This is a genomic window from Nocardia sp. NPDC058114 (assembly GCF_042884695.1).
Classification (GTDB): domain Bacteria; phylum Actinomycetota; class Actinomycetes; order Mycobacteriales; family Mycobacteriaceae; genus Nocardia.
Genome location: NZ_JBHVTK010000003.1, coordinates 1 through 111,883 on the forward strand (window position 1 = coordinate 1; position 111,883 = coordinate 111,883).

The 111,883-nt window shown below is 68.1% G+C and carries 108 protein-coding genes, 1 pseudogene and 1 riboswitch (1 of these 110 cut by a window edge); of the genes and pseudogenes, 63 read left to right on the forward strand and 46 right to left on the reverse strand.

The window, feature by feature from the left end:
* Positions 1–689: 689 nt before the first annotated feature.
* The 5 genes from ACFVVI_RS12490 to ACFVVI_RS12510 all read right to left on the reverse strand — a co-directional run bounded on the left by ACFVVI_RS12490 (position 690) and on the right by ACFVVI_RS12510 (position 9,022).
* Positions 690–2,012, reverse strand: coding sequence for a S1 family peptidase (locus ACFVVI_RS12490; protein ID WP_378995807.1), 1,323 nt, complete (start codon positions 2,010–2,012; stop codon positions 690–692).
* Between the two features lie 91 nt (positions 2,013–2,103).
* Positions 2,104–3,465 carry a S1 family peptidase gene (locus tag ACFVVI_RS12495; RefSeq protein WP_378995809.1) on the reverse strand — a complete coding sequence of 454 codons (1,362 nt, stop codon included), beginning with the start codon at positions 3,463–3,465 and terminating at the stop codon, positions 2,104–2,106.
* Between the two features lie 118 nt (positions 3,466–3,583).
* Positions 3,584–4,678, reverse strand: coding sequence for a hypothetical protein (locus tag ACFVVI_RS12500; RefSeq protein WP_387445392.1), 1,095 nt, complete (start codon positions 4,676–4,678; stop codon positions 3,584–3,586).
* A 44-nt stretch (positions 4,679–4,722) separates the two neighbouring features.
* Positions 4,723–7,233 (reverse strand): LuxR C-terminal-related transcriptional regulator, encoded by a 2,511-nt coding sequence (locus tag ACFVVI_RS12505; protein WP_387445393.1) that lies wholly within the window; start codon positions 7,231–7,233, stop codon positions 4,723–4,725.
* A complete protein-coding gene (locus ACFVVI_RS12510; protein ID WP_387445395.1) occupies positions 7,226–9,022 on the reverse strand; it encodes an Hsp70 family protein in 1,797 nt (598 codons plus the stop codon). The genes ACFVVI_RS12505 and ACFVVI_RS12510 overlap by 8 nt, the downstream gene beginning before the upstream one ends.
* 292 nt (positions 9,023–9,314) lie before the next feature.
* Between ACFVVI_RS12510 and ACFVVI_RS12515 the strand changes: the two genes are divergently transcribed.
* Genes ACFVVI_RS12515 through ACFVVI_RS12525 form a run of 3 tightly spaced genes read left to right on the forward strand, consistent with a single transcriptional unit; the run spans position 9,315 to position 15,204 of the window.
* Entirely contained in the window at positions 9,315–11,783 is a 2,469-nt protein-coding gene (locus ACFVVI_RS12515) for an IniB N-terminal domain-containing protein (protein WP_387445397.1), read from the forward strand.
* 17 nt (positions 11,784–11,800) lie between these two features.
* Positions 11,801–13,639, forward strand: coding sequence for a dynamin family protein (locus tag ACFVVI_RS12520; RefSeq protein WP_387445399.1), 1,839 nt, complete (start codon positions 11,801–11,803; stop codon positions 13,637–13,639).
* A complete protein-coding gene (locus ACFVVI_RS12525) occupies positions 13,636–15,204 on the forward strand; it encodes a dynamin family protein (protein WP_387445401.1) in 1,569 nt (522 codons plus the stop codon). The genes ACFVVI_RS12520 and ACFVVI_RS12525 overlap by 4 nt, the downstream gene beginning before the upstream one ends.
* A 4-nt stretch (positions 15,205–15,208) precedes the next feature.
* Here ACFVVI_RS12525 and ACFVVI_RS12530 read toward each other — a convergent pair whose 3' ends face one another.
* The 3 genes from ACFVVI_RS12530 to ACFVVI_RS12540 form a co-directional block, all read right to left on the reverse strand.
* Positions 15,209–15,484, reverse strand: a complete 276-nt coding sequence (locus tag ACFVVI_RS12530) for a hypothetical protein (RefSeq protein ID WP_378995824.1) — start codon at positions 15,482–15,484, stop codon at positions 15,209–15,211.
* 76 nt (positions 15,485–15,560) lie between these two features.
* Positions 15,561–15,863, reverse strand: coding sequence for a hypothetical protein (locus tag ACFVVI_RS12535; protein ID WP_387445403.1), 303 nt, complete (start codon positions 15,861–15,863; stop codon positions 15,561–15,563).
* A gap of 20 nt (positions 15,864–15,883) precedes the next feature.
* Positions 15,884–17,572 (reverse strand): MFS transporter, encoded by a 1,689-nt coding sequence (locus ACFVVI_RS12540; RefSeq protein WP_387445404.1) that lies wholly within the window; start codon positions 17,570–17,572, stop codon positions 15,884–15,886.
* A gap of 104 nt (positions 17,573–17,676) precedes the next feature.
* On the opposite strand from ACFVVI_RS12540, the gene ACFVVI_RS12545 reads away from it, so the two are divergent.
* The 6 genes from ACFVVI_RS12545 (at position 17,677) to ACFVVI_RS12570 (ending at position 24,241) form a co-directional block, all read left to right on the forward strand.
* Entirely contained in the window at positions 17,677–18,141 is a 465-nt protein-coding gene (locus ACFVVI_RS12545; protein WP_378995830.1) for a MarR family winged helix-turn-helix transcriptional regulator, read from the forward strand.
* 257 nt (positions 18,142–18,398) lie between these two features.
* The gene (gene dnaK / locus ACFVVI_RS12550; protein ID WP_378995832.1) at positions 18,399–20,264 is read left to right on the forward strand and encodes a molecular chaperone DnaK; all 1,866 of its coding nucleotides are present in this window, start codon (positions 18,399–18,401) and stop codon (positions 20,262–20,264) included.
* On the forward strand, positions 20,261–20,833 hold the full coding sequence (gene grpE, locus ACFVVI_RS12555; RefSeq protein ID WP_387445406.1) for a nucleotide exchange factor GrpE: 573 nt from the start codon (positions 20,261–20,263) through the stop codon (positions 20,831–20,833). The genes dnaK and grpE overlap by 4 nt, the downstream gene beginning before the upstream one ends.
* 24 nt (positions 20,834–20,857) lie before the next feature.
* Positions 20,858–22,051 (forward strand): molecular chaperone DnaJ, encoded by a 1,194-nt coding sequence (gene dnaJ, locus ACFVVI_RS12560; protein ID WP_378995836.1) that lies wholly within the window; start codon positions 20,858–20,860, stop codon positions 22,049–22,051.
* A gap of 2 nt (positions 22,052–22,053) precedes the next feature.
* Positions 22,054–22,455 carry a heat shock protein transcriptional repressor HspR gene (locus ACFVVI_RS12565; RefSeq protein WP_378633530.1) on the forward strand — a complete coding sequence of 134 codons (402 nt, stop codon included), beginning with the start codon at positions 22,054–22,056 and terminating at the stop codon, positions 22,453–22,455.
* A 616-nt stretch (positions 22,456–23,071) separates the two neighbouring features.
* Positions 23,072–24,241 carry an FAD-binding oxidoreductase gene (locus ACFVVI_RS12570; protein WP_378995838.1) on the forward strand — a complete coding sequence of 390 codons (1,170 nt, stop codon included), beginning with the start codon at positions 23,072–23,074 and terminating at the stop codon, positions 24,239–24,241.
* A 34-nt stretch (positions 24,242–24,275) separates the two neighbouring features.
* On the opposite strand, the gene ACFVVI_RS12575 is transcribed toward ACFVVI_RS12570, so the two are convergent.
* Entirely contained in the window at positions 24,276–25,034 is a 759-nt protein-coding gene (locus tag ACFVVI_RS12575) for an FAD-binding oxidoreductase (RefSeq protein WP_387445410.1), read from the reverse strand.
* A gap of 29 nt (positions 25,035–25,063) precedes the next feature.
* Positions 25,064–26,221 carry an FAD-binding oxidoreductase gene (locus ACFVVI_RS12580; RefSeq protein ID WP_378995843.1) on the reverse strand — a complete coding sequence of 386 codons (1,158 nt, stop codon included), beginning with the start codon at positions 26,219–26,221 and terminating at the stop codon, positions 25,064–25,066.
* Between the two features lie 226 nt (positions 26,222–26,447).
* Here ACFVVI_RS12580 and ACFVVI_RS12585 point away from each other — a divergent pair, with 226 nt between their 5' ends.
* On the forward strand, positions 26,448–27,026 hold the full coding sequence (locus ACFVVI_RS12585; protein WP_387445413.1) for a DapH/DapD/GlmU-related protein: 579 nt from the start codon (positions 26,448–26,450) through the stop codon (positions 27,024–27,026).
* A 53-nt stretch (positions 27,027–27,079) separates the two neighbouring features.
* Here the strand turns inward: ACFVVI_RS12585 and ACFVVI_RS12590 are convergent, their stop codons facing one another.
* Entirely contained in the window at positions 27,080–27,445 is a 366-nt protein-coding gene (locus tag ACFVVI_RS12590; RefSeq protein WP_378995847.1) for a hypothetical protein, read from the reverse strand.
* A gap of 88 nt (positions 27,446–27,533) precedes the next feature.
* Between ACFVVI_RS12590 and ACFVVI_RS12595 the strand changes: the two genes are divergently transcribed.
* From ACFVVI_RS12595 to ACFVVI_RS12615, 5 genes are all read left to right on the forward strand, one after another.
* Positions 27,534–28,058: a DUF3558 domain-containing protein gene (locus tag ACFVVI_RS12595; RefSeq protein WP_387445415.1), complete on the forward strand. Its 525-nt coding sequence runs from the start codon at positions 27,534–27,536 to the stop codon at positions 28,056–28,058.
* A 17-nt stretch (positions 28,059–28,075) separates the two neighbouring features.
* Positions 28,076–28,453 (forward strand): hypothetical protein, encoded by a 378-nt coding sequence (locus ACFVVI_RS12600; protein WP_387445417.1) that lies wholly within the window; start codon positions 28,076–28,078, stop codon positions 28,451–28,453.
* Complete coding sequence (locus ACFVVI_RS12605; RefSeq protein WP_387445419.1) at positions 28,454–29,752, forward strand: hypothetical protein; 1,299 nt, start codon at positions 28,454–28,456, stop codon at positions 29,750–29,752.
* A 33-nt stretch (positions 29,753–29,785) separates the two neighbouring features.
* The gene (locus ACFVVI_RS12610; protein WP_387445421.1) at positions 29,786–30,544 is read left to right on the forward strand and encodes an ESX secretion-associated protein EspG; all 759 of its coding nucleotides are present in this window, start codon (positions 29,786–29,788) and stop codon (positions 30,542–30,544) included.
* Positions 30,545–30,862: 318 nt separating this feature from the next.
* Positions 30,863–31,009, forward strand: a complete 147-nt coding sequence (locus ACFVVI_RS12615; RefSeq protein ID WP_387445423.1) for a hypothetical protein — start codon at positions 30,863–30,865, stop codon at positions 31,007–31,009.
* 88 nt (positions 31,010–31,097) lie between these two features.
* Here the strand turns inward: ACFVVI_RS12615 and ACFVVI_RS12620 are convergent, their stop codons facing one another.
* Positions 31,098–31,496 (reverse strand): hypothetical protein, encoded by a 399-nt coding sequence (locus ACFVVI_RS12620; protein WP_387445426.1) that lies wholly within the window; start codon positions 31,494–31,496, stop codon positions 31,098–31,100.
* A 29-nt stretch (positions 31,497–31,525) separates the two neighbouring features.
* On the reverse strand, positions 31,526–33,529 hold the full coding sequence (locus tag ACFVVI_RS12625; RefSeq protein WP_387445429.1) for a hypothetical protein: 2,004 nt from the start codon (positions 33,527–33,529) through the stop codon (positions 31,526–31,528).
* Positions 33,530–34,193: 664 nt separating this feature from the next.
* Here ACFVVI_RS12625 and ACFVVI_RS12630 point away from each other — a divergent pair.
* Together ACFVVI_RS12630 and ACFVVI_RS12635 are read left to right on the forward strand one after the other, a co-directional pair.
* Positions 34,194–35,390 (forward strand): hypothetical protein, encoded by a 1,197-nt coding sequence (locus ACFVVI_RS12630; RefSeq protein WP_387445431.1) that lies wholly within the window; start codon positions 34,194–34,196, stop codon positions 35,388–35,390.
* A 426-nt stretch (positions 35,391–35,816) separates the two neighbouring features.
* Positions 35,817–36,428, forward strand: coding sequence for a hypothetical protein (locus tag ACFVVI_RS12635; RefSeq protein ID WP_387445433.1), 612 nt, complete (start codon positions 35,817–35,819; stop codon positions 36,426–36,428).
* On the opposite strand, the gene ACFVVI_RS12640 is transcribed toward ACFVVI_RS12635, so the two are convergent.
* The 3 genes from ACFVVI_RS12640 to ACFVVI_RS12650 form a co-directional block, all read right to left on the reverse strand.
* The gene (locus ACFVVI_RS12640) at positions 36,423–36,740 is read right to left on the reverse strand and encodes a WXG100 family type VII secretion target (RefSeq protein ID WP_387445435.1); all 318 of its coding nucleotides are present in this window, start codon (positions 36,738–36,740) and stop codon (positions 36,423–36,425) included. The genes ACFVVI_RS12635 and ACFVVI_RS12640 overlap by 6 nt on opposite strands.
* 123 nt (positions 36,741–36,863) lie before the next feature.
* Positions 36,864–37,577 carry a DUF6882 domain-containing protein gene (locus ACFVVI_RS12645; RefSeq protein ID WP_387445437.1) on the reverse strand — a complete coding sequence of 238 codons (714 nt, stop codon included), beginning with the start codon at positions 37,575–37,577 and terminating at the stop codon, positions 36,864–36,866.
* A 24-nt stretch (positions 37,578–37,601) separates the two neighbouring features.
* Positions 37,602–38,591: an NADP-dependent oxidoreductase gene (locus ACFVVI_RS12650; protein ID WP_387445439.1), complete on the reverse strand. Its 990-nt coding sequence runs from the start codon at positions 38,589–38,591 to the stop codon at positions 37,602–37,604.
* A gap of 211 nt (positions 38,592–38,802) precedes the next feature.
* Here ACFVVI_RS12650 and clpB point away from each other — a divergent pair, with 211 nt between their 5' ends.
* The 8 genes from clpB (at position 38,803) to ACFVVI_RS12690 (ending at position 47,864) form a co-directional block, all read left to right on the forward strand.
* Positions 38,803–41,379, forward strand: a complete 2,577-nt coding sequence (gene clpB / locus ACFVVI_RS12655; protein ID WP_387445440.1) for an ATP-dependent chaperone ClpB — start codon at positions 38,803–38,805, stop codon at positions 41,377–41,379.
* 63 nt (positions 41,380–41,442) lie between these two features.
* On the forward strand, positions 41,443–42,258 hold the full coding sequence (locus tag ACFVVI_RS12660) for a DUF5666 domain-containing protein (RefSeq protein ID WP_387445442.1): 816 nt from the start codon (positions 41,443–41,445) through the stop codon (positions 42,256–42,258).
* A gap of 68 nt (positions 42,259–42,326) precedes the next feature.
* Complete coding sequence (locus tag ACFVVI_RS12665; protein WP_378995864.1) at positions 42,327–43,493, forward strand: hypothetical protein; 1,167 nt, start codon at positions 42,327–42,329, stop codon at positions 43,491–43,493.
* Between the two features lie 53 nt (positions 43,494–43,546).
* Positions 43,547–44,353 (forward strand): SDR family NAD(P)-dependent oxidoreductase, encoded by an 807-nt coding sequence (locus tag ACFVVI_RS12670; RefSeq protein WP_387445445.1) that lies wholly within the window; start codon positions 43,547–43,549, stop codon positions 44,351–44,353.
* Positions 44,354–44,358: 5 nt separating this feature from the next.
* Positions 44,359–44,922, forward strand: coding sequence for an orotate phosphoribosyltransferase (gene pyrE, locus ACFVVI_RS12675; protein ID WP_358061648.1), 564 nt, complete (start codon positions 44,359–44,361; stop codon positions 44,920–44,922).
* Between the two features lie 69 nt (positions 44,923–44,991).
* A complete protein-coding gene (locus tag ACFVVI_RS12680; RefSeq protein ID WP_378633570.1) occupies positions 44,992–46,050 on the forward strand; it encodes a beta-ketoacyl-ACP synthase 3 in 1,059 nt (352 codons plus the stop codon).
* Between the two features lies 1 nt (position 46,051).
* Positions 46,052–46,747, forward strand: a complete 696-nt coding sequence (locus tag ACFVVI_RS12685; RefSeq protein WP_379313158.1) for a lysoplasmalogenase family protein — start codon at positions 46,052–46,054, stop codon at positions 46,745–46,747.
* Between the two features lie 118 nt (positions 46,748–46,865).
* Positions 46,866–47,864, forward strand: coding sequence for an alpha/beta fold hydrolase (locus ACFVVI_RS12690; protein WP_379313159.1), 999 nt, complete (start codon positions 46,866–46,868; stop codon positions 47,862–47,864).
* On the opposite strand, the gene ACFVVI_RS12695 is transcribed toward ACFVVI_RS12690, so the two are convergent.
* The gene (locus ACFVVI_RS12695) at positions 47,848–48,294 is read right to left on the reverse strand and encodes a hypothetical protein (protein WP_379313160.1); all 447 of its coding nucleotides are present in this window, start codon (positions 48,292–48,294) and stop codon (positions 47,848–47,850) included. The two genes, ACFVVI_RS12690 and ACFVVI_RS12695, sit on opposite strands and share 17 nt — an antisense overlap.
* 75 nt (positions 48,295–48,369) lie before the next feature.
* Between ACFVVI_RS12695 and ACFVVI_RS12700 the strand changes: the two genes are divergently transcribed.
* The 3 genes from ACFVVI_RS12700 (at position 48,370) to ACFVVI_RS12710 (ending at position 50,621) form a co-directional block, all read left to right on the forward strand.
* On the forward strand, positions 48,370–48,708 hold the full coding sequence (locus ACFVVI_RS12700) for a DUF4190 domain-containing protein (protein WP_379313161.1): 339 nt from the start codon (positions 48,370–48,372) through the stop codon (positions 48,706–48,708).
* A gap of 24 nt (positions 48,709–48,732) precedes the next feature.
* The gene (locus ACFVVI_RS12705) at positions 48,733–49,398 is read left to right on the forward strand and encodes a TrmH family RNA methyltransferase (protein WP_387445450.1); all 666 of its coding nucleotides are present in this window, start codon (positions 48,733–48,735) and stop codon (positions 49,396–49,398) included.
* Positions 49,399–49,529: 131 nt separating this feature from the next.
* Positions 49,530–50,621, forward strand: coding sequence for a glycoside hydrolase family 76 protein (locus tag ACFVVI_RS12710; RefSeq protein ID WP_379313162.1), 1,092 nt, complete (start codon positions 49,530–49,532; stop codon positions 50,619–50,621).
* 1 nt (position 50,622) lies between these two features.
* Here the strand turns inward: ACFVVI_RS12710 and ACFVVI_RS12715 are convergent, their stop codons facing one another.
* Positions 50,623–51,288, reverse strand: a complete 666-nt coding sequence (locus ACFVVI_RS12715) for a DedA family protein (RefSeq protein ID WP_378995916.1) — start codon at positions 51,286–51,288, stop codon at positions 50,623–50,625.
* 32 nt (positions 51,289–51,320) lie between these two features.
* On the reverse strand, positions 51,321–51,977 hold the full coding sequence (locus tag ACFVVI_RS12720) for a DedA family protein (RefSeq protein ID WP_387445877.1): 657 nt from the start codon (positions 51,975–51,977) through the stop codon (positions 51,321–51,323).
* A 212-nt stretch (positions 51,978–52,189) separates the two neighbouring features.
* Here ACFVVI_RS12720 and fbaA point away from each other — a divergent pair, with 212 nt between their 5' ends.
* Both fbaA and ACFVVI_RS12730 read left to right on the forward strand, forming a co-directional pair.
* The gene (fbaA, locus tag ACFVVI_RS12725) at positions 52,190–53,227 is read left to right on the forward strand and encodes a class II fructose-bisphosphate aldolase (protein ID WP_378633585.1); all 1,038 of its coding nucleotides are present in this window, start codon (positions 52,190–52,192) and stop codon (positions 53,225–53,227) included.
* A 30-nt stretch (positions 53,228–53,257) separates the two neighbouring features.
* Entirely contained in the window at positions 53,258–54,376 is a 1,119-nt protein-coding gene (locus ACFVVI_RS12730) for a BTAD domain-containing putative transcriptional regulator (protein WP_378995878.1), read from the forward strand.
* A 66-nt stretch (positions 54,377–54,442) separates the two neighbouring features.
* Here ACFVVI_RS12730 and ACFVVI_RS12735 read toward each other — a convergent pair whose 3' ends face one another.
* Positions 54,443–55,258, reverse strand: a complete 816-nt coding sequence (locus ACFVVI_RS12735) for an AraC family transcriptional regulator (RefSeq protein ID WP_387445453.1) — start codon at positions 55,256–55,258, stop codon at positions 54,443–54,445.
* 89 nt (positions 55,259–55,347) lie between these two features.
* Here ACFVVI_RS12735 and ACFVVI_RS12740 point away from each other — a divergent pair, with 89 nt between their 5' ends.
* A complete protein-coding gene (locus tag ACFVVI_RS12740) occupies positions 55,348–56,025 on the forward strand; it encodes an alpha/beta fold hydrolase (protein ID WP_387445456.1) in 678 nt (225 codons plus the stop codon).
* 104 nt (positions 56,026–56,129) lie between these two features.
* Here the strand turns inward: ACFVVI_RS12740 and ACFVVI_RS12745 are convergent, their stop codons facing one another.
* Together ACFVVI_RS12745 and ACFVVI_RS12750 are read right to left on the reverse strand one after the other, a co-directional pair.
* Positions 56,130–57,188, reverse strand: a complete 1,059-nt coding sequence (locus tag ACFVVI_RS12745; protein ID WP_387445458.1) for a fused (3R)-hydroxyacyl-ACP dehydratase subunits HadA/HadB — start codon at positions 57,186–57,188, stop codon at positions 56,130–56,132.
* 98 nt (positions 57,189–57,286) lie between these two features.
* Positions 57,287–58,552 carry a hypothetical protein gene (locus ACFVVI_RS12750; RefSeq protein ID WP_387445460.1) on the reverse strand — a complete coding sequence of 422 codons (1,266 nt, stop codon included), beginning with the start codon at positions 58,550–58,552 and terminating at the stop codon, positions 57,287–57,289.
* Positions 58,553–58,700: 148 nt separating this feature from the next.
* Here ACFVVI_RS12750 and ACFVVI_RS12755 point away from each other — a divergent pair, with 148 nt between their 5' ends.
* The 3 genes from ACFVVI_RS12755 to ACFVVI_RS12765 all read left to right on the forward strand — a co-directional run bounded on the left by ACFVVI_RS12755 (position 58,701) and on the right by ACFVVI_RS12765 (position 62,620).
* Positions 58,701–59,177 (forward strand): hypothetical protein, encoded by a 477-nt coding sequence (locus ACFVVI_RS12755; RefSeq protein WP_387445462.1) that lies wholly within the window; start codon positions 58,701–58,703, stop codon positions 59,175–59,177.
* Between the two features lie 1,816 nt (positions 59,178–60,993).
* Positions 60,994–61,428 carry a DUF3151 domain-containing protein gene (locus ACFVVI_RS12760; protein WP_378633595.1) on the forward strand — a complete coding sequence of 145 codons (435 nt, stop codon included), beginning with the start codon at positions 60,994–60,996 and terminating at the stop codon, positions 61,426–61,428.
* A 25-nt stretch (positions 61,429–61,453) separates the two neighbouring features.
* The gene (locus ACFVVI_RS12765; protein WP_378995891.1) at positions 61,454–62,620 is read left to right on the forward strand and encodes an aromatic acid exporter family protein; all 1,167 of its coding nucleotides are present in this window, start codon (positions 61,454–61,456) and stop codon (positions 62,618–62,620) included.
* Between the two features lie 2 nt (positions 62,621–62,622).
* Here the strand turns inward: ACFVVI_RS12765 and ACFVVI_RS12770 are convergent, their stop codons facing one another.
* From ACFVVI_RS12770 to ACFVVI_RS12780, 3 genes are read right to left on the reverse strand one after another with little or no spacing between them, the layout of a single operon-like run.
* A complete protein-coding gene (locus ACFVVI_RS12770) occupies positions 62,623–63,477 on the reverse strand; it encodes a glycosyltransferase family 2 protein (protein WP_378995893.1) in 855 nt (284 codons plus the stop codon).
* A gap of 37 nt (positions 63,478–63,514) precedes the next feature.
* Positions 63,515–64,303, reverse strand: coding sequence for a site-2 protease family protein (locus ACFVVI_RS12775; protein ID WP_378655872.1), 789 nt, complete (start codon positions 64,301–64,303; stop codon positions 63,515–63,517).
* Complete coding sequence (locus tag ACFVVI_RS12780) at positions 64,300–64,929, reverse strand: hypothetical protein (protein ID WP_378633606.1); 630 nt, start codon at positions 64,927–64,929, stop codon at positions 64,300–64,302. The genes ACFVVI_RS12775 and ACFVVI_RS12780 overlap by 4 nt, the downstream gene beginning before the upstream one ends.
* Before the next feature lie 247 nt (positions 64,930–65,176).
* Here ACFVVI_RS12780 and ACFVVI_RS12785 point away from each other — a divergent pair, with 247 nt between their 5' ends.
* From ACFVVI_RS12785 to ACFVVI_RS12795, 3 genes are all read left to right on the forward strand, one after another.
* Entirely contained in the window at positions 65,177–66,466 is a 1,290-nt protein-coding gene (locus ACFVVI_RS12785) for an adenylosuccinate synthase (RefSeq protein WP_378995895.1), read from the forward strand.
* A 233-nt stretch (positions 66,467–66,699) separates the two neighbouring features.
* The gene (locus ACFVVI_RS12790) at positions 66,700–67,581 is read left to right on the forward strand and encodes a hypothetical protein (protein ID WP_387445467.1); all 882 of its coding nucleotides are present in this window, start codon (positions 66,700–66,702) and stop codon (positions 67,579–67,581) included.
* Between the two features lie 193 nt (positions 67,582–67,774).
* On the forward strand, positions 67,775–68,068 hold the full coding sequence (locus ACFVVI_RS12795) for a hypothetical protein (RefSeq protein ID WP_387445469.1): 294 nt from the start codon (positions 67,775–67,777) through the stop codon (positions 68,066–68,068).
* On the opposite strand, the gene ACFVVI_RS12800 is transcribed toward ACFVVI_RS12795, so the two are convergent.
* The 3 genes from ACFVVI_RS12800 to ACFVVI_RS12810 all read right to left on the reverse strand — a co-directional run bounded on the left by ACFVVI_RS12800 (position 68,069) and on the right by ACFVVI_RS12810 (position 69,929).
* Positions 68,069–68,887 carry an alpha/beta fold hydrolase gene (locus tag ACFVVI_RS12800; RefSeq protein WP_378995901.1) on the reverse strand — a complete coding sequence of 273 codons (819 nt, stop codon included), beginning with the start codon at positions 68,885–68,887 and terminating at the stop codon, positions 68,069–68,071.
* 177 nt (positions 68,888–69,064) lie between these two features.
* Positions 69,065–69,628 carry a methylated-DNA--[protein]-cysteine S-methyltransferase gene (locus tag ACFVVI_RS12805; RefSeq protein ID WP_387445471.1) on the reverse strand — a complete coding sequence of 188 codons (564 nt, stop codon included), beginning with the start codon at positions 69,626–69,628 and terminating at the stop codon, positions 69,065–69,067.
* A gap of 37 nt (positions 69,629–69,665) precedes the next feature.
* Entirely contained in the window at positions 69,666–69,929 is a 264-nt protein-coding gene (locus ACFVVI_RS12810) for a hypothetical protein (RefSeq protein ID WP_379314019.1), read from the reverse strand.
* A 62-nt stretch (positions 69,930–69,991) separates the two neighbouring features.
* Here ACFVVI_RS12810 and ACFVVI_RS12815 point away from each other — a divergent pair, with 62 nt between their 5' ends.
* Positions 69,992–71,491 (forward strand): PLP-dependent aminotransferase family protein, encoded by a 1,500-nt coding sequence (locus tag ACFVVI_RS12815; protein WP_378995908.1) that lies wholly within the window; start codon positions 69,992–69,994, stop codon positions 71,489–71,491.
* On the opposite strand, the gene ACFVVI_RS12820 is transcribed toward ACFVVI_RS12815, so the two are convergent.
* Both ACFVVI_RS12820 and ACFVVI_RS12825 read right to left on the reverse strand, forming a co-directional pair.
* Positions 71,478–71,849, reverse strand: a complete 372-nt coding sequence (locus ACFVVI_RS12820) for a hypothetical protein (RefSeq protein WP_378655860.1) — start codon at positions 71,847–71,849, stop codon at positions 71,478–71,480. The two genes, ACFVVI_RS12815 and ACFVVI_RS12820, sit on opposite strands and share 14 nt — an antisense overlap.
* Positions 71,850–71,927: 78 nt before the next feature.
* Positions 71,928–73,025 carry a CaiB/BaiF CoA transferase family protein gene (locus ACFVVI_RS12825; protein WP_379314017.1) on the reverse strand — a complete coding sequence of 366 codons (1,098 nt, stop codon included), beginning with the start codon at positions 73,023–73,025 and terminating at the stop codon, positions 71,928–71,930.
* A gap of 128 nt (positions 73,026–73,153) precedes the next feature.
* Here ACFVVI_RS12825 and ACFVVI_RS12830 point away from each other — a divergent pair, with 128 nt between their 5' ends.
* Positions 73,154–73,636 carry a DUF456 domain-containing protein gene (locus ACFVVI_RS12830; protein ID WP_379314021.1) on the forward strand — a complete coding sequence of 161 codons (483 nt, stop codon included), beginning with the start codon at positions 73,154–73,156 and terminating at the stop codon, positions 73,634–73,636.
* On the opposite strand, the gene ACFVVI_RS12835 is transcribed toward ACFVVI_RS12830, so the two are convergent.
* Together ACFVVI_RS12835 and ACFVVI_RS12840 are read right to left on the reverse strand one after the other, a co-directional pair.
* Entirely contained in the window at positions 73,637–74,488 is an 852-nt protein-coding gene (locus ACFVVI_RS12835; protein WP_378995910.1) for an amidohydrolase family protein, read from the reverse strand. It lies immediately after the preceding gene.
* A gap of 364 nt (positions 74,489–74,852) precedes the next feature.
* Entirely contained in the window at positions 74,853–76,241 is a 1,389-nt protein-coding gene (locus tag ACFVVI_RS12840; protein WP_387445475.1) for an FAD-dependent oxidoreductase, read from the reverse strand.
* Positions 76,242–76,431: 190 nt separating this feature from the next.
* Between ACFVVI_RS12840 and ACFVVI_RS12845 the strand changes: the two genes are divergently transcribed.
* The 3 genes from ACFVVI_RS12845 to ACFVVI_RS12855 all read left to right on the forward strand — a co-directional run bounded on the left by ACFVVI_RS12845 (position 76,432) and on the right by ACFVVI_RS12855 (position 78,708).
* Positions 76,432–76,890, forward strand: a complete 459-nt coding sequence (locus ACFVVI_RS12845; protein ID WP_378996041.1) for a hypothetical protein — start codon at positions 76,432–76,434, stop codon at positions 76,888–76,890.
* A 45-nt stretch (positions 76,891–76,935) separates the two neighbouring features.
* A riboswitch (SAM riboswitch) is annotated at positions 76,936–77,055 on the forward strand.
* Between the two features lie 17 nt (positions 77,056–77,072).
* Positions 77,073–77,489: a rhodanese-like domain-containing protein gene (locus tag ACFVVI_RS12850; RefSeq protein ID WP_056815009.1), complete on the forward strand. Its 417-nt coding sequence runs from the start codon at positions 77,073–77,075 to the stop codon at positions 77,487–77,489.
* Between the two features lie 10 nt (positions 77,490–77,499).
* Positions 77,500–78,708, forward strand: coding sequence for an O-succinylhomoserine sulfhydrylase (locus ACFVVI_RS12855; protein WP_387445479.1), 1,209 nt, complete (start codon positions 77,500–77,502; stop codon positions 78,706–78,708).
* A gap of 74 nt (positions 78,709–78,782) precedes the next feature.
* On the opposite strand, the gene ACFVVI_RS12860 is transcribed toward ACFVVI_RS12855, so the two are convergent.
* The 4 genes and pseudogenes from ACFVVI_RS12860 to fgd form a co-directional block, all read right to left on the reverse strand.
* Positions 78,783–79,181: a PIN domain-containing protein gene (locus tag ACFVVI_RS12860; RefSeq protein ID WP_378633645.1), complete on the reverse strand. Its 399-nt coding sequence runs from the start codon at positions 79,179–79,181 to the stop codon at positions 78,783–78,785.
* A gap of 98 nt (positions 79,182–79,279) precedes the next feature.
* A pseudogene (locus ACFVVI_RS12865) lies at positions 79,280–79,429 on the reverse strand (type II toxin-antitoxin system Phd/YefM family antitoxin); the annotation flags it as partial.
* A gap of 86 nt (positions 79,430–79,515) precedes the next feature.
* Positions 79,516–79,860, reverse strand: coding sequence for a hypothetical protein (locus tag ACFVVI_RS12870; protein ID WP_387445481.1), 345 nt, complete (start codon positions 79,858–79,860; stop codon positions 79,516–79,518).
* Between the two features lie 100 nt (positions 79,861–79,960).
* Positions 79,961–80,971: a glucose-6-phosphate dehydrogenase (coenzyme-F420) gene (fgd, locus tag ACFVVI_RS12875; RefSeq protein ID WP_378996048.1), complete on the reverse strand. Its 1,011-nt coding sequence runs from the start codon at positions 80,969–80,971 to the stop codon at positions 79,961–79,963.
* A 159-nt stretch (positions 80,972–81,130) separates the two neighbouring features.
* Here fgd and ACFVVI_RS12880 point away from each other — a divergent pair, with 159 nt between their 5' ends.
* From ACFVVI_RS12880 to ACFVVI_RS12895, 4 genes are all read left to right on the forward strand, one after another.
* Entirely contained in the window at positions 81,131–81,889 is a 759-nt protein-coding gene (locus ACFVVI_RS12880; RefSeq protein ID WP_378996145.1) for an HAD-IIA family hydrolase, read from the forward strand.
* A 77-nt stretch (positions 81,890–81,966) separates the two neighbouring features.
* Entirely contained in the window at positions 81,967–83,058 is a 1,092-nt protein-coding gene (locus ACFVVI_RS12885) for an LLM class flavin-dependent oxidoreductase (protein ID WP_378996051.1), read from the forward strand.
* A gap of 52 nt (positions 83,059–83,110) precedes the next feature.
* Positions 83,111–83,725: an FMN reductase gene (locus ACFVVI_RS12890; protein ID WP_387445485.1), complete on the forward strand. Its 615-nt coding sequence runs from the start codon at positions 83,111–83,113 to the stop codon at positions 83,723–83,725.
* A 28-nt stretch (positions 83,726–83,753) separates the two neighbouring features.
* On the forward strand, positions 83,754–84,302 hold the full coding sequence (locus ACFVVI_RS12895; protein WP_378996055.1) for a YceI family protein: 549 nt from the start codon (positions 83,754–83,756) through the stop codon (positions 84,300–84,302).
* Between the two features lie 66 nt (positions 84,303–84,368).
* Here the strand turns inward: ACFVVI_RS12895 and ACFVVI_RS12900 are convergent, their stop codons facing one another.
* Together ACFVVI_RS12900 and ACFVVI_RS12905 are read right to left on the reverse strand one after the other, a co-directional pair.
* Positions 84,369–84,818 carry a MarR family winged helix-turn-helix transcriptional regulator gene (locus ACFVVI_RS12900; protein WP_387445487.1) on the reverse strand — a complete coding sequence of 150 codons (450 nt, stop codon included), beginning with the start codon at positions 84,816–84,818 and terminating at the stop codon, positions 84,369–84,371.
* Entirely contained in the window at positions 84,815–85,447 is a 633-nt protein-coding gene (locus ACFVVI_RS12905) for a DJ-1/PfpI family protein (protein ID WP_387445490.1), read from the reverse strand. The genes ACFVVI_RS12900 and ACFVVI_RS12905 overlap by 4 nt, the downstream gene beginning before the upstream one ends.
* 115 nt (positions 85,448–85,562) lie before the next feature.
* On the opposite strand from ACFVVI_RS12905, the gene ACFVVI_RS12910 reads away from it, so the two are divergent.
* Positions 85,563–85,781, forward strand: a complete 219-nt coding sequence (locus ACFVVI_RS12910; protein ID WP_056814983.1) for a hypothetical protein — start codon at positions 85,563–85,565, stop codon at positions 85,779–85,781.
* Positions 85,782–85,793: 12 nt separating this feature from the next.
* Positions 85,794–86,891: a flotillin family protein gene (locus ACFVVI_RS12915; protein WP_062986140.1), complete on the forward strand. Its 1,098-nt coding sequence runs from the start codon at positions 85,794–85,796 to the stop codon at positions 86,889–86,891.
* Between the two features lie 56 nt (positions 86,892–86,947).
* Here the strand turns inward: ACFVVI_RS12915 and ACFVVI_RS12920 are convergent, their stop codons facing one another.
* Positions 86,948–87,370, reverse strand: a complete 423-nt coding sequence (locus ACFVVI_RS12920) for a Rid family hydrolase (protein ID WP_378996060.1) — start codon at positions 87,368–87,370, stop codon at positions 86,948–86,950.
* A gap of 94 nt (positions 87,371–87,464) precedes the next feature.
* On the opposite strand from ACFVVI_RS12920, the gene ACFVVI_RS12925 reads away from it, so the two are divergent.
* Complete coding sequence (locus ACFVVI_RS12925) at positions 87,465–87,962, forward strand: MarR family winged helix-turn-helix transcriptional regulator (RefSeq protein ID WP_378996062.1); 498 nt, start codon at positions 87,465–87,467, stop codon at positions 87,960–87,962.
* Between the two features lie 10 nt (positions 87,963–87,972).
* Here the strand turns inward: ACFVVI_RS12925 and ACFVVI_RS12930 are convergent, their stop codons facing one another.
* Complete coding sequence (locus tag ACFVVI_RS12930; RefSeq protein WP_378996064.1) at positions 87,973–88,479, reverse strand: nitroreductase/quinone reductase family protein; 507 nt, start codon at positions 88,477–88,479, stop codon at positions 87,973–87,975.
* Between the two features lie 74 nt (positions 88,480–88,553).
* Between ACFVVI_RS12930 and pta the strand changes: the two genes are divergently transcribed.
* Positions 88,554–90,632 carry a phosphate acetyltransferase gene (pta, locus tag ACFVVI_RS12935; protein ID WP_378996066.1) on the forward strand — a complete coding sequence of 693 codons (2,079 nt, stop codon included), beginning with the start codon at positions 88,554–88,556 and terminating at the stop codon, positions 90,630–90,632.
* Positions 90,629–91,828: an acetate kinase gene (locus ACFVVI_RS12940; protein ID WP_387445495.1), complete on the forward strand. Its 1,200-nt coding sequence runs from the start codon at positions 90,629–90,631 to the stop codon at positions 91,826–91,828. Before pta ends, ACFVVI_RS12940 begins: the two co-directional genes overlap by 4 nt.
* 21 nt (positions 91,829–91,849) lie before the next feature.
* Here ACFVVI_RS12940 and ACFVVI_RS12945 read toward each other — a convergent pair whose 3' ends face one another.
* The 3 genes from ACFVVI_RS12945 to ACFVVI_RS12955 form a co-directional block, all read right to left on the reverse strand.
* Entirely contained in the window at positions 91,850–94,162 is a 2,313-nt protein-coding gene (locus ACFVVI_RS12945) for a tetratricopeptide repeat protein (RefSeq protein ID WP_378996148.1), read from the reverse strand.
* A gap of 578 nt (positions 94,163–94,740) precedes the next feature.
* Positions 94,741–95,697 carry a glutamate ABC transporter substrate-binding protein gene (locus ACFVVI_RS12950; protein ID WP_378996070.1) on the reverse strand — a complete coding sequence of 319 codons (957 nt, stop codon included), beginning with the start codon at positions 95,695–95,697 and terminating at the stop codon, positions 94,741–94,743.
* A complete protein-coding gene (locus ACFVVI_RS12955; protein ID WP_379312737.1) occupies positions 95,694–97,175 on the reverse strand; it encodes a hypothetical protein in 1,482 nt (493 codons plus the stop codon). Before ACFVVI_RS12955 ends, ACFVVI_RS12950 begins: the two co-directional genes overlap by 4 nt.
* A gap of 128 nt (positions 97,176–97,303) precedes the next feature.
* On the opposite strand from ACFVVI_RS12955, the gene ACFVVI_RS12960 reads away from it, so the two are divergent.
* Positions 97,304–97,942: an NUDIX domain-containing protein gene (locus tag ACFVVI_RS12960; RefSeq protein WP_387445498.1), complete on the forward strand. Its 639-nt coding sequence runs from the start codon at positions 97,304–97,306 to the stop codon at positions 97,940–97,942.
* 66 nt (positions 97,943–98,008) lie between these two features.
* Here the strand turns inward: ACFVVI_RS12960 and thiE are convergent, their stop codons facing one another.
* The gene (gene thiE, locus ACFVVI_RS12965) at positions 98,009–98,707 is read right to left on the reverse strand and encodes a thiamine phosphate synthase (protein WP_378633686.1); all 699 of its coding nucleotides are present in this window, start codon (positions 98,705–98,707) and stop codon (positions 98,009–98,011) included.
* Positions 98,708–98,785: 78 nt separating this feature from the next.
* On the opposite strand from thiE, the gene thiO reads away from it, so the two are divergent.
* The 6 genes from thiO to ACFVVI_RS12995 all read left to right on the forward strand — a co-directional run bounded on the left by thiO (position 98,786) and on the right by ACFVVI_RS12995 (position 103,792).
* Positions 98,786–99,877, forward strand: a complete 1,092-nt coding sequence (gene thiO / locus ACFVVI_RS12970; RefSeq protein WP_387445501.1) for a glycine oxidase ThiO — start codon at positions 98,786–98,788, stop codon at positions 99,875–99,877.
* The gene (gene thiS, locus ACFVVI_RS12975) at positions 99,874–100,089 is read left to right on the forward strand and encodes a sulfur carrier protein ThiS (RefSeq protein ID WP_358104244.1); all 216 of its coding nucleotides are present in this window, start codon (positions 99,874–99,876) and stop codon (positions 100,087–100,089) included. Before thiO ends, thiS begins: the two co-directional genes overlap by 4 nt.
* Positions 100,082–100,840, forward strand: coding sequence for a thiazole synthase (locus ACFVVI_RS12980; RefSeq protein ID WP_378996078.1), 759 nt, complete (start codon positions 100,082–100,084; stop codon positions 100,838–100,840). Before thiS ends, ACFVVI_RS12980 begins: the two co-directional genes overlap by 8 nt.
* An 85-nt stretch (positions 100,841–100,925) precedes the next feature.
* Positions 100,926–101,861: an ABC transporter ATP-binding protein gene (locus tag ACFVVI_RS12985; RefSeq protein WP_378633694.1), complete on the forward strand. Its 936-nt coding sequence runs from the start codon at positions 100,926–100,928 to the stop codon at positions 101,859–101,861.
* Complete coding sequence (locus ACFVVI_RS12990) at positions 101,861–102,622, forward strand: ABC transporter permease (RefSeq protein WP_378633697.1); 762 nt, start codon at positions 101,861–101,863, stop codon at positions 102,620–102,622. Before ACFVVI_RS12985 ends, ACFVVI_RS12990 begins: the two co-directional genes overlap by 1 nt.
* Before the next feature lie 315 nt (positions 102,623–102,937).
* On the forward strand, positions 102,938–103,792 hold the full coding sequence (locus tag ACFVVI_RS12995; protein WP_387445878.1) for an adenylate/guanylate cyclase domain-containing protein: 855 nt from the start codon (positions 102,938–102,940) through the stop codon (positions 103,790–103,792).
* Here ACFVVI_RS12995 and ACFVVI_RS13000 read toward each other — a convergent pair.
* On the reverse strand, positions 103,775–104,113 hold the full coding sequence (locus ACFVVI_RS13000; protein WP_387445506.1) for a hypothetical protein: 339 nt from the start codon (positions 104,111–104,113) through the stop codon (positions 103,775–103,777). The genes ACFVVI_RS12995 and ACFVVI_RS13000 overlap by 18 nt on opposite strands.
* 49 nt (positions 104,114–104,162) lie before the next feature.
* The gene (locus ACFVVI_RS13005; protein WP_378633702.1) at positions 104,163–104,306 is read right to left on the reverse strand and encodes a hypothetical protein; all 144 of its coding nucleotides are present in this window, start codon (positions 104,304–104,306) and stop codon (positions 104,163–104,165) included.
* Positions 104,307–104,391: 85 nt separating this feature from the next.
* On the opposite strand from ACFVVI_RS13005, the gene ACFVVI_RS13010 reads away from it, so the two are divergent.
* The 5 genes in view from ACFVVI_RS13010 to ACFVVI_RS13030 are tightly spaced (at most 8 nt apart) and all read left to right on the forward strand, a layout consistent with a single transcriptional unit that may run on beyond the window.
* A complete protein-coding gene (locus ACFVVI_RS13010; RefSeq protein ID WP_387445509.1) occupies positions 104,392–106,107 on the forward strand; it encodes an acyclic terpene utilization AtuA family protein in 1,716 nt (571 codons plus the stop codon).
* A complete protein-coding gene (locus ACFVVI_RS13015; RefSeq protein ID WP_378996086.1) occupies positions 106,104–107,255 on the forward strand; it encodes an acyl-CoA dehydrogenase family protein in 1,152 nt (383 codons plus the stop codon). The genes ACFVVI_RS13010 and ACFVVI_RS13015 overlap by 4 nt, the downstream gene beginning before the upstream one ends.
* On the forward strand, positions 107,252–108,850 hold the full coding sequence (locus tag ACFVVI_RS13020; protein WP_378996089.1) for an acyl-CoA carboxylase subunit beta: 1,599 nt from the start codon (positions 107,252–107,254) through the stop codon (positions 108,848–108,850). Before ACFVVI_RS13015 ends, ACFVVI_RS13020 begins: the two co-directional genes overlap by 4 nt.
* A gap of 8 nt (positions 108,851–108,858) precedes the next feature.
* Positions 108,859–110,853 (forward strand): acetyl/propionyl/methylcrotonyl-CoA carboxylase subunit alpha, encoded by a 1,995-nt coding sequence (locus tag ACFVVI_RS13025; protein WP_387445511.1) that lies wholly within the window; start codon positions 108,859–108,861, stop codon positions 110,851–110,853.
* Positions 110,850–111,883, forward strand: partial view of an acyl-CoA dehydrogenase family protein gene (locus tag ACFVVI_RS13030; RefSeq protein ID WP_378633713.1) — the 5' portion only. It continues 127 nt past the right edge of the window; 1,034 of the gene's 1,161 nt are visible here — the first part of the coding sequence; it begins with the start codon at positions 110,850–110,852; the stop codon falls past the right edge of the window. Before ACFVVI_RS13025 ends, ACFVVI_RS13030 begins: the two co-directional genes overlap by 4 nt.

Sequence of the window (111,883 nt, forward strand, 5' to 3'; positions counted from 1 at the left end):
CGTGGCTGGTAGGGCGGTGGTGCGGCGGTCTCTGGGTGGAGGGCGTGGCTGGTAGGGCGGTGGTGCGGCGGTCTCTGGGTGGAGGGCGTGGCTGGTAGGGCGGTGGTGCGGCGGTCTCTGGGTGGAGGGCGTGGCTGGTAGGGCGGTGGTGCGGCGGTCTCTGGGTGGAGGGCGTGGCTGGTAGGGCGGTGGTGCGGCGGTCTCTGGGTGGAGGGCGTGGCTGGTAGGGCGGTGGTGCGGCGGTCTCTGGGTGGAGGGCGTGGCTGGTAGGGCGGTGGTGCGGCGGTCTCTGGGTGGAGGGCGTGGCTGGTAGGGCGGTGGTGCGGCGGTCTCTGGGTGGAGGGCGTGGCTGGTAGGGCGGTGGTGCGGCGGTCTCTGGGTGGAGGGCGTGGCTGGGGGCGGTAGCGGTTCAGAGGTCCGAGGCGGGTGTGGGTGTTTGTAGTGCGGTAGGCGTCTGGTTGGGGGGCTGTGCGGAGGTGGCGGGGGTGACCCGCTGATCACGTGCGGACATGGGTAACTCCGCAGCCACCTCCCAGCCGATACGCACATGACGTAAGGCCGAGGGCTGACGGTCGAGCTACCGGACGACGCGCTGAAGACTCGGGGAGGCCGGCCCAGGCAGCCGAAAAGGCCGGTAGCGGGAGTGCTACCGGCCTTTTCGGGGCTGCTCTGTGCCTACATGGTGGTGATCAGTTGGTGCGGACCGACAGACCGGGGTTGTCCGAGAGGACGACGGTCAGGGGCTGGGCGAACAGCTGGGGGGTGTCGCCGGTGATGGCACCGATGATGTTCGGGATCTCGCAGATCGGGAAATCCGCGACCGAGGAGGCGCTGGAGATGCCGAGGGCCAGGCGGCCGGTGACGATGGCGCCGCCGGAGTCGCCGGGGAGGGCGCAGATGTTGGCCGAGAAGCTCTGGGTGAGCTGGCGGTCGCCGACCTGGACGGTCTGGTCGACACCGTTGATCACGCCGCAGCTGAAGCCGGTGCGGGCACCGGACTTGCAGACGGGGGCGCCGACCACGGGGGTGGCCACGCCGTCGACGGCGATGGGGGCCTGGCCGGGGATGCGGACCAGGTTGTTCTCGAAGCGGGCGCGCGCGTTGTCGTTGACGCGAATGATCGAGTAGTCCTGCTCGCCGAGCACCGACTTCTGGAAGGTGCCGAGCTGAGCGCCCGCGCGGTCACCGTTGACCTCGTACACGGCGGCGGCGTTGCCGGTGCCCGCCGACTCGATGTCGGGGTTGCAGTGGCCCGCCGAGATGTTGATGACGTTGCCCGAGCGGTCGGTGCCGTTGAAGCCGAGCGAGCAGCGCAGCGAGCTGCGGCCGATCACCGAGGCGTAGCCGTCGCCGCCTGCCAGCGCACCGTTGCCGTCACCGGCGACGGGGGTGGCGGTCAGGTCGACGCGCTCGCCCGCCACCGGCGGTGCGGTGACGATGACGCGGGAGGGGTCGATGAAGCTGGGCAGCGGGAGCCCGGCCTGCTGCACGCGGACCGCGATCGAGTTGTTCACGGTGTCGACGACGACGCCACGCACCAGCGCGGAGATCTCCGGCGGTGCGGCGGCGAGCCAGTTCTCGAAGGCGGTCTTCTCGCCGCGCAGGGTGGACTCGCTCTTGGCGACGTTGCGGACCTCGAAACCGGCCGACTGCGCGGCTTCCCGGGCCTGGTCGGCGCCGGGGCCGTGCGACAGCGCGATGACGGCGTTGCCCTGGTCGCTCAGCCAGGAACCGGCGAAGACCTGCGGGAACTGACGCTGCGCGGTGGTGGAGAACGCGGCGACCTGCTGCGCGACATCGGCGCGGCGCAGGTATTCGTCGGGGGAGATCTTCAGATCCCGGGTGACCGCCTCGATGAGCTGGGCGGGCAGATCTGCGCGCGCGGGCTGCGCGTCGGCAACCGCCATCGTGGGGCCGAACAGCAGAAACGCCGCCGAAGCGGCGATTATCGATTTCCGAGCTCTTCTCGAGCTTCGCGCGGACGGGGTACGACCCATACGTGGCAGGAGCATGATCGGAACTATATGGGCTCGAGCGACTTATGCCTACTCGGACCGGGCAAGAGATTTCGCTCACCCGGTCCGGTCGGTGATTTGTCCCCGCTCAGCCCGCGTTGGGCTTGGTGCGCACCATGATTCCGGTGCCGAGGCCGCCGCCCGATGTGGCCTCGATGTCGGCCAGGATGGGCCGGATCGGGACGCCGAGCGACGCGGTGCCGCCGTAGGGGGCGAGCTGGGTGTTGGCCTCGGTGCAGTTGGGCGCACCGGAGGCGTTCGAGCCGCTGGTGATGCCGAGGGCGAGCGTGCCGGACACGATGGCGCCGCCGCTGTCGCCGCCGAGGGTGCAGGCGGTGCTGGCGAAGCCGCGGATCGTCTTGCTGACGCCCGCCTCGGTGAACAGCTGGGTCTCCACGTGATCGGCCGAGACGAACCCACAGGTGAAGGTGGAGGACTGGCCGGTCTTGCAGACCGGTGCGCCGGTGACGGGTTCGGCGGTGCCGGTGATCGTCAGGGTGGTGCCCTCGGCGCCGCGCACGCGAGGCTGGTCCATGCCCGCGTTCACCGCGCGCTCGTTGAGCTTGATCACCGAGTAGTCCAGCGAGGCGGGGCCGCCGAGTACCGCGCGGGCGAAGGTGCCGACTTCGGGACTGTTGGGGATGTCGCGCACGTTCGGGACGTAGACCGAGGCCGTGCCGCCGTTGTCGACGTTCGGGTTGCAGTGGCCCGCGGAGATATTGAGCGCGTTGCCCGCGGCGTCGGTGCTGTTGAACCCGAACGAGCAGACGTCCACGCCGCGCAGGTCGGCGTCGTGCAGGTCCTTCTTCGCGGTGATGTAGGTGTCGCCGCCCATCGGCTTGTACTCCACCGGGCCGCCGCCGCCGGGCGAGAGCACCACCTTGATGGTGGCGATCAGGGTGGGCAGGTTGAGCATGTGGCCGGTGCCGGTGTTGGCCACGTTGAGCACGAGCTGACTGTTGAGCACGTCGATCGCGATCGAGCTGATCGGCGCGGAGATCGCGGGCGGCAGGCTGGCGACCCACTGACTCAGTTGCACCAGCGCGCCTTCCAGCCCGCCGGCCGAGATCGGCGCGAGGTGGGTCTGGTAGCCGGCGGCGGTGACGAGCTTGCCCGCCTCGGCATCGGTGGTGGCGACGACGGCCTTGCCTTCGGGCGTGAGCCAGGCGCCGGCGAAGGTGTCGGGGTTCGCGGCACGGAAGTCGGTCGCGTAGTCGCGCAACTGCTGGGCGCGCGCGGCACGATCGAGGTACTCGGTGGGGGTCATCCCGAGGTCACGCGACAGTGCGGTCACCAATTCACCGGGTAACGCATCGGCCGAAAGTTGTAGTGGCGCAGCAGGTTCCGATGACGCGATGCCGGATCCGAGCAGGGGTGCGAGAAGAACAGTCGCGGCGAACCCGGCGGAGGCTGCCTTGACCGCGGCGCGACGCGCCACCAACTTGCGCATGAAATCCCTTCGTCGACAACCAGTGACCGAGAACACCGCCGGCGGCGATCATGTCGGTCAGCGCATCACTCTAGGGCACGCTCGCCCAGCTGGCGCGGTTACCGTCCGGCTGCTGGATTCAGCGCTGCCCCGGGATGGTCAGGGGCGCGGGGAGATAGCCCGGCGGGTAGGTCCCGAAGGGCGACCGGGGCTTGGTGGTGGTGGGGCCCGGTGTGGTCGTCGGCGGGGTGGTGGTCGGCTCCGGGGTGGTCGTCGGCGGCGCCTCGGTGGTCGTCGGCTCCGGTTCGTCGGTCGTGGTGACCGGCGGGGGCGTGGTCGACTCGACGACCGGCGGCGGAGGCGGCGCGGGCGCCGAGGTGGGCGACAGCGTTTCCGGGCTGGCATCGGAAATCGTCGGCGGTGCGACGGTTTCGGAATCGCGGATCAGGACCGAGACCGCGACCCCGCCGAGCAGCAGGCCGATGAGCGCGGCGGCGGCGATCAGCAGCGGGGTCTTGTTGCGCGCGGGTTCGCGGGCGGGCACCACCGCGGGCTCCGCGATCGGGGCGGGCGCGATCGGCGCCATCGCCTTCGTCGGCAGCGGTGAGACCGGCAGCGCCGCCGAGTATGCCTGCGCGGTCACCGCGGGCGGCGGCAGCGCGGGCATCACATCGGTGGCGATCGTGGCGTTCTCGGTGACGATCGGGTCGGGCGGGGTCGCGCCGGCCGGGGTGGCCAGCACCGCGACCAGCGCCGCCTGGGCGGCGGCGTTGGCGAAGGTCTTACCGGGATCGGCGCCGTTCGCGGGCTGGGGCAGCTCGTCCTCGCCGAGCAGGGCCACCGACTTCAAGCCCAGATAGTCCAAAGCCTCGCGTACGCCGCGCACGACCTCGGTCGACCAGGCCGCGGGGTGGGTGGCGTAGAACTCGGCCGGGCCGCTGAGGTGCTCGGTGGTGAGATCGATCAGGCAGAACATCGCCGTCGCGAGGAGGTCTTCGGCACGGTAGGCCTCGCCGCCGTCGACATCGACACCGGCCGGATCCCCGATCGCGCGCACGAAACCGGCGATCGAGTGGGCATGCCCGGTGGGAGCTGGTCCGCCGAGGGCGGCGTCACCGTCGTCGGACATGTGCAGAACCGAAGCACGCTCGATCACCTGAACCGTGCCGTCCTCGGTGACCACCGCGGCGATGCATTCGTCATCGGCGATACGCAGGCCGACCCCAGTGGCCATCGGCGGAACACCCCTCACTTCGGCGTCGACATCGTCCGCGCGAGTCACACCAGCAATCGGCCGTGTCCCATCGCGCGCAGCATTGACAGTAATTCCGATCGTGAGCGCGCGCCTAGTCGACGTCGGATCCGCGCGACGTGATGCTCTACGGTCTTCGCGGAAATGTACAGCCTCGCGCCGATCTCGCGATAGGTCAGACCGAGCAGAACCAGCTCGGCCACCTCGCGTTCCCGGTCGCTCAGAGCGCCGGACTCGCCGGTCAGGGGCGTGGGACCGGCTGCGGGCGGCTGCGGTTGTGCGGTCGGTCGCAGTGGCTCGACCGGCTGGGCTTGCGCGCGCACCGAACGCGCGAGCTTGAGCAAGGCGGTGGCGGTGGTCGAGTCGCTCGCCGCGAGGGCTGCCTCGCTGGCCAGGCGGGCGGCGTCCCAGGTGAGCCCGAGCTCGGCCAGTGCCGAGACCGCGGCCTCCACATCGGCCGCCGCCACCTGCCCCCGCAGCACGAGCACCCAGGTGCGCCCGGCGTCGGCCAGCACGGTGGCCTGCCGGTCACCCGCTTCCGCCGCCGTCTTCAGCGCGTGGGCGTGGGGCAGCAGCGCTCGGGGCGACTCGTCGGCCAGCGCGGCCTGCACGCCGTACCAGTGAAAGGAATTGGTCCAGGCGGGTGCGCGGCCCACTTTGCGGACCAGCACCCTGGCGGCATCGACGAGCGGTTCGATCCGGCGCGCGTCGCCGAGGCGGATACCGGCCAGCCACAGTTCGCCGATCGGCAACAGGCTCAACAGGTCGGCTTCCAGCTCGTCGAACAGTGGGCAGGCCGCGTGCCACGCGCGAGCCAGGGCGGCGTGATCGCCGCCGCGCCGGGCCAGTCCCACGGTCAGGGCGTGGGCGAGGAGTTGATCGCGGGGCGCGAGGGCGGGGATGTCGATCTCGGCGAGAGTGCTCGCGGCACGGCGTTCGTCGCCGCCGAGCAGTGCGGTCCACGCCGTCAGCACCGGAAGTTGCCGGCCACCACCCATGCCCGCCGCCCGGCGCAGCGCGTCACCGGCGCGACGGGGCTCGCCGCTGCCGAGGCAGAGCAGCGTGGCGATCGAGACCGCCGAGCAGGGCAGATAGCGATCGTCGCCGGTGTCGGTGTTGCCCGCCTGGATCAGGGCGGAAATCGCCGCGGCCGTTCCGGTTCCGTGCGGGTCGAGCGATTCGTCGAGCGCGCCCGCGATCAGCCGAGCGCCCGCGTCGGCCTCGGTCGGCGGCCAGTGCTGTGCTGCTTCGGACATGCGCGCGGCGCCGGCCTGTTCACCGGCCAGGGTGAGGACCATCGCCGCAGGCGCCCAGTCGGCGCCGATTCGGTCGGGTCCGAGCCAGTTGTACAGGCCGGCCGCACGGCTCACCAGTCCTCGGCGGATGAGCACGCTCGCGCAGATGCGCACCGCGGCGACGAGGTCGGCGCGTGCGACGTTCTCGGCGGTCAGCAGCGGTTCGGCCAGGCGTAGCGCGGTGTCGGTGTCACCCGCGTGCGCGGCGGCCTCGGCCCAGCGCAGCGCGATCGACTCCATTGCCGCGCCTGCCGCGGCCGCCGCCGCGTAGCAGCGGGTCGCCTCGTCGGATTTCTCGGCTGTGCGACAGAGGAACTCGGCGAGCCGGGCATCGACGACGCCGGACTCGGCCAGGATCAGTGCGGTGCGGTCGCGGAGCAGACCCGCGTCGAGGCGCGCGGTGAGCAGCCTGCGCTGCACATCGACATAGCGACGATCGCCGAGCAACGTCCGCAGCGGACCGACGGCGGGCGCGAGGAGCAGGTCGGCATCGGTGACCAGGGCGCCCGACCTGGCCCGGTCGATCAGGTCGTGGGCGGTGGCGGTGTCGACACCGAGCACCTCGGTGAGTTCTGTCGCGTCCAGTCCGGTTCCGGTCGCCGCGATGACCAGCGTTTCGAGCAACTCGGGTTCGACCGCTTCCAGCAGCGTTCGCGTCCAGACGGTGACGGCATCGTCGACCGCTGCCTCACAGGTTTCCAGCGACGCGGCGTGGGCGCCCTTCAACGCCGCGACGACACCGCCGGGAATGCCCGCCGTGAGCTGATGGATACGCGCCGCGAGCGGCTGGGACACGGCCACGCCGAGTTCCCTGGCGAACGAGGTGATGTGGGCACTTCCCAGTGCTCGCAGATCCACCGTGCGGCCGTTGCGCGCCACCGCGTCGGCCAGCGCGCGCAGCTGGGGATCGTGTGGCCGAGGCTGGGTGGTCAGCACCACCGAGCGTTGCCCGGTTTCGATGGCCTCGCAGAGTGCGCGAAGCTCGGCGTCGCTGTAGCTGTGGATATTGTCGGCGACGAGCACTGCCCGGTCGGGAACCCCGTTCTCGACATCGTCGGCGGCGGATTCGACCACCGGTATGCCGCGGCGACGCAGGCGTGCGCGAACGGCGTCGAGCAGGAAAGTCTTTCCGGTCCCGGCTCGGCCGCGGATCAAGAGCAGCACCGTCTGCTGGTCGGCGTTGTCGAGATCGCGGAAAATGGTTCGGGCATTCGGGAAGGTGTCGTGGGCGATCTCAGCCACCATTTCCTCCGAGGACCTTGCCGGGCAGTTGCGTACCCGATTCGAGGGTTTCGCCGACCGCGCCGCCCACGTCGTCGAGCAGGCCGCCGGGGTCGACCTTGATGGTGGGGACCTGCGGCCGGGTCGGTGCGGGAGCGGGCGCCGGGGCGGGTGCTGGTGCGGGGGCAGGCGCCGGAGCCGGGGCGGGCGCGGGGGACTGCCCTGCGGGCGGCGCCTGGGCCGGTTGCTGCTCGGTGGGGCCTGGCTGGCCCGCTGTCGCCGGTGTTCCGTCGGCGGGTGCTCCACCGGTGGGTGTTCCGGCGGGTGCCGGAGTTCCCGCCGCGGGCGTGCCGCCAGGAACCCCGGCGTCGGTCGTACCGACCGGGATCGCGCCCGATGTCGCTGGTGTGCCGACCGCACCCGGCTTGGCCGGGTCGGTGACCACGGAGTTCGTGGCATTCGCCGTGCCGGCCGCACCGCCCGCGCCGGTCGCCGCGGGGGCGCCGGGGACCGATGGGGCCACGGTGGTCTCGGCGGGTCCGGTGGGTGAGAGCTGGGTGGCGCCACCGAGGGCGAGGGTGCCGGTGGCGAGCGCGGCCATGGTCAAGGCCGCCGCCGCGACGATCGCCGAGCGTTTGGCCGTGAACATCTTGGTCCGTACCGGCTCGGACGGTGGCAGTGCGAGTCCCTCGGCAACCGGTGCCGCAGCAGCCGATGCCGGTGCTACCGGCACGACGGGGATGGCCTCGGTGGGCACGCTGATCGCGGCGACGTCGAGGGCGATCTCGGCCGCGCCGCGTGCCGTGCAGGTCGCGGGGTCGGCGCAGGCGATCACCGGCAGGCCGAATTCGGTCGAGATCAGCTCGGCGACCAGGGGAATCGCGCCACCGCCACCGGTGAGCAGCACCCGGCCGACATCACCGAGGGTGAGTTCGGCGCGGCGCACCGCGTCCTGGAGCAGGCTCATCGAGTCGAGCAGGATCGGGCGCAGCAGATCTTCGAGTTCGCCCCGGGTCAGCCGGACCTGTTCGGTGTGGATCGCGGGGTTGAGCATGCCGACCGGAATCGCCGTCGCGGTAATTCTGGAGAGTTCTTCTTTCGCAATTCTGCAACGCTCTCGCAATGCCGACAATTCTTCTTCGACAACGGGATCGAATGGATCTATGTCGTTTCCGTTCAGAACATTTGCCAGCACATAGCGCATGGTCAGTAGATCGAATTCGGAACCGGCGATCGCGGTGCTGTGCACCGGGGTGCCGAGCAGTCCGGCCTGCTCGCCGGTGCGCAGGACCGATACGGTCGAACCGCTCGCGCCGAGGTCGTACACGACCAGCGCGCCGTCTTCGAGCTGTCCGTGCTCGATCTCGTATCGGCGCACCGCGGCCAGCGGCTCGGGCACCAGCGTCACTTCGGGCAGGCCGGCGCGGGCCAGCGCGGACCTGGCGGCCTCGACGGTGTGCTCCGGCCACCATGCCGGGTAGCACGCGACGGTGGTGGGCACCTCGGTGGCGACACCGGAGAGTTCGGCGATCAGCGCACGGGTCGCGGCGGCGACCAAATCGGCTGCGTCGTGGGTGGAACCGTCCTCGGCCAGCAGATCCACCGGATCGCCGACCCTGGACACGTAGTCGTCGACGACAACCCCGCGATGGTGGCGCGTGGTGTCGGCGAAGCTCACCGATCCGTCGGCGCCGAGCATCAGTGCGCTGCGATGGGTGCGAACGGTGGCACCGGTCCCGTCGGCTGTCGTGGCCGCGGCGGCCGAATTCGCCGCTCCGACAGTGATGCCGAGCGCCAGACGCTCTGTCATTGGACAACCCCGTTCGCAGGACTTCCGGTGGGCCGGTAAACGCTTGTGTACAGCGAGATCGCCGATGGCAGCGTCCCACTCGATCTGTCGGTTGCTAGGGGACAGCTGTTACCTGCGATGGGGCAAGTACGGGGAAATTCCCCTAATCGGTGGTCGGCCCCTAATGGGGTACGCCCGGCGGGACTAGGTATTCGCCCCGTTACCTGTAACGACGGGCCCGCCTAGCGTGAAAGACATTCCAACGACAAACAGATCGGGCGTCACCGCCCATGATCTGGAGGAGCTGATCTCGATGACACCGAACGCGATTCTGGAGTTCATCCTCAATCTGCTGCGCGACCCCGAGGCCGCGGCAGGCTACTGCGCCAACCCGTGCCTCGCGCTGGCTGAGGCAGGCCTCGTGGTGACCCCGGAGGACATTTCCGCCGTCGCCCCGATGGTGGCGGAATCCGCGCTGGTCAGCGGCGGCTCCCAGTTGCAGGCGATCGTCGCCGCCGGCGCCGCGGCGAGCACGAGCGCGGCCCTGGCAGGCACAGCCACCGCTGCGGCCGCCGTCACCGCGGCCGCGGCGGCCGATGCCGAACTCGACCTCGGTCTCGACGCCGGCCTCGGTGCTGTGGCCTCGGTCGTCGCCGGCGCCGCCGCCCAGGTAGGCGCCGGCCTCGATGTGGCACTCGACGCCGTCACCGGCGCGAACGTCGATGTGAACGCCGGCCTCGGCGCCGACCTGGCCGCCGGTGTGACCGGCGCCCTCGGCGCGGGCCTCGGCCTGAACGGCGCGATCGACAGCGCCCTCGACCTCGGCGCGAACCTCGGCGGAGCGCTGAACGGTGCGGTAGGTGTTGGTGGTGATCTTGCCGCTGGTCTGGGTGGTGCGCTGAACGGTGCGGCCGGTGTTGGTGGTGACTTGGCTGCTGGTCTGGGTGGTGCTGTGAACGGTGCGGTGGGTGTTGGTGGTGATCTTGCTGCTGGTCTCGGCGGTGCGCTGAACGGTGCGGTGGGTGTTGGTGGTGACCTTGCTGCTGGTCTCGGTGGTGCGCTGAACGGCGCGGTTGGTGCCGGTGTGGATCTCGGTGCGGGTCTCGACACCACGTTGTCCGGTGGAATCGGTGCCGGTCTCGATGGTGCCCTGTCGGGTGCGGTCGGCGCGGGGACCGACCTCGCCGCGGGTCTTGGCGGCAGCCTGGCCGGCTCGGTCGGCGCGGGTGCTGGTCTCGGTGGGGCGCTCACGGGCGCGGCTGGTGTTGGTGGTGACTTGGCTGCTGGTCTGGGTGGTGCTGTGAACGGCGCGGTTGGTTCCGGCGCGGATCTTGGTGCGGGTCTCGACACCACGCTGAACGGTGGAATCGGTGCCGGTCTCGACGGTGCCCTGTCGGGTGCGGTGGGCGCGGGGACGGATCTTGCCGCGGGTCTCGGGGGCAGCCTGGCCGGCTCGGTCGGCGCGGGGACCGACCTTGCCGCGGGTCTTGGCGGCAGCCTGGCCGGCTCGGTCGGCGCGGGCGCTGGTCTCGGTGAGGCGCTCACGGGTGCGGCAGGCGCAGGCGCGGATCTCGCCGCTGATCTCGACGGCGCGGTGGGTACCGGAGTCGGTCTCGGTGGCGAGCTGACCGGGGCGGCCGGTGCCGGTCTCGGTGGCGCGTTGTCGAGTGCGGTCGGTGCGGGCTCTGGTCTCGGCGGGGCGTTGGCCGCGGGTGGCGATATCGCCACCGACTTGGATGGTGCGGTCGATGTCGGCGCTGGTCTCGGCGGTGGTCTCGATGCCGGTCTGAGCGGTGCGACCACCGCCGCGGGAGGACTCGGTGCCGGCGTCGGCGGTGGTCTCGGTGCCGCAGCCAACGCGGGCACGCAGGCTGCCGGTGGGCTCGGCGCCGCAGCCAACGTGGGTGCGCAGGCCGCCGGCGGGCTGGGCGCGGCCGCCACCACGTCGGCGATCACTGGTCTCGACGGCGTGGTCGGCGCGGGCGCGGACCTGGGCACCGGTCTCGAAACCGGGTTGGGCGGCGCAGTGTCGGCGGGTACGGATCTGACCGGTGGCTTCACGGGTGGGGCAGGGTTCGGGGTCGACGAACTGCTCACCGGCGGCGGCTCCGGACAGATCACGACCGGAGTGGAATCAGCACTGTCCACCACGTCGGGCATCGGGCTGACCACCGGTCTGCACGGTGGCCTCGAGACCGCGACGACTGTCGGCACCGACGTGACCGGTTCGCTCGCCTCGGGTGCGCAGGCAGGAGTGAACGGCGCAGTCGATCTGGCCGGTGGCGCCCACGCGGGCCTGGACGGTGTGGCCGACGCAGGCGCCGGCCTCGCGGGTTCCGCCGTCGGCGGTGCCCAGACCGGGTTGACCGGTGCCGTGGAGACCGGCCTGACAGGTTCCGCGATCGGTGGCGCCGAAACGGGAACCGGCCTCGAGACCGGCCTCGGCGGACTCGGCGATGCGGGACTGTCGGGCGCGATCACCGGCGGCACCCAGGTGACCGGCGGCTTCACCTCCGCCGTCGACGGCGCGGCACAGGGCGGCACCGCCGCGGTCTCCGGCCAGACCACGTCGACCTCGACCACCCAGATCGACGCTTCCGGCACCACTCATGGCGCGGTCACCACCGCGGCCGACACCTGGTCCGGCGTCGACGTATCGAGCGCGTTCGGTTCGGGCCTGCACGGTTCCAGCCTCGGTGGTGCCGAGACCTCGCTGTTCGGTGAATCGAGCACCGTCACCGACACCGGTGCCGACGTGCACACCGACGGACTGTTCCACTGAGCGAAACGGGCGAAGGGATGACTGTTCTCGCACCGAACGTGGTGCCGCTGACGACGGTGTTGTCCGACACCGTCGCGGCGGCCCACGCCGCGGGCCGTGACGACCTGGTCGGGCGTCTGGAGAAGGTGGCCGTGCGGGTGCGCGACCCGCGGCACCGGATCGTCGTCACCGGTCAGCTCGGTCAGGGCAAGAGCAGGTTCGTGAACGCACTGCTCGGGTTGGATGTGTGCCGGGTCGGCGACGACGCGACCACCGTGTTGCCCCTGCAACTGTCCTACGGCGCGCAGCAGCGGGCGTACCTGGTGCTCACCGCGCCGGGTACCGACGAATCGCGGGTCGAGATCCCGTTCGACGAGATCGGAACCGTCGATACCCGCACGCCACTGGCGCAGGGCAGACAGGTTGTGCGGATCGAAGCCGAGCTGCCCAGTCAGCTGCTGGCCGACGGCATCGTCCTGATCGACACCCCTGGCGTCGGCGGCCACGGAAGTGCCGGCACCGCGGGCGTGCTCAGCCTGGCTGCGGCCGCCGACGCCGTGCTTGTGCTCTCGGATGCCTCCACCGAGCTCACCGAACCCGAACTCACCTTCGTCCGGCAGATCCGCGAAATGTGTCCCGTGGTCGCCGTTCTGCTCACCAAGACCGACCTCTACCCGCACTGGCGGCAGGTGCTGGAGGCCGACCGAGCCCATCTGACGCGCGCGGAAACCGATGTCGCCCTGATCCCGGTATCGGCGCTGCTGCGTGCGCACGCCCTGCGCTTGCAGGACGCGCAGCTGGGCCTGGAGTCCGGTTTCGGCGTGCTGTTCGGTTTCCTGCGCGATCGGGTCGTCGCCCGTGATCAGGCGGTCACGCGGCAGGCCGTGGCTCGTGAATTACATTCGGCGGCAGAGCATCTGGCGCTGGCGCTGGGCAGCGAGCTGGTGGCGCTGCGCGATCCGGCCGGTGGCGCGGCAGCGGTCAACGAGTTGCAGTCGGCGCGTGCGGCCGCCGAGGAGTTGCAGCGGCGCACCGCGAGCTGGCAGCAGACCCTCACCGACGGCATCACCGACCTCGTGGGCGACGTCGATCACGACCTGCGCGATCGTCTGCGCGGTATCGCCCGCACGGGCCAGGAGTGGATCGACGAGAACGACCCGGGCAGGCATTGGGGCGCGATCACGGAATGGCTGACCGGCTCCGTCGATACCGCCCTCGGCGACAACCTTCTGCTGACCCACCGCCGAGCCGAGCTGCTCGCCGAACGGATCGCGGGCCATTTCGCCGAGGTCGGCGCGGTCGATCTGCCGGAGGTGCACTCCGGGATGGACGACGAGAGCGGCCTGGCCACTTCGGGTTCCCTGGCCGATCTCGAGCCGGATATCGGCTTCACGAGCAAGGTGCTGGTCGGTATGCGCGGCTCCTACGGCGGCGTGCTGATGATCGGGCTCGCCACGACCTTCGCAGGCCTGGCCATGCTGAACCCGATCTCGCTCGGCGCGGGCCTGATCGTGGGCGGCAAGGCCTATCGCGACGACAAGTCGGCCCGGCTGGCGCGCCGCCGCGTCGAGGCCAACGGTGAGGTGCGCCGGTTCCTCGACGACGTGGCGTTCCAGGCAGCCAAGGACACCAAGGACCGGCTGCACCGCATCCACCGTGCGCTGCGCGACCACTTCGCCGGGGTGGCCGAGCGCAGCCTGCGGTCGATCGACGCTTCCCTGCGGGCCGCACAGGAGGCGGCGGCGATGGCCGCCACACACCGCGCCGAGCGCACCGTCGTGCTGGAACGCCAACTGCACGCGGTGGCCGAGTTGCGCCGCTACGCGGAATCGATGCAGATCGAACTGAGACGGGCCGACGGTACGGTATCTGGGTGACCCACCGTTTCGACACCGCCGCGCCCGGCGACCGGACCACACCGAGGATCCTGGCCGAAGCGCACGAGCTGATCGGCGCGGCGGCGCGGGCGTTCGGCCGCGACGAGTACGTGCGCGCGCTGCTGGCCGACTGCGAATACCGCTTGCGTGAGCCGCTGCGGGTCGCGCTGGCCGGTTCGATCAAGGCGGGCAAGTCGACGTTGCTGAACGCGCTGGTAGGCCAGGCCGTCGCCCCGACCGACGCCACCGAGTGCACCCGCGTCGTCACCTGGTACCGCGACGCCGCTACCCCCACGGTCACCGCGCACGCGGTCGACGGCTCGCGCGCGAATGTGATCGTGCGGCGCGGCAGCGGCGCGCACGGACTGACCTTCGACCTGAACGGTCTGAGCTGGGATGCGCGCGGTCCCCGGGCGGTGGACCATCTCGAGGTCGGGTGGCCGTCGGCCGCGTTGTCGCAGACCACGATCATCGACACCCCTGGCACGTCGTCGCTGTCGCGTGAGGTGTCGCTGCGCACCGCGCGACTGCTCACTCCCGCCGATGTCGAGGATGATTCGCGGGCCGCGCCGCTGTCGGTGTCCGGTGCCGATGCCGTTGTCTATCTGTTGCGCCGTCTCGATGCCGCCGACGTGCGTTTTCTCGAGCAGATCGGTGCGGGCGCCGGTGGTGCGGGGCCACTCGGTGTGATCGGGGTGGTGTCGCGCGCCGACGAGATCGGCTCCGGTCGTATCGACGCGCTGCATTCGGCTCGCGATGTCGCCGCCCGGTTCGCCGACGAGCTGGAGCGAACCGGCTTGTGCCAGGCGGTGATTCCGGTGGCCGGGCTGCTCGCGTTCGCCGCGGCGACCCTGCGACAGCCGGAGTTCGCGGCGTTCGAGGCGCTGTCCACGGTGCCCGCGGAGGATCTCGGGATCGCGTTGCTCTCGGCGGACCGATTTGCTCGCGCCGATGTCGCGCTGCCGGTCGATCCGGAACTGCGTGCGCAGCTGGTCGATCGCTTCGGTCTGTTCGGAATTCGCATGGCCACCATGCTGATTCGGCTCGGCGCCCGCGATTCTTCCGCGCTGGCGGCGGAATTGGCGGCTCGCAGCGGCATCGAGGAACTGCGCTCGGTCTTGGAGGTCCAATTCGGCCAGCGCGCTGAGGAATTGAAGGCGCATTCGGCGCTGAGCACGCTGGACCGGATCCTGGCCGCCTACCCCGGTACCGAAGCCGATCGCCTGCGGCCGCGCGTGCGTGCTCGGCTCGCCGATGTGCACGGTTTCACCGAACTCCGGCTGCTCGGGCGCCTGCGCACCGACGAATTGCCGTTGCCGCCACCGGTACTCGCCGACCTGTACCGCATGCTGGGCGGCGCCGGCGTGGCGGCGCATCTACGCCTCGGGCTGCCTGCGGAGGCCGACCCGAATTCGTTGCGTGCCACGGCGTTCTCCGCCGTCCGCACCTGGCGTGCCCGAGCGGCCCACCCGCTGGCCGACCGATCGACCGCCACTGCCTGCCGCGCCGCGGCCCGCAGCGCCGAGGGAATTCTGGCCGAGCTCCCTCAGTCGCGGACCACCTAGCCGGTCAGAGGAAGTAGGCGGTTCCCGAGGAGCTTCCGGTCCCGTACCCCAGGCTCTTCGCGAACTCCCGAATCGCGATCAACGCGTTCCCCACCGGCCCCGGGTCACTGCACGATCCCCCGACCGACGAGAACGTGCACCCGTCATCGGCCACGGCGACGCCGCTGTCGGCCACGGCGCTCCCGGCGGAGGCGACCATCCCCCCGCCGGTCAGGGCGGCGATCACGGCCACCCCGCCGAACGCCCGCTTCCACTGAACCTTGCCCATCGATGCACGCATGCTTCCGAAACTAGTGTCCGGCAAGACTGTTCGCAGCCCTATCGTTGCCCCGAATAATCGGGGCAACGAGCGCTGATCACTCACCCAGTGCCGGCACTACCTCCTCCGCGAGGTACTGCTCGATCCCGCGCCCGGCGCGCTGCGCCTGGATCACGGTGGCGCCGTGCTCCTGAGCCGCAGCCGTCAATTCCTTCCGGGACTCGGCTTCCACCCCACCTCCGATCACCAGCAGGCGAACCTGTTCACGCTCGAGGATCGCGAGCGCCTCGTCGTCGGTGGTCGACCCGAGGACGCGATATCCGAGCCCGCCCACATAGCCGAGCGCGGCATCGACAACTTCGCGCCCGCGCCCGACGGTCAGCAGATCAACTGTGTACATGTGCTTCCACCCTTCATGTTTCATACTGTGACGATTTCCGGCTCATCATCGAGCACGCGCTGTTCCAGCTTTGCCTCCTTCGGCAGTGCGAAGAATCCGAGACACACCAGCAGCAGCATCCCGGCGCCGTAGAACAGCGTGTACCGGAATGTCTGAGCGAAGTTCACCGCGTTGGCCTCGGTGCCCGCTTCCGCGAGTACGCGCGAAACCGCCGCGTCGCCAACAGGATTCGACTGACAACTAGGGGGTGTCACGGCCGGGTCCTCTTCCGCCGACCGGTCGTGCACGCATGCCGCGAACCCGGCCACGATCTGATCCTGGAGCTGTACCGGCATTCCTTCGAGGGCCAGCTCGGCCCGGATCTCGGGCGTCACTGCGGCCACCCCGAGATCGGAATCCCGGTCCAGCGCGGTGAAGAACAGCACGCCGACCAACGCGACGCCCAGCGCGGTTCCCAACTGCTGTCCCGTGTTCAGCAGTCCGGAAGCCGACCCCGCCTCCCGTACCGGCACTTGACCGAGCAGCAGGTCCAGCGTGGGCGCCACCACCATCCCGAACCCCGCACCGGTGATCACCAACGGCAGCGCCATCTGCCAGGAAGTGAACTCGCTCCCGTATCGCACACCCATCGCGCCGTAGAGCGCGAACCCCGTCGCATTCACCAGCGCCCCGGCCATCAACACCCGCCGTCCGTACCTGGCGGCCAGCACGCCGACCGAAAGCCCCGCTCCCACCCCGGCACCCACCGCGAACAGCGCCGAGGTGAGCCCGGCCCGCAGCGGCGACCACCCGAGTCCACCCTGCATGAACAACGTCCACACCAGGAAGAATCCACCCATGGCGATCCAGAAGAGCAGCCAGGTCCCCAGCCCGATCGCGAACGGCCGCGACCGGAACAGTCCGAGGTCGACCAGCGGCGAACGCCCCTTCCGCGCAAGGCCGCGCTCGTAGAACAGGAACCCGGCGAACACCGTGAGAGCCGCACCCATCATCACGAAAGTCCATGCGGGCCAGTCGAGTCGACGTCCTTCGGTCAACGGGTAGACCAGCAGCAGTACCGCGGATACCGACAGCGCCATGCCGACCGGGTCGAGCCGGGGCGGTCTGGCCGACTTCGAATCGCTCATCACGAACCATGCCGCGATGAACCCCGCGATGCCGACCGGAATGTTCACCAAGAAGATCGGCCGCCAAGCCAGCCCGAACAGGTCGGCCTGCACCAGCACGCCGCCGAGCGCGAGACCGACCGCGGAGGCCGACCCGCCGACACCGCTGTAGAGGGCAATCGCTTTGGCTCGCTCCTCCTTCGGGAATGTCGTCTGGATGATGGCCAGGATCTGGGGCACCATCAACGCTCCCATCGCACCCTGCGCGAAGCGGGAGCCGATGAGCACGGTGGGATCGGTGGCCAGCCCGCACGCCACCGAGGCGATCGTGAAACCGGCCATGCCGGTGAGGAACACGCGTTTGCGACCGTAGATGTCGCCGAGTCGGCCGCCGGTGATCAGCACGGCGGCGAAGGCGAGAACGTAAGCCGCGATGATCCATTCGAGCTGCGAGTACTCGGCGTGCAGGTCGTTCCGGATGCTCGGCACGGCCACATTGACGATGGTCACGTCGAGTAGATCCATGAAGCCGGCGGCCAGCACCACCGCGAACGCGATCCAGCGCCGCGGATCCGGGGCGGGGGGAGTGGGGGAGGTAGTCACGAGAGTCTCTCTTCGAGTAGGGGACCTTCAAACTATGCACCTCGAGTGATTATCAATCAATAGGGCAATCATGAATGGTGCGTTAATCGGCGTATCGTAGGGGTGTGACCGACCCGACGCAGCTGTCGACCCACGCCGGATTCCTCCTCGGCCAACTGGGCTTCCATACCGCCTACCGCTTCAGCGATCTACTGGCGCCGCTGGGCATCAAGCCCCGCCACTTCGGCATGCTGAAACTCCTGAGCGCCCACGACGGCCGCACGCAGCAGGAACTCGGCGAGGCGCTGGAGATCCACCGCAATGTCATGGTCGGCCTGGTGGACGACCTGGAGAAACGCAACCTCGTGGAACGTCGCCGTCACCCCAGTGATCGGCGCGCATACGCACTCCACCTCCTGCCCGCCGCCCATGCCCTCCTGGCCCGAGCCGAGCAGCGGGTAGCCGAGCTGGACGCCGAACTCCTGTCGCCCCTGTCTCCCGAGGACCGCGCGCTCTTCCTCGATCTCCTGCGCCGAACCGCCGAGGGCAACGGCCTTCGTCCCGGCATCCATCCCGGCCTCACCCGATAGCCCGCCGATGGTCTCCGGACCGTCACGATCGCGCATCGGGGGCTGCAGTTGAGCGCACTCGTGGCAAGAATGGCTCGGGGGCCGGGAAATTTTTTCGGGTGGCGGGAATGAATCGCCGCAGCTACTGGTTGTGCTGATCAACAACATGAGCGGACCTGACTCAACTTCGGGTTGACTCACGGTGGATCTCGAAGGCAGGATTGAGCCCACTGCGCTCAGCGTTGCAATAACCGAACGTCAAACAGGAGGAAACCACTATGGCTCGTGCGGTCGGAATCGACCTCGGGACCACGAACTCCGTCGTCGCCGTGCTCGAAGGCGGCGAGCCGGTCGTCGTCGCGAACTCGGAAGGCTCGCGCACCACCCCCTCGATCGTCGCCTTCGCGAAGAACGGCGAGGTTCTCGTCGGTCAGCCCGCGAAGAACCAGGCGGTCACCAACGTCGACCGCACCATCCGCTCGGTCAAGCGCCACATCGGCACCGACTGGAACGTCGAGATCGACGACAAGAAGTACACGCCGCAGGAGATCTCCGCGCGCACGCTGATGAAGCTGAAGCGCGACGCCGAGGCCTACCTGGGCGAGGAGATCACCGACGCCGTGATCACCGTCCCGGCCTACTTCGAAGACGCCCAGCGTCAGGCCACCAAGGAAGCCGGCCAGATCGCCGGTCTCAACGTGCTGCGCATCGTCAACGAGCCCACCGCGGCCGCGCTCGCGTACGGCCTGGACAAGGGCGACAAAGAGCAGACCATCCTGGTCTTCGACCTCGGTGGCGGCACCTTCGACGTCTCGCTGCTGGAAATCGGCGAGGGCGTCGTCGAGGTCCGCGCGACCTCCGGTGACAACCACCTCGGTGGCGACGACTGGGACGAGCGCGTCGTGTCCTGGCTGGTCGACAAGTTCAAGGCGTCCTCGGGCATCGACCTGACCAAGGACAAGATGGCCATGCAGCGTCTGCGCGAGGCCGCCGAGAAGGCCAAGATCGAACTGTCCTCGGGCCAGTCCACCTCGATCAACCTGCCCTACATCACCGTCGACGCGGACAAGAACCCGCTGTTCCTCGACGAGCAGCTCACCCGCTCGGAGTTCCAGAAGATCACCTCTGATCTGCTGGATCGCACCCGCGCGCCGTTCCAGTCCGTGATCAAGGACTCGGGCCTGAACGTGGCCGACATCGACCACGTCGTGCTCGTCGGTGGCTCCACCCGCATGCCCGCCGTCTCCGAGCTGGTCAAGGAACTGACCGGCGGCCGTGAGCCGAACAAGGGCGTGAACCCGGACGAGGTCGTCGCCGTCGGCGCCGCACTGCAGGCCGGCGTGCTCAAGGGCGAGGTCAAGGACGTTCTGCTGCTCGATGTCACCCCGCTGTCGCTGGGTATCGAGACCAAGGGTGGCGTGATGACCAAGCTCATCGAGCGCAACACCACCATCCCCACCAAGCGCTCGGAAACCTTCACCACCGCTGACGACAACCAGCCTTCGGTGCAGATCCAGGTGTTCCAGGGTGAGCGCGAGATCGCCTCGCACAACAAGCTGCTGGGCTCCTTCGAGCTCACCGGCCTGCCCCCGGCCCCGCGCGGCGTGCCGCAGATCGAGGTCACCTTCGACATCGACGCCAACGGCATCGTGCACGTCACCGCGAAGGACAAGGGCACCGGCAAGGAAAACAAGATCAAGATCCAGGACGGCTCCGGTCTGTCCAAGGAAGAGATCGACCGCATGGTCGCCGATGCCGAGGCGCATGCCGCCGACGACAAGGCGCGCCGTGAAGAGGCCGAGACCCGCAACCAGGCCGAGTCGCTGGTGCACCAGACCGAGAAGTTCATCAACGAGCAGAAGCTGAGCGAGGGTGGCGCACAGGTCTCCGCCGATCAGCTGGCGAAGGTGGAGAACGCGGTCGCCGAGGCCAAGCAGGCTCTCGAGGGCACCGACATCTCCGCGGTGAAGTCGGCCGTGGAGAAGCTGGCCACCGAGTCGCAGGCCCTGGGCCAGGCGATCTACGAGGCCAGTGCCGCCGCCGACGCGCAGTCCGGCAACGGCGCGGGCCCCAGCCAGGCCGATGACGATCAGGTCGTCGACGCGGAGGTCGTGGACGAGCCGGTCGACACGGACAAGAAGTGACCGAGGCGAACTCCTCGGAGCAGGAGTTGGTCGAGGAAATCCTGGACGACACTGCGGACGAGAACGCGGAGGCCGCCACGGCGGACTCCGCCCTCGACGCCGAAGTCGTCGAACCGGAGCACGACGAGCTGGCCGAGCGCACGGCCGACCTGCAGCGGTTGACCGCGGAATACGCGAACTACCGCCGCCGGGTCGAGCGTGACCGGCAGGCCAACATCGATGCCGCCAAGGCGTCGGTGGTCACCGAATTGCTCGCGGTGCTGGACGATCTGGATCGGGCGAGGGCGCACGGCGACCTCGATTCCGGTCCGCTGAAGTCCGTCGCCGACAAGCTCGAGACCGCGCTCACCAAGCAGGGTCTGGTCGAATTCGGTTCCGCCGGTGACCCGTTCGACCCCACGCTGCACGAGGCAGTGCAGCACGAGGGTTCGGGCGCCGACCCGGTGATCGGCATCGTCATGCGCAAGGGCTATCGGTTCGGCGACCGGGTGCTTCGGCACGCGCTGGTCGGGGTAACCGATGCCGAGGCCGCGGGGGCATCGGATCCGGATGCCGGCGACAGTCAATAAGAACGCGAAAGGAGGAGATGCCCGGTGAGCCAACGGGAGTGGATCGAAAAGGACTTCTACAAGGAGCTGGGTGTCTCCTCCGGCGCCTCGCAGGACGAGATCAAGAAGGCCTACCGCAAGCTCGCCCGCGACCTGCACCCGGACTCCAACCCGGGTGACACCAAGGCCGAGGAGCGGTTCAAGTCCGTGAGCGAAGCCAATGCGGTGCTGTCGGATCCTGCCAAGCGCAAGGAGTACGACGAGACGCGCCGCATGTTCGCGGGCGGCGGCGGTGGCGGACGAGCCTACGGCGGCGGGTTCAATCCCGGTGCCGGCGGCGGCTTCTCGCAGGACTTCAACATCGGTGACATCTTCGGTCAGGCCGGTGGTACCGGCGCCGCGGGCGACGGCGGGCTCGGCGATCTGCTGGGCGGGCTGTTCAACCGGGGTGGCGGCGGTGGCCGGGCGGCGGCTCGTCCGCGCCGCGGCTCCGACGTGGAGACCGAGACGACCCTGGGTTTCCGTGAGGCGGCCCAGGGTGTCACCGTTCCGCTGCGGATGACGAGTCCCTCGCCGTGCACCACCTGTCACGGCAGCGGTGCCAAGCCGGGCACCAGCCCGCGCGTGTGCCCGCACTGCAACGGTGCGGGCGTGGTCAGCCGGAATCAGGGCGCGTTCGGTTTCAGCGAGCCCTGCGACGACTGCCGCGGCACCGGGTCGATCATCGACGACCCGTGCACCGACTGCTCGGGCACCGGTATCCAGAACCGCACCCGCACCATCACCGTCCGGATTCCTCCGGGCGTCAGTGACGGTCAGAAGATCCGGCTGGCCGGTCAGGGCGAGGCGGGTCTGCGCGGTGCGCCTTCGGGCGATCTGTATGTCACCGTGCACGTCAGCCAGGACAAGGTCTTCGGCCGCCAGGGCGATGACCTCACCCTGGTGCTCCCGGTGAGCTACAGCGAATTGGTACTGGGGACAACAGTTTCCGTACCGACGCTCGACGGCCGGGTCGGCGTGAAGGTGCCCCCGGGCACCGCCGACGGGCGTATCCTGCGAGTTCGCGGTCGTGGCGTGCCCAAGCGCGGCGCGGCGGGCGGCGCCGGTGACCTGCTGGTCACGGTGAAGGTCGCGGTGCCGCAATCGCTCGACTCCGACGCCACCGATGCGCTCAAGCGCTATCAGGAGGCGGAGAAGGCCAGTGGCTTCGAACCGCGTGCAGGATGGGCGGGTGCTTGATGATGTCCGATGATCCGAAGTCCGTTTCGGGTGCTACCGCGCGTGCCGAGTTCTTCATGATCTCGGTGGCGGCTCAGCTGGCGGGGATGCACGCGCAGACGTTGCGTACCTACGATCGGCTGGGTTTGGTCACCCCGCAACGGACCTCGGGTGGCGGACGCCGTTATTCCGCCCGCGACGTCGAGGTGCTGCGCGAGGTGCAGCGCCTGTCGCAGGACGAGGGCGTCAATCTCGCCGGCATCAAGCGCATCATCGAGCTCACCAATCAGGTGGAGGCGTTGCAGCAGCGCGTCGAGGAGATGAGCGCGGAGATGGAGCGGTTGCGGGCGGGCTACCGGCCCGATCTGTCGCCGCCCGCGCGCAGTACCGCGCTCGTGGTGTGGCAGCCACGGCATCGGCGCTGAGTCGTCTTCGATTCGACGAGCCTCCGGTTCGCCCATCCGCTGTGGTGGATGCGAGCCGGGGGCTCGTTCGTCTCCGGTCAACCCCCGGCGACCGGCTGGTGACTCTCCAGCAACTCACTTATTCGTGATCTTGCTGATCGGAAGTCGCGTCGCGGTGCGCTGAGGTGGGGATTTATCACCGTGGACGTCCAAAAGTTTGCTGTCCGGATGCTGAATTCGGACCAATCGGAAGGCAATTCGCGCCCGGCGACCAGCCACTCCGGTGCGCCTACCATGCGTGTCACGGCTCGGCGCGCCGGTTTGCCGCATGCGGTCGACGTAGCGGAAGGGTCGCTCTACCAGGGCCATTGGTCACCAATTGCCTGATATTCCTGGTGGTTTCGAGAATCGTGAGCGGCTGTTCACCCGCAATTAACGGGCTTGAGGTATGTTTTCATGAGAAACTACTGGGAACCGCCTGGTATTTCGCGAATTACATGCGTGATGTTTAAGAGTACGATTCCTAAGCTGGCAAACCTCGCCTAGACTTCTCGCATCGGCTGCTGACGAGTGTCCTCCCAGCCCGTCACTCGCCGGCGCGGCTAGCGTTCGATGGCGAAACGAGGTTGTGACACATATGGATTCGCGGACTGTCGCTTTGATCCGTACTACGTTCAAGGCGGTTGCTGCGGAAGAAGGTGGACCCGAGAAGCTGTCGAGGTCGTTCTACTCGATCCTCTTCACGGACTACCCCGGTGTCCGCGACTACTTCCCGGCTGCCATGGATTCCCAGCGCGACCGGCTCGTCACGGCGATCTCCTACGCCCTCGACCGGCTGGAGGAGCCCGACAAGCTGCTGCCGTTCCTGGCCCAGCTCGGTCGCGACCATCGCAAATACGGCGTGCAACCGGCGCACTATGTGGCCGTGGCCAACTCGCTGAAATCCGCCATGCGGTTGTTCGCCGGTGCGGAGATGTGGACCGACGAGGTCGCCAGCGCATGGGACGAAGGTCTGGCCACCATCAGTGGCGCGATGATCAGCGCCGCCGACAAGGAGACCACCCCGGCTACCTGGACGGGGACCGTCGTCGAACATCGCGAGGTGCTGCGCAATCTCTCGATCGTGCGGGTCCAGCTCGACGTGCCGATGCAGTACGCCGCCGGTCAGTACCTCAGCGTGCAGATCCCCTCGCGGCCACGGATGTGGCGTTATCTCTCGCCCGCGAACCCGGCCAATCCCAACGGCGAGATCGAGTTCCACGTTCGCGGCGTGCTCGGCGGCTGGGTCAGCCCCGCCATGGTCGCGCACACCGCCGTCGGTGATCAGTGGGCGCTCGGCTCGCCGCTCGGCGGTCTCGGCGTACCGCGCAACACCAAACGCAAGATGCTGATGGTCGGTTGTGGCACCGGCATCGCCCCCCTGCGCGCGCAGATCATGGCGATGGCCCAGCGCCGGGTCAACCCGAAGGTGCACCTGTTCGTCGGCGGTCACCACCCCTGCGATCTCTACGACCTCCAGGTCCTGAGCCAACTCGCCATCGCCAACAAATGGCTCACCGTCACCCCCGTCACCGAGAGTGACGAAAACCCCTGGTGGTACTACGACTCCGGCGACCCCCAGCCGGATCTACCCGGCCTGGAACCCCGCATGACCGGCCAAATCGGCAAGGTCGTCGCCAGCTACGGCCCCTGGGCAGACCGTGACGTCCAAATCGTCGGCTCCCCCTCGATGGTCCAGACCACCAAGTTCCGCCTGATGGCGGCCGGTACCCAAGCCCAGTCGATCCGCCACGACCCCTTGTTCTGACCCGCGGGTTTGCCGCGAAACCGGCCCGTGGTCCTCAGGCGCCTTCGGAGATGATGTTGGCCGGGGGAGTTCCCGCTTCGATCAGACGGTCGACGGTGGTGCGGACCATCGCGGGCGAACCGCAGACCAGGACTTGGTGTTTGGTGAACGGGCCGTGGGCTGCGGCGACGTCAGCGAGGGTGCCGTCGAGCATTTCCTCGAGTCCGAAGCCCACGTCGGAGCGGGTCTGCTCGTGCCATTCATCGCGCACCGCAGGATCTTCCGGGCTTTCGACAACCGGAATGACCGAAAGCCATGGCAATTCGCCCGACAGCAGGAACAACATGTCGTTGGCGTAGAGGTCGCGGGGCGAGCGGCCACCGAAGAACAAATAGGTGCGCGGCGGAGTGTCGCGGCGGGCCAGGTCCAGGATCTGAGCGCGCATCGGCGCCAGCCCGGTACCGCCGGCGATCATCACCACCTCGACAGCGTCGGGATCGACCGCGAAAACCCCGTGGGGGGCGTTGATTCGCCACTGATCACCGGGTTTGGTGTCGGCGACGATGGAACTCGAACACCACCCGCCGGGCACCGTGCGGACATGGAACTCGAGCTTGCCGTCCAGCGAGGGCGGCAGTGCGGGAGAGAACCGCCGCCGCACGCCCGGATGCTGCGGCACCTCGACCTCCACCGAACCGCCCGCCTCGAACGGCACGAAATCGCCGATCAGCCGGATCACGGCGAGGTCGTGGCGCAAGCGGTGGTGACCGACGACGGTCGCCGTCCAGGCGGGGTCAGGAAAAGCGTTGCTCATCAGCCTCTTTCGCGATGTCGCGGGCGGGTTCAGACGGGGTCGGCGGCGATGATCTCGAGCGGTGTACCGGCCCGCTGGAGCGCGTAACGGGTGTTGGCGATCATCGACGGCGATCCCGCGATCTGGATCTGACGATCCGACCACGCGCCGAAGCTGGTCACCACCGCTCCCAGATTACCGACCAGGCGACGCGGCATGCCCATCGGCGTCGCACCCGAATCCTGGGGATACCACCAGGGATTGGTGTGTTCCTCACACACCGGCACCACGGTCAGCCACGGATTGGACTGCGAGAGCTGCCACATGTTGTCCACGTCGTAGAGGTCGCCGGGATAGCGCCCGCCGATGAAGAAGTGCACGCGCGGATTGATCCCGCGCTGGCTCATCTCGATCAGCTGCGCCCGCAACGGCGCGATGCCCGTGCCGGAGCCGATCATCAGCACATCGCGGCCCGACTCCCGGTCCACGTGCAACCCACCGAGCGGCCCGGCGATCTTCCACCGGTCCCCGACCTTGGTGTCGTTGACGATCGCCGGGCTCACCCAGCCGCCACTGATCCGCCGCACATGGAATTCGATCTCGCCATACGGGTTCGCGGGGATGGCGGGGGAGAAGTAGCGCCACATATTCGGCCGCTGCGGCACCGCGACCGGCACATACTGTCCGGCCTTGAACGGAATGGGTCCGTCGGCCTGTAATCGCACGATCGCCAGATCGTCGAGCACTCGCCGGTGACCCACCACGGTCGCGTCCCAGTACGGCTGCGAGGTGTCCTCGTTGGCGCCGATCGCCATCGACGCCGAGATCAGCAGCGTGATGTCACGCCAGCCCTCATCGAGTTCTCTGGTCCAGCGATTGCCGTGGAAGGTTCGCAGCGCCGCGAGCAGCGCGCGTCCGGCCAGATCGTAGTGGTCGGCCTCGACCCCGTACTTGCGATGGTCGCGGGCGAGTTGCTCGAGGAAGCGCTGGGCGCGTTCGAAGTCCTCGAGATGGTCGAGGACGAACTGCACCGCCGTCGTGATCCGCTTGGCCTGCATGTCCATGGCAGGCGGAAACAGCTCACGCAACCTCGGATCCTGCGCGAACAGGTGACCGTAGAAAGCGCTGATCAGCCGCTCGGACCCACCGGGTGTCTCCGACACCCCGCGGAAATCGGCGCGGACCAGCGCAAGCGAACGCGCATCCACGTCGTCAAGCTCCATTTCTCTGCAATTGCCGCAATGTGGCTCACCCGTCGGTGCCGCCGTCCCCAGTATCCCCCGAAACCGTCGTCTCGGTGCAGGGATGCTCGTCACGCCCGTTCCCAGCCGCACGGATCGTAAACCCCCCGTCCGCGATCAGCACGATCTCCCCATCATCGATACGCGTCGGTGATCTTGCGGGTCGCGCGCGAAGGTGCGTGAGAATCGAGGGATGGCGAGCGACAACTTCATGGAGATTCACGATCCCGAACTTCTGGCCAGGGGTGAACGGGTTCTCGGGGCCGAGTTCACGGCGATGCACGAGCGAGTTCTGCAGGTCAGCGGGTTGACGTCCCGTCTCAACGGTCTGCCCTTCGACGACGAGACCGGAAAGGCGGCGCTGCTGGGGGAGATCCTCGGCCGTCCGCTCCCCGCGGGTCTCACGATCTACCCGCCGTTCTATACCGATCACGGCCTGAACCTGGACCTGGCCGAGCGCGTGTTCATCAATCAGGGCTGCACGTTCCTCGACTACGCCGGAATCCGGTTGGGCCGGGGCGTGATGGTCGGCCCGAAGGCCACCTTCATCACCATGGGCCATCCCGTCGATCCGGAGGAACGGCGCCGATTCCTCACCGGTGCGCCGATCGACGTGGCGGACAACGTGTGGATCGGCGCGGGCGCGATGATTCTGCCCGGCGTCAGCATCGGTCGCGACGCGGTGATCGCCGCGGGTGCGGTCGTCGCGGACGACGTCCCGGCGAACAGCTTGGTGGCCGGTTCCAAGGCGGCTGTGCGTCGACGCTGGTAGCCGCGCTACTCGGCCCGCCGTGTTGCCCACGGAACGCCTGCGCTGACACCGCGTCAGCCGGTGACCTTCTGCACCGCCGCCTGCCGTGCCCCTTCGTCGACCTCCCCGATCTCGAACCCCTTGCCCACGATGTGCTGGACCAGCGCGGCCTCCGGCGGCAGCCCGTACTTGCGCAGGTAGTAGGGAACAGCGCCCGGCCAGACGAACGCGCCGTCGGTGTGGAAGTTCAACGGCACGTCGCGCTGGGTGGGGTCGAACTCGTCGGCGTCGTGGCCGCGGGCGCTCAGAATCACCGGCGCGTGCTCGAGGTAGGACAGCACCTGATCCTGGATATCGGAGTCCACCGCCGACCGGTTCACCACCGGTTTGCCCTCGGGATTGCGCCCGTCGAACGGCGCCGAAAGTCGAAGTTCGCTCATGCTCCGACAACTTACGCGGCCCCGGCTCTGGTCGGTTGACCGTGCTAATGTGCCTGGTCAAGGCAGTACTCGGCCGGAAGGGGTGGGGATGAAACGCGCAGGTACGGCGATGGTGGTTGCCGGTTTGGCGGTTGTCGGGCTGGTCGGGTGCGACTCGGGGGAGTCGACGTCGAAGGGGGCGACGGCCACGGCCAAGCCGGTGTTGTGGAATCCGTGCACGGAGATTTCGGATGCTGCGTTGACGGAGGCTGGGGTGGATCCGGCGACGGAAGAGAAGGGTGTCGCGGGGGTTCCGCAGTCGGGGTGGGAGATCTGTGGATGGGAGGGGCGCACATTCGCTATCACCGTCTACTCCACCAACAAGGCTGCGGATGAGTTCGAAACGAAGCCGGGCAACGTCGACTTCCGCGACGTCACGATCGGGGGACGGCCCGGACGGGAGTTCCGGGTCGAGGGCGCATCGAAGCAACTCGATTGCGACGTGGTCTTCCCTGCTGGTCAGGGCGTCATCCAACTGCAGGTGCTGAACCGCGCGAGCCTGGACGGGCTGACTGACCCCTGCGTATCTCTGGCACGCGTCGGGGAAACGCTGGCGCCGACATTTCCGAAGTGACCGGGGAGGGCACATAAATGACAGGAACGTCGCCGTATACGCAACTGCTGGGGCAGGTCCGCTCTGGCGAGGTTTATCTGAACAGCGAGGATGCGGCCTTCCATATGTACAAGGCCTGCGATAAGCGGATCGCCGACCTCGATTCGCTCCGCGGCGCCACACGCCGAGCGCAGGCCGTCAGCGGATTCGGTGATTTCCAGATCGCCAAGGACCTCGAGAAGAAGTTCCTGTTGCAGGCGACCGGCGACGAGAACTCGATCGATAACGTCATCCTGAAAGATATCGAAGCCGTGAAAGAGCTTCGCGAGGTTTTCGCGATCTCCTTCAAGCGCATCGCGGGCAAAGACATCGAGAACGCGAACGCCCTCGACTACGTCGCCGGGCAGGTGAGCTGAGTGACCGGTTTCCACAGCATCAACGGCCTCGACCTCCTCGGCGGCCTCAAGAACTTCGTCACGGCTCCGTTCGGCGACGATGGTGAACTCGACAGCTCCGAAATCGCTGACATTCAGAACAAGTACAACTCGCAGCGAGACGGCAACCGAAAAAAGGCGGGCGACCTCGGTTTCGACGGCGAATACCGCCCCACCGTAGTGACGAAGAACGACAGCTTTCCGGGGACCGTCGCGGAACTGCGCGACAAAGTCGACAAGATCGATCTCGACGCTGTCAACGATCTGATCACCGCGTGGAACGAAATCTCAACGCGCAACAGCACATCCCTCGACGAGTTCCGCAAGCAGATATCCCGCGGCATGTCCCCCGACGTCTGGGCAGGTTCCGCAGCGAACGCGGCAGCGCAAACTGTTGCGGCATATGACGCTACGGGAAAAAAGGTCACCACCGCCGCCGCGCTCACCAGTACCAAACTGGACGAACTCCGTACCGGCCTCGAACCGACAAAACGTCTCGTTCCCCACGAGCCCGAGCACCGCAGCGGTCTCGACAATGTCGGAGCCCTGCTCACCGGGCGTGGGTGGCGCAATGATGATGTCGCGCAGGAGAACGCGCGAGTCGAAGCCGTGCGCATCCTCCAAACCGTCTACGCCCCGGTCATTTACGAGTCCGACAACAAAGTCCCGGTGATCCCCATCCCGAAGACCGTCGAAGACGGCGGCGGCGAGCCTGAAAAAAAGAGCAGCACAACACAATCCACCACTCAGGGTTCTACTACGCAGCCCACTACCCAGGCGACGACGACGCAGCCCACCACCCCGGCGTCGACCACTCCCACCACCGAACCGGACGACACCGACGACTCCACAGACGATTCGACCACCCCCGAATCGACCACTCCCGAGTCGACGGAGCCGGGCTCGACCACCCCCGCCTCGACCACCCCGAGCTCGACCGTCCCCGGTTCGGGCTTGCCGTCCGGATCACCGAGCGGCGCAGGCTCGCCCGGCGGTGGGTCGCCGGGTGCGGGCACACCGGGCGCGGGAACGCCGGGTGGTGCGGTGGCCGGCAGCCCGACGTCTGCCGGCGGCGCTGGGGGCCGTGGCACCGGCACGGGCACAGCGGGCCGTTCCGGTATGCCCGGCATGATGAGCCCCGGCGCGGGCAAGGGTGGCGGCAAGGACGACGAATCGACCAAGGGAATCCCCGACTACCTCATCACTCAGGAGAACGGTGACGAACTCACCGGTCTGGACACCCTGCCCAAGATGGTCCCGCCGGTCATCGGCGCCGACTAGTCGCCGATCCTGATGGAACAGAGTAGATCTCCCGTGCGTACCTGGCATTTCACCGCGTTAGATTTCCGCACCCTGTGGGAAGCCGCGGGCCGCGACGTCCTCCCGTACCCGCTGCATCATCGCCATACCGACGTCGAAACCCACGCCGAGGTCCTGCGCCTGCGCAGCAAGGCCGCGGAGAACCTGATGGCCGAGTTCGACAGTGATCTCGACCGTGCCATGGCCGCCCTGCTCGCCCCGCACGCCCGCGTCGAAGTGGCGGGAGCGTCCAAGGGCGTCAAAACGATCCGGGCCCACGGCGGCGCCCGAGATACCTACGCTTCCCTCGCCGTCCAAGCCCCCGGCGACGAGACCAACCCCGGCGACATCACCCTGCACCTTTTCGACCCGGACGCACTGGCCGCCGCCGTCCTGTCCACCCTCCCCAAAGTCGCGCCCGGCAAGGGCCGCGAAATCCGGGTCACCGCAGCAGAACTCGCGGCCCCTCGCCCGCACGTCCGCGACCGCTGGAACCCCACCCCCCGGGAACAACTCGAATCTTTCCTGGCCAAACCCACCACCACCCTCACCCACATCGGCGTCTACGCCCACGGCAGCGTCGACAACCGCCACACCGAAGGCCGCGACGACTTCCAACTCCACGACATCCCCGGCGACGGCCGCTACGTCTTCTACGGCGAAACCACCTTCATCGCCAAACCCACCACCCCCACCCGAATCCAATCCACCCTCGCCACCATCCTCACCACCACAGCGACCAAGGCCCGCACCGGCACCTACCTCCTCCATTGAACGGGGCACGCTCTAGAGAGGAGGTAATTCATGGCTGGAATCCGAGCCGAGCGAATCGAGCCGGGCGAGATCGATGCTGAGGTAGCCGATCGTGCGTTGCGCCGCGTCAGGGGACTACCTGGCGAGCTATCCAACCGACCAGATCATTCAGGTCGCGGGCGAAACCGGCGCGGAGAACGCTCGACGAAATGACGTTCAACCTGGCAGCGAATCGGCCGGATATCGAGCTGGCGAAGGTGCGTCGGCTGCATGAACTGATGATCGCCGCGGTCTCCGACTGTCTTGTGACCGAGTCGATCCGTTAATCGAGGGTTTGCGTTGCCGGATCTCGATGATCGCCACGTTCTCGCAGTTTCGATCAAGATCGGCGCACAGGTGATCGTGACCGCGAACCTGCGCGAATTTCCCGCCCACATTCTGGCCGACTGCGATGATCTGCTCGTTGTCGGCGGCGATGGCTCGTAGGCGTTGCACAACCCGGGGCCGATTCACGTGTCCCGCACCGGACCGGGTATCGCTGTTTCTGCGGTCATGAATGTGTGGATCCTCTGATTCAGAAGAATAAATCCTTCGCCCGAAGGATCTCCCTGACCCGCTTGTTGTGGGCGCCGACGTGCTCCCGCTCCTGCCGGGCCTGTTCGGGATCGTCGAAGTGCCGGTGCACCAAGATGAGATTCTCCAGCGGCGTAACCGAGCCATCCTCACGAATCCGGTAGTGAGAGGAGGTTTCCCCGTCGTTGCCCTCTTTGTAGAAGTCGAGGAAGTAGCCGGTCTCGTCGTGCTCGGCGCGGACGACGATCCGCTCGCGGGACGACCCTTCTGGTGCGATCAACCCGATCCCGATCCCCATCGGCAGTGGATCCGGGAGTGCGGCGATGTGGGTCGTCCCCGGTTTCAGAGTTGTGACGAAGATGTCCCGCACCCGAGCTGGCACCATCTCCTCCGACGTCATGTACCTCTCCTACTGTTCCTGGTTACTAGTCATGGCGTCGCCGTGCTCGTCGGCCCGGCTGATCCGACGACCTGGAGCTCGATAACGTAGCCCGTCGTTCCGTCCGGCAACACGTGCGGGGTCACACTCTCGACCCGCACAACCCTACCGGCTGGCAACAGCAGCTCCCGGCCACTATTTGGAGGATCCAAATAGTGCAGCCCGTCAGCGAAGTCGGAGATGTCGTAGGCCACACCCCCGCGGACATTGAACAGGATATTCTCCCCCGGCTGCCGCTCCCACCAGGTCCCGCCGACCTCATCAGCGACCGAGGTGAACGCCTCCCAGTCGATGACGGCACCTGTGGTGTGATTCGCGAGGAAGCCAGGCAAATCCCAAGAAGCGATGGACAGCGATCTGAACAGCTCAGGCACCGCGGCCGGGGGGAGCTTGCTCAGGGAGTCGTTGACTGCTTGCCGCAGTTCGGTGACGGAGTCGACATCTTCATTGCTGCGCAGTCGGCGGTTGAGTTCCTGGTAGTAGAGCTTGGTTGTGTACAGGTCGATGACGAGTACGTCGCCGTGGGGAATGCCGTACTGGCGGGCCAAGCCCTCGAGGTCGGGCAGGTAGCGCTGGCGGCTGCGGTCGTTGTGGTTGTCGACGATGTACTGCACGGCGACTTCCCTGCTCACGCCGAACTTCGCCAGTGCGCGGATCAGCTTGTCCGGAACGATCGCGTCGACCTCGGCGAAGGTGACGTTGCGACGCGGCACGGCGGCCGGATCGGCGTGCTCACCCCGCAGCGGCAGTCCCTCGTTGTCGGTTCGCGCAGGCGGAGGGCGTCGCAGGCCGATCTCGTCAGCGACCGCGTTGACATCGAGGCCCGCCTCGGTCATCAACGCTCGGCGTTCCATGGCTGGCCCGTCGTTGCGCAGGACCTCTTTGCCCTTACGCAGCACACCCGCGGCCTCCAACTCGGCACGCAGCTTCGCTTTGGTGGCCGTGTGGTCGACACCGGGCCGGTTCAGGTCATCGCGGAGCCCCTCGATGCGCTCGATGCGCTCGACGTCGGCGCGGGTCAGTTCCCGCGCCGGACTGTCCGAGTTCAGCGCATCACGGTCACCCGTTCGGAGCCGCCCCGCGTCGCGAACTTCCTGCGCGTGTGGGTCGAGGGATCGATCGCGCGCGGCGGCCGGGGTTACTCGACGTGGTGGCGGAGTAGCTCGACTTACTGCTGTTGTCGGATCGAGCTTCGTTGCTAGGGAACCCGGTGCCGAGGAGTTGGTGTCTGGGGTTGTGGTGGTGCCGTTGGGGCGGTGGGTCTGCCACTGCCCGTCCGGGGGGATGCGGGGGTTGCGGGTGCCGTCGGAGTTGGTGATGGTGCTGGCGCTGAAGACATTTCCGTTGGCGTCGGTCCAGGCGGCGTGGGTGGGGGCGAGGACTTCTACGCCCAAGTGTTGGGCGAGGCGGTTGGCGAAGCCGTTGGTGGAGGCGTCGCAACCGATTAGGCGGATGGGGGTTATGCCGTCCCAGCCGGAGCGGCGGAGGAGGTCGCCGTATTGCTCGGGGGTGAGGGTTTGGTTGCCGATGGCGGCGTGGCCGTCGGGGGTTATGTGGGTGTCGGCGGTGAAGTGGTTGGGGTCGGCGGGGACTCGGTGGGGGAGGTCGCCCATGGTGGGGTCGCCGCGGTGGTGGGAGACGCCGGCGGGGGTTTGTTCGGCGTGGTTGTTGTGGATGGCGTCGAGGTCGACGGTGGTGTCGGTGTGCAGGTCGGGGGTTGTGTCGGGGGTGGCGGATATGGTGTTGTCGGTCTGGGTTGTGGGGGATGCGTGTTGGTCTGCCCAGGAGGGGATTGTTGTGCGGGCCAGGTCGGCTCGGGAGATGTCGGAGCCGAGGCGGTGCATGTCGTCGGGGGTGACGGTGGGGTTGTCGCGTGGGGGTAGGCCGAGGTTGGTGCGGACCGTGTTGGCGAGGTCGGTCAGGGTGGGGGTGGTGTCGGCATCGATCGTGAGGTCGGCCGTTGATGGGTCGGTGGTGGGGACGACATCGACCATGAGCCAGTCGCCGAGGGGGAATTGATGGCCTTGGTTGAAGGCGAGGTCGGTGGCTGTTTGGGCGTTGTCGGCGACGGTGTCGATGGTGGTGGGTGGGGTTGTGGGAGAACCGGTTACGGCGACTGTGAGTCGGACGACTCGGACTGGCTGGGCGAAGGTATTGGGGTAATCGGCGGCTTGGTAGGGGCGGCCGGTGGGTGGGTTGACCTGTAGGGCTTGGTTATTGGCGGGTGTGATGGGGCGGAGGGATTCGCGGGCCTGCCGGGCTTGTCTGGCGGCTTCGAGGTTTTGGGGAGTGAGAACTGGGTCTGTCGGGGGCGCCGCTGGGGTGGAGTTGGTGGGAGACGTCGGGCTCGTGGGAGTGGCCGCGTCGGCGGGAGTCGTTGTGGTCGACGGAACCTGGCTGGGGGTTCCGTTCGATGTTGGGTTCGCAGAGTTGGGGGCCACGCTCGGGGTTGTCGGCTGAGCGGTGGACTGCGGTGCCGTGTCAGTCGTCGGGCTGGTGCCTGTGGATGGGTGGGGAGTGTTCGGTGTCGGCGGATGCGCGGTAGGTGTCGCCGGTGTGGTACCTGTGGATAACCGGGGAGTGCTCGGGATTGCGGGTTGTGTGGCGGGGGCCTGGGCGGTGTGGGTCGGTGGCCTGGTGGTTGTGGACGGTTGGGGAGTGTTCGATGTCGGCGATTGGTGCGTAATCGGTGCGCTGAGGGGAGGGGCCGACGGCGTCGAGTTGGGAGAGGTTGTGGGGGTTGGTGTTGCGGTGGTCGGCGTCGTGGTGGGTGCTGTGCCGGGAGCTGTTGCGGTGGTCGCCGCGCTGGTTGTCGAGGCCTCGGCTTGTTGCGGCTGGCGAGAGGTGTCTGCGGGTGACCCGATATTCGAGGACGCTGGCGGCGCGGTTGTAGTAGTCGGGGTGCCTGGTTGCGGCGTCGTTCCGGGTGTGGACGGCGTGGAAGCAGTCGGGTTGCTGGTGGTCGGCGTCTGGTCGTTGGTGACCGGTGCCTGGGGTGTGGTCGAGGGCGATGGATTCGTCTGGGCTGCAGGCGGATCAGTAGGTGTGGCAGATGGTGTCGCGGGGGCATCGACCGGTGGGAGGTCTAGCGACGAGCTAGGTGCGGACGGAGTGGGCTGGTTGGTGGGGTTGGAGGTGCCGCCCGGAGTGGTTGGGGTCGCGCCGTTCGGGGATCCGGTCGGGTTCGGATTCGTGGTGCTGGTGTCGCTCGGTGATGAGGGAGTGCCGGTGCCTGCGGACACCGAGGGGCTGGTCGACGCCGGACTGGGATCGCTCGGCGAGGCCGGTGAACCAGTGCTGGGGGGGTTTCCGTTGTCGCCGGGCGACGTTGCGCCGGGCGCGGTCGTCTCAGGTGTACTGGGGCCGGAAGAGCCCGGGCTGGGTGAGTTGCTGCCCGGCGTACTAGGGCCCGGTGAGTCGTCGCCAGGTGCGCTTGGACTGGGCGAACTGTCACCTGGCGAACTGGAACTCGGCGAGTTGTCGCTGGGCGAGTCCGGAATGGATGTGCTGTCGCCTGGGGAGCTGGTGCTCGGCGAATTCTCGCCCGGTGAACTCGAACTCGGCGAGCTGTCGCCGGGCGAGTTCGGGGAACTCTCTCCCGGCGAGCTCGAGTTGGGTGAACCGTCTCCCGATGGTGCACCCGTTCCGGCCGGGGACGTTTCACCAGGACTCCCCGCCGGACTTCCATTCGCCGGCGAACTATCGCCAGGAGCGGAAGGCGAGCCAGCCCCCGACGGCTGGGTCGCGTTGTCCCCATCAGGAGTTGACGGCGCGCCCTCCGATGCCGGTGCTGTCGAACCAGGAGTGCCCGTCGACGCGGGCGACGTCGATCCAGGCGTACCACCGTTGGGCTGACTCGGAGTCGACGAACCCGGATCCCCGGTACTCGCCGGACTCGTCGACGAACCCGTATCCCCCAACTCGGGAACCGTTGGCGCCGAGGAGTTTCCATTCCCATGCAGACTGGATTCCAACCCACTCTGCACCCCACCCGCACCAGCACTGGTGAACGTATCCACGCCGATATCGAGTTTGAATTCCTGGTCCATCAGCAAAGACGCCGCACCCGCCGACGCGACCTGCGCTGACAGATCCGCACCGAGCTCGGTCGCCGCACCCGCTGCGGATTTGGCGGCCATCTTCCCCAACCCCGAAGTGACGTTGTCACCGACACCACCGAGCTTGTCCCCGAGACCACCACCGACAGCACCACCCACAGCACCACCGAACGTCGCCAAACCCAGATCAGCCCAGCCGAAGTCATCCATCGACCGATCACCCTTGGCGACCTGGATAGTCCGGGCGAGCGCGTCGATCCCGCCCTCTTCCAACGCCTCGAACGCCGCCCCACGAATCGCCGCCCGCGCCGCCGCCTTCGCGATCCCGCGCGCGATCATCCTCGTCAGGAGCTGCTTCATCGCGATCTTCACCGCGACCTGCGCCGCCACCCGAGCGGCCACACCCGCCGCCGCACCGATACCGGTCCACGCCGTCGCCAGCGCGATACCGATCTCGACCGCCGCCACGATCATCGTCCCGATGATCACCAGCTTGGTGTGCTCGATATCGTTGGCACCGTCTTCGAGCAGCTCGGCCTGCTTCTCGCACCATTTGCGAATCGCGGTGAACGCCGCCTCGTCACCAGCCAGCAACTTGTCGCGATACGCCGCGATCGCGTCGTGCGTCTCACCCTCCGACAACGCCGTCAACGCCGCCGTCAACGCCCGCGCCGCGTCCTCATCAACAGTGTTGAGCGTGTTCGCCGTCGTCGTCCACGCATCAGCCAGACGCCGCATCGCGGTCTCGTCACCCTCGGGCCAATCACCCGCCCCGAGAATGTATTTCGCGACCCACTGCAGCGAATCGGGGATCTCGATGCCCACGAAACTATGACCCCGTCGACTGCTTCAACTGGGCCGCGCGGGCCGTGTCCTGCTCCACCAGCTTGTCCGCGACAGTCACCATGTTCGTACCGAGCTGCGTCATCGACTTCGCGAGATTACCGACCGAGGTCTTACCCTGCTCCACACCCGGTGTGTAGTTACCCGCGAACGCCTGCCCGATCTCATCCCCACCCCAACACTCACCCTCCGCGGCCAACGCCGCAGTCAGCGTGGTCAACGCCGCCGACAGCGTCGAAGCGACCGAATCGAACGAGGATTGTGTGGAACGCAGAGCATCGGGATCAGCCTTGATCGAACTCATCCCACATCCCAACCTCGCCCAACAGTGCCGTCGAGATATTGGACGCACGAGAACATGCCGCAGATCCCTACTGTGCGCTATGTCTCATTGGTGAGTATGAGGCTATTGCTCTGCGAGGCGGCGTTATCCGTTGCTCATCTGCAAGTCCATGCTCTTCATCCTGGCCGATTCGTCGAAGCCGATCTCCCCGGTGAGGCCCGGCGCGGTGACCGTTGCCCGGGAGTGATCGCCGGACCATTGGATGCCGAGTCCGCGATGATTGGCGTAGGCATGGAGAGCGCGGCGGCGGTCGGTGAGCGGAAACTCGGTGAGCCCCTCCTGGATAACCCGGGCGATGCGCGGCGCGAAGGGTGCGGGCAGCACGAACGACGGATGCTCGATCAGAAACGCGGCCCTGGTCCCGCCTCCGACCGGCCCGCTATAGGCGGTCCACACGCCGGAGATCGCCTTGGCCGCGTCCATGAACACATTCACCACGCCCTCGGCCCGATCGGGCGAACCGGGAAGCACGACGAACGGCACTTCCGCATCGGCGAGTTCGCTTATCCCATAACGGATTCCGAAATCACGCACGGACTGCGCGAGCCCGGTGGCCGAATCCGGGTAGTCGGCCGGGTTACCCCACGCCCACAACCAGGACTGCGGTCCCGGCGCGGCCGACCCAAGCAGATGCATCCGCTCGCACTCGATCGGCTGGTCGCCGGTCAACGTGAACCGGCCGACCGCCAAATCGACACTCCAACCTCGATCACCCGCGACATCGGCGAGATGCAGTTGATGCTCGAAGGAGTGCAGAGCAGCATCGTCGAGCAGGTTCGCCAAAGTCACGTCAGGCATGACGATGACCCTATCGGCCGGGAATCAGATGGCGAGGACGGTTTTTCCGCGTGCGCTGCCCTGGCCGAGGACGGCGGGAGCGGCCTCCAGTGGGACCGTCATCTGCACCGGCACCACCACATCACCGGCGGATACCCGGGACAGCAGGCGGCTCAATTCTGGTGAGCGGCCTTTGGATTCGAAGTTTCCACCGGTGACGTCGCGGTCGCGCAACATGGCTTCGTCGGCTGCCCAGATCGTCGAGTAGGCGTGCCCGCCGCGCCGGACGAGCGTGGCGTGCGAGGCGAAATCGCCTGCTGAGCTGACCAGGTCGAACAGGACGTCGATGCCGTCGGGGTGGGTGAAGCGCACGGCGTCGGTGATGCTCGAGTCCTGGCGGGTGGCCGGGTCCGGATCGTCGACATTCGGGTCGGCGGGGCGGATCTGGGTGTAGTCGACAGTCTCGGCCGCGCCGAGGCGCGCGACCTGGTCGGTGGCGTCGCCGCGGGCGGTCGCGATCACATGGCCGCCGGCGATATTGGCCAGCTGGACGAGGAAGGAACCCACACCGCCGGTCGCGCCGACGATCAGCACTGTCTGGCCGGGCTGGATATGCGCGGCGTCCACCAGATCCTGGGCCGTCACGCCGGCGACCGGCAGCGCCGCCGCGGCCACCGTGGTGACGCCGTCGGGGATGGGGACGAGGGTCGCGTCCTCGGGGACCGTGGCGTACTGCGCCCAACTGCCGTGTCCCGCAGGCGCGGTCAGGAATTTGCCGACCACCTTGTCGCCGACCTTGAACTTGGTGACGCCCGTGCCGATCGCCGAGACGGTGCCCGCGCCGTCGACGCCGAGGATCATCGGGAAGTCGGTGGGCATCTTGCCCTCCAGGATGCCGTCGGCCATTTTCAGGTCGAACGGGTTGACCCCGGCCGCGTCGAGCGCCACTTGCACCTCGCCGGGACCCGCGTCGGGTACCGGGACATCGGCGAGCTCGGGTGTGGCGCCGAACTTCTGAACCACGATCGCGCGCATGGGGGTGAACTCCTCGCATCGGGGGTGAGCCGGGCATCGCAATCCTAGGCGGATAGCCGTTCGACATGCGGTGATTGGTCGTCTTCGGTGGTGTCGCGGCGTACCGTGAAGCGCGGATTCGCAGTCGGTGAAATTTTTTGTAGTTGAGCGGAACAGACTCAACTTTGTGAGCGTTGAACAAGTCGATACCGGACACACACAAGGGAGATTCGTGGACTCGTTCAATCCCACCACCAAGACGCAGGCGGCATTCAACACCGCCCTTCAGGCCGCCGCGGCGGCGGGCAATCCGGAGATCCGTCCGGCACACTTGCTGGTGGCGTTGCTGGATCAAACCGACGGCATCGCCGCACCGTTGCTCAAGGCCATCGGGGTCGATCCGGCGACAGTCGAACGTGAGGCAGGTGCCCTCGTCGACCGCCTGCCGCGTGCCACCGGCGCCACCACCAAACCGCAACTGGGCCGTGAGGTCCTCGCCGCGATGACCGCCGCCCAGCACCTCGCCACCGAGCTCGGCGACGAGTTCGTCTCCACCGAAAACCTGCTGGTCGGGTTGGCTGAAGGTGATTCGGATGTCGCTCAGCTGCTACGCAAGCACGGCGCAACCCCGGAGGCCCTGCGCGACGCGTTCACCGCGGTCCGCGGCGGCAGTGGCCGGGTCACCTCTGCCGATCCGGAAGCCGGCTACCAGGCGCTCGAGAAGTACTCCACAGACCTCACCGAGCTGGCGCGCGCGGGCAAACTCGACCCGGTGATCGGGCGCGACACCGAGATCCGGCGCGTGGTGCAGGTACTGAGCAGGCGCACCAAGAACAATCCCGTCCTCATCGGCGAACCCGGCGTCGGCAAGACCGCCATCGTCGAAGGGCTGGCGCGGCGCATCATCGAAGGCGATGTGCCGGAGTCGTTGCGCAACAAGAAGGTTGTCTCGCTCGACCTCGGCGCGATGGTGGCGGGCGCCAAGTATCGCGGTGAATTCGAGGAGCGGCTCAAGGCCGTGCTCGACGACATCAAGAACAGCGCGGGCGAGATCATCACCTTCATCGACGAGCTGCACACCATCGTCGGCGCGGGCGGCACCGGCGACTCGGCGATGGACGCGGGCAACATGATCAAGCCGCTGCTGGCCCGCGGTGAGCTGCGGCTGGTCGGCGCGACCACCCTCGACGAGTACCGCAAGTACATCGAGAAGGACGCCGCGCTCGAACGGCGATTCCAGCAGGTGCTGGTCGGCGAGCCGTCGGTGGCCGACACCATCGGCATCCTGCGCGGCATCAAGGAGCGCTACGAGGTGCACCACGGCGTGCGGATCACCGATTCCGCGCTGGTGGCGGCGGCGACGCTCTCGGACCGCTACATCACCTCGCGATTTCTGCCCGACAAGGCGATCGACCTGATCGACGAGTCGGCTTCGCGGCTGCGGATGGAAATCGACTCGCGGCCCGTCGAGATCGACGAGATCGAGCGGGCGGTGCGGCGCCTCGAGATCGAAGAGGTGGCGCTCGAGAAGGAGACCGACGCCGCGTCCAAGCAGCGGCTGGAGAAGCTGCGCCAGGAATTGGCCGACGACCGCGAGAAGCTCAGCCAGCTCACCACCCGCTGGCAGAACGAGAAGAACGCGCTCGATTCGGCGCGCGGGCTCAAGGAGCGACTGGAGGCCATGCGCGGCGAGTCCGAGCGGGCAGAGCGCGACGGCGATCTCGGCAAGGTCGCCGAGCTGCGCTACAAGCGCATTCCCGACTTGGAGAAGGAACTCGCCGACGCCGAGAAGGCCAGTGCCGGGGCGTCCGACGGTGACGTGATGCTCAACGAGGAGGTGACGCCCGACGACATCGCCGATGTTGTCTCGGCGTGGACCGGGGTGCCGGTCGGCCGGATGCTCGAGGGCGAGACCGCCAAGCTGCTGCGGATGGAAACCGAGGTCGCGGGCCGCGTCGTCGGGCAGGAAGAAGCGGTGCAGGCCGTGTCCGACGCGGTCCGCAGGGCGCGCGCCGGTGTCGCCGATCCGAACCGTCCGACGGGCTCGTTCCTGTTCGTCGGCCCGACCGGTGTCGGCAAGACGGAGCTGGCGAAATCGCTCGCCGACTTCCTGTTCGCCGACGAACGCGCCATGGTGCGTATCGACATGAGCGAGTACAGCGAGAAGCACTCGGTGGCTCGCCTCGTCGGCGCGCCGCCCGGATATGTCGGCTACGACCAGGGTGGCCAGCTCACCGAAGCGGTGCGCAGGCGACCGTATTCGGTGGTGCTGTTCGACGAGATCGAGAAGGCGCACCCGGACGTCTTCGACATTTTGTTGCAAGTTCTCGACGAGGGCAGGCTCACCGACAGCCAGGGTCGCACGGTCGACTTCCGCAATACGATCCTCATTCTCACCTCCAATCTCGGCGCCGGTGGCGACCGCGATCAGGTGATGGAGGCGGTGCGGCGCGCGTTCAAGCCGGAGTTCATCAACCGGCTCGACGACGTGGTGATGTTCCACGCGCTCGACGCGAAGCAACTGGAGTCGATCGTCGACATCAACCTGCGTCAGCTGCAGAAACGGCTCTCGCAGCGCAGGCTGACCCTCGATGTCACCGAGGAGGCCAAGCAGTGGCTGGCCGTGCGCGGCTACGACCCGGCCTACGGCGCGCGACCGCTGCGCAGGCTGATCCAGCAGGCCATCGGCGACAGCCTGGCCAAGGAACTGCTCTCCGGTTCGGTCGCCGACGGTGACACGGTGAAGGTGAGTGTGGACGACGCCACCGACAAGCTCGTCGTCGAAGGCGAAGTTGTCCACAGCTCGTGATTTATCCACAGCCCGGTGCGTAGGGACCTCCCAAACGCACCGGGCTGTCCTACCCTGGAGCCCATGACGAACCCGAACGATCCGTGGGGGCAACGCCCGGAGGATTCGCCGACCGAACGGCTGGGTTCGCCGGGCACCGACTCGACCACGCCGTACGGAGGCAATTCGTTCGACGAGTGGGGGCAACCGTCGAACCCGACGCAGGCGTTGCCGCCGCACGACGCGCAATGGGGTGACTACGAAAGTGGTTATCCGGCAGCTCAACCACCGCCGCAGCAGGCGCCGCCGGGGTACGAGCAGGGTTACCAGGCGCCGCCACCCGGCTACGGCCAGGGCTATCCCGCCGCGCCGCCGCCGGGGTATCCACCGCGGCCGCAGGACGGTGACCAGGAGGAACCTCCCAAACGTCACATCGGTTTGTGGATCGCGCTCGGCTTGGGCGTGCTGGCGTTGATCGCGGTCGGCGGGGTGCTCGCCGGTCTCGTGCTGAGCGGTAACGACTCGGGCGGCAACACCGCATCGGCACCGACGACGAGCCAGCTGCTCGTCCCGCCGACACCGAAACAAACCACGCCGGGTTCTCCGCCGAGCACGAGCGGGCTCCCCGGCCTGCCCGGTCTCGGCGGCGGCGAAGATCTCGGCGCCACCATGGGCAGTATCACCGCCAATACCGGCACCGAGATCACCATGAGCACCCTCGGTGGATCCGATGTGCGAGTGCTGATCGACGATGCCACCCAGGTGATCTCGCTGACCAGCACGAAGGCGAGCGAGCTTCCCGTGGGCGACATGGTTATGGTGCAGGGCGACAAGAACCCAGACGGGTCGATCCACGCCAAGATCATTATCAGTACGGCGTTGCCGGGCGGCCCCCGATGAGCGACCCGCGCGTCGAATCCCCGGTGCTACCGGGCAATCACGGCGACGGCTGGATAGGCTAGGCGACGATGACGGCTATGTGGTTCGGGTTAGCAGCGATCGCACTCGTGGGTGCGGTCGTCCTGCTGTATTTCGATCGGGTCCAGCGGCAGCGCACCGGACACGCGAGACAGGTGTGGGCGAAGTCCCAGGGCTACACCTACGTGTCGGTGGAGCCCGCGCTCGCCTCGACGTGGCGCCGTGGCGCGCTGGCCAAGCTCGGCTATCTCTCGGCGGTCGACGTGGTCTCCGGTATTCGCAAGGGCGAGAAGTTCGTGCTCTTCGACCTGGAGGACGCCGCGACCCTGGTGGCCGTGCGACGCCAGATCGGCTCCGAGATCGATGTCGACATGCGGCTCAAGACCGCCGCGCCGCCGAAGGACCACGATCTGGAACTGCTCGGCGCCATCGGCGACCGGGTCGTGTTCGCCACCGACCCCGAGATCGCGCGCCACGCGGTGGACCAGCGGATGGTCGGCTTCATCGAGTCGCTGTCCGACACCGTGCAGATGCTGTGGAGCGAGGGCAACTGGACCCTCGGCATGCTCCCCGTCGGCAGCGGATCCAAGGACTGGGAGACCGCCATCGACGTGGTGCTGCGCCTGTCCGGCCTGCTGCACGTGCTGCCCCCGGTGGCCGAGCCGAACGAGTTCACCCGGCCGCGGTCGAGTGCCAATCTCGCACCCGGTTTCCGACCCGAGTACGACGACGAAGACGACGATCGCGAATTCGCCGCGGGCCGTGCGGAATACGCCGATGTGGAAGAACGTGGCCGCGCCCGTTTCCCCGGCCCCGACGAACTCGACTCCGATGACGAGCCCTTCGCCCCGCGTGGTTCCGCGGCCCGCCTGCCCGATGACGACGAGCCCTACCGTGGCGCCCGCTTCCCCGAAGTCGACGCGCCCTCCGCGCCGCGTGGCTCCGCCACCCGCGACGTAGACGATCGCGCACCGATCGGCGGACGCGCCCCCGCTCTGCCCGCCGACTACGACCCCGATCTCGACGACCCCGAGTTCGAAGACCAGCCCGCGCCCGGCCGCCGCCCGCTCGGCGAACCGCCGAAGCGCCCGTCGCTGGCCGTCGTCCCCGAGCCGCGTCCCCGCCCCGAGCCACCGCTCGACGACGCGGAATCGGGTCAGCCGGGCGGACCGTTCCACCCCGGCTTCCGCCCCTACCAGGGCCCTGTTCCGAAGTGATCCACCTGCCGCGGTAGTCGTCGCGGCACCCCGTCGACCGGAATCGACCAGCGATGTCTGATAGTCCTTCACGTCTGCCCGGCGTGCGCCGCCCCGTCGCGATGATCACCGGACCGACGTCCGGCATCGGGCAGGGTTTCGCCCACCGTCTCGCCGCCCTCGGCTACGACCTGGTCCTCGTCGCCAGGAACGAGGAACGCCTGCGCGCACTCGCCGACGATGTGGCCCGCCGTTTCGCCACGTCGGCCGAAGTCGTGGTCGCCGACCTGGCCGATGACGACGATCGCGCTCGCGTCGCGGCCAGAGCAGCCCAGGGCATCGAATTCCTCGTGAACAACGCGGGTTTCGCGCATTCGGGTGAGTTCTGGACCCTCGAGCCCGCGGAGCTGCAGGCCCAGCTCGACGTCAACGTCACCTCGGTCCTGCAACTCACCAGGGCGGCCCTGCCGCCGATGGTCGCGGCGGGCGCGGGTTCGATCGTGAATGTGGCGAGCGTGGCCGGGTTGATCCCCGGACGGGGGTCGACCTACTCGGCCTCCAAGGCCTACGTCGTATCCTTCACGGAGGGTTTAGCGGGTGGATTGGTGGGCACCGGTGTCCGCATCCAAGCGCTGTGCCCCGGATTCGTGCACACCGAGTTCCACGAGCGCGCGGGCATCGAGATTAATTCGCTGCACGAGCGCCTGTGGCTCGACGTCGACCAGGTCGTCGACGGGTGCCTGCAGGATCTGGACTCCGGCCGGGTGATCAGCGTGCCCGGCGTGCAGTACAAGGTGCTCACCGCGGTAGCGGGCTTCATCCCGCGCACCCTGGTGGCCCGCATGAATCGCGGACTCTTCAACGCACGCGGAAGGACATGACTTAGATGATCGACCAAGCACGTCAGGCGCTCACGAAGGCCGATCGCGACCAGCTGGCCGCCCTCGTGCGCGAGCTCGCGGTCGTGCACGGCAAGGTGACGCTGTCCTCGGGCAAGGAAGCCGACTACTACGTCGACCTGCGCCGCGCGACCCTGCATCACCAGGCGGCGCCGCTGATCGGGACGCTGCTGCGTGAGCTCGTCGCCGACTGGGACTTCGACGCTGTCGGCGGGCTCACCATGGGCGCCGATCCGGTCGCGATGGCCGTGATGCACGCGCCGGGCCGTCCGATCGACGCCTTCGTGGTCCGTAAGGCCGCCAAGGCGCACGGCATGCAGCGCCAGATCGAGGGCCCCAACATCGTCGGCAAGCGTGTGCTCGTCGTCGAGGACACCACCACCACCGGCAACTCGCCGCTCACCGCGGTGCGCGCGTTGCGCGACGCGGGCGCGATCGTGGTCGGCGTTGCCACCGTTGTCGACCGGGAAACCGGTGCTGACCAGGTGATTGCCGAGGAGGGGCTGGAATATCGATCCATCCTCGGTCTCGACGATCTCGCCCTGGGATAGCCTGAACAACGCCGAACCCGGATGACGACGTGGTCTGTCCGGAAAGTCTGAAGGACGTGTGAGTCACCTGTGGTGAGCATTGCAGTAAACAAAGGTCGCGACAACGTTGCGATGCTCGGGATCGGTGCCTACCGTCCGCAGCGCATCGTCACCAACGCCGAAGTGTGCGAGACCCTCGACTCGACGCCCGACTGGATCTTCGAGCGCACCGGTATCCACAACCGGCGCTGGATCAGTGGCGACGAGACGATCCGGTCGATCGCCGCGGCCGCCGGTGAGCGCGCGCTGAACAACACCCCGATCGATCGATCCAAGATCGGCGCGGTCGTCCTGTGCACGTCGAGCTGGCTCAAGCTCACCCCGCACGGCGCCCCCTCGGTGGCCTTCGACCTCGGGCTCAACGGGGTTGCCGCCTTCGATTTAACGTCCGGCTGCGGTGGCTTCTGTTACGGGCTCGGTGTGGCCGCCGACCTCATCCGCGCAGGCTCGTTCGACTATGTGCTGGTGATCGGCGCCGAGACGATGACCGTCGGCCTCGACCCCACTGACCGCGGCACCGCGATGATCTTCGGTGACGGCGCGGGCGCTGTGGTCGTCGGTCCGGCCGAGGACAACGGCATCTCCCCGACAGTCTGGGGCAGCGACGGTGAGAACGCCGAAGCCATCGCACAGGACGTCGATTTCCTGGAGTACATGAACAAGGCGCAGGCCCTGCAGGGCACCGATCCGGCGGTCGAGGCCGTCGGCCGGATGTCGCTGCACATGGAGGGCCCCAAGGTCTTCCGGTGGGCCGCGGTCACGTTGCCGCGCGCGCTCTCCGCGGCGCTCGAGACCTCCGGCGTGGCCAAGGAGGACATCGAGGTGTTCGTCCCGCACCAGGCCAACGCCCGGATCAACGAGCTGATGAAGAAGAACCTCGGCCTGGCCGAGAGTGTCCCGATCGCCAACGACATCGAGAACACCGGCAACACCTCCGCCGCCTCCGTGCCACTGGCGATCGAGGAAATGCTGGTCACGGGCAAGGCGAAGGGCGGTCAGCTCGCGCTGCTGCTCGGCTTCGGCGCGGGTCTGAGTTACGCGGGCCAGGTAGTGACGCTGCCGCCCGCCCCGAAGGAACCGAGCTTCTGACATGCGAGGGCTGCGCGCCGCTTATCTAGGGGCGGCGGCGGTCACCGTGTTCGGTGCCGTCACCGGCCGCGACCGCCTGCAATGGGTCGCCAAGCCACTGCTGATGCCGCTGCTCGCCGCCGACACGGTGGCCGGCGGCGTCGATCTCGATCCGGCCGAACGCCGGCTGCTGCTCGGCTCGCTGGCCGCCGCGACGGTCGGCGATGTGCTGCTGCTCGACCCCGACGACGACCGCCGCCTCATCGCGGGCGCATCGTCGTTCGCGGTCATGCAAACCGGCTACTCCCTGCTGTGGTGGAAGCGCGGTGCCCGGCCGCGCCCCGAGATCGCCCTCCCGCGCGTGGTGGCCTGGGTCGGTGCGGCGGGCTTGCTGCGCGCCAAAGCCCCGAACCTCGTTCTGCCGCTCACCGCCTACGGCGCGACATTGGGAACGGCCGCGACCCTCGCTTCGGACCCGGCTCTCGCCCCGGATGCGAAAAACATCGCGGGCCTGAACATTCCGAACTCCGACCCGCGCAGTCGCTACGGCGTCGGGGCCCTGCTGTTCACGATCTCGGATGCGCTGATCGTCGTGCGCCGCCTCTTCGCCCGCGACGACCGCACCCGCCGGATCGCCGAGGGCGTCATCCTGGCGACCTACGCCTGCGCGCAATACCTGCTCACTGTCCCGCCTCCCCGTGATCGGGGCCGAACGTAGGATCTCGCACCGGTAGCGTCTCGCGTTCCCGCTCGCCGGTGAGTTCGTGATACTCGGTGTCACACGGCGCTAACTCAGGTGTCGCCGGGCCGCAACACCTCGCGCGCACGCTTCCTAGATGAGTGGGGAAGCGCAGTTCATCGAGGTGCACGGGTATCGCCGGGCGTTCCGGATGGCCGGAACCGGTCCGCCGCTGCTGCTCATCCACGGCATCACCGACAGCTCGGGGACGTGGGCGCCGGTCTTCGACGCGCTCGCCGAGCATTACACCGTGATCGCACCTGACCTGCTGGGCCACGGCGAATCGGACAAACCGCGCGGTGACTACGCCGTGGCGGCCTACGCCAACGGCATGCGCGATCTGCTCAGCATCCTCGGCATCGAGCGGATCACCGTCGTCGGGCACTCGCTCGGCGGCGGTGTCGCGATGCAGTTCGCCTACCAGTTTCCCGAGAAGGTGGAGCGGATCGCACTGGTGTGCCCGGCGGGAATGGGTGCGGGGGTGCACCCCGCGTTCCGGCTCGCGACACTGGCGGGCGCAGGCCCGGCGCTGATGGCGATCACCAGCTGGCCGGTCCGCACCGCGGTGACGGCCGCGGTGCCGATCGTCACCGCACTGGGTGGCCTCGGCCTCGGTCCCGACGCCGAATACGTGCTCCGCCTCTACGGCCACCTCTCCGACTCCGGCGCTCGCAACGCCTTCCTGCGCACCATTCGCGCGGCCGCCGACCGCCGCGGCCAGACGATCACCATGCTCGACCGCGGCTATCTCGCCGCCCACCTGCCCACGCTGGTCGTCGGCGGCACCCGCGACACCGTCATCCCGTCGGGTCACGCGGATCGCGCGCACCGCGCCTTTCCGGGCAGTCGCATCGAAATCTTCGCGGGCGCAGGTCATTTCCCGCATCATTTCGACCCCGACCGCTTCGTCGCGCTGATCCGCTCGTTCATCGAGGAGACCGACCCGGCCGTCTTCGACCCCCTGCGCTGGCAGCGCACCCTCCGCCGCGGTCGCCCGATCGTCGGTCTCCCGTCACCCGCGCCGTCGAACAACCCGGAGCCCGCTGTCGACCCCGCGCGGACGAACGGACACGCCCCGCTCACAGCGCCAGGATGATCCGATCCCGGTCCTGCGGGTCCACCCGAATCGGAACTGTCTGTCCGACAACCATTCTGGGCTTGTGCACCGGCATCACGTCCACCACGATCGTCCCGTGGTAGCTCTCGGACCCGGGCACCGTGAGCTCTACCTCGAACTCGGTGAGCTCACTCGCGTGATCGGTCCGGCTCAACGGGTGCACCCCGTCGATGCGCGCCCACCCCTCGAGCCCGTGCCTGAGCAATCGCCGATCCGCCCGCGTCGGCATCGAAGCCCACGTCATCGCGATCCCGCACGCCGAACCGAACAGCCCGACCATGATCATCACCTGAAACGGTGCGGTGCCCGGCGGCGCGTGCGGAGCCAACCACCCCAACCACACCGCGAGCGCGATCAGATACCCCGCCACGACGCCGATCAGCGCCCGCGAAACTCGCGCATGATCCATCACGCTCACCACCGAAAAGACTCTGTCCCTCCAGGATAAACGGCGATTCGGGGCGGTCGCGATTACGCTTCGGTCATGAGTTACCCGGACAACGGGCCCCAGGGCTACCCGCAGGGCTATCCCCAGGGCTACTACGGCCCGCCGCCCGAGCATCCGCAGGCCACCACGGTCCTCGTCCTCGGCGTGCTCGGCATGTCGCTGTGTGGGTTGTGCGCTCCGTTCGCCTGGCTCAAGGGTCGCGGCGTGCTCGCTGAAATCGATGGCTCCGGTGGGCAGATCGGTGGTCGCACGCAGGTGTACGCCGGCTACATCCTCGGCATCGTCGGTACGTGCTTGCTGGCCTTCACCGTCCTGATCTTCGGCGTCGCCCTGGTGCTGATGATCGTCGGCGCGATGGCCGATTCCTCGTCGTAGCGAGGCCCCGCCTAGCATTGCCGGGTGAATGAAGCAGAGGTCGCGGGCCCGACCGAGTGGGGCGAGCACCCGCACGGCCTCGGTCCGTGGGAGCAGGAATACGACACCCCCGTCCCCACCGACGCGCGCTATGACCCTGTTCTGCTGGCCGAGGGCGACCGCCGCAACGTCGTCGACACCTACCGCTACTGGACCCGCGAGGCGATCGTCGCCGACATCGACGCCCGCCGTTTCCCCTTCCATGTGGCCATCGAGAACTTCGGCCACGACGCCAACATCGGCACCGTCGTTCGTACCGCCAACGCCTTCGCCGCCGCCGCGGTGCACATCGTCGGCAGACGGCGCTGGAACCGGCGTGGCGCCATGGTCACCGACCGCTACCAGCACCTCGTCCACCACAGCGACCTCGCCGAACTGCGTGAGTTCGCCGCGCGCGAGGGCTTGACGGTGGTTGCCGTCGACAATGTGCCCGGCGCGGTCCCGCTCGAGACCGCCGAACTGCCACGCGAGTGCCTGCTGCTGTTCGGCCAGGAGGGTCCCGGCGTCAGCGACGACGCGAAAGACGCAGCGGCCCTGACCGTTTCGATCGCCCAGTTCGGCTCGACCCGCAGCATCAACGCCGGTGTCGCCGCGGGCATCGCCATGCACGCCTGGATCCGTCAACACGCCGACCTGTCTGCGGCCTGGTAACGGAATGGGCACGGAATGTCGGTACCACCTGGCACCATGGAGCCATGACCTCGCGCAGCGGCCGGCGCCCCCAGCCCTCTGATCGCGCCGGATCCGTGCCCACCCCGGCGCTGTGGTCCGAGCGTGCCGACATGGCCGAGTCCGCGATCGTCTCGCGGCATCTGCGGACGCTGTGGGGTTGTCCCGGAACGGAATTGGGTGTTGTCGGCTGGCCGGCGACTCGTCGCGAACGAGCGTTCGCGGGCTGGCACTACTGGTGGCAGGCCCACCTGCTCGACGTCGCGGTCGACGCCGCCAATCGTGTCCCCACCCCCGCCCGCCGCAGGCGCATCGGCGCGATCGCCCGCGGCATCCGGCTACGCAACATCACCGGCTGGACCAATCGCTACTACGACGACATGGCCTGGCTGGCCATTGCCCTGGAACGCGCCGAGCGCACCCAGGAACTCACCTCGGCGCGCAGCGGCCTGCTCGCCCTCGAACAGAAGCTCTACGGCGCCTGGGAACCCGAGGTCGGCGGCGGTATTCCGTGGCGGATCAAATCGGACTTCTTCAACGCCCCCGCCAACGGCCCGGCGGGCATCGCGCTCTTACGCCTCGGCCGGGTGGAGCGCGCCCGAGAGATGGCCGACTGGCTCGACGCCACCCTCCGCGACCCCGAATCCGGCCTGATCCTCGACGGGATACACCTACCCTCGGGCGAGGTCGAACGCCCGGTGTTCAGCTACTGCCAGGGAGTCGTGCTCGGTCTGGAAACCGAGCTGGCCGTGCACACCGACGACGACGAACGTCACATCGAACGAGTCAGCGGCTTGCTGGCCGCGGTGGAAGAACACATGACCACCCGCCTGGTGATCAATGGTGGCGGCGGCGGTGACGGTGGGCTGTTCAACGGCGTATTGGCGCGCTACCTCGCGGTGGTCGCCCTGATGTTGCCCGGCGAGGGCAAACAGGCCGAAACTGATCGGCGCACCGCCGCGGCCATCGTCAAAGCCTCGGCCACCGCCGCCTGGGCCAATCGGCTCGAGTTCGAAGGCGAGCCGCTGTTCGGATTCGACTGGAGCAAGCCGGCCAGGCTGCCGGGCGGCACCGCGGGCGCGGGCAAATTCACCGCGGGCGGTTCGGTGACGGCCTCGGCGGTGCCCGAACGCGACCTGTCCGTGCAGCTGGCCGGCTGGATGTTGATGGAAGCGGCCTACCAGGTCACCGCGGCCGGGCTGTAGCTCAGCGCTCGGACTCGACCGCGACGCTCGGCTCGAGGTCGTAATCCTCGACCGGCCGCGCCATCTCCTGGCGATAGTGCCGGATACCGAGGACGGTGCCGACGATCAGACCGACGACCAGCGTGCCGATCACCGCGGGCATCAGCCACGGAACCTGTTCGAGGAACTCGCCCGCGTAGTACCCGATCAGCAACAGCACCGGCGCCCAGATAACCGCGCCGAGCGTGCTGGCGACGGTGTAGCGCCGATGATCCATCCCGGCCGCACCCGCCACCATCGGGCACAGCGTGCGCACCCACGGAATCCAGCGGGCCACCAGTACCGCGAGGAACCCGTGCCGTTCGAGCAGATCGGTGACCTTGGCCAGATTCTTGGTGTTGATATATCGGCCGTTCTTGCGCGCGACCAGGCGGTGCCCGGTTCGCGCCCCGACGACATAACCCACCTGATTGCCCGCGATCGCGGCGAGCATGGTGCCCACCGACAACGCCCAGACCTGCGCTTCGCCATTGGCGTGCGAGGCGAGCACGATGCCCGCGGTGATCAGCATGGAATCACCGGGCAGGAACAGCCCGATGATGAACGCGCATTCGAGAAAGACGAAAACTAGCACCACCGTGCAGACCACAGCGGGGCCTGCTGAGATCAGCGGATCGAAGCTGCCCATAGCGAGGGTCGACGGTACTGCGGTCACAGGGATCAGTGCGTCTCGTTCGTCGAAGCAGCCAGCTCGCCGCTCTCCGCCGACGCGCCCGGTGCGTTGCGGCGCTCGAGCACCTTCTTACCGACCGTGATGATCGCGGGCAGGATCGAGACGAACACGATCAGCAGGAAGATTCCCTCGATGTGGTCGCGGATGAACGGCACATTGCCGAGGAAGTAGCCGAGGATCGTGACGCCGCCACCCCACAGGACCGCGCCGACGATGTCGAACGCCACGTACTTGCGGTAGCTCATCTGCGACACACCGGCCAGCACCGGCATGAACGTGCGCACGATCGGCACGAACCTGGCCAGGATGATGGTCTTGGGGCCGTGCTTCTCGAAGAACTCGTGTGTCTCGGTGACGTAGTGCTTCTTGAAGAAGCGGCTGTCTTCCTTCTTGAAGATGGCCGGACCGATCTTTCGGCCGATCCAATACGCACACTGGTCGCCGAGGAAGGCTGTGAGAATCACCAACGGCACGAGGACCCAGATCGAGAGGGTCGAGCCCGGTTGCGCGGCGAGCATGCCGCCGGTGAACAGCAGCGAGTCACCTGGCAGCAACGGGAACAGCAAACCGGTCTCGATGAAGACAATCGCCAGGATGGCGGGCAGCACCGCGTTCGCGAGCCAGGTCTCCTGGAGTAGATACATCGGGTCCAGCAACTGGGTCAACGCAAGGTTGGTCGTCACCGCATCGGATACCGCCAGCAAAGTCACGGCCCCCACAGTACCGGTCCGATCTGTGACATGAGTGCCCTGCGGGTGAACCTCAGCCCACCGGGTGATCTCGCGTTCGCCTTCCTAATTTAGGGTGTGGCCTGACAGAATTGGTTTTTGCTCCCCACAAGACGGAGGTCACTGCTGTGCCTATCGCGACCCCGGAGGTCTACGCCGAGATGCTCGGCCGGGCCAAGGCGCACTCGTTCGCGTTCCCGGCTATCAACTGCACGTCGTCGGAGACGATCAACGCCGCCATCAAGGGCTTCGCCGACGCGGGCAGTGACGGCATCATCCAGTTCTCCACCGGTGGTGCCGAGTTCGGCTCCGGTCTGGGCGTGAAGGACATGGTCACCGGCGCGGTGGCACTGGCCGAGTTCGCGCACATCGTCGCCGCGAAGTACGACGTGACGATCGCGCTGCACACCGACCACTGCCCCAAGGACAAGCTGGACACCTATGTGCGTCCGCTGATCGCGATCTCGCAGGACCGCGTGAACGCCGGCCTGAACCCGCTGTTCCAGTCGCACATGTGGGACGGCTCGGCCATCCCGATCGACGAGAACCTCGAGATCGCCCAGGAGCTGCTGAAGGCCTGTAAGTCGGCCAACATCATCCTCGAGGTCGAGATCGGTGTGGTCGGCGGCGAGGAAGACGGCGTCGAGGCCGAGATCAACGACAAGCTCTACACCTCGCCCGAGGACTTCGAGAAGACCATCGCCGCGCTCGGCGCGGGCGAGAACGGGCAGTACCTGCTGGCCGCCACCTTCGGCAACGTGCACGGTGTGTACAAGCCGGGCAACGTGGTGCTCAAGCCCGAGGTGCTGGCCGAGGGGCAGCGCGTCGCGGCCGAGAAGCTGGGCCTCGAGTCCGGTGCGCAGCCGTTCGACTTCGTGTTCCACGGTGGTTCGGGCTCGCTGAAGTCCGAGATCGAGGACTCGCTGCGCTACGGCGTGGTGAAGATGAACGTCGACACCGACACCCAGTACGCCTTCACCCGCCCGGTCGCCGGTCACATGCTCGCCAACTACGACGGTGTGCTGAAGATCGACGGCGAGGTCGGCAACAAGAAGGTCTACGATCCGCGCAGCTACCTGAAGAAGGCCGAGACCTCGATGGCCGCGCGCGTGACCGAGGCCTGCAACGACCTGAAGTCGGCCGGACGCTCCGTGAGCAGTTTCTGATTTTCGTACCAACCAACGGGGCCCGAGCTCATGAGTCTTGATGTCCGTGTGCTCGGGCCCGTCCGACTGCTCGTCGGCGGCGAGCCGGTAGCGGTCGGCGGGCCCAAGCCGCGCGCCCTCCTTGCCGCGCTCACCGTCAATCGGCGGCGCGCGGTGTCTTCTGCTGTGCTCGCCGAGATGGTCTGGAACGAGGACCCGCCGGATTCCTACGCGGCCAGCCTGCAGGTGTTCGTGTCGAACATCCGTAAAGCGCTGCGCAACGCCGGGATCGATTCCGCGCAGGTGCTGCGGACCGAGGGTGCGGGTTATCGGCTCGAAATCCCCGATACCGCATGCGATCTCGGACGTTTCGAGAGTGCGCGCGAAGCGGGCTCGCGGTGTCTGGACGTCGGTGACCACCCAGGTGCCGCCAACCTTTTCGGTGCGGCGCTGCGGGAATGGACCGGGCGGGCACTGGCCGACCTGGCCGGATTGCAATTCGCCGACGGGTTCGCCACCGCGATGAACGAGGAGCGGCTACTGGCCGTCTCCGCGCGCGTCGATGCGGAAATCGCCTGTGGCCGGGCGTCGTCGGTGATCGGCGAGTTGGTGTCGATGACCAACGAGCATCCGCTGCGCGAGCCGCTGTGGGGGCAGTTGATCACCGCGCTGTATCTGTCCGGGCGGCAGGCGGACGCGCTGGAGGCGTGCCGGCGGGTGCGCAACGTGCTGGCCGAGGAGCTGGGAATCGACCCGGGGGCCGCGCTGATCGAGCTGGAGCGGCAGGTGCTGCGCCAGGAGCCGTTGAATGTGCTGGCGTCCAGGCGATCTGACCAGGTGGCCGCGGCGATGACCGAGACCGTCACCGAGGTGCCGCAGTCGATTCGCAACGGCAATCTGCGGTTCGCCGATGGGCGGACGCTGCCGATTCCCCACGGGGGGATCAGGATCGGCCGGATGACGGATAACGAACTCGTTCTCGATGATCCGAAAGCGAGCCGGTATCACGCGCACATCATGCCCAGCCGTGCCGGGCTGCTGATCAAGGATCTGCACTCGGCCAACGGGGTTTATGTCAACGAGGTGCCGATCGACAACGGGGCACTGCTGGCCGACGGGGACGTAATCCGTATCGGCGGAACGGTTCTGGTGTTCATCGCGGTGAAGTAGGGGTGGGTCCGCTCGGCCTGGGTCGACGGTCGGGTGCGGCGCAGCTCGATTGATTGCCACTCGGGATCAGGGGCTGGTCACCGCGCTCTGTCGGTTGGCTCGGTAGCGGCCAGGAGTACTGCCGATGATGTTCGTGAAGGCGGTGATGAAGCCGCTGGGGTTGGCCCATCCGCAGGCGTAGGCGGTTCGAGTGATGTCGTATCCATCGGCGAGAAGCACGAGGGCGTGGTAGATGCGTAGCTGGGTGCGCCACTCGTAGAAGGTCATGCCGAACTCGTTGTGTAACAGCCGGCTGAGGGTGCGGGCGCTGGCACCGATCGCCCTGCCGAGCTCGGCCATCGAGCTGTTGTCCGCCGGGTTGTCGGACAGTTTTCGCGCGAGGGCCCGCAGGCGGTCGTCCCGTGGTTCCGGCAGGTAGAGGGGCTGCTCCTGCGTCTCTCTGAGTTCGTCGACGAGGACCCGAAGGAGACGGGTGCGCGCCGAAGGGCTATAGCCCGGCGCGGCGTCGCCGTATATGTGCGGCCCGGTCAGGGCGAGCAGGAGCTCACGCGCGAGGTCGGTGGCCGAGAACACCGCAGGCCGGTCCGGTATGCGCCTGGCCAGGGACGCCGAGACGAAGACGATCCGCATGTCCGTGTTGCCGTGGGCGCTGTGCCGGTGGGTGATTCCAGCGGGTGTCCACGCAATCCGGTCGGCGGGAACGATGGAGATGCCGTGGTCGGTGTGGACGGTCAGAACGCCGGTGGCAGCGTAGACCAGGTGCCCGCGTGCGTGCGACTGCACGGAGCTGGAGCCGCCCGACAGCCACAGGTGTCGTCCGCCGGACGGCCACACAAGCGAGGTCACGCCCGTGGGATCGGTCGGTTGGCGAGGAACGGGCATCAGGAGGCAGTTTATCGGTGGCGCGCCGGCCTGCGGAAGTGGTGATCTGGTCTGGTCCTTCGTGAGTGATCCAAAAAGGGAGATCTGCCATGGCAACGTTCATCCTCGTCCCCGGCGCGTGGCACGGCTCCTGGACGTTCGAGGCGGTGACTCCGCTGCTGGAGGCCGCCGGGCACACCGTCCACGCCCTGACCCTGACGGGACTGCGGCCCGACGAGGATGACCTGACTGTGGCACGCGCCAACCTCGACACACACGCCGATGACGTCGTGCGCCTGCTGGAGACCGCGCAGATCACCGCCGCGACGCTCGTCGGACACAGCTATGGCGGGATGGTGATCTCAGCCGCGGCCGACCGCGCCGCGGGCCGCATCTCGCGTCTGGTTCATCTCGACGCCTACGTTCCGCGCGACGGCGAATCGTGTTGGTCCTTGACCACCGAGGCCTACCGGCAGTCGTTCGTCGATGGCGCGGCAGACACGGGTTACGCCGTGCGCCCACCGTTTCGGGCCCCGCACGGCGGCGAACCTCGCCGCCGCCCCCACCCACTGGCCTCCCTTGTCCAGAGAATCCGACTCACCGGCGCCGTCGATCGCATCCCCCGGCGCGACTTCATCTATTGCTCCGGGTGGGAAGACGACACTCCCTTCGCCGGACTCCGCGCCCGGCTCCGAGCCGCGCCCGGCTGGCACGTCCACGACATCCCATCCGGCCACCACGCGATGCGCGAGGCCCCAGGTGCCGTCGCCGACCTACTGCTGAGGTGAAGAGTGGGCGTGCCGCACCGCAACAGCCCGCCGACCGCAGAAGGTCCGAGCGGCCGGTGGGGCTGCGTGCACCCAGGAGTCGTGGGAGCGGGCCGGGTGGTGGGTTACGTCAGGCGGATTTCGGCTGCCGCTCGGCCGAAGAGCTTGCGGCCCTCCGAGATTCCGCTCAGCAGGACGGTTGCCGCGCGGCGATCGCTGTCGATCGACTTGATCTTTCCGGAGAATTCGATGACGCCTGCCTCGGCGGGGGGAACCGGAACGAATCCCGAGAAGCGGACGCTCAGTTTCTCGATGGCGGTCGGGTCGCCCAGCCAGTCGGTCAGGTACTGCGCGGCCAGGCCCATGGTGAGCAGGCCGTGCGCGACCACGGTGGGGAGCCCGGCCAGTTCGGCGGCGCGGTCGCTGAAGTGGATCGGGTTGGGGTCGCCGGAGACGCCGGCGTAGTTGGCCAGGTCGCCGCGAGTCAGGCGGGCGGTGGCGGGGGGAAGTTCGGTTCCCTTTGTCAGAGAGTCGAATTCGGGGGTGGTGTTGACCGCGACGGTTTCGCGCGCGGGGAGTGCGGGGGCAGGGCCGGTGTGGCGGATCAGGAGATCACCCGCGCCGACGCCGCCGATGGTGTCGGGGCGCGGGTGCATGCTGATGTTCTCGACGGCCTCGACGATATTGGGGTCGACCTCGATGCCGCGGCGGGCCACGATCGTGGTGGTGCCCTGCACGGCGACCTGGTCGTGCTGGTTGCGCAGCTTGAAGCCGACGTTGATGAAGTCGTTGTCGCCGAACTGGCGGATCGACTCGATCTCGATCTCGGTGCTGATCCGGTCGCCCGCCAGCATCGGGTGGAACAGCTCGAAGACCTGGTCGGTCTGCAGCACCTGCGACAGGTCGTACTCGGTGAGCACGCTGTCGAGCAGGGCGCGGGTGGCGGTCATGCCGATCACCGACGCGAAGGTCGGCGGGGCGATCACCCCGTCGTAGCCGAGCTTGCGCGCGTCGACTTCCTGCTGATGGGCGGGGTGCAGATTCTGCACCGCGCGAGCGAATTCCCGGATCTTCTCGCGGCCGACTTCGTAGTGATCGCGGAACGCGAAGCGCTGACCGACCAGCGTCGCATCCGGGACCACAGCATCGATGTCCGGCTGCTCCACTGTCTGTTCCCTGCTCATGATCCGGAAAACTCTACTTGTTCACCCATCTGGATCACCAGTTATGTGTGACCCGTCATAGCAGGCAGAACTGCCCACTACGACGGGTCTACGCACGATCAGGGAGTGCCCGCGGGATCACACACCTTCCAGCTACCGTCGGTGCGCTGCAGGTCGAACGTCCGCGCGGTCCGTTTCGACGGATCCGCCGTGGTGTACACCGTGGCCTGGGCCAGGGCGGTGTCACCGGTGATCCGGACCGCGTCCACGCTGTCGACGACCGGAATGGAACCGCGCTCGGTCGAGACGTCGTGCACGCCCTTGAACTGCTCGGGACTGATGCCCTGATAGAACGTGTGCAGCTCGCCACACGTGCTCGCCCGCAGGTCCTCCAGGTCACCGCTGCGCAGCGCGTCGGTGTAGTCCCCGATCACCGCTTTCACCTGTCCCTCGGGCGAATCGTCCGCACCGCCCATCAGTGCCACGACCGTCGCGATCAAGGCGACGACCAGCACCGCGGCGCCACCGGCAGCCAGCAGCCACTTCTTGGACCGCTCGGCGCCGGGCGCACCGGCCTCCTCGCCCTGCGCGACCCCGATCCGCTGCGGCGGCGCCACCTGCCGCTGACCCTCGGCCAACTGCTGGGCGGGTCGAGTCGGCTGGATATCCGCGGGCGAAGGCGCCGATCCACCTGTCCGCTGCGGCGCACCCGGGCCGCGAGGCGGCGACGGCTGAGTCTCCTCGACTCCCTGCTGGTCCGAATCGGCCGCGGCGGTGCCACCGGGGGACTGGTTGCCCGCAGCCGCGAGTCCTGACAGACCGGCCGCAGCGGGCCCGAACTGCTGGGGACCGGCGGGTCCTCGCTCGCCGGTAGCCGCCGGGCCCTGCTGACCGGCGGGCCCGTGCTGGCTTCGGCCCTGTTGTCCTGGACCGACAGGCCCGGGTCCGCCGGGCCGCGAGCCGGCAGGCCCTTGCTGGCCGCGTGCTGGTCCCTGCCCGTATTGGCCGGGACCCGACGGTCCCTGCTGTCCCGGACCCGCGGGGTGCTGTCCGGGGCCGGTAGGACCGCCGAGCCCGGGCTGTCCGGCCTGTCGGGGACCGGCGGGACCGCGGGGCGTATTCGGCGGCGGCGTCATCGCGGGCCGCCCACCGGCGGGTGGCACCACCCGGTCGGTTCCGCCCGGCCCGGCGGTCTTCGCCCGCTGCACCGGCATCGCGGTGGTCGGCGCATCCGCCGCACTCACCGTCCGCATCGCCACAGTCCGATCCTCGGACCCGGAGCCCGCGTCCTCGGGCCCACTGGTCTGGAACTTCTCGGTCGAGTCGACATCAACCGGCTTGTCGCCCCGCGAGTCACCCTGTCCCGCAACAGCACCGGACTGCACGGCCCCGGACCCTGCTGCCCCGGACCCGGCGGCTGCGGACCCGGCGGCTGCGGAACCTGCTGCCCCGGACCCTGTGGCCGCGGACCCTGTGGCTACGGACCCTGCCGCCGCGGACTGTGCGGCCGTGGATCCTGCTGCCCCGGACCCTGTGGCTGCGGACCCTGTCGCCGCGGACCGTGCGCCTGCTGCCTCGGCGTCCGCCGATTGCTCGGCAGGTGAGGGTGCGGTGCTCGCGGGCCGTGAAGCTGTGGATCCGGTGGTCGTGACCGAGTCGGCTTCGTTGTTCGTCTTCGCCGCGGCGGTCTGGTCGTCCTTCTGCTCTGCGGTGGCGGACGCATTCGAATCAGCTTCGGCTGCGGTCCCTTCCGCGGAGCTGTCGCCGTCCTGCGCCCGTGTGTCGGAGCTGTCCTCGGCGTTCGACGTCGAGCCTCGCGCATCCGACGTCTCGTCGGATCCGCCGCTCGCCGCCGCCGCGGCACCTGCGGCGACGGCGCCTGCCGCCGCTGCTCCCACCACCGCGCCACGTGCGGTGGTGTCATTCGGTGTGGGTTCGTCGCCGTACTCCGCATCCGACGCCGCCGCGAGATCGGCCCTGTTCATCGCGGCAGTCGGCACATCGGCCTGAGCCGATTTCGCCTGGGAGCCACCCATTTTCACCGTGCGGTCATCTGCCGAACCCCCGCGCCCCACCGACGGGTTCCGCCCGGGAATCGGCATCGCGGTCGTCGGCGCGTCCGGTCCGGCGATGTCGGAACCCTGCTCGTCCCGAGCCGCTGGGCCCGAAACCTTCGCTCGGTCGTCCCGGCTCCCGCCGGGCAACCCCTTCGACAATCCGGCCAACGGCGAGCCGCCGTCAGCTGAATCCTGTTCCGCCCCTTGGTCCGCTGATCGGCCATTCGATCCCGAGGGCGCGTTCCCCTGCCGCCCGGCGGAAGGCGAGCCACCACCGGGTCCGCCGACTCGCGCCTCGCCACCCGATCCGGCGGGCTGCGATCCACCGCTCACATTGCTCGGTGCGCCCGCCTGCCGAGCGCCGGGCGCACCGGCGTTTCCACCCTCGACGCGAGGTCCACCGGCCCGCTGCGAATCTGGACCACCGCCCGGTCCGTACCCCGGATTCGGTCCACCACCTTGAGGGCTGGGCCCGCGCCCCGCTTGCGGCGATCCCGGGCCACCCGGCCCACGGCCCGCGGGCGGTCCACCCGCTTGCGCTGAACTGGGCCCGCCGCTCGGTCCGCGTCCCGCCTGCGGTCCACCCGCTTGCGGCGAACCCGGGCCGCTCGGCCCGCGTCCCGCTGGTTGTCCACCTGGCTGCTGCGAACCGGGACGACCGCTCGGCCCGAAACCCGCCTGGGGTCCACTCGGCCCGCGTCCCACGTGTGGTCCGCCGCCCTGCGGCGAACCGGGCCCGCCGGCCGGGCCCGCGGCACGCGGCCCGTTCTGGCCCGAATACGGTTGTGCACCGGGCGTATTGCCCGGGCGGCCTGAAGGTTGTTGAGTACCAGCAACATTGCCCGGCTGTCCCGTTCCCGGCCGCGCCCCACCGGGCGTGAACCCCGGGCGGCCCCACGACTGCTGTGCACCCGGTCCCGAAGACTGTTGCCCGCCAGGCACAGTGCCTTGTCGCGCGGAACCCTGTCCGGCGCCGGGCGCAGTGCTGTCCGGCCGCCCACCAGCGGCGTTACCCTGCGGCGCGCGAGGTCCTTCTTGTACAGATCCACTCTGCGCCCGCGATCCACCGGAAGCCAAGGGCCCACCCGGGCGCTGAGGAGCACCGGGTGCATCGGGACCACTCGGGCGCTGAGCACCACCAGGTGTATCGGGACCACCCGGGCGCTGAGCACCTCCGGGTTGATCGCCCTGCCCCGCGGCGGGCTGCGTCCCACCGGAACGTGCGTCCTGCACGCGCGCACCGTCATCGGGTCGACCCGGCAGATCTCCTCGCCGGATCACCACGGTCTCATCAGGACCCACCGGCGGTCTCGTCGCCCGGTCCGGCTCGGTGACCGACTCCGGTGCGCCGGGAGGGGACGCGGACGAATCGTCACGCTGGCCGGGCGCGCCGGGACCGGCGGACTCTGCTGCCGGGTTGTTCTCGTCGGTCGGGTCGGACACCTCTGTACCCCTCGCTCAGGCTCGAACGTTGCACTCTGCGCTCAGCCTAATAGGCACAGCGGCGAAGCGGTCCCAAGTCTCGCGCGCACGGCGGCGGCGAAGAGACAGGCAGGCTCCCGAGGTGCGACCGCCGAGTGGTCGCGAGCTTGCGCGCGCGATCGGAGCGAAGGGCGACAGCCGACGTCGCAGGGCGGGGTTCCGGGCGTGCCGCGCACAGCCCGAGCGACGGTGAAGGCATGCGTGACGGGCGCTGCGCGGGCGAGACCGCCGGTCGCTGAGCGGCGGGCCGGTCGGCGACTGCCACAGCCTCGGTGCACAATGAACCCATGACCTCCTTCGGTGACCTGCTCGGACCGCAGCCGGTCCTCCTTCCCGAACTGATCGACGCCGAGGACGCCATTGCCGCGGGCACCGACCCGGTCGATGTCGCCGCGCAGTTCCCGGCCGCGTCGATCGCGTGGGCCCAGCTGGCGGAAGCCGCTCTGCAGCGCGCCGGCGGCGAGGTGAACCACGACACCGTCGCGGCATACGCCTTCGCCCGCACCGGCTACCACCGCGGCCTCGACCTGCTGCGGCGCAACGGCTGGAAGGGTTTCGGCCCCGTCCCGTGGAGTCACGAACCCAACCAGGGCTTCCTGCGCAGCGTCGGCGCGCTGGCGAGCGCCGCGAAGACGATCGGCGAGACCGAGGAGTACGCGCGCTGCCTCGACCTGCTCGAAGACTGCGACCCGCGCGCGGCGAACGAACTCGGCCTGGACTGAGCCAGTGGCCGGGTCCGAGTCGTAGGTGAGCGAACACAAGCCTTTCGTCGCTGTTGCCACTCCGGTTGTCGCGGCCGCCAAGGTCAGCACCGTCGGCCGGTACCGGGCGTCGATCGAGCGCCTGCGGCTCTCGGCGATTCCGATCATCCAGTGCGCGCTCGGCGCCGGGCTGGCGTGGTTCATCGCCCACAACCTCGTCGGCCACATCGAACCGTTCTTCGCGCCGACCGCCGCGGTGGTCTCCATCGGTATCTCGTTCGGTGCGCGAGTGCGCCGGTCGGTGGAACTGGTGGTGGGCGTCGCGGTCGGCATCGGCATCGGCGACCTGTTCATCGCGCAGGTCGGGACCGGCGTCTGGCAGGTGGCCCTGGTGGTCGGCGGCGCCATGTCGGTGTCGGTCTTTCTCGGCAGCGGCGCGCTCATGACCATGCAGGCGGCGGGTTCGGCCGTGCTGGTCTCGACCTTGAATCAGGCGCCCGGCGCGGGTCCGAACCGCATGATCGACGCCTTGATCGGCGGACTCGTCGGTGTGGTGATGGTCGCGCTGATCCCCCTGCACCCGGTGCGCCGCGCCCGCGAACACGCTGCCGGCGTGCTGTCGGTGATGAGCAAATCGATGATCACCTGCGCCGAGGGCCTGCTCGAACAGAACTCGACGAAGGTCTCCGACTCGCTGTCGGCGGTGCGCGACACCCAGCCCCAGATCGACGCCCTGCGCGACGCGCTCGCGGGCGGCCGTGAGATCAGCCGCATCTCACCGCTGTACTGGAACTCCCGAAAGCGTTTGGAACGCATCCACAACGCGGCCGATCCGCTCGACAACGCCGTTCGCAATACCCGCGTGCTGCTGCGCCGTTCGCTCACTCTGGTCCGCGACGACGAGGTCCTCGATCCGCGCCTGATCGACCTGGTCGATCAGCTGGGCCACGCCACCGACGTGGTCCGCAAGATGATGCTGGCCGATCCGGGCGAGCAACCCGATCAGGCCGAAGCTCTCACCTCGTTGCGCGGCGTCGCCAAGGCTGCCCGCCCCGAACTCGTTGTCGGGGCGGGATTGTCGGCGCATGTCGTGTTCGCGCAGCTGCGCTCGATCGTGGTGGATCTGATGGTGGTGTGCGGAATGCAGCGCATCTCGGCGATCGCCCTGCTTCCGCCCACTGTGCCCAATCCGTATGTGACGCCCGAGGAGTGACTTCAGTTGCCGACGGGGGAAACGCGTGGGCGCCCCGATCGCAGCGAGAAACGCTTGCGATCGAAATCCCACGCCCGGTAGATCGGCCACTGCGAGGTGTGCATGATCCAGGCGCCGGTGATCACCGCGCGGTGGAACGGCACGATGGCGTAGCCCTGATTGGCGATGGTCTGCAGGCCGCGCAATTGGTACTGCCACCACACGTCCGGCGGGGTCTTGCGACGGCGCGCGGAGATCTCGGCCCGCAGCGTCGGCAGCTGGTCGATGCGCAGCTTCGCCTTCGACAGGCACAGCGCCAGGTCGAGGTCTTCGTGCAGGTCGCGACGGGTGGTGGTGGCGGCACGCACCTGGTCCCACGCCGAGCGCCGGATCGCCATATTGGCGCCGTGCACATTGCCGACGGGCTGGGTCTTGATCATCCCCAGCCGTTCCTGGCCGCCGATCGCGGCCGCGAGGAAGATGCCGATGGGGGAGTCGTGATAGGTGCTGATGCCGGTCACCGCCATGGTGTCCGAGTAGGAGTCGAGGTGGGCGCGCACGGTGGCGCCCCACTCGGGGGAGACGAGGGTGTCGGCGTCGATGCGGCCGAGGTAGTCCCCGCGAGCCTTGTCGAAGCCGGTGTTGCGAGCGAACGCGACGCCGGGCTGCGGCTCACAGATCAGCTCGATCTTGGGATGTCGGGTGGCGAGTTCGGCGACGATCTCGCGGGTGTTGTCGGTGCTGCCGTTGTCGACGACGACGATCTCATCGATCGTGTCCTGGTCGACGAGGCGCTCGAGGCATGCGGTGATGCCCGCTGCTTCGTCGAGCGCCGGGATGACGACGGACAGGACAGCGGACGATCCGGTGGAGCTCATACGCAATTTCCGTTCCAGGGTCGATGCTGACCCGAGGCTAACGCCAGAATCGGGTCAATTGGCCACCATAGGCGGCCCACACCTCAGGTACCCCGGACAGTTCGAACAATGCGTAAACACCGTTGAAAAACACCTGACTCAGCGGGGTGAAAAAGATGACAGCGAACAGGATCAACATGCCGTAGGGCTTGAACTGATCGAGCGAGCGCCGGGTCTGGTAACTCAGCGACGGCTCGATGATGCCGTAGCCGTCCAGCCCCGGCACCGGCAGAATGTTCAGCAGAAACGCCGTGATCTGCAGAAACGCCAGAAAGCTGAGCCCGCACCAGAACGCGGGATGCTCGGCGACCGAGCCGAAAGCCCGGATCACGATCAGCAGCACCACCGCGCACAGCGCGTTCGACGCGGGTCCGACCGCGCTCACCAGGCGCTGCACACTCGTCTTGAACCGTGTCGTGTCCACATACACCGCACCGCCGGGCAACCCGATGCCACCGAGCGCGATGAACACCAGCGGCAGACCGATCGACAGCACCGGGTGGCTGTACTTCAGCGGATTCAGCGTGAGATACCCACGCACCTCCACCTCGTGATCGCCTGCCCGCCACGCCACATACGCGTGGGAGAACTCGTGCAGGCACAAACTGATGATCCAGCCGAACACCACGAGCACGAAGACGCCGACCTTGGCGCGCACCGAATCGATGTCGGCGTCCCAGGCGAGCGCACCGCCGCCCACGGTGATCAGGACGATCAGCAGGAAAACCGGGCTCGGCCGGACCGCGCTGTGCCCGGACCGCCGATCCGAGGGGAAGGAATAGGTCATCGCACCAATAGCCAGGGTTGTTCGAATCGATAGAAGGTCGAGCGGGGGACGGTGCGTTCGGCGGTGATCCCGTCGCGGGTGACGACCGCCCCCGGCGTCCCGAGCTGGGCGGCGCGGCCGGACACCCAGGTGCGCTTGCGCAGGCCCTTGCGCACTCGCGCGCGGACGCCGGGCATGGTCATCGTGGGCGAGATCAGCATCGTGGTGACCTTGCCGGTGAACAGCAGCGTGTCGTCGACATAGGCTTCGCCCTCGAGCTTCGCGCCGTCCACACCGGTGATGCTCGCGCGGCCGACCAGCACGGTGCCGGTGTCGTCGCGGATCAGCGGGGTCTCGATCGCCCGGCCCTCTACCGCTCGCTTCGCGGCGCCGTTGCCGGTTCCGGTCTGATAGACCCGCGAGGCGTAGGTGGTGTCGACCGGGACGAAACCGACTTCGACGTGCAATCGCTCGGTGCGCATCAGATGGGTGAGCACGGCCGCGAGCGAGGCATCGGCGCCGAGCACGATCAGGCGCGGCAGGCTGTCGGCAGCCAGCACCGGAAGCAACTCGTCGATCACCGCGACATCGGGGACACGCCCGGTCTGGGTGTTGGGTAACGAGGAGAGCGCGATCGGGACCGGCATTTCACCGCATCGGAGAACGTGGGTACTCAAACTGCGGTACACCCTCCTCGGTCACGCAAAATCACTGCCGACTGGTAACCGTAACCGATCAGGGCAGGTGCGGTAGGGCGGGGTCGAACCGCTCCGGCGGGGCAGGTCGACGGGACCTGATCAGGCGTCGGCTAGACTGTGTCTCCGGCCACCGCCTCAGTACGGCAGGTAGCTGCAGTGCCGCGTGTGCTGCCGTCGATCTGTAGGAGACTCCGAAATGCCGGCAATCGTCCTCATCGGTGCCCAATGGGGCGACGAGGGTAAGGGCAAAGCTACAGACCTGCTCGGTGAGCGGTTGCAGTGGGTGGTCCGATACCAGGGCGGCAACAATGCCGGCCACACGGTGGTTCTTCCCAATGGCGACAAGTTCGCGCTGCACCTGATTCCGTCCGGCATCCTCACCCCCGGTGTGAAGAACGTCATCGGTAACGGTGTCGTCGTCGACCCGGGCGTGCTGCTCGACGAACTGGCCGGTCTGGAAGAGCGCGGAGTCGACACCTCCGGCCTGCTGCTCTCCGCTGACGCGCACCTGATCATGCCGTATCACGTGGCCATCGATAAGGTCACCGAACGCTTCCTCGGCAACCGCAAGATCGGCACCACCGGTCGCGGTATCGGTCCCTGCTACCAGGACAAGGTCGCCCGCGTCGGCGTCCGGGTGGCAGACGTGCTCGACGAGAAGATCCTCACCCAGAAGGTCGAAGCCGCCCTGGAGTTCAAGAACCAGGTGCTGGTCAAGATCTACAACCGCCGCGCGCTCGACCCGCAGCAGGTGGTGGACGAGGTGCTCGAGCAGGCCGAATCGTTCAAGCACCGCATCTCCGACACCCGGCTCGAGCTGAACCTGGCGCTCGAGCGCGGCGACACCGTGCTGCTCGAAGGCTCGCAGGGCACGCTGCTCGACGTCGACCACGGCACCTACCCGTTCGTCACCTCGTCGAACCCGACCGCGGGTGGCGCGGCGGTGGGTTCGGGTATCGGACCGAACAAGATCGACACGGTGCTCGGCATTCTCAAGTGCTACACCACCCGCGTCGGCTCCGGCCCGTTCCCGACCGAGCTGTTCGACAACTTCGGTGAGTTCCTGGCCAAGAACGGCGGCGAGGTCGGTGTCACCACCGGTCGTGCGCGGCGTTGTGGCTGGTTCGACGCGGTGATCAGCCGGTACGCCACGCGCGTCAACGGGGTCACCGATTACTTCCTCACCAAGCTGGACGTGCTGTCCGGGCTGGATACGGTGCCGATCTGCGTGGCGTACGAGATCGACGGCAAGCGGGTCGAGCAGATGCCGACTACGCAGACCGAGTTCCACCACGCCAAGCCGATCTACGAGGAGCTGCCGGGTTGGTGGGAGGACATCTCCCACGCCCGCACCTTCGAGGAGCTGCCCGCCAACGCCCAGGCTTACGTGCTGCGGCTGGAAGAGCTGTCGGGTGCGCGGATCTCGTGCATCGGTGTGGGTCCGGGTCGCGACCAGACGATCGTTCGGCACGACGTGCTCGGGTGATGTGAGCCTGGGAAACCAGTCGGAGGTCCGGTGCCGGTTACGGCACCGGACCTTTGTTTTGGGTGGGGTTCCGAGTATCGGTACTGGTCAGGGCGGTGTGCGCGAATTATGTGGACTCGCTATCGATTTGTGGCATCCAGCTGGCTAACGCTATCGTCGCGGGGCGGCACGCGGGGACGTGCCGTTCTCCTCGAGTGTTAGCGGGTGTCGGCGTGATCCGTCGGTCTGTGAATGTGAACTCTTCGACGGTGCGGCGGGTCGCTCGGCCGGTGATCGGGGTGGTGCCCATGGCGTTGGCCCTCGCCTGTGCGGGCGTCGCTATCGCGGTGCCGCAGCCGGGTGTGAATGTGGCTCCGGTGCAGCCGGGTGTCACCACCGAGTCGCCTGCCGACGAAGGCGGTCGCTCGGATCTGGCGAAGTTCGACGGTCCGGATTCGCTCGGGCATCTCACGCCTGAGCGTCCGGAGTCGCGCCCGGTGCCGGAGTACACCACCCCGGCCCCGCCGATCGTCATCGAGGAGCTCCACCTTCCGGAGCCGGTCGAGCCGGTGGCCCCGATCGCCCCGCCCGAGCGGACACTGCGCATCGGCGACTTCACCAGCCCGGTCCCGGACGAGGTTCCGAACGACGTCCTCGATGGTGTGAACGGCACCGCCGCCGACGCCGAAGCCGCGATCGCCACCCAGGGCCGCTCGGTCGGCATCAACCCGAGCCGCTCGGACAAGATCGCCGCGGCGACCGTCGGTGGCGCGCTGGCCGGAGCCGCGATCGCGGGTGTTCCGGCTGCCGCGGTCGGCGCGGTCGGCGGCGGCCTCATCGGCGCCGGCATCGGTGCCGGGGTCGGCTTCGCGGTGGGCGCCGCGGGCACCGCGGGTGCGGCCGCGATTCTCGGTGCCGCGGCCGCGGTCCCGACCGCGGGCGCGAGCGCCCTGGCGGCGATTCCCGCGGGCTTTGCCCTGGCGTGGCCGATCGCAGCCGCCAGCACCGGTGCGGGCGCTGCCATCGGCGCCGCGGCGGGTGCGGCTACCGGCGCCGCAGTGCTCGGCGTCCCCGCAGCCGCGGCGGGTGCCGTCGCAGGCGGCGTGCTCGGCAGCGGTTACGGCGCGACTCTCTGATCGGTTGTCGGCCGGGCTCACCCATCGCCCGGTCCGGTCGGAACTCCGGCCGGACCGGGCGCTCGGCGTAATAGGTCCCCAACCGCACGGCCGTAGTCCTGCGATCCCGGTGGGAATCGGCCCCCGGCGACCACTTCGGCGTCGGAATACTCGCCGGGGTAGCGTCGAGAAGGGTTTCGGACGGAGGTGGATGATGGCTCTGCGACGTGGGTCAGCCGCGGCGGCTCTGCTCGCGCTGGCGGTCCTGCCCGCTTGCGCCGCCCCGGACGACCCGGCTCCCTCGCCCAGCGTCTCCCCGGTGAGTTCGGCGCCGCCGCCCGCGCAGACTCTCGCCCCCTCGCAGCAGCGCAACGAACGCATTCGCGGGATGCTCTATACCGTCGGTTGCACGAGTAACAGCTGCGTCCAGGTCTATTTCGCGTGTCTGGACGGCTACCTCACCGGTGAGCCGTGCCAGTTCTTCCGCGATCACCCACCACCGCCCTGATTACTGTGTGCGGGTGAGGAATTCGCCGACGGCGGGGGCGAGGATCGAGATCTTGGGGTTGTGGCTCACGCCGGGGAGTTCGGCGAATCGCGCGTTCGGGAGCACCTGGGCGGCGGCCTTCGAGCCCTTGATGAGCAGCGGTGCGGTGCGGTCGCCCGCCAGTACGAGCACCGGCACCTCGACTCCTCGCCAGTCGGCGGGGTCCAGCTTCTTGCCCTGCATGTACGGCTTCATCACGGCCCAGTCGTGCGCGGTCGAGTTCGACGTTGCCGTCAGCGTCTTCCAGAAGGGTGTCACCCGCATCGCCGCCACCATGAGCAACGGCATCCCCATCGCCTTGGTCATGTAGTACCGCACGGTCTTCCCGCGATCGCCCGCCGCGATCATCGGGTGCAGCTTGGCTGCCAGATCCTTCGGTGGCACATGGCCTTTCGCGTCGACCACGAACGGTGGCTCGAATGCCACCACCTCGGTGACGCCGGGCACGGACCGCGCTGCCAGCAGCGCCAGCGCGGCGCCGGAGGACCAGCCGAACAGCGCCGCTTTCCCGCCCGCGGCCTCGACCAGCGCCGCGATATCGGCGATCTCGTTGGCCGCGTCGTACACGCCGGGGGAGTCGGTGCTGTCACCGCGCCCGCGCCGGTCGTAGTTGAGCACCGTGAGCCCGTAGTCGTCGGCCAGCGCCTGCGCGAGTTCGACCATCGTGGGGAACGCACGGTAGCTGAAGGCGCCACCGATCAGGATGACGGTCCCGGCGGTCCCCTCACCGATCCGGTCGTAGGCGATCGTGGTGCCGTCGGCCGACGTCACAGTCTGCATGGGGGAATTCCTCTCGATAACGGGCCGCCGCGCTCGACGGTACGCGATCATCTCGACCGCAGGTCCGCGTGGGTTTCGCGGACCCGGCAGCTGGTACGAGCCGGGCGAGCTGATCTTGTTCGTTGAGACGGGACGCGTCGCGAGAATTCATCGGTGCGCTGCAGAACGGGTTGCCGATCAGAACAGCATCGGTTCACCGAAGCCCGGCGTCCGTTCGATCTCCAGCAGCCGCGCCTTGGTGCCGATCCCGCCCGGCGCCGAGAATCCGTGCAGCGCGTGATCGGCCGCGAGCACCCGATGGCAGGGAATGATGAGCGGCACCGGGTTGCGCCCCAACGCTTGTCCGACGGCCTGCGCGGAGCCGGGAGCTCCGATCCGGCCGGCGATATCGCCGTAGCTGAGCGTGTGACCCGGGTCGATCTCGCGCGTCACCGAGTACACCGCGCGATGGAATTCCGGTGCACCCCGTAGGTCCACCTCGATCCAGCGCAGTGCGTCGACCGCTCCATCGAGGTGGGCGCGAATTCCCGCGATCGCCTCGACGATCACGGGCCCCGGCGCGCTCTCCGGCACCGGGGACCCGGCGAACGGCCGGGTGATCCGGGCGAGGGTTTCCTCCTCGCTGGCCTCGGGCAGCTGGAACCGGACAACGGCGTCACCGTGCCAGGCGATCGCGCACAGCCCGATAGCGGTGTCGAACAGTGCCGAGACCACCGTCTCGGTCTGCGTCGAGTCACTCATGATCACAGTGTGCGCCGACCCACCGACAAAGACACACTCACGCGGCGAGCGACCCTCGCTGCGTGTCTGTCGACTGGACTTCAAGGCCAGTTTCGGGCGACTGGACTGCATCGTCGCCCACCTCGTAGGAACGCATCGCATCGAGATCCCGGTAGAGGCGTTGCTCGTCGTAGGTGCCGAATGCCCGGTCATGGGGCAGATATTGGAAGGGCCAGAAGGGTAGTTCGCCCTTCTTGGGCGAAAAGTGGTAGACCGCCAACCCGAAGGCAACGGCAACGGTGAGGGCTAGGAAAGTGGTCATGCCAGTAAGAATCCACCCACTGGCCTTGCTTCAAAATATCCACTTAGGGAATACTGGACTTTATGGCGACAAGAGTGATCGGTGCGGCAGGCTTGGCTCGCGACCTCGGCCGGTGGCGTGATCCCGAAACCGGCGGCGAGGCCGAACGCCGCCCGCACCGGCCCGCCTACCTGGCCCTGGCCGAAGCCATCCGCCTGCTGATCCACGACGGCCGCGCCCCACTCGGCGTGGCCCTGCCCAGCGAGCGCGATCTGGCGGGGACTCTCGGCGTCAGCCGCACCACCATCACCTCCACCTATTCGCTGCTGCGCGAACACGGCTACCTGATCAGCCGCCAGGGTTCTCGCAGCACTGTCGCGCTGCCGCCCGCGATCCAGCACGACGGCGCCAAGCCCAGCCGCGGCATCATGGCCCTGATGGCGCAGCCGGAACTGCCGACCATCGACATGACCTATGCCGCGATGCCCGCGTCCCCCGAACTCCACGACGCGTATTCGACAGCGCTGCAAGGAATCCCGTCCTACCTCGGCACCCACGGGATGGACCCGGTCGGCATTCTCGCGCTGCGCGAAGCACTGGCCCGCCGCTACACCGCGCGCGGTCTGCCGACGGAACCGGACCAGATCCTGGTGACCCTCGGTGCGCAGCACGGACTTCGGCTGCTCCTCAACGTGCTCGCCTCGCCCGGCGCCCGGGTCCTGATCGAGCACCCGTCCTACCCGAACGCCATCGAAGCCATCCGCGACGTCGGCGCCCGCCCCATCCCGATTCCACTACGACCCGAATTCCCCGATGCCGGTTGGGATCTCGAAGGTCTGCGCAGTACGGCGCGGCAGACCGCGGCCACCCTGGCCTATCTGGTTCCCGACTTCAACAACCCCACCGGACTGCTGCTCGGCGCCGAGGGCCGCGCCGAACTGGCCGCCATCGCCCGCGACACCAGGATGACCGTCGTCGTCGACGAGTCGATGGGCGAACTGAACCTGTCGGACGGGACCATGCCCCCGCCGGTCGCCGCGTTCGCGAAGGGCTCGGAGATCGTCACCATCGGTTCGGCGTCGAAGTCGTTCTGGGGTGGCCTGCGGGTCGGCTGGATCCGTACCAGTCAGCCGCTGATCACCAAACTGCTCGGCATCCGCTCCACGGTCGACCTCGGCACCCCGGTGATGGATCAGCTGGCCACCGTCCACCTGCTCGAGAACGCCGAACCCATTCTCGAGCGTCGTCGCGAACAGCTGCGCGCCCAGCGCACCGCCCTGCTCGACGCCGTCGCCGAAGACCTCCCCGGTTGGCACATCACGGTCGGCGCGGGCGGTATGTCGGTGTGGGCCCAGCTGCCGAGCCCGGTCTCCACCGCGCTCGCCGCCACCGCGCCCAATCACGGCGTATTGCTGGCCGCCGGACCACGTTTCGGCGTCCAGGGCGCGTTCGAGCGTTTCGTCCGGCTGCCGTACACCCACCCCGAAGCCGAGCTGCGCATCGCCGTCAAATCCATCGCCGCGGCCTACGACGCCCTCACGCCCCGCGCCGCCGATCCGCTCCAGCCACTCACCTGCTACTGAACGCGCACGGGTTGTGCCCGGTGGAAGCCGGTTCGGGGCGCACGGTTTCGTACCCCGCCCCGAACATGAACAGCACCGAGGCCACCAACCCCACCGCGGTCAGCGGCACCGCGACGGCGCCGCGTTCGGACGGATAGCGGAACAGCAGCACCAGCAGGCACAGCAGCGAAACGGCGGCGGCCAGCAGCATCCCGGTCGCCAGCCCGTTCAGCACGCTCACCATCACCGGCACCGGTGCCGCACTGTGGCAATGGTTTTCGGCGATCTGCGCGGTACGGGTGTCGAACAATCCCTCGGCCAGGATGAAGCACAGCACTGCCGCGCCGAAGGTGGTGACCGCGATGAGGGCGGCGAGCACCTTCGGTGGGGTTCTGACGGTTCGGAACCTCGGCCTGTCGTCGATAGTGGAAAACTTTACCGACGACAGGCCGCCAAATCAGTCAGCCCAGACCGTTTCGATCGGTGTCGCGACGTTCGGCGGGGGAGTGGGTGTGCCGCCCGGTGTGCGCGAGAAGCGCGGTGCGGGCGCGTGCTGGACCACACCGTCGATGTCGATCAGGCCGGTACGGGCCACGATGTGCGGGTTCTCGGTGGCCTCGGTGAAGGTCAGCACCGGTGTGGTGCAGGCATCGGTGCCGTCGAAGATCGCGGCCCACTCGTCGCGGGTCTTCGTCAGGAACTTGTCGGTGAACAGCTTGCGCAGCTGTTCCTGACCGTTCGGGTCGATCTGCATCGGCAGACCTTCCGGGTCGATCTCCAGCCCCGCCAGCAGTTCGGCGTAGAACTGCGGCTCGATCGCGCCGACGGCCATGTACTTGCCGTCGGAGGTCTCGTAGGTGTCGTAGAAGGCCATGCCGGTATCGAGCAGGTTGGTGCCGCGCTCGTCGGACCACAGGCCGACCCCGCGCATACCCCAGATCATGTGCGAAAGGGCAAGCGCGCCATCGATCATCGCGGCGTCGATCACCTGGCCCTTGCCGGAATTCTGCCGCTCCACCAGCGCGGCGAGCACGCCGAACACCAGGAACATCGAGCCGCCACCGAAGTCGCCGACCATGTTCAGCGGCGGCACCGGCCGCTCGCCCTTGCGTCCGATGGCATTGAGCACACCGGTGAGCGAGATGTAGTTGATGTCGTGTCCCGCGCGATCGGCGAGCGGGCCGTGCTGGCCCCAGCCTGTCATCCGGCCGTACACCAGGCGCGGGTTGCGGGCCAGCGCGTCGTCGGGTCCGAGGCCCATGCGCTCGGTGACGCCGGGGCGGAAGCCCTCGAGCAGCACGTCGGCCTTCTCGACCAGGTCGAGGATCTTGGCGACGTCGGCGGGGTCCTTCAGATTCGCCTCGACGATCGTTCGCCCGCGCCACTGGGGGCGTTCCATGAAGCCGGGCAGCTGGTTCGGGCGCTGCACGCGCACCACGTCGGCGCCGAGGTCGGCCAGCAGCAGCGCGGCGTGCGGACCTGGCCCGATGCCTGCCAACTCGATGACCTTGATGCCCGCAAGGGGCCCCTGCTTGGCGGTGGACTCCGTGCTCACGCGGTGACCTCAGTTCGTCGTCGAACGGTATTGACACTCCGACAATAGCGCTGGGGTGGCGGCTCGGGTAGAGCATGGGCGAGAATTCGCACGAGCGCGACTCGGCGTGGCAACGGGAGGACCCGGTAGTGGGCGTGTGGGGTGAGGTCGTTGTCGGCCTTGTCATTCTGGTCGGCATCGTCGGCGTGATCGTACCGATTCTGCCGGGCGTGATCCTCATCTTCGCGGCAATCGCGGTGTGGGCGTTCATGACCGGCGGTACGACGGCCTGGACGGTGCTGGCGATCGCCACCGTCGCGCTGGCGCTCTCCGGCATCGTGAAGTACACCTGGCCGGGCAAGCGGATGCGCGAAGCCGGGGTGTCGAATCGTGCGCTACTGGCCGGTGCGGTGCTCGGCATCGCCGGCTTCTTCGTGATCCCGATCGTCGGCCTGTTCATCGGCTTCGTGCTCGGTGTGTACCTGGCCGAGCTGTACCGCTTGAAGACCAACGACCTGGCCTGGCCCGCGACCGTGCACGCGCTCAAGGGCGTCGGCTTGTCGATGCTGGTCGAGTTGTTCGGCGCGCTGATCGCGTCCGGTGTGTGGCTCACCGGCGCGATCATCAGCTGACTACTCGATGATCGGCAGCGGACGGGTGTGGTCGTCCGCGCCGGGGAGCTGGTTGCGCGGGATCGGGATAGTCGGATTCTCGGTGCGGGGTAGCGGCTCGGATTTCGGGCGACGCACCGCGGGCAGCCGGTAGAACTCGCGGGCATTGTCCTCGAGCACCGCGTGGATATCGGAGCCGACCACCTGCGAGATCAGGTCCACATCGCGCTCCTCGAACGGCCTGCCTGCGCGCGTGCCGGGCAGATCGCTGCCGAACATCAGCGCACCCGGGTTGACGGTGTGGATGCGTCGCAGCGTCTCGGCCACATCCATCTCGACCCGGCCGAACCCGGTCGCCTTCACCCGCGCGCCGCGGTCCACCAGGTCGAGCAGGTACGGCAGACCCTCGTCGGACATGCCGAGATGGTCGATCGAGAGCGCGGGCAGCTTCGAGATCACCGGTTGCAGCGAGGCCAGCATCTGACCGTCGATGTAGAGCTCCACGTGCCAGCCCGCCAGTTCGTGGGCGCGCAACGCCTGCAGTGTCATCTCGGTGATGTCGGCGGCGGCGCGCTTGAGGTTGAACCGCAGGGCGCGTACGCCTGCCCGGTTCAGCGCGAGGATCTCGTCGTCGGTGGCGTCGAGATCGAGCCGGGTCACGCCGACCCAGTCGGGACCGAGCGCGGCCAGTGCTGCCTTCAGGTACGTCTGATCAGCGCCTTGGAAAGACGCGCTGACGACAGCACCGCCGCGAACATCGAAGTGCGCCATACGCTTTCGATAGTCATCGATCACGTAGGGCTCGGGGAGATAGCCTTCGTTCTCGATCAGCGGAAACCGCGGATCGATGATGTGGACGTGGGCATCGAACACCAGTACAGAATGCCTTATCTCTGCGGCGCGAGCGCGCTCAACGTCGCGCCCCCACTAGGACGGGACCACTGAAACCCCGAGTTCTGCCATGACAGCACACCCAACCCCCGCACATCCCGACCCCGAGGAGGGATCGGCGGCGAAGCCGCCGATTCGCGGCCGGCCCGCCGATCAGGCGCCGTTGCGGTGGGGGGGGCGCGGAGGGACAAACCTGCCGGGATGGGCGGGCCGTAAAGGGCCCCGCCACCCCCCGCCCGCCCCCCTTTCCCGGCGCGTTTGCTTTGGCCACGATCCACAAACCACGGGTGCCTGATCGGCGGGCCATTCAGGGCCGCGAACACGCGCGCGCCAGCGCGCCAAAAACTCAGGCCTTGTTCGGCTCGGAGGCGCGCAGCATGTCCTCGCGCTCCACGACCTTCACGCGCTCACGGCCTTCGGGCTCGCCGAGGGCGCGCTCGTGGGCGTCGAGGCGGTACCAGCCCGCCCAGGTGGTGAACGGGATGCCCTTGCCCTCGAGGAACTCGGTGACGGCGTCGAGCTCGGGCTTCGGCGCGGGGGCGAAGGCCTTGGCGTCGTCGAGCAGGCAGGCGATGGTCTCGTTGGCGTCGCCCTTGGTGTGGCCGATGAGGCCGACCGGGCCGCGCTTGATCCAGCCGGTCACGTAGGTGGCGGGCATGAATCGGGCGTCACCTTCGGCGGTGTCGTCGGCGATCACGCGGCCGGCCTCGTTGGGCACCGTGCCTGCCTGATCGTCGAACGGCAGCTGGGTGACGTTCTGCGAGAGGTAGCCCACGGCGCGGTACACGGCCTGGATGTCCCAGTCGGTGAAGTTGCCGGTGCCCTTGACGTTGCCGGTGCCGTCGAGCTGGGTGCGTTCGGTCTTCAGGCCGACGACCTTGCCGTCGGCGCCGAGGACCTCGGCGGGCGATTCGAAGAAGTGCAGGAACAGCTTGTGCGGGCGGTCGCCGTGGTCGCGGATGGCCCACTGCTCCAAGGTGTTGGCGACCATGTCGACCTGCTTGGAGTTGCGGCGCGCGGCTTCGGAGCCCTCGTCGTAGTCGATGTCCTCGGGGTTCACGATGACCTCGATCGTCGGCGAGTGATCCAGTTCGCGCAGCTCGAGGGGCGTGAACTTGGCCTGCGCGGGACCACGACGACCGAACACGTGAACTTCGAGGGCCTTGTTGCCCTTGAGACCTTCGTAGACATTCGGCGGGATCTCGGTCGGCAGCAGTTCGTCACCGGTCTTGGCGAGCACGCGCGCGACGTCGAGGGCGACGTTGCCGACACCGAGGACCGCGACCTTCTCGGCATCGAGGGGCCACGAACGCGGGACGTCGGGGTGGCCGTCGTACCAGGACACGAAGTCCGCGGCGCCGTAGGAGCCGTCGAGGTCGATGCCGGGGATGGCCAGGGCGCGGTCGGCGTTGGCGCCGGTGGAGAAGATGACCGCGTCGTAGAACTGGCGCAGGTCGTCGAGGGTGATATCGGTGCCGTAGTCGATGTTGCCGAGCAGACGGACCTGGTCCTTGTCGAGGACCTTGTGCAGGGCGGTGATGATGCCCTTGATGCGCGGGTGATCGGGCGCGACGCCGTAGCGGATCAGGCCGAAGGGCGCGGGCATACGCTCGTAGAGGTCGATGCTCACGTCGGCATCGGACTTCATCAACGCGTCGGCGGCGTAGATACCGGCCGGTCCCGCACCCACGATCGCAATGCGAAGTGGGCGAGTCGCTGCACTCTGTTCGGTCATTTCTACGCGCACCCTTTGGTCGAGAACTGATTTGACGGCGTCAACTTAGCTTAGGCTAAGTCGGACATCCGCTTACTGGCAGCTGCCATCGACGTCGGCAGCCGACCGCAATCAAGGCGATTCTAGCTGCGGCGTTGCAGCCACCCGGCGCGCGGTGTAGCTGCCCGCGCGGGTCTGTCAGGATTACAGCATGAACGAGGAGCAAACAGGCTCGGATGACCAGCCCGTAGTGGTGGATCAGACCGACAAGCGTTCCATCGTCCCGTTCGTCGCGGCCGCGGTGATCGCGATCATCGTGCTCATCGGCATCGTGGCGGGTGGACTGCTCTCACCCGCTGAGAAAAATGTCACAGAGGCCGACCGTCTCGCGGCCGCCGTCACCAACTATATCGACGCGCGCTCGCGCAGCGACCTCCGTCCGCCGACCGGTGTGGCCTGCCCCGGGTTCGATGAGGAGAAATCCGGCCTCGGCGAACAGCTCGGTGGCCCGAAATCCACTGTCACGATCGACGGCAAGGGTTTCGAGAACGCCACCGTCAACGGCGACCGCGCCAAGATCGACGCGGCGCTCGTGGTCAACGGCAACCCGGCGGCGAGCAACTGGAAACTGACCCGCGTCGACAGCGCGTGGCTGGTGTGTTCCTTCTGAATCGTTTGACACGATGACCGGTGCCGAGGCAATCTCAGATCGCAAGGTCATGAGTGCCAGCGTCAAGCCCCGGCTCGCTGGTCGGCAACCCTCCTCCGCGGTGGGGTGCTCCGGGTGACGACCTGGCCGTGTGTTCGGGGATTTCCGGCACGGCAAGAGCGGATTCACGCAGGAGGATCGACATGACTTACGCCGGCGACATCACCCCTGAGAAGGCGTGGGAGCTGCTCACCGAGCACCCCGGCGCTGTGCTGGTCGACGTGCGCACCGAAGGCGAGTGGGCACACATCGGCATTCCCGACACCAGTTCCATCGAACGCCCGGCCCACTTCATCGAGTGGGTCGACGGCACCGGCACCCGCAATCCCGAGTTCGGCGTGCAGCTCGAGAAGGCACTCGCCGGTCGCCCCGACGACGCACCCGTGGTGTTCCTGTGTCGCTCCGGTCAGCGTTCCGCGCACGCGGCGAACCTGGCGACCGCGGCGGGCGTGGCACCGTCCTACAACGTGCTCGACGGTTTCGAAGGTGGTCCCGACGCGTTCGGTCAGCGCGGCAGCACCGGTTGGCGCGCTGTCGGCCTGCCGTGGCGTCAGGCATAAGGAGAAAAGCATGATCACCGGTGGTTCGTTCGACAAGCCACTGCCCGAAGGCGTCGGTCCCGGCACGCTCGGCGTGCGCGGCGGTCTGCGCCGTTCCGGCTTCGACGAGACCTCCGAGGCGCTGTACCTGACCTCCGGTTTCGTCTACGAGAACGCCGAAGCCGCCGAGGCCGCGTTCACCGGCGACGTCGAGCACTTCGTCTACTCGCGTTTCGGCAACCCGACCGTGGCCATGTTCGAGGAGCGCATCCGCCTGCTCGACGGCGCCGAAGCGGCCTTCGCGACCGCGTCCGGCATGTCGGCGGTGTTCACCGCGCTCGGCGCCCTGCTGAAGGCGGGCGACCGTCTCGTCGCCGCCCGCAGCCTGTTCGGGTCCTGTTTCGTGGTCTGTAACGAGATCCTGCCGCGCTGGGGTATCGAAACCGTGTTCGTCGACGGTGACGACCTCGACCAGTGGGAGCAGGCCCTCTCCGTCCCCACCCAGGCCGTGTTCTTCGAGACCCCGGCCAACCCGATGCAGACCCTCGTCGATGTCCGCAAGGTCACCGAGCTCGCCCACGCCGCGGGCGCGAAGGTGGTGCTGGACAACGTCTTCGCCACCCCCCTGCTCCAGCGCGGTTTCGAACTCGGCGCCGACGTGGTGGTCTACTCCGGCACCAAACACATCGACGGCCAGGGCCGCGTCCTCGGCGGCGCCATCCTCGGTGCCCAGGACTACATCGACGGCCCCGTCAAAACCCTGATGCGCCACACCGGCCCTGCCCTGAGCCCCTTCAACGCCTGGACCTTGCTCAAGGGCCTGGAAACCATGCCGTTGCGCGTGCGCCACTCCACCGAGTCGGCCCTGCGGGTAGCCGAGTTCCTGGAGACCAAGGATTCGGTCGACTGGGTGAAATACCCCTTCCTGGAATCACATCCGCAACACGCACTGGCCAAAGAGCAGATGACCGGCGGCGGCACCGTAGTCACCTTCGCCCTCAATGGCGAAGACGGCAAGAAGCGAGCCTTCGAGGTCCTCAACCGCCTCCGCATCATCGACATCTCCAACAACCTCGGCGACGCCAAAACCATGATCACCCACCCCGCCACCACCACCCACCGAGCCATGGGCCCGGAGGGGCGCGCGTCAATCGGCTTGTCCGACGGGGTAGTTCGCATCTCGGTCGGTCTGGAAGACCTCGAAGATCTCCTCGGCGACCTCGACAACGCCCTGAGCTAGTTCGTCCGAACGTCCCGAGTCGGCCTGTCGCAACGATCCACGCTCGGCAGGTCGACGTCGGACTCGTGGATCGCCTACCGGACCGGGTCGTAGACCGCGAACCCCAGGTGGCCCGCGACGGTGGCCATGTTCTTGTCGTGGGTCACCACCGTGAGATCGTCCAAGCCGCTGCGCAGTGCCGAGGCGAGATGAATGGCGTCGAGTGTCCGGATGTGCGAGATGATCGCCTCGGCTTCGTTCAGCACAGCGTGATCGATCGGAATGATGTCGATGTGGTCGATGATCTGACCTCGGTCGAGCACGGGCAGGCCTTCCCGGCGAAGGACGCGAGTGATCTCGGTGCGCAACAGTCGCGAAGAGACGATCCGGCACTCTTTGTCCGCGGTCGTCTCATCGAACCACCGTGCGGCTTCGATGGAATGTCCCAGCATGATCCGCATTGCCACCGAGGTGTCGAGGTAATAGGCCCTCACCACTCGCCCTTCTCGGACTCGAGGAGCTCGTCGATCGACGCCGCGCTGCGCAGTTCGTGCCGGGCGATGGCGCTCGTGTGTGCCCCACCGTCGACCGCGCGCCGGATGATCTGGGTCGACGAGACCGCGGGGACGATGTAGCCGACCCGATGGTTGTGGCGCGTCAACTCGTAGACTTCGCCGGACTCGACGTCGGCGACCATCGCGGACGGATTCTGGCGGAGTTCGCCGACACTGATCGACTTCATGAAATCAGTCTAGCCGAAAATTGTCTACTATTGTCTACAGCCTTCAGGGTAGCTTCTCGGTGGCCTCGACCATGCCCTGAGCGGATTCACTGTCGTGCGGCGTCCAGAATCGCGATCGCCTCGTCGATCGGATCGATGACGAAAAGTTCGGTTCCGGCGTCGGTGTCGACGCGCAGACGAGTGCGCAGGCCGCCGCTGAACAGGCCGCCATCCGGGCTTTGCTGCCCGACGGCGCGCAGCTGGGTCAGGCGCGCTTCCCAGCGCTTGCCGCCGGTGATCGCGTCGAGGTGATTGGGTACGAAGAGCAGTCGGGTTTCGGTCAGGTGGAGGCGTCCGCCGACGGCCCTGCTCCCTTGTGCTCGATTGGCGAGTTTCTGCCAGACGACCTTCTCGGTGGCGTTCAGCGCGGGGCTACCGATCCACAATCCCATGGTTCATTTCCTTGTGTCGTTCCGGTGTTCGTGACCATGGATCGATATCTGACCGGGCGCCGTTAATGGGCGCCCGGCCAGGGATCTGAGCAGACCGGTCTCAGCCGAGCGCGCGCAAACGCGGGGCCAGGTCTCGCTTGAAGAGGTCGAGGAAGCGGAGCTGGTCTTGGCCGGGGGCGTGGAAGACCAGGTGGTTGAGGCCCGCGTCGAGGTAGGGCTTGATCTTGGCGACGGCTTCGTCGGGGTCGCTGGCGACGATCCAGCGCTTGGCGACCTGTTCGATCGGGAGGGCGTCGGCGGCCTTCTCCATTTCGATGGGGTCGGTGATGTCGTGCTTCTGTTCGGGGGTGAGGGAGAGGGGGGCCCAGAATCGCGTGTTCTGGAGTGCCAGTTCGGGATCGGTGTCGTAGGAGATCTTGATCTCGATCATCTTGTCGATCTCGGCGACATCGCGGTCGACCTTCTCGGCGCCCTCGGCGACGGCGGGCAGCAGCTTTTCGGTGTAGAGGTCCATGCCCTTGCCCGAGGTGCAGATGAAGCCGTCGCCCGCGCGACCCGCGTACCTGGCGACCACCGGGCCGCCCGCGGCGATGTAGACGGGGATGCCGCCCTTGGGAACGTCGTAGATGGAGGCGCCGACGGTGTGGTAGTACTCGCCGTCGAAATCGACGCGATCGCCGGTCCACAGCTCGCGCATCATCTTCACCGCTTCGCGCAAGCGGGCGAAGCGCTCCTTGAAGTCGGGCCATTCGCCCTTGTAACCGGTGGCGATCTCGTTGAGCGCCTCACCGGTGCCCACGCCGAGCATCACCCGGTTCGGGTACAGGCAACCCAGGGTGGCGAAGGCCTGGGCGATCACCGCCGGGTTGTAGCGGAAGGTCGGGGTGAGCACCGAGGTGCCGAGCTGGATGCGTTCGGTGCGCTCGCCGACGGCCGCCAGCCAGGCCAGTGAGAACGGCGCGTGGCCGCCGTCGTGGCGCCACGGCTGGAAGTGGTCGCTCACGGTCGCGCTGTCGAGACCGTGCTGCTCGGCGGCGACGCCGAGTTCGACCAGCTCTCGTGGCCCGAACTGCTCTGCCGATGCCTTGTACCCGAGCTTGAGCTCAACCATTCCAGCCACTCCTGTCGTCCGTTGACCCCTGCCAACACGACACTAGCGCGCAGCCCGTCATCCGCGCCCATGCCGTTTCGTCACCCACCACGCCGAGTTTTAGCGGACAATTAACTGGTGGCCACCAAGGATGAGCAGATCTTGTCGTACCTCACCGACATGGACGGCGTGCTGGTGCACGAGGATCAACTGATCCCCGGCGCCGACGAGTTCCTCGCCGAACTGCGCGCCAACGAGATCCCGTTCCTGGTGCTGACCAATAACTCCATCCGCACGCCACGCGACCTCCAGGCCCGCCTGCGCCACACCGGCCTCGACATCCCCGAGGAGTCGATCTGGACCTCGGCGCTGGCCACGGCGACCTTCCTCGACGACCAGCGCCCCAACGGCACCGCCTACGTGGTCGGCGAATCCGGTCTCACCACCGCGCTGCACGAGATCGGCTACGTGCTCACCGACAGCGACCCCGATTACGTGGTCCTCGGCGAAACCCGGACGTACTCCTTCGAGGCGATCACCACCGCGATCCGGCTGGTGGACAGGGGCGCGAAGTTCATCGCCACCAATCCTGATGCCACCGGACCCTCGCGCGACGGCGTGTTGCCCGCCACCGGTTCGGTCGCCGCGCTGATCACCCGTGCCACCGGTAAGGAGCCGTACTACGTCGGCAAGCCCAATCCGCTGATGATGCGCTCGGCGCTGCGTCAGATCGGCGCGCATTCCCAATCGACGGTGATGATCGGCGACCGGATGGATACCGACGTGATCGCCGGCTTGGAGGCGGGTCTGCGCACGGTGCTGGTGACCTCCGGCATCTCGACGAAGTCCTCGGTGGAGGCCTATCCGTTCCGGCCGACCATGGTGGTGGGCTCGGTGGCCGACTTGATCGGCCGAACGCGCCGGCCGTTCGCCGAGTAGCCATGTGATCCGCGTCTCATCGGAATAGGTGCCCGCCTGCCGTGGTTATAGTTGCCATGGCAACCAAAGGAGGGCCCGTGCAGTTCGGAATCTTCAGCGTCGGCGATGTGACCACCGATCCCACCACCGGCCGCACCCCCACCGAGGCCGAGCGGATCAAGGCGATGGTCGCGATCGCGCAGAAGGCCGAGGAAGTGGGTCTCGACGTGTTCGCGATGGGCGAGCACCACAATCGGCCCTTCGTGCCGTCGTCACCGACCACGATGCTCGGCTACATCGCCGGCCGCACCGACAACATCACGCTGTCCACCTCGACCACGCTCATCACCACGAACGACCCGGTCAAGATCGCCGAGGACTTCGCGATGCTGCAGCACCTGGCCGACGGCCGCGTCGACCTGATGCTCGGCCGCGGCAACACCGGCCCGGTCTATCCGTGGTTCGGCAAGGACATCCGCGACGGCATCCCCCTGGCCATCGAGAACTACGCGCTGCTGCACCGGCTGTGGCGTGAAGACGTCGTGAACTGGGAAGGCAAGTTCCGTACGCCGCTACAGTCGTTCACCTCGACCCCGCGTCCGCTCGACGACGTGCCGCCGTTCGTCTGGCACGGGTCGATCCGGAGCCCGGAGATCGCCGAACAGGCCGCGTACTACGGTGACGGCTTCTTCGCCAACCACATCTTCTGGCCCACCGACCATTTCAAGCGGCTGATCGACCTGTACCGCAGGCGCTACGAGCACTACGGCCACGGCAGCGCCGACCAGGCGATCGTCGGGCTCGGCGGACAAGTGTTCCTGCGCAAGAACTCGCAGGACGCGGTCCGTGAATTCCGGCCCTACTTCGACAACGCGCCCGTGTACGGACACGGCCCGTCGCTGGAGGATTTCACCGAGCAGACCCCGCTCACCGTGGGCAGCCCGGAGCAGGTCATCGAGAAGACACTCACCTTCCGTGAGCACTTCGGCGACTATCAGCGCCAGCTGTTCCTGGTCGACCACGCCGGACTCCCGTTGAAGACGGTGCTCGAGCAGCTGGACCTGCTCGGCGAGGAGGTGATCCCGGTGTTGCGCAAGGAGTTCGCGGCTCGACGCCCGGCCCACGTCCCGGACGCGCCGACACACGACTCGCTGCTCGCCGCCAAGACCACGGCGGAGGTCGGCGCGTGACATCCACGCCGCGCCGCGCACTCGGCGGCCCGCACACCACGGAGGTGATCGCATGACAACCCGTATCGCCGTGGTGTCGGCAGGGCTTTCACAGCCTTCGTCGACACGTTTGCTGGCCGATCGACTGGCCGCCGCGGCAGCACGCGAGCTGCGCGCGACAGGCGCCGAGGTGGAAGTGGACTTCGTCGACCTGCGCGATCACGCGCGCGATCTGGCCGACAACCTGCTCACCGGCTTCCCGGCCCCCGCACTGCGCGCGGCGATCGACAAGGTCGTCACCGCCGATGGCCTGATCGCTGTGACGCCGATCTTCAGCGCCTCCTACAGCGGCCTGTTCAAGACGTTCTTCGATGTGCTGGAACCGGATTCGCTCGCCGGGATGCCGGTGCTGACCGGCGCGACCGGCGACACCGAGCGTCATTCGCTGGCGCTGGAGCACGCGGTGCGCCCGCTGTTCGCGTACCTGCGCTCGATCGTCGTCCCCACCGCGGTCTACGCGGCGTCGACCGACTGGGGCGCGAACGGCGGCGACAAGGCGCTCAACAATCGAATCGACCGCGCCGCAGCCGAATTCGGCGCGCTGCTGCTCGGCAAGTCCGCCACTCGGCCCACCGATCCCTACACCGATACAACCCCGTTCGAAGACCTTCTCGCAGCAAATCACTGATGCACACCAACCCCCAAGGAGCACACTCATGACCACCGCCATCGCCAAGGGACTCACCGCGGGCACCTGGGCCATCGACCCCACCCACTCCACCGTCGGCTTCTCCGTACGCCACCTCATGGTGAGCAAGGTCCGTGGCCGCTTCACCGACTTCGACGGCGCCCTCGTGATCGCCGAGGACGGCACCGCCACCGCGCACGCCGAGATCCGCGTCGACTCCCTCACCACCGACAACGCTCAGCGCGACGGCCACCTGCGCACCGCCGACTTCTTCCACGCCGAGGAATTCCCGCTGATGACCTTCAAGTCCACCGGGTTCCGCGGCGAGGGCAGCGATTTCGTCGTCGACGGCGAGTTCACCGTGCGCGGCAACACCAAGCCGGTCACCCTCGAGGTCGAGTTCGTCGGCGTGAGCCCGGGCATGGGCAACGGCCAGGTCGCCGGCTTCGAAGCCAAGACTGTGGTCTCGCGCCGCGACTTCGGCCTCGACATCGACATGCCGCTGCCCGACGGCGGCGCCGTGATCGGCGACAAGATCACTCTCACCCTCGAGATCGAGGCCGTCCTCCAGGGCTGACCCGGACCGACGTGACGCCCCCATCACCTGTGCGGTGATGGGGGCGTCGGCCGCTGTGCGCGGTGGCTAGTCCTCGTCGGCGATGATCGTGTCGAGTGTCGCCGCGAGACGGGTGAGGGTCTCGACCGTCGCGGCGAACTCGGCCGGACCGAGCGCCTCGGCCAGCCGGTGCGCCATGGCCGCGTGCTGCGGATCGATGCGACGGATGGCGGCCGTGCCCTCCTCGGTCATCGCGACCAGCTTGGCCCGCTTGTGCGCGGGGTTGGGCCGGTACTCACACATGCCTTTGCCGACCAGCAGGTCCGCGATCCGCTGAACGCTCTGCCGGGTGATGCCCATCGCGCGGGCGATCCCGGCCACCGGCTGCGGCTGGTCCTGCACGGCGGCCATCACCTGCCACCAGGCCACCGAGATTCCGGCAGGCGCGGACAAGCCGTCGCCGATGGTCAGGAATTGACCGTTGAGCCGGAAGACGGTGAGGGCGGCGCCGTCGAGCAGGTCCTGTTCGGAGTTCAAGCCGCGTGGCTCCCTTCGTATTCGGCGAGCGTGGCGTACCCGGCCGGGTCCTTGCGCGCATACAGCTTGTACCAGGCATCGAGTACCCGCGGTTCGTACAGGTCGAGCCGCGCGAAGATCTCTCTGGCGAATTCGAACGGCGACATGCCGTCCGCGGTGATCACGTCACGGTCGGTGACCGCGGGGGCCTCGACGTAGTGCTGCGCACCCGAATATCCGCTGTAGACAAGGAATTCCGCGGCATTGCTGGTGTGCGCGCGATCATCGAGCAGGCCCGCCGTGGCCAGTCCGAAGGTCGCGCCGCAGATCGCGGCCACCGGGACCCCGGCGTCGGCGAACTCTTTCGCCTTGTACGCGAACGTGATCAGGTCCTCGCCCAGCCACAGGTCCGCGCCGGGCAGGATCAGCATCGCGCTGTCGGCCGGGTCGAGATCGGCGACGGCGAGGTCGGGCGTCACGCGCAGACGCCCCATGGTGGTGATCGGTTCGGTGGTGAGGCCGACCGTCGCGACCTCGAACGTTCCGGGCTCCCGGTGCCAGTTGCCGTTGGCGATGTGCGCCGTCGCGGCCCCCACTTCCCAGTCGGCGAGGGTGTCGTAGACGGCTACGTGAACTGTTTTCTTCGGCATGACAGCATCCTGTCATGTTTGACAGGATGCTGTCAATAAGAATTTTGCTACCGGCTTATAGCCGACCCTCCGTACGCTGACGGCATCCGGTGCGAGACAGGGAGGTTCACCCGCGATGACCGACTCCGTGCACGGCATGACGGGCACCATCACGTCACCGATTCGGGAGGCGGGCGCACTGGGTGAGGTACTGATCTCGATTCGCGGGGGCACCGAGCTTTATCTCGCCCGAGCCGACGAACCGATCGCCGCCTGGACCACCGTGTTGATCGTCGCGGTCCACCCGGGTCGCCTGGTCGACGTGGTCACCTGGATTCCGCTTCCCTCTGAATGAAAGGGGCCCGCGATGCTGGGCTATCACGTTCCCGATCCCGACGAAGCCATGCTGGTCAGTGGCGCCAAAACCAAGGATGACACCCCGTTCAAGGTGGTCATCGGGCGCGGCACCTGGGTGGTGCCGCTGTTCCGCAAGGTCCGATACCTGTCACTGGCCATGTTCGAGTCCGAGATCCGCGAGCGCTGTGTCACCAAGCAGGCCATCCAGCTCGATGTGCGTGCGGTGATCGCGTTCAAGGTCGCCAACGACACCCAGTCGATCGTCAATGCGGCACAACGCTTCCTGTCCGAACAGGAGCAGGAGATGTCGGTGCTGACAGGGCGGATCTTCTCCGGCCATCTGCGCTCGATCGTGGGCTCGATGACCGTCGAGGAGATCATCCGCGAACGTCAGAAGCTGGCCGACGAGGTGCTCATCGCCTCCAAGGTGGAGATGAGCAATATCGGCCTGTGGGTCGACTCGTTCCAGATCCAGTCCATCGACGACGGCAACCTCGGCTACATCAATGCCCTTGCGGCACCGCACAATGCGGCCGTCCAGCGCGATGCCCAGATCGCTCAGGCCCAGGCCGCCCAGCGCTCCGCCGAAGCCGAGCAGGAGTCGTTGCGCCGTCGCGCCGAATACGAACGCGAAACCTCGATCCTCAAGGCTGAGTATCAGCGCGACATCGACAAGGCCAACGCCGAAGCGGCACAGGCGGGCCCGCTCGCCGACGCCATCGCCAGGCAGGCCGTGCTGCACGCCCAGGCCGAGCAGGCCCGCAAGAACGCCGAACTGCGCGAACAGCAACTCCAGGCGGAAGTGGTGAAACCCGCTGAGGCGGAGGCGGAACGAGTCCGCATCCTCGCGGTGGCCGAGGCCGACCGCACCCGTATTCAGGCCGAGGCGGCGGCGTCCAACAACCGCATCGCGCTGGACCAGATGCTCATCGAGCAACTCCCGGAAATCGTCAAGCAGGCCTCGCACGGCCTGGCGGGCGCCAACCTCACCGTCCTCAACGGCCCCGACGGCGTCGGCGAGCTGCTCAACGGCATGGTCGGCCAGGGCCTGACGGTCTTCAACTCCCTGCAGAAGGCCCTGTCGAACGGCGAGGTCGACAAGGTCTGATCGCCGCCACGACATGGCCCGAGCACTCGAACCGGCAGGGCTGACCGGATGCCAGGTCAGTCCTGTTGGTTCACGAGTGCGGTCACCCGGATCTCGACGCGCATGCCGGGAGCGCCGAGGGCGGCGACGCCGATTTGGGTCCAGATCGGCGCGCGCTCGCCCATGCGCTTGCGGAACTGCTCGACCATGACGCGGTTGTGCGCGTCGCCGATCGTGTCCTCGACCGCCGGGATGTGGAAGCTGTCCACGGCTATGACATCGGTCCAGGTCGCCCCGACCGTCGCGAGCGTGCGCTCCACGTTCTCGAAGGCCTGGACGATTTCTTCCTCGAGTGATTCGGGGAAGGTGATGTCGTCGTCCCAGCCACCTTGGCCCGAGATGTCGACGCGGTCGCCGACGCGGACCGCCTGTCGGTAGTGAAGCAGGTCGAAGAGGGTCCGGCCGTATCCCGGGGTGCTGGCGAAGGTGGCGGTGCTCATCGCGACAAACCTTTCATTTGACTTCAACTATGAAGTCAAACTAGCACGGAATAACTTCACGTGTGAACTCAATTGGCCTCGCTATGATTACCCGATGACTGCGGTGACCCCAGGATCCGACGGCGCGGACGCCGAGGCGCCGGCGTGGCTGAACGCGGAGGAGAAGGAAGCCTGGACCGGCCTGGTCTCGCTGATCCTGCTGCTGCCGGGCCGTTTGGAGGCGCCGCTGCAGGCAGAAGCAGGGCTGACGCTCTTCGAGTACCTCGTGCTGAGCCATCTGTCCGAGGCTCCCGAGCACCGGATCAGGATGAGCGAGCTGGCCTTCCTGGCGAACGGATCGCTGTCGCGGCTCTCGAACGTCGTCAAGCGATTCGAGCAGCGGGGCTGGGTAACCCGAGCGCCCGACCCCGACGACGGTCGGTACACGGTCGCTTCGCTCACCGACTCCGGGTACGCGACGGTCGTGGCGGCGGCGCCGACGCATGTGCGCGCGGTCCGCGAGCGCTTCCTCGATCAGGTGAGCGCCGCCGATGGACGAGCGCTGGCCCGGATCGCCGCCAAGCTGCGCGTGCGCCCCGCCGATCTGGCCTGAAAACCAGCGGTTACGCCCGGCGCAGGGCGAACATGCGCAGGTCGCGGGTGGTGCGGTCGCGGTAGGCGGCGTAGGCGCCGGTGATGTCGATGAAGCGGGCGAAGATCGCGTCCTTGTCCGCGTCGGTGACCGGGGTGGCGGTCACCGGGATGCGTTCGCCGGCGATGGCGACGGTGGCTGTCGGATCGGCGAGCAGGTTGCCGGTCCAGGCCGGGTGGTGGGCCTGGCCGAAGTTGGAACCGACCACGTACAGAGTGTCGCCGTCGTGGACGTAGAGCAGCGGCTGGGTGCGCGCGACGCCGGACTTGCGGCCGGTGGTCGTGAGCAGGATCACCGGGGCGCCGATCGGGCCGAGCACGGTGTACTTGGCGTCGGTGCGCTCGAGCAGAGCGCGGTCGAGCGGGGTGATGGTGCGGATCAGCCAGGAACCCGGCTTGGTCGCGGCGAATCGGTTGGCGGCGCGGGACAGCGGATTGGCGCGGGAGCCCCACTGGCGATCCGGGAACTGCGATGTCATGGGCCGGACTATAACGCGACCGATCGGACCCCACCGAACCCCTGAATCGCCGACGATTCACTAAGCTCGCGAGCATGGTCGAACAAGCGCCGTCCACCGTGTACATCGCCTCGCCCGAGGGCGACACCGGAAAATCTACGGTGGCACTGGGTGTCCTCGGCATGCTGTGCGCGACCACCGCACGCGTCGGCGTGTTCCGTCCGATCACCCGCTCCACCGACGAACCCGACTACATCCTCGAACTGCTGCTCGAGCACAGCACCGCCGATATCAGCTACGAACAGGCCATCGGCGTCACCTACGAGGACGTGCACCGCGACCCCACCGCCGCGATCAGCGACATCGTGATGCGTTTCCACGACGTCGCCAAGGCCTGTGACGCGGTGGTGATCGTCGGCAGCGACTACACCGACGTCGCCAGCCCGAGCGAGCTGCGCTTCAACGCCCGGATCGCGGTGAACCTGGGCGCGCCCGTCCTGCTGGTCGTTCGCGGCGCGGAACGGACGCCCGGCGAGGTCAAGCAACTGGTCGAACTGTGTACCGCCGAGCTCACCACCGAGCACGCCCACCTGGTCGCGATCGTCGCCAATCGCTGCGCACCCGACGAGCTCGACGACATCGCGACCGCACTGGCCGGTTTCGACGTGCCGTCCTGGACGCTGCCCGAGGTGCCGCTGCTGATGGCGCCGACCATGGGCGAGCTGTGCGAGGCGATCGACGGCGAAATCTACAGTGGCGACCCGGAATTGCTGCAGCGTGAGGCGCTGCGCATCATGGTCGGCGGCATGACCGCCGAACACATCCTGGAGCGACTGTCCGACGGTGTGGTGGTGATCGCTCCTGGCGACCGCTCCGACGTGCTGCTGAGCCTGGTGAATGCCCATGAGGCAGAGGGGTTCCCGTCGCTGGCGGGCGTGATCATGAACGGCGGCCTTCGCCCGCATCCGGCCATCGCCCGGCTGATGGAGGGCCTGCACCCCAGGCTGCCGATCCTGGCCACCGAGCTGGGGACCTACGACACCGCCAGTGCCGTGCACGGCACTCGCGGCCGGATGTGGGCGGGTAGCCCGCGCAAGGTCGACACCGCGCTCGCGCTGATGGAACAGCGGGTGGACGCGCCGGAACTGTTGCGGCGCATCCAGGTTCCGTCCTCGACCGTCGTGACGCCGCAGATGTTCGAGTACCGGCTGATCGAACGCGCCCGCGCCGACCGCAAACGCATCGTGCTGCCGGAAGGCGACGACGACCGCATCCTCCGCGCCGCCGGCCGGGTGCTGCAGCGCAAGATCGCCGACCTCACCATCCTCGGTGACGAGACGTCGGTACGGGCCCGCGCCGCCGAGTTGGGTGTGGATATCGCCGACGCCCAGGTGATGGCGCCGCGCACCTCGGGCTACCTCGACGAATTCGCCGCCGAATACACCGAATTGCGCAAGCACAAGGGCATGACGCTCGAGCGCGCGCGCGAAACCATGTCCGACATCTCGTATTTCGGCACCATGATGGTCTACAAGGGGATTGCCGACGGCATGGTCTCCGGTGCCGCGCACACCACCGCGCACACGATCCGGCCCTCGTTCGAGATCATCAAGACGGTGCCGGGCGTCTCCACGGTGTCGAGCGTGTTCCTGATGTGCTTGGCCGATCGTGTACTCGCCTATGGCGATTGCGCGGTGGTCCCCGATCCGACCTCGGAGCAGCTGGCCGATATCGCGGTGTCCTCGGCGGGCACGGCGGCCCGTTTCGGGATCGACCCCCGGGTGGCGATGCTGTCCTACTCGACCGGCGCGTCCGGCACCGGCGCCGACGTCGACAAGGTGCGCACGGCCACCGAACTCGTGCGTGAGCGTGCGCCGGAACTGCCGGTGGAAGGCCCCATCCAGTACGACGCGGCGATCGAGCCCGCCGTCGCCAGCGCCAAGCTGCCCGATTCCGAAGTGGCGGGCAAGGCAACGGTTTTCGTCTTCCCCGACCTCAATACCGGCAACAACACCTACAAGGCGGTGCAGCGCAGCGCCGGTGCGGTCGCGATCGGGCCGGTGCTGCAGGGTCTGCGCAAGCCGGTGAACGATCTTTCGCGCGGCGCGTTGGTCGCCGACATCGTCAACACGGTGGCGATCACCGCCATCCAGGCTCAGGGGGATGGCAAGTGAGTGACCTGGTTCTGGTACTGAACAGCGGCTCCTCGTCGATCAAATATCAACTGCTGCACGCTGTCTCGGCCCAGGTGCTGGCATCGGGCCTCGTGGAGAAGATCGGCGAGTCGCACGGCGGCAGGATCGTGCACGAGGCGGGGCCCGCGAAACTCGACTACGACGGGGCGATACCCGACCACAGAGCCGGTCTGCTGCGGGCGTTCGAGATGTTCCGCGAGACCGGCCTCGACCTGACCACGATCGGCATCGGCGCGGTCGGGCACCGGGTGGTGCACGGCGGCGAGGTGTTCTGGGAACCGACCCTGATCACCGACGATGTGCTGCACGCGATCGACGAACTGTCGGTGCTCGCGCCGCTGCACAATCCCGCCAATGTGGTCGGCATCGAGTCGACGCGGGAGCTGCTGCCCGGCATTCCCGAGGTCGCGGTCTTCGACACGGCGTTCTTCCACACCTTGCCCGACGCCGCCAAGACCTACGCGATCGACGCGAAACTCGCCGCGGCCCACGGTATTCGCAAGTACGGCTTCCACGGGACCTCGCATCAGTACGTGTCGGAGAAGGCCGCGCAGTACCTGGGGAAACCGGCCGAAGAGCTGAACCAGATCGTTTTTCACCTGGGCAACGGGGCGTCCGCTTCGTCGATCCGCGGGGGCATCGCGATCGACACCACCATGGGGATGACCCCACTCGAAGGTCTGGTGATGGGAACCAGGCCGGGCGATCTGGATCCCGGTGTCACGCCGTATCTCATGCGGGCGGCCGATCTGGACGTGAGTCAGGTGGAGCAACTGCTCAACCGCAGTTCCGGCCTCAAAGGCATGAGCGGGGTCAACGACTTCCGCGAATTGCAGCAGCTCATCGACAGCGGCGACACCCAGGCGAAGCTTGCCTACGACGTCTACATCCACCGCCTGCGCCGCTATCTCGGCGCCTACCTGGTGGAACTCGGCACCGTCGACACCATCATCTTCACCGCCGGCGTGGGGGAGAACAGCTCGGCGGTGCGCGCCGACGCACTGGCGGGTCTACAGGCGCTCGGTATCGAAATCGACCCGACCCGCAATGAGAAGAGAGCACCGGGCATCCGCCGCATTTCGCCGGAGTTCGCCCCGGTGACCGTGCTGGTGGTCCCTACCAACGAAGAACTGGCCATTGCCCGCGCGGCCCACGAGCTGGTCGGCGGGCGCTGAGCTGGTCGGCGGGCACTGAGCTCAGAACCAGGATTTCGGTCGTAGCGAGTTCGCCAGATCGACGAGGGCGTAGCGGTGCGTCCGGTCCGGGGCGTTGCGGGCGAGCGAGCGCAGGCCGGATTCGGTGCCGTCGCGCAGTTCGCGTTCGGTGAAGGCGCGGCCGAACAGCTTGGCGTCCTTACGTTTCGGTGTGTTCCCGGCCTGTAGCCAGGCCAATGCCGAGCCCTGGACCAGCGTGCGCATGAGGGTGGCGCGGTGCTCGCCCGCTGGGATGGACTGGGCGCGCGAGGCGGCCAGCCGCAGGATCTGCTCGTCGAGTTCGGCGACGGGAGAGCTGGTGAGCAGCAACAGGATCGCCGTGGTCTGAGCGGTGGTGAAGTGGCGGGACGCGGCGGGCACATCGTCGAGGGCGTGGACCGCTTCGCCGACTCGCCCGGCCACCGCCAGTTGCCTGGCCAGGCCGAATGCCGCGCTCACCACGGCCCTGTCGGTGCGCCAGACGGTGTCGTAATAACGTTCGGCGAAACTTCGCCACTGTTCGGGGGCGTCGGAATCCCAGTGTTGCAGAATGAGTTCCGCGGTGGCGGCCAGCGCGAGCTTCGGCGCGATCTCGCCCGGCAGCACTCGCAATACCGCCTCGAACGACGCGAAGGCGGCCTCGAAGTCGAGTTCGAGCAGATGGGCCTGACCGGTGAACCAGTCGGTGCGCCAATCGGATTCGCTGGGCACCCGATCGAGCATGTGCAACACCGCCGCCGACTCGCCCAGTTCCAGCCGCGCTCGCGCCTCGGCGAAGAGCAATTCGCCCGCCAGGGTGTCGGGTGCGTTGTCCGGATCGGCCTCGGCCCGCTCGCGGGAGTCGTGCAGTGCCTCGAGCACCCGCTCCGGCTCGGGATTGGCGGTGGCGGCCAGCAGCGGCGCCGACGGATCGGCGGGGTCGATCAGCGGAATCGGCAGTGCGGCCACCACATCGCGGGAATCCAGCAGCGGCGAGCGACCCACACCGTCGAGATACGCGTCGGTCTGGCTGATCAGTTCCTCGGTCCCGAAGCTGGTGCGCTGTGGACTGAACACTGTGGACAGCTGTGGATGTTCCGTGCCGGTGTCGTAGGCGAGGATCTCGCGCAACACCCCGGCCAGCTGCGCCGACATCGCCCGCGCCGACGGAAAACGCTGTGCCGGATCGGGATCGGTGGCGGTGAGCAGGAATCGATGGAAGAACTCGTAGCGGGCCAGCAGTGGTTCGTCGGCGGGGTCGGGGATGCCGTCGAGGTAGCGGCCGTGTTCGCTGGGCAGCGCCAGCGTGAGCGCGGCGATCGTCCGGCCCACGGTGTAGACATCGGAGGCGGGCGTCGGCCCGGTGCGGGCGATCTCGGGCGCCTGGAAACCCTTGGTGCCGTACAGGTTGCCGTAGGCGTCGATGGTGGCGACAGCGCCGAGGTCGATGAGCTTCACCTGATCCTCGGTGACCATCACGTTGTCGGGCTTGAGGTCGTTGTAGGTGAGGCCGATCGAATGCAGATGTTCCAGCGCGGGCAGGATCTCCAGCACATAGGCGATGGCCTCGGCCAGCGGCATCTGCTCGCCACGTGGCCTGGCATCGAGAATGTCGCGCAGCGAATGCCCGCCCACATACTCCATCACGATGTAGCCGATGGACCCGTCACCCGCGGTGTGCTCGACGAAGTTGTGGATCTTGACGATGCTCGGGTGCGCCACCTCGGCCAGGAACTGGCGCTCGGCCACCGCGACGGCCTGCGCCTCGGCGTCACCCGCGTGCAGCAGGCCCTTGAGTACCACCCACCGATCGCTCACATTGCGGTCGATGGCCAGATAGATCCAGCCGAGACCGCCGTGCGCGATGCACCCCTGGATCTCGTACTGCCCGGCGACCATATCGCCCTCGTGCAGCGACGGCCGGAAATCGTAGGCGGCCCCGCAGGTTTCGCACTCACCGCTGGTCGAGGCGGCTCGCGCCGGCGTCGACCGCCCGACCGGATTGCCGCAGCGCCAACAGAACCGACGGCCTTCCGAGACCATCGGATCGGCCAGCACGGCGTCCCGAGGGTCGGCCGGGGTGACTGTCGGAATCGGCACCAGCCCGGCGCCGAGCCGCCGCGTGGGCCGCGACCGCGCGGTCCGCACACTGCGCCCCGACCGCGCGGTACTCACCCCGGTCTGTGGCGCGGACGGCCAGGAGTCGGACGTCGCTCGTGCGCCGGGATGATCGTCGCGCTGGGCTGCCTCGGTCGCCGCGTGCGGTGCGTTCACCGGAACCCGCTGTGCCGCTTCGGTCGCCGCGTAGGGCGCGGTTTCGGCGGGGCGATGTGCCATTTCGGTTGCCGCGTAGGACGCGGTCTCGCGGGTGCGCTCGGCCGCCGCGTTCGGGGCCTCAGGGGCGCGTTGCGTCGCTTCGGTGGGGACATACGCGGCGGATTCTTGTGCCGTCGGCGCGGGGCGGCTCGCCCGCTGCGTAGCGAGATGGTCCCGCGCGTGTTGCGAGGCTTCGACGTCGGCCGGGGGAACGTCGCCCTGTTGGACGGGTCCGGACGCTTCGGCGCGCCGGGTGGCATCGGTCGCGGGGGTCTGGTCGCGGCTGCTCGCCTGCTTCCTGGCGAACTCCGAGGCGGCCTCGGCGGTGAGTTTGGGCAGTGGCCGCGTCTCGTCGTCGCCGGGCAGCGTCCACCCACCGGGCAGCGTGCCAGGACGGTGGCGCTGGGTCAGCTGGGTCGGCTCGCGCCGTTCCTGGTCATCCGGTGCCGCGGCGTGGGGTGCCGATTCGGCGGGTGCCGGGTCGTGGTCGGCGTCGTGCCGGGCTCGGGGGTGCACCGGCGATTCGGCGGGCGCCTGATCCTCCGGGGCCGGATCGCGTCGCCCTGGCTCTTCGCTGGTCGGGTTCGTGCTCATGGCCGTCAGTCCTGGTACTTCGGTGCGGGCGGGCTCGGCGTCTCGCCGAGCGTCGCGAGCCAGCGGCGGTGGATGCGGGTCCAGGTGCCGTCGTTGCGGATGCGGTCCAGGGTGGAGTTGACGAAACGCACCAGGTCGTCGTTGCCCTTGGGAATCCCGATGCCGTACGGCTCGGCGCTGATGCTCCCGCCCACCACTTCGGTGTAGGGGTCCTGGGCGGCCAGGCCCGCCAGGATCGAGTCGTCGGTGCTCACGGCGTCGACCTGGCGTTGTTGCAGCACCACCAGGCAGTCGGCCCAGGTGGGCACCGTCAGGATCGTGGCGGCAGGCTGGTCGCGGCGGATGTGGTCGAGCGAGGTGGTGCCGCGCACCACGCACACCCGCTTGCCCGCCAGATCGGCCAGGCCGTCGATGCCCGAGCCCTTCACCGCGAGCACCCGCTGGTCGGCCCGCAGGTACACCGTCGAGAACGCCACCCGCTGACGTCGCTCGCAGGTGATCGTCATCGTCTTCGCGATCAGGTCGACCGTGTGATCCTGCAATGCCCGCTCGCGCTCTTCCGAAGCGAGACTGCGGTATTCGATCAGATCAGGATTGCCGAGCAGGTCGCGGGCGATCTCTCGGGCGATGTCGGCGTCGAATCCGACGATGCGACCGGTGAGTGGATCGCGGAAGCTGAACAGGTTGCTGCCCGCGTCCAGGCCCACGACGAGCCTGCCGCGCGCGCGAATGGCATCGATCGTCGGGCCGGTGGCGGTGCTCGGTCGCAGACTCGCGGTCGGATCGCCGCACTGTTCGCCGCCGGTGGGCGGCACCGGGGTGTCGGTGCCGATCGGAATGGCCTTCGCGGGCAACGGAGGTTCGGAATAGACACCCCGCTCAGCGGGCGCGGGGGCGCCCTCGGAGCAGCCTGCGAGCAGTCCGGCCAGCATCAGTGCCGCGATAACTCGGCCGCGCCTCATCGGTACTCCCGCAGTCGCGGCCACAAACCGAGCGCGACGCATGCCGCCGCCGCGATCCCGAGCACGAACGCGCCGGGGGCGAGGAACGACAGCACATCGATCGCCTGCGACACCCTGGCGCGCAAGGTATCTCGCGTCACCGCGCCCGCCTTGTCCAGTGCCCGATCGAGTGCGTCGACCTGGGCGGCGGAATCGGCGGCGCTCGGACCGGTCGCGACGGTGGCCGCGCCCACGAAATCGCCCCGCTGGAGGGTGTCGTTCATCCGCTGATGGGCCGACTGCCAGCGGGTGAGCGCGGCGCGCGCGTGCGCCACCTCGTCGCGGGCAGGCGCGTCCGCGGGGTAACCGGCGAGCAGCTCGTTGAGCCGGGTGGCGTTCGTATCGAAGGTGCGGTCGTAGTCACCGGTCGCGTCGCGGCGGACCAGCTTCACCATTTCCGCTGATCTGGCTTGCTGCACGAGGATTCGGCTCTCGGCCAATCGCGCCGATGGCACCGCGCCCTCGTCCCGGCAGCGAATCATCGCCACCGCGGAGAGCGAACCGGCCGCCACCGTCCAGATCAGGGTCAGCGCCAGCGCGCCGGTGCCGACCAGCAAGCCCATGTTGAAGAATCGGCGCGAGCGCCGCGCCAGCTCGACCTGCACCCAGATCAGCGCGCCGAGCGCCACCACGAGCAGCACGATCGCCGTCCACGGTGGTTGCACGTGCCGGTACTGCGCGGCGGTGACCGCGTCGAAGCGGTGGTCCTCCAGCTCCTCGGCCATCGGCAGCAGTCCGGTCTGCATCTGATGTGATGCCTCGCTCAGATAGGCCGCGCCGACGGGATAGCCGTTGCGATTGTTCACCCGCGCGGTCTCGATCAGCCCGCTGTAGACGGGCAGCCCGGTCGCGATGCCGGTACGCAGGCGGCGGTCGGTGCCCGACGGATCGGCCGCCTCTTCGTCGGAGACGTGCCCGGCCTGGGTCACCAGTTCGGCGGCGGCCTCACCGATGGCCTGGGTATAGCGGTCGCGCACCGCTTGGGGTTCGAGTCCGCCCGCGATGAACGCGGTGCCCGCGGCGGCGTCGGCGATGGAGAGCGAGGTGTAGAGGTGATTGGCCGAATGCGCGTCGGGTTCGGTGTCGTCGAGCAGGACGCCGAGAGCTTGCTGACGCTCGCTCACGGTCGTCGAAGTCACCGCGCCCGCGGTGACGCACAGCACCATCAGGACCAGTCCGGCGGCAACGAGCCGACCCGGCGAGGACTGCGCGAAGCTGCGCAACCGGGCGGGTTGGAACTGCGCGCGCAACGCTCTGACGTCGGGCGCGGGCGGCCGGTCGACCGGCGCGGCCGGTCGGCGCAGCGGCGCCCAGCGCGGTGTCACCGGTGCCGCGCCAGCCGTCTCGGAGTGCTTCGCACCCGTCGTGGCCTGCGGTGACGGGCGAACGCGGACGGCCGCCACCTCCGTCGAGGCATTGCGATTCCCCGGTTCGACCATCGTTCACCTCCCGGCGCTGTCCGTGCACACCTACCTGTGCGGAGTTTATTGTGGGCCTACGGGTAGCGCAGCCCCTCACACACCCCCGCAGCGGTTGCTGTACGGCTGCTCGGAGGAAAGAGTATGGGATGCGCGGCGACGGAGACGGCTGGTTCAAGGGCCCAGATGGGGCCAAGCACTGGGGAAAATACGGTGCGGCGGGTCTGCTGCTGCGCGCACCGCTGCCCGGTGGCGGGTCCGCGGTGCTGTTGCAGCACCGGGCGCCGTGGAGTCATCAGGGCGGCACCTGGGCGCTGCCCGGTGGGGCGCGTGACTCGCACGAGTCGCCCGAGCACGCGGCGGTCAGGGAGGCCGAGGAGGAAGCGGGCATCGCCGCCGCCGATCTCAGGGTCAGGGCCGAGCGCCTGACCATGACCGCCCCGAGCGGCTGGACCTACATCACTGTCGTCGCCGACGCCGACAAGCCGCTGCCCACGGTCGCCAACAAGGAGAGCGCCGAACTGGCCTGGGTCCCCGAGGACGAGGTCGCCGATCTGCCGTTGCATCCCGGCTTCGCCGTCGCCTGGATCGAACTGCGCGCGGTGCCGTTGCGCGTGCGCCTGGACGCCGACGCCGAGCTCGCGGAAGCGCTACCCCGCACAGTCGAACTGCCCGACCAGGGCTTCTTCTGGCTGCACGCGCGGGCCGACGGCCCCGGCGTCGAAGTCGTTCTCGACGGTGAGCCCACCGAAGGCCCGGTCCTCACCAGGGCAGACCTTCTCGCCTGAGTCCGGCCCGCGCCTCCTCGACCCGGCTGCGCGCACATCGGCACACGGCAGCCGCGCCGGTGGCGCTCAGTCAGCGGCGAGGAGCGCTTGCTTCAGTTCGCGAGCCGCGGCTTCCGGATCGGCGGCTTCGGTGATCGCGCGGACGACGACCACGCGGCGGGCACCGGCGGCCAGCACCTCGGGGAGTCGTTGCGCGTCGACGCCGCCGATGGCGAACCAGGGGAGGGTGGGATGGGACTCGGCGGTCGAGCGGACGAAGTCGACGCCCGCGGCCTGGCGGCCGGGCTTGGTCGGCGTGGTCCAGATCGGGCCGGTGCAGAAGTAGTCGAGGTGGCCGTCGATCGCGGCCAGACTCGCCTGGTTGCGGTTGTGGGTGGAGCGGCCGATCACCACATCGGGGCCCAGGACGCGTCGCGCGTAGGACGGCGGTAGGTCTCCTTGGCCGAGGTGCAGCACATCGGCGCCCGCGGCGAGTGCGATATCGGCGCGATCGTTCACCGCGAGCAAGGCGCCGTGGCGACGGGTCGCGGCCTTGATCTCGGCGAGCGCACCGAGCTCGGCCTTCGCCTCGAGCGGCCCGAATTCGGCCTCGCCCGGCGATCCCTTGTCCCTGAGCTGCACGATGTCGACTCCGCCTGCCAGCGCCGCGTCGACGAAGCGGGACAGATCGCCTTTTTCCCGCCGCGCATCGGTGCACAGATACAGCAGTGCACTCGACAGGCGCTCCCTTGGCGGGACGGAACGGTTCGGATGGGAGGGCTGCACGTTCTCGACGGTAGTCGCGCTACCGTTGGAGTGCGAACGCCGTGGCGGGCGGTAGGCGAAAAAGACAGGTGGAACGGGATGCGAACTCTGGCGGTCGTTGGCGGCGGCGCCGTCGGACTTGCCGTCGCATGGCGGGCCGCCGAGGCGGGCTGGACGGTCACCGTCTACGACCCCGAACCCGCGCGCGGCGCCTCCTTCGTGGCCGGTGGAATGCTGGCGCCGCTGTCGGAAGGCTGGCCGGGGGAGGACCGGGTGCTCGCCTTCGGCGCGGCCGCGCTGGCGCAGTGGCCCGCTTTCGCCGAACGGCTCCGAGCGGTCTCGGGTGAATCGATGTTCGTGGCCGAGGAGACGCTCACCGTCGCCCTCGACAGCGCCGATGTCACGGACCTGCGCACCGTCTCGGACTGGCTGGCCGGCTTCGGTCACGATCTGCGGGTGCTCGACCGTGCGGGAGTCCGCGCGCTGGAACCCGCGCTCGCGCGCACCGTCCGCGCCGGCCTGCACGCGAAAACCGAACCCGCCGTCGACAATCGGCGCGTACTGCGTGCGCTCCGATCCGCCTGCGCCGGAGCCGGCGTCGAGATCCGTGCCGAAGCCGTTGCCGCGCTGGATGAGCTACCGCACGACCGGATAGTCCTCGCGGCGGGCGCCCGCTCCGCCGAGCTCTGGCCCGGCCTGCCGGTGCGTCCGGTGAAGGGTGAAATCCTCCGGTTGCGTCGCAGGCCCGGCGTCAGCCCGCCACCGACCAGGGTGATCCGCGCCCGGGTCCACGGCAGACAGGTCTACCTGGTCCCCCGCGAAGACGGAATCGTTGTCGGTGCAACACAATACGAGGCGGGCTTCGACACCACCGTCACCGTCGGCGGTGTCCGTGACCTGATCGCCGACGCCGAAACCATCCTGCCCGGCATCGCCGAATACGAACTGGCCGAAGCGAACGCGGGCTCGCGGCCGGGAACCCCCGACAACCTGCCGCTGCTCGGCCACCTCGACGACCGGGTCGTCGCCGCCACCGGTCACGGCCGTAACGGCATGCTCACCCTCGCGCTCACTGCGGCGGTCGTGCCCGCGCTGCTCGACGGCGAGACCCCCGTGGTCGTCGAAGCCGCAGCACCTCAACGTTTTCCGGCATCGCAGATGCCATCTCTGTCGCAAGGAGGAGTTCGATGACCTCGACCATTCCGATCGGCGTCACCGTCAACGGTGTCGACCACGAGTTCCCCGAGCCGCTCAGCGTCCGTGAACTGCTGGCCAAGCTCGAATTGCCCTGCCAGGGTGTGGCATTGGCGGTCGACGGCGCGGTCTTCTCGAAGTCGCGCTGGGACGAGCCGGTCGGGCGCGGCTGGACCATCGAGGTGCTCACGGCGGTGCAGGGTGGCTGAGTCGCCGTTGCGGATCGCCGACAAGGAGTTCGGCTCCCGCCTGATCATGGGCACCGGGGGCGCAGAAAACCTCGCCGTCCTCGAACAGGCGCTGATCGCCTCGGGCACCGAGCTCACCACCGTCGCCATGCGCCGGGTCGACGCCGCGGGCGGCACCGGCGTGCTCGACCTGCTCAAGCGCCTCGACATCACCCTGCTGCCCAACACCGCAGGCTGTCGCACCGCCGCCGAAGCCGTACTCACCGCCCAGCTGGCCCGTGAGGCGCTCGACACCAACTGGGTCAAGCTCGAGGTGGTCGCCGACGACCGCACCCTGCTGCCGGACCCGTTCGAGCTCCTCGACGCCGCCGAGAAGCTCGTCGACGACGGTTTCGTGGTCCTGCCGTACACCAACGACGACCCGATCCTCGCCCGCCGCCTCGAAGAAGCGGGCTGTGCCGCGGTGATGCCGCTCGGCTCCCCGATCGGCACGGGCTTGGGCATCGGCAACCCCCACAACATCGAGATGATCGTCGCCGCCGCCGGGGTCCCCGTGATCCTCGACGCGGGCATCGGCACCGCCAGCGACGCCGCTCTCGCCATGGAACTCGGCTGCTCGGCAGTCCTGCTCGCTACCGCCGTGACCAGGGCGAAAGAGCCCGAACTCATGGCGTCGGCCATGTCGGCCGCGGTGCGTGCGGGCTATCTGGCCAGGCAGGCGGGCCGTATCCCCCAGCGTTTCTGGGCTCAGGCTTCTTCCCCAGCCGTCTAGGGGTCGAAGGTCATCCTCGAGGATGACCCGACTCGCTACTTCTCGGCGACGCGCGGCACGGCGATCGTGAGGCAAGCTGGGGCGCATGATCGAGCTGAAGGGCCTGACGAAGCAATTCGGCCAGACCGTCGCGGTGCAGGACCTCACGTTCACCGTCCGACCAGGACTGGTGACCGGGTTCCTCGGACCCAACGGTGCCGGTAAATCGACGACCATGCGGATGATCCTCGGATTGGACAAGCCGACGGCGGGCAGTGCGCTCATCGACGGCAAGCAGTACCAGCAGCTGGAACGCCCGCTCACGCAGGTCGGCGCGCTGCTGGATGCCAAGTGGGTGCATCCGAACCGCTCGGCGCGCGCCCATCTGGAGTGGCTGGCCGCCTCCAACGACATCCCGAAGTCGCGGGTCGAAGAGGTCCTGCGACTGGTCGGCCTGTCCGAGGTGGCGAACAAGAACGCGGGCGGATTCTCGCTCGGTATGTCCCAGCGTCTCGGACTGGCGGGCGCGCTGCTCGGCGACCCGAAGGTGCTGCTGTTCGACGAGCCGGTCAACGGCCTCGACCCGGAGGGCATCCTGTGGATCCGCCGGTTCATGCAGCGCCTGGCCGCCGAGGGACGCACGGTGCTCGTGTCGAGCCACCTGCTCTCGGAGATGTCGCAGACCGCCGAGCAGCTCATCGTCATCGGTCGTGGTCAGCTGATGTTCGACGGCACCACCCAGGAGTTCATCGACCGTGCCTCCGAGCAGTCGGTGCGCGTGCGCAGCCCGCAGCTGGATCAGTTGCGCAGCCTGCTCACCTCGCACGGCATGACCGTGAAGGAAGACGGCGACGCCGCGCTGATCGTCGCGGGCGTCACTTCCGACGAGGTCGGCAAGGTGGCGGGCACGAACAACGTCACGCTCTACGAGCTGGCACCGCAGCAGGCCTCGCTCGAGGAAGCGTTCATGCGGATGACCGGCGGCGCCGTGGAGTACCACGGTGAAAGCTTCGATCAACAGGCGATGGGAGGTGCGCTCTGATGGGCGTGCTCGCAGCGGAACGAATCAAACTCACCTCCACCCGCTCGCCCTGGTGGTGCTCGGCGGTCGTGGTGGTGCTCGGCATCGGCCTCGCCGTGCTGATCGCCTTGGTCACCAACGCCGACTCCACCGGGGATTCCGGCGAGGGCCCACCGTTGCTCACCCCGAGCGTGGCGGTGTCGGGTGTCGCCGGCTTCGGTGTCATGGTCCTGATGATCATGGCCGCGCTGACGGTGACCAGCGAATATCGCTTCGGCGTCATCCGCTCCAGCTTCCTCGCGGTCCCGAACCGATCCAAGGTCGTGCTGTCGAAGACCGCGCTGGTCGGCTTCTACTCGGCCGTGCTCACCGGTGTGCTCGCGCTCATCGCGTTCATCGTGGCCAAGCTGATCACCGGTGACGACGCTCCCGGTCTCGTGCTCGACGGCAACTGGCGGGCCATCTACAGCGTGCCGATCTACGCGTTCCTGTGCGTCATGCTCGCCATCGGTGTCGGTGTGCTGGTGCGCCAGTCCGCCGCGGCGATCTCGCTGATCGTGCTGTGGTCGCTGCTGCTGGAGAACCTGCTCGGCGCGTTCGGCAGCTTCGGCCGCACCGTCAAGCCGTTCCTGCCCTTCCAGAACGCGAACCGTTTCCTGAGCGTCGAGGAGTACGCGGGCGACTGGCACTGGGGCGTGTGGGGAAGCCTGATCTACTTCGCCGTGTTCGTGGCGATCGTGTTCGCCGGCGCACTCGTGCTGGTCAACCGCCGCGACGCCTGACAATCCTGCCCGGGCCGCCCTCGCAATGGCCCGGGTCGCGAGGGTCGCGACCTTGTCGGGAGGTCGCCCCTGCACGAGCCCCCGGCGTCCGCTGCCCGGACGCCGGGGGCTCGCGCATATCCAGTGAGGACCTGGGTAACTCGCCGGGCACGGGCGAACGCGCCCACGCACGGAACCGCCAGACGCGTCACCTCGTCCCCACTCACCTGAGTCTGGCTGGAAGTCTCGGGGAGGCGGATCGGCTAACCTTTGAGCGTGAGTGAAACGCCTTCTGGCGGGGTGAATCCGCGGCGGCGCGACGCCGCGGACGTGTCCATCCCGTTGGAGCCGATCGTGAGTGAATCCGCCGAGTCCGACACCGATGCGCGCGCGAGCCGCAAGCGCGCCCAGATCTCGTCGAAGCTGCAAGCGGCCAACCGCCGGGCGGACCTGATCGGCGCCTTACGCAAGGCACGCCACCAGCTGCCGGGCGACCCGTCCTTCGGCGACCCGCTGTCGGTGACAGGACCCGGCGGTGCGCGCGCGGTGGCCCGGGCGGCGGACAAGATCGCGGGCGGCGCCCCGACCGCGGCCAGGGAAATCGGTTTCGGTGCCCTACAGGTGTGGCAGGCGGGGCTGGAGCGGATCGGCCGTGGGCGCGGCTCCGAGGAGGTGACCATCGTGTTCACCGACCTGGTCGGGTTCTCGAGCTGGTCGCTGTCGGTGGGCGACGAGCGCACCCTGGAACTGCTGCGCAAGGTCGCCAAGGCCATCGAGCCGCCGATCGTCGAGCGTGGCGGTCAGGTGGTCAAGCGGATGGGCGACGGCCTGATGGCGGTGTTCTCCTCGCCCGATCGTGCCGTGCGCGCCGCGCTGGCGGCCCGGCGCAATCTCGCCGGGGTCGAGATCAACGGCTACACCCCGCGTATGCGGGTCGGCCTGCACACCGGCTCGCCCCGGGAGATCGGCGGCGACTGGCTCGGCGTCGACGTCAACATCGCCGCCCGGATGATGGAGGCTGGCGGCAACGGCAACACGATGATTTCCAGCGTCACGCTGGCCGCGCTGCGCCCGGAAACCCTCGAGGAGCTGGGCGTCGTCGCCAAACCCTACAAGCGCAACTTCTGGGCGGCGCCGCTGAGCGGCGTCCCGGAGGACGTCAGGATCTTCCGGCTACACACGACGAGCTGAGCGCTTTTCCAGCCGATCCTGTTCCTTCCAGTACTCGCGGAAGGCCTTCTGGGTCGGGGTGGGCTTGTCGGTCAGCGCCTGCCAGTTCGTCGAACGCACGAAGTCGATGATGAGCAGCACCGGCAGGATGAACGCGTGGAAGAAGATCAGGTTGTCGCCACCGTCGAACACGAACCACAGGTATCCCGCGTACCCGAGGAACGCGATACCGAACACCGCGTTGAGCCCGCGCGAGAGCTGGCTGCGCCCGTTGTCGACGTTGGCCATGATGATCATCGCGAGGCCGCTGAGCGCGAGCAGGCCGACATACCAAGTGAACATGTGGGCAAGCCAACAGCCCTCGCCTTGCCCTGATCTTGCGAAAGTCTTGCTACTCCAGCCAGAGCGCGGCGCCGAGGCCCGCGAGGACAGCGGCGACGATCAAACCGATCGCCACCGGGCGGTTGTTCTTCCAGGTCGTGTACGCGCCGCCGAGCAGGAATCCGGCGAGGGCGAAGAGGAGGACGGACAGCATGGGTTCCATCTTGCCTGGTCGATTGTACGGAATTAACAAGCACGCATGCTTGCTTTTTTTCTGAACCGCTGCGATCCTGGGTGCCATGAGTGCTCTCTCCGCTGACCCGGACCTGATCCGGATCGGGAATTGTTCCGGGTTCTACGGTGACCGGCTCAGCGCCATGCGCGAGATGCTGGAAGGCGGTCAGCTCGACGTGCTGACCGGCGACTACCTCGCCGAACTCACCATGCTGATCCTGGGCCGCGACCGGATGAAGGATCCGAGCCTCGGCTACGCCAAGACCTTCGTCAAGCAGATCAAGGACTGCCTCGCGCTCGCGCTCGAGAAGAACGTCCAGATCGTCACCAATGCCGGCGGGCTGAATCCGGCCGGCCTGGCCGAGCAGTTGCGCAAGGTCGCCGCCGAGCTCGGGCTCGACGCCGAGATCGCACACGTGGAAGGCGACGACCTGGTAGCGCGTGCCGCCGAACTCGACCTCGGTCAGCCGCTCACCGCGAACGCCTATCTCGGCGCGTGGGGGATCGTCGAGTGCCTGAACTCCGGCGCCGATATCGTCGTCACCGGCCGCGTCACCGACGCCTCCGTGATCGTGGGTCCGGCGGCGGCCCACTTCGGCTGGGCCCGTACCGATTACGACGCGCTCGCCGGTGCGGTGGTCGCGGGCCACGTGATCGAGTGCAGCACTCAGGCCACCGGCGGTAACTTCGCCTTCTTCACCGAACTCGGTGACATCGGCCGCCCCGGCTTCCCGATCGCCGAGATCCGTCGCGACGGGTCCTGCGTGATCACCAAGCACGACGGCACCGGCGGCGCGGTCACTGTCGACACCGTCGAAGCCCAGCTCATGTACGAGATCCAGAGCGCGCGCTACGCCGGACCCGACGTCACCACCCGCCTGGACAGCATCGTGCTGAACCAGGAGGGCAAGGACCGGGTATTGATCAGCGGCGTCACCGGTGAGGCCCCGCCGCCACAGCTCAAGGTCTCGCTGAACACCCTCGGCGGCTTCCGCAACGAGATGTCGTTCATCCTCACCGGACTCGATATCGAGGCCAAAGCCGCACTGGCACAACGACAGCTGGAATCCTGGCTGCCGGACAAACCCGCCGAGCTCACCTGGACCCTGGCTCGCCTCGATCGCCCCGACGCCGAGACCGAAGAGCAGGCCAGCGCGATCCTGCGCTGCGTGGTGCGCGATGCCGACCCGAACAAGGTAGGTCGCGGGTTCTCCAGTGTCGCTGTGGAATTGGCGCTCGCGAGCTACCCGGGTGCCAGCTTCACCGCGCTGCCCGGAAACGGTTCGCCCTACGGTGTCTTCACCCCGGGTTTCGTCGACGCGCACGAGGTGCCGCATATCGCCGTGCTGGCGAACGGTACCCGTGTCGACATCGCGCCCGCTACGGAAACCGTTGTTCTCGAACCTGTTTCCGAACCCGAACTGCCCGCACCGCTGCCGCCCGCCGAAACCCGTCGAGTCCCGCTCGGCACGATCGCGCTCGCGCGCAGCGGCGACAAGGGCGGCGACGCCAATATCGGCGTGTGGGTGCGCACCGACGACCAGTGGCGCTGGCTCGTGCACACCCTCACCGTCGAGAAGCTGCGAGAACTTCTTCCCGAGACGGCCGACCTGACCGTCACCCGCCACGTGCTGCCCAATCTGCGCGCGGTCAACTTCATCATTTCCGGGCTGCTGGGCAAGGGCGTCGCCTACCAGGCACGTTTCGACCCGCAGGCCAAGGGGCTCGGCGAATGGCTGCGCTCCCGCCACATCGATATGCCGACGGAGCTGTTCGCATGACCTCAGTTTGGGAAACGCCGGAGCGAAAAGAGCTGCGCGCCACTGTGCGCGGGTTCGTCGAACGGGAGATCCTGCCCGACCTCGATGCCTGGGAGCGGGCCGGCGAACTACCGCGCGAGCTGCACAAGAAGGCAGGCGAACTCGGCCTGCTCGGCATCGAGTACCCGGAATCGGCGGGCGGCGAGGGCGGCAACGCCATCGACTCGGTGATCGTGGGCGAGGAGATCCATGTCGCCGGTGCGTCCGGCGGCCTGTGGGCCTCGCTGCTGACCTGTGGAATCGCGCTGCCGCACATGATCGCCTCGGGCAACCAGGCCCAGATCGACCAGTGGGCCAAGCCGACGCTGGCCGGTGACCTGATCGGTTCGCTGGCCATCACCGAACCCGGCGGGGGTTCCGATGTCGGCCACCTCACCACCACCGCCGTGCGCGACGGTGAGGACTTCATCATCAACGGCGCCAAGACCTTCATCACCTCGGGCTGTCGTGCCGACTTCGTCGTCACCGCGGTGCGCACGGGCGGCCCTGGCGCGGCCGGTGTTTCGCTGATCCTGGTGCCGAAGGACACGCCGGGCTTCACCGTCAGCCGCAAGCTGGAGAAGATGGGCTGGCTGGCCTCGGATACCGCCGAGCTGTCGTACGTGGACGTACGGGTGCCCGCCTCGAACCTGGTCGGCGCCGAGAACAGCGGCTTCGCGCAGATCGCCGCCGCGTTCGTCAGTGAGCGGGTAGGCCTCGCGGTGCAGGCGTATTCGCTGGCCCAGCGCGCGCTCGACCTCACCGTGCAGTGGTGCCGCGATCGCGAGACCTTCGGCCGCCCGCTGATCAGCCGCCAGAAGGTACAGATGACGCTCACCGATATGGCCCAGCGCGTGGATATCTCGCGCACGTACACCCGGGCGCTGGTCGAGCGCTACGTCGCCGGCGACGAGAACCTGATCGCTCAGGTGTGCTTCGCCAAGAACAACGCCGTCGAGACCGCCGAATGGGTGGCCAACCAGGCCGTGCAGTTGCACGGCGGGATGGGCTACATGCGTGAGGCCGAGGTCGAGCGCATCTACCGCGATGTGCGCATCATCGGCATCGGCGGCGGCACCAACGAGATCCTGACCATGCTGGCGTCGAAAGTATTGGGGTACCAGTCGTGACGACCTTCCGTTCCCTCATCGACACCGCCTCGCCCGAGTACACCGCGGCCGCCGAGGCGATGTCCACCAAGCTCACCGAGGTCGAGGCGGAGTTCGCCAAGGCCATCGCCGGTGGTGGCCCCGACAAGGTGGCCCGGCACCACAAGCGCGGCAAGCTGACCGCGCGTGAGCGCATCGAACTGCTGCTCGACGAGGACTCGCCGTTTCTCGAGCTGTGCCCACTCGCCGCGTGGGGCAGCGACTTCCACGTCGGCGCGTCGACGATCGCCGGCATCGGCCTCGTCGAGGGCGTCGAGTGCATGATCGTGGCGCCCGACCCGACGGTGCGCGGCGGTACGTCGAACCCGTGGACGCTGCGTAAGACACTGCGTATCAACGACATCGTGCGGGAGAACCGGCTGCCGGTGATCTCGCTGGTCGAGTCCGGCGGCGCGGACCTGCCGACGCAGAAGGAAGTGTTCATCCCGGGTGGCGCGATGTTCCGCGACCTCACCCAGGCCTCGGCGGCCGGAATCCCCACCATCTCCCTGGTTTTCGGCAACTCCACCGCCGGTGGCGCCTATATCCCCGGCATGTCCGACTACGTGGTGATGGTCAAGGAAGCCGCGAAGGTCTTCCTCGCGGGCCCGCCGCTGGTGAAGATGGCCACCGGTGAGGACTCCGACGACGAGACCCTCGGCGGCGCCGAGATGCACGCCCGCACATCGGGTCTGGCCGACTACATGGCCGCCGACGAGCAGGATGCGATCCGCCTCGGCCGCAATATCGTTCGTCGCCTGAACTGGAAGAAACAGGGACCGGAGCCGCGTGCGGAGGTGATCTCGCCGATTTACGATCCCGAGGAACTGCTCGGCATCGTGCCCTCGGATCTGAAGATCCCGTTCGATCCCCGCGAGGTCATCGCCCGCGTGGTCGACGGTTCCGATTTCGACGAGTTCAAGCCGCTCTACGGCTCGAGCCTGGTCACCGGCTGGGCCGAGATCAACGGCTACCCGATCGGCATCCTCGCCAACGCGCGCGGCGTGCTGTTCTCCGAGGAATCGCAGAAGGCCACCCAGTTCATCCAGCTGGCCAACAAGAAGAACACGCCACTGTTGTTCCTGCACAACACCACCGGCTACATGGTCGGCAAGGAGTACGAGCACGGCGGCATCATCAAGCACGGCGCGATGATGATCAACGCGGTCGCCAACTCCACGGTCCCGCACATCTCGCTGCTGATCGGCGCCTCCTACGGCGCCGGGCACTACGGCATGTGCGGGCGCGCGTTCAACCCGCGCTTCCTGTTCGCCTGGCCGAGCGCGAAGTCCGCCGTCATGGGTGGGGCGCAGCTGGGCGGCGTGCTCACCATCGTGCAGCGCGGCGCGGCCGAGTCCAAGGGCCTGCCGTTCGACGAGGAGGCCGCCGCCGGTCTCGCCGCGATGGTCGAGGCGCAGATCGAGGCCGAGGCCATGCCGATGTTCCTGTCGGGCAGGCTGTTCGACGACGGCATCATCGACCCCCGCGACACCCGCACCGTGCTGGGAATGGCTCTGTCGGCCGTTCACACAGCCCCGATCAAGGGCGCCGAGGGCTTCGGCGTCTTCCGAATGTGAGATGCGCTGTGGCCATTACGAATGTCCTCGTTGCCAATCGTGGTGAGATCGCTCGCCGCGTCTTCGCCACCTGCCGTCGGATGGGCATCGGCACCACCGCGGTCTACTCCGATGCTGATGCCGCGTCGCCGCACGTGTCCGAGGCCGACGCGGCGATCCGGCTGCCCGGAAACACCCCGGCCGAGACCTATCTGCGCGGTGAGCTGATCATCGAGGCCGCTTTGTCGGCCGGTGCCGATGCGATCCATCCCGGCTACGGATTCCTCTCCGAGAACGCCGAATTCGCGCGGTCCGTGCTCGACGCGGGTCTGGTGTGGATCGGCCCGCCGGTCGCGGCGATCGAGCAGATGGGCTCCAAAGTCGAGTCCAAGAAGATGATGGACGCCGCCGGTGTCCCCGTCCTCGCCGAGCTCGATCCGGCCGAGGTCACCGACGCGCACCTGCCCGTGCTGATCAAGGCGTCCGCCGGTGGTGGCGGACGCGGTATGCGCGTGGTGCGCGAGCTGGGCGAACTGCAGGATCAGATCGCGGGCGCTCGGCGCGAGGCCGAGTCGGCCTTCGGTGATCCGACGGTGTTCTGCGAGCGCTACCTCGAGACCGGCCGTCATATCGAAGTTCAGGTCATGTCGGACACTTTCGGCAAGACCTGGGCCGTCGGCGAGCGTGAGTGCTCGATCCAGCGTCGTCATCAGAAGGTCGTCGAGGAAGCGCCGTCGCCGCTCGTCGAGAAGATCGACGGCATGCGTGATCGCCTGTTCGAGGCGGCGCGTCTGGCCGCCGAGGCGATCGGGTACGAAGGCGCGGGCACCGTCGAGTTCCTGGCCGACGAGAAGGGTGACTTCTTCTTCCTGGAGATGAACACCCGTCTCCAGGTGGAACATCCGGTCACCGAGCAGACCACCGGGCTCGACCTGGTCCGCCTGCAGTTGCAGGTGGCGTCCGGCCTGCCGCTGCCCGCGACCCAGCCCGCCCAGCGTGGTCACTCGATCGAGGTTCGCCTCTACGCCGAAGACCCCGCGCACGACTGGCAGCCGCAGAGCGGTCCGGTGCACAAGATCGAAATCCCTTTCACCGCCGGTGAATTCACTGTCCTCGACCAGCCGGGCGTGCGCCTGGATACCGGTGTCGTCGACGACTCGGTGGTCGGCGTCCACTACGATCCGATGCTCGCCAAGGTGATCTCCTACGCCGAAACCCGCGCGGAGGCAGCACATCTGCTCGCCACCGCGCTCCAGCGTGCCAAGATCCACGGCCTGGTCACCAACCGCGACCTGCTCGTGCGCGTGCTGCGGCACCCGGCGTTCCTCGCCGGTGACACCGACACCGCCTTCTTCGCCACCCACGACCTGGCCGTGCTCGCGGCGCCGCTGGTATCGGAGGTCGATGAGGCATTGTCGATTGTCGCTGCGGCACTTGCCGATTCGGCTGCCAATCGCGGCACCTCTCGCCTGGCCGGACTCACCCCGAGTGGCTGGCGCAACCTGTCTTCGCTGCCGCAGACCAAGTCGTACGAAAGCCGGACCTCCGGCACCCACGAGGTGCGCTACCGCTTCACCCGCACGGGTGTGGCGGTCGAGGGCCACGACGGTCTCGAGCTGATCTCGGTCGCGCCCGATCGGGTAGTCCTCGGTGTGCCGAATGAACGTGGTTCGGTGCGCAGGCAATTCGAGATCGCCCGCTACGGCGATCACGTCGCGGTCGACTCCCCGCTCGGCCCGGTGGCTGTGCGCAGGCTGCCCCGCTTCACCGATCCGTCGGAGCAGGTGGCCGCCGGTTCGCTGCTCGCGCCGATGCCGGGCAGCGTGATCCGCCTCGGTGCCGCCGAAGGCGACCACGTCAAGCAGGGGCAGCCCATTCTGTGGCTGGAGGCGATGAAGATGGAACACACCATCGCGGCCCCGGCGACCGGCATTCTCAGCGCACTCAACGTGACCGTCGGCCAGCAGGTCGAGGTCGGAACCGTCCTCGCCGTCGTCGAGGAAGAAGAGCAGGAGCAGGCATGAGTTTCATCGAGACCGAAGAGCAGAAGGCGCTGCGCGCGGCGGTCGCCTCGCTGGCGAGCAAGTACAACTACCGCGACTACGTGCTGCCGCTCTCGCGTAAGAACGAGCCGCTCACCGAGCTGTGGGACGAGGCGGGCAAGCTCGGCTTCCTCGGCGTGAACCTGCCCGAGGAGTACGGCGGCGGTGGCGCGGGCATGTACGAGCTGGCGCTGGTGCAGGAGGAGCTGGCGGCGCAGGGCGCCGGGCTGCTGCTGATGGTCGTCTCGCCTGCCATCTGCGGCACCATCATCACCAAGTACGGTACCGAGGCGCAGAAGCAGAACTGGCTGACCAAGCTGGCCGACGGCTCGTCGAAGATGGTCTTCGCGATCACCGAACCCGACGCGGGCTCCAACTCGCACCAGATCACCACCACCGCCCGCCGTGACGGCGGCGACTGGATCCTCAACGGCCGCAAGATCTTCATCTCCGGTGTCGATCAGGCCGAGGCCATCCTGGTGGTCTCGCGGACCGAGGACCACAAGACCGGCAAGCTCAAGCCCGCGCTGTTCATCGTGCCGGTGGACGCGCCCGGCCTGGTGAAGAACGTCCAGGAGATGGACGTGATCGAGCCGGACAACCAGTTCACGCTGTTCTTCGACGACGTGCGCCTGCCCGCCGACGCCCTCGTCGGTTCCGAGGACGCGGCCATCGCCCAGCTGTTCGCCGGATTGAATCCCGAGCGCATCATGGGCGCGGCCATGGCGGTCGGCCTCGGTCGCTACGCCATCGACCGGGCGGTGGAGTATGCCAAGGAGCGCACGGTCTGGAAGACGGCGATCGGTGCGCACCAGGGTATTTCGCATCCGCTGGCCCAGGTGAAGATCGAGCTGGAACTGGCCAAGCTGATGATGCAGAAGGCCGCGACGCTCTACGACACCGGCGACGAGTTCGGCGCCGCCGAGGCGGCCAACATGGCCAAGTACGCGGCCGCGGAAGCCAGCATCAAAGCGTTGGACCAGTCGATTCAGACCCACGGCGGTTCGGGCCT

Excerpts from the sequence above, each read along its gene's own strand:
- ACFVVI_RS12490 (WP_378995807.1), bottom strand. The coding sequence starts at position 2,012 with ATGCTCCTGCCACGTATGGGTCGTACCCCGTCCGCGCGAAGCTCGAGA.
- ACFVVI_RS12495 (WP_378995809.1), bottom strand. The coding sequence starts at position 3,465 with ATGCGCAAGTTGGTGGCGCGTCGCGCCGCGGTCAAGGCAGCCTCCGCC.
- ACFVVI_RS12500 (WP_387445392.1), bottom strand. The coding sequence starts at position 4,678 with ATGGCCACTGGGGTCGGCCTGCGTATCGCCGATGACGAATGCATCGCC.
- ACFVVI_RS12510 (WP_387445395.1), bottom strand. The coding sequence starts at position 9,022 with ATGACAGAGCGTCTGGCGCTCGGCATCACTGTCGGAGCGGCGAATTCG.
- ACFVVI_RS12515 (WP_387445397.1), top strand. The coding sequence starts at position 9,315 with ATGACACCGAACGCGATTCTGGAGTTCATCCTCAATCTGCTGCGCGAC.
- ACFVVI_RS12520 (WP_387445399.1), top strand. The coding sequence starts at position 11,801 with ATGACTGTTCTCGCACCGAACGTGGTGCCGCTGACGACGGTGTTGTCC.
- ACFVVI_RS12530 (WP_378995824.1), bottom strand. The coding sequence starts at position 15,484 with ATGCGTGCATCGATGGGCAAGGTTCAGTGGAAGCGGGCGTTCGGCGGG.
- ACFVVI_RS12535 (WP_387445403.1), bottom strand. The coding sequence starts at position 15,863 with ATGTACACAGTTGATCTGCTGACCGTCGGGCGCGGGCGCGAAGTTGTC.
- dnaK (WP_378995832.1), top strand. The coding sequence starts at position 18,399 with ATGGCTCGTGCGGTCGGAATCGACCTCGGGACCACGAACTCCGTCGTC.
- ACFVVI_RS12565 (WP_378633530.1), top strand. The coding sequence starts at position 22,054 with ATGTCCGATGATCCGAAGTCCGTTTCGGGTGCTACCGCGCGTGCCGAG.
- ACFVVI_RS12570 (WP_378995838.1), top strand. The coding sequence starts at position 23,072 with ATGGATTCGCGGACTGTCGCTTTGATCCGTACTACGTTCAAGGCGGTT.
- ACFVVI_RS12575 (WP_387445410.1), bottom strand. The coding sequence starts at position 25,034 with ATGAGCAACGCTTTTCCTGACCCCGCCTGGACGGCGACCGTCGTCGGT.
- ACFVVI_RS12585 (WP_387445413.1), top strand. The coding sequence starts at position 26,448 with ATGGCGAGCGACAACTTCATGGAGATTCACGATCCCGAACTTCTGGCC.
- ACFVVI_RS12590 (WP_378995847.1), bottom strand. The coding sequence starts at position 27,445 with ATGAGCGAACTTCGACTTTCGGCGCCGTTCGACGGGCGCAATCCCGAG.
- ACFVVI_RS12595 (WP_387445415.1), top strand. The coding sequence starts at position 27,534 with ATGAAACGCGCAGGTACGGCGATGGTGGTTGCCGGTTTGGCGGTTGTC.
- ACFVVI_RS12600 (WP_387445417.1), top strand. The coding sequence starts at position 28,076 with ATGACAGGAACGTCGCCGTATACGCAACTGCTGGGGCAGGTCCGCTCT.
- ACFVVI_RS12620 (WP_387445426.1), bottom strand. The coding sequence starts at position 31,496 with ATGACGTCGGAGGAGATGGTGCCAGCTCGGGTGCGGGACATCTTCGTC.
- ACFVVI_RS12625 (WP_387445429.1), bottom strand. The coding sequence starts at position 33,529 with ATGGTCGATGTCGTCCCCACCACCGACCCATCAACGGCCGACCTCACG.
- ACFVVI_RS12640 (WP_387445435.1), bottom strand. The coding sequence starts at position 36,740 with ATGAGTTCGATCAAGGCTGATCCCGATGCTCTGCGTTCCACACAATCC.
- ACFVVI_RS12645 (WP_387445437.1), bottom strand. The coding sequence starts at position 37,577 with ATGCCTGACGTGACTTTGGCGAACCTGCTCGACGATGCTGCTCTGCAC.
- ACFVVI_RS12650 (WP_387445439.1), bottom strand. The coding sequence starts at position 38,591 with ATGCGCGCGATCGTGGTTCAGAAGTTCGGCGCCACACCCGAGCTCGCC.
- ACFVVI_RS12660 (WP_387445442.1), top strand. The coding sequence starts at position 41,443 with ATGACGAACCCGAACGATCCGTGGGGGCAACGCCCGGAGGATTCGCCG.
- ACFVVI_RS12665 (WP_378995864.1), top strand. The coding sequence starts at position 42,327 with ATGACGGCTATGTGGTTCGGGTTAGCAGCGATCGCACTCGTGGGTGCG.
- ACFVVI_RS12670 (WP_387445445.1), top strand. The coding sequence starts at position 43,547 with ATGTCTGATAGTCCTTCACGTCTGCCCGGCGTGCGCCGCCCCGTCGCG.
- pyrE (WP_358061648.1), top strand. The coding sequence starts at position 44,359 with ATGATCGACCAAGCACGTCAGGCGCTCACGAAGGCCGATCGCGACCAG.
- ACFVVI_RS12685 (WP_379313158.1), top strand. The coding sequence starts at position 46,052 with ATGCGAGGGCTGCGCGCCGCTTATCTAGGGGCGGCGGCGGTCACCGTG.
- ACFVVI_RS12690 (WP_379313159.1), top strand. The coding sequence starts at position 46,866 with ATGAGTGGGGAAGCGCAGTTCATCGAGGTGCACGGGTATCGCCGGGCG.
- ACFVVI_RS12695 (WP_379313160.1), bottom strand. The coding sequence starts at position 48,294 with ATGGATCATGCGCGAGTTTCGCGGGCGCTGATCGGCGTCGTGGCGGGG.
- ACFVVI_RS12700 (WP_379313161.1), top strand. The coding sequence starts at position 48,370 with ATGAGTTACCCGGACAACGGGCCCCAGGGCTACCCGCAGGGCTATCCC.
- ACFVVI_RS12710 (WP_379313162.1), top strand. The coding sequence starts at position 49,530 with ATGGCCGAGTCCGCGATCGTCTCGCGGCATCTGCGGACGCTGTGGGGT.
- ACFVVI_RS12715 (WP_378995916.1), bottom strand. The coding sequence starts at position 51,288 with ATGGGCAGCTTCGATCCGCTGATCTCAGCAGGCCCCGCTGTGGTCTGC.
- ACFVVI_RS12720 (WP_387445877.1), bottom strand. The coding sequence starts at position 51,977 with ATGTATCTACTCCAGGAGACCTGGCTCGCGAACGCGGTGCTGCCCGCC.
- ACFVVI_RS12730 (WP_378995878.1), top strand. The coding sequence starts at position 53,258 with ATGAGTCTTGATGTCCGTGTGCTCGGGCCCGTCCGACTGCTCGTCGGC.
- ACFVVI_RS12735 (WP_387445453.1), bottom strand. The coding sequence starts at position 55,258 with ATGCCCGTTCCTCGCCAACCGACCGATCCCACGGGCGTGACCTCGCTT.
- ACFVVI_RS12740 (WP_387445456.1), top strand. The coding sequence starts at position 55,348 with ATGGCAACGTTCATCCTCGTCCCCGGCGCGTGGCACGGCTCCTGGACG.
- ACFVVI_RS12745 (WP_387445458.1), bottom strand. The coding sequence starts at position 57,188 with ATGAGCAGGGAACAGACAGTGGAGCAGCCGGACATCGATGCTGTGGTC.
- ACFVVI_RS12760 (WP_378633595.1), top strand. The coding sequence starts at position 60,994 with ATGACCTCCTTCGGTGACCTGCTCGGACCGCAGCCGGTCCTCCTTCCC.
- ACFVVI_RS12770 (WP_378995893.1), bottom strand. The coding sequence starts at position 63,477 with ATGAGCTCCACCGGATCGTCCGCTGTCCTGTCCGTCGTCATCCCGGCG.
- ACFVVI_RS12775 (WP_378655872.1), bottom strand. The coding sequence starts at position 64,303 with ATGACCTATTCCTTCCCCTCGGATCGGCGGTCCGGGCACAGCGCGGTC.
- ACFVVI_RS12780 (WP_378633606.1), bottom strand. The coding sequence starts at position 64,929 with ATGCCGGTCCCGATCGCGCTCTCCTCGTTACCCAACACCCAGACCGGG.
- ACFVVI_RS12785 (WP_378995895.1), top strand. The coding sequence starts at position 65,177 with ATGCCGGCAATCGTCCTCATCGGTGCCCAATGGGGCGACGAGGGTAAG.
- ACFVVI_RS12795 (WP_387445469.1), top strand. The coding sequence starts at position 67,775 with ATGGCTCTGCGACGTGGGTCAGCCGCGGCGGCTCTGCTCGCGCTGGCG.
- ACFVVI_RS12800 (WP_378995901.1), bottom strand. The coding sequence starts at position 68,887 with ATGCAGACTGTGACGTCGGCCGACGGCACCACGATCGCCTACGACCGG.
- ACFVVI_RS12805 (WP_387445471.1), bottom strand. The coding sequence starts at position 69,628 with ATGAGTGACTCGACGCAGACCGAGACGGTGGTCTCGGCACTGTTCGAC.
- ACFVVI_RS12810 (WP_379314019.1), bottom strand. The coding sequence starts at position 69,929 with ATGACCACTTTCCTAGCCCTCACCGTTGCCGTTGCCTTCGGGTTGGCG.
- ACFVVI_RS12815 (WP_378995908.1), top strand. The coding sequence starts at position 69,992 with ATGGCGACAAGAGTGATCGGTGCGGCAGGCTTGGCTCGCGACCTCGGC.
- ACFVVI_RS12840 (WP_387445475.1), bottom strand. The coding sequence starts at position 76,241 with ATGACCGAACAGAGTGCAGCGACTCGCCCACTTCGCATTGCGATCGTG.
- ACFVVI_RS12845 (WP_378996041.1), top strand. The coding sequence starts at position 76,432 with ATGAACGAGGAGCAAACAGGCTCGGATGACCAGCCCGTAGTGGTGGAT.
- ACFVVI_RS12850 (WP_056815009.1), top strand. The coding sequence starts at position 77,073 with ATGACTTACGCCGGCGACATCACCCCTGAGAAGGCGTGGGAGCTGCTC.
- ACFVVI_RS12855 (WP_387445479.1), top strand. The coding sequence starts at position 77,500 with ATGATCACCGGTGGTTCGTTCGACAAGCCACTGCCCGAAGGCGTCGGT.
- ACFVVI_RS12870 (WP_387445481.1), bottom strand. The coding sequence starts at position 79,860 with ATGGGATTGTGGATCGGTAGCCCCGCGCTGAACGCCACCGAGAAGGTC.
- fgd (WP_378996048.1), bottom strand. The coding sequence starts at position 80,971 with ATGGTTGAGCTCAAGCTCGGGTACAAGGCATCGGCAGAGCAGTTCGGG.
- ACFVVI_RS12880 (WP_378996145.1), top strand. The coding sequence starts at position 81,131 with ATGGACGGCGTGCTGGTGCACGAGGATCAACTGATCCCCGGCGCCGAC.
- ACFVVI_RS12890 (WP_387445485.1), top strand. The coding sequence starts at position 83,111 with ATGACAACCCGTATCGCCGTGGTGTCGGCAGGGCTTTCACAGCCTTCG.
- ACFVVI_RS12895 (WP_378996055.1), top strand. The coding sequence starts at position 83,754 with ATGACCACCGCCATCGCCAAGGGACTCACCGCGGGCACCTGGGCCATC.
- ACFVVI_RS12905 (WP_387445490.1), bottom strand. The coding sequence starts at position 85,447 with ATGCCGAAGAAAACAGTTCACGTAGCCGTCTACGACACCCTCGCCGAC.
- ACFVVI_RS12910 (WP_056814983.1), top strand. The coding sequence starts at position 85,563 with ATGACCGACTCCGTGCACGGCATGACGGGCACCATCACGTCACCGATT.
- ACFVVI_RS12915 (WP_062986140.1), top strand. The coding sequence starts at position 85,794 with ATGCTGGGCTATCACGTTCCCGATCCCGACGAAGCCATGCTGGTCAGT.
- ACFVVI_RS12920 (WP_378996060.1), bottom strand. The coding sequence starts at position 87,370 with ATGAGCACCGCCACCTTCGCCAGCACCCCGGGATACGGCCGGACCCTC.
- ACFVVI_RS12925 (WP_378996062.1), top strand. The coding sequence starts at position 87,465 with ATGACTGCGGTGACCCCAGGATCCGACGGCGCGGACGCCGAGGCGCCG.
- ACFVVI_RS12930 (WP_378996064.1), bottom strand. The coding sequence starts at position 88,479 with ATGACATCGCAGTTCCCGGATCGCCAGTGGGGCTCCCGCGCCAATCCG.
- pta (WP_378996066.1), top strand. The coding sequence starts at position 88,554 with ATGGTCGAACAAGCGCCGTCCACCGTGTACATCGCCTCGCCCGAGGGC.
- ACFVVI_RS12945 (WP_378996148.1), bottom strand. The coding sequence starts at position 94,162 with ATGGCACATCGCCCCGCCGAAACCGCGCCCTACGCGGCGACCGAAGCG.
- ACFVVI_RS12950 (WP_378996070.1), bottom strand. The coding sequence starts at position 95,697 with ATGAGGCGCGGCCGAGTTATCGCGGCACTGATGCTGGCCGGACTGCTC.
- ACFVVI_RS12955 (WP_379312737.1), bottom strand. The coding sequence starts at position 97,175 with ATGGTCGAACCGGGGAATCGCAATGCCTCGACGGAGGTGGCGGCCGTC.
- ACFVVI_RS12960 (WP_387445498.1), top strand. The coding sequence starts at position 97,304 with ATGCGCGGCGACGGAGACGGCTGGTTCAAGGGCCCAGATGGGGCCAAG.
- thiO (WP_387445501.1), top strand. The coding sequence starts at position 98,786 with ATGCGAACTCTGGCGGTCGTTGGCGGCGGCGCCGTCGGACTTGCCGTC.
- thiS (WP_358104244.1), top strand. The coding sequence starts at position 99,874 with ATGACCTCGACCATTCCGATCGGCGTCACCGTCAACGGTGTCGACCAC.
- ACFVVI_RS12985 (WP_378633694.1), top strand. The coding sequence starts at position 100,926 with ATGATCGAGCTGAAGGGCCTGACGAAGCAATTCGGCCAGACCGTCGCG.
- ACFVVI_RS12990 (WP_378633697.1), top strand. The coding sequence starts at position 101,861 with ATGGGCGTGCTCGCAGCGGAACGAATCAAACTCACCTCCACCCGCTCG.
- ACFVVI_RS13000 (WP_387445506.1), bottom strand. The coding sequence starts at position 104,113 with ATGTTCACTTGGTATGTCGGCCTGCTCGCGCTCAGCGGCCTCGCGATG.
- ACFVVI_RS13005 (WP_378633702.1), bottom strand. The coding sequence starts at position 104,306 with ATGCTGTCCGTCCTCCTCTTCGCCCTCGCCGGATTCCTGCTCGGCGGC.
- ACFVVI_RS13010 (WP_387445509.1), top strand. The coding sequence starts at position 104,392 with ATGAGTGCTCTCTCCGCTGACCCGGACCTGATCCGGATCGGGAATTGT.
- ACFVVI_RS13015 (WP_378996086.1), top strand. The coding sequence starts at position 106,104 with ATGACCTCAGTTTGGGAAACGCCGGAGCGAAAAGAGCTGCGCGCCACT.